Raw genomic sequence first — 114,394 nt, 5'->3', positions numbered from 1 at the left:
TTGAACTGACCTTTGTCAAGTAGACAGGTAATTTAATTAAAAAGTTATGCACATTTGGATGCATGGTTTCGATACTCTAAAGGAGCCATGCATCTTAGTCTTTTTTGAAATCTTTTTCCGTTGTAAAATTTAATATATTCAACTATTTTGCCCTTTAACTCTTCAATTGTTTTAAACTTTTTGCCATAAAACATTTCAGTTTTCAAAACACCAAAAAATCCTTCCATAGGCCCATTATCTATACACTTACCAACTCTAGACATACTTTGAGTCATACCAGCTTTCTGAATTTTATCTCTAAAGATATTACCTGTATATTGAAATCCTCTATCACTGTGAAATATAGGCTTTGCATCAGGATACTTTTGTATTGCTTTATCAAACATGCTAAATACAAGATGATTATTGTTCTTAAAGGATAGTTTGTACTCAATAATACTATTATCATAAAGATCCATAATTGGACTTAAATAAAGCTTTCTTGTGTCTCCAGGAATTGAGAATTCAGTTACATCTGTTAGCCATTTCTCATTAGGAACTTTAGCGGTAAAATCTCTTGATAAAATATTTTCTTTTGTATACTCTGGTTTTATTTTCTTACGATTAACTTTTTTTCTTCTAATCCTAGCTGTAACACCTAAAACATTCATAAGTCTATGTATATATCCTTCTGAGAAGGATTTGTGATTTAGTTTGTTAATGAACATTGTCATCCTTCTATACCCTAAAATTCCATCAAAAGTTATATGATATTCATTAATTAGTGAACATAGCAATTCATCTTGCTTTTCTTTTCGAGGCTTAATTCTATTTTTATGTTTGTAGTATGCACTTCTTGAAATAGCCAGAACTTTACATATCTGAGTTACTGGATAGCCTTTATCCTTAAAAAAATCTACTGACTTGTATTCTGCTTCCTGTCTTACTTGCGAGAGCGAAGTTGCCTTTCGAATTCCTCTTTTTTTTTAAGAACTTCAAGTTCAAATTCTCTTCTTTTTCTCAATGCCTTTTCTTTTTCAAGTTCAAGCTTTAGTTTTTCAACTTCAGTTAAATTACTTTCATCAATTTCAGACTTTGGCTTTGGTCCACGTTTTTGATATTTTAATGCTTCTGGTCCCTTGTCTATATATGCCCTTGTCCATTTGTATACGAGCGCATAAGTAATTGAATACTTATCAGCTGCATCTTTGTAGCTCATATTGTTTTGGGTAACCCATTTTACTATTTCTAATCTCTCTTCAAATGTAGTTTTTCTAGATTTCATGGTATAGACATCTCCCTTAGGATCATAATCCTCTATTTCTATATCATTATACCATTTATTAATCCATCCTCTTAAAACAGAATAAGTAATATTATATTTAGCTGCTAAATCTGGCATTGAATATTTACCTGAGATATATTCTTCTACTACTGACAGCTTAAACTTCTTGCTATATGATCGGTTTCTGCTTGATATATCAAATGCACTAGGTCCATGTTCTTTATATGTTAGATACCATTGACGCACAACTTCCTTTGTAGCTCCAATTTCATCAGCAATTCCTCCAAAACTAATATGACCTTTCTCATAATCTTTGCAAGCTTTAAGTTTTACTTCTTTACTATACTTTGGTTTTCTTCCCATAAAAAATACCTCCAAGTAGATAATCTAATTTTTAATTAATTAGACTGTCTACTTTGGAAGTATCATATCACCCTGTCTATTTATTATTACTATTTTATTTATTGATAATACTTAACAATTGATTGATAAAGTGCCTCCGCAACCAACTGTTTATATTGCTCAGTTGCTAATTTTGCCGCTTCTTGAGAGTTGGTTAGGTACCCTATCTCCGTTATGATGGCTGGCATATTGGTTTCTCTTATAACATATAGATTTTCTCTAGGTATTATTTTTCTATCGTGGGCCCCTAGCATTCTTACCATTTCTGTCTGGAAGGTCTGAGCCAATCTTCGGTTATCTCTGAAATCCTCCGGATTTTTTTCGCTAGGATAATAAAGATTTTCAACACCATGAATAGCGTTGTTGAGTGTAGCATTAGCATGCACACTGATAAACAAATCAGCATTTAGCTGATTGGCCACTGCTACCCGATCTACAAGAGAGACAGCCACATCTGTTTCTCTCGTCATGTAGGTTCTATATCCTCCCTCTACCAACAGTTTATTTAATCGATGGGAGATATCTAGCACAAGATGCTTCTCTATATATCCGTTACCACTGCCACCAGGATCAGTTCCACCATGTCCTGGATCTATTACAATTAGTGGAATACCACTATGTCCACTGGGTTTGAATTCCAATATGAATTCCTTGCCAAGACTTGGGGAAAACGCCTGATAACCTATTCCATCTTTTAAGTTGATTTTTATATGGTATGCATCTTCACTTCCAGTTTCTCCAATATCGATGGATTTAACTAGGACATCATTGATAGTCATGGTCCCCATAGAAAGCTCGATATCATCTTTTGAAACAACTACGTGTACTACCTTTCCATAATCACTAACAGTAAAGTGAAATTGGGTAACTTCATCACTTCTTATTTGCAATCTAGATGCAGTTTGGTTAATCTGTCTATAGTTAAAGGCTTCTGCAGTGCTGTTTTCAAACTGGATAACCATGTCGCCAGTCTTTTCATCATAGCTGATTTCATAGGTCTGAATTTCATCTAGCTCTATAGCGATTCTTGTTATCAGAGGATCTAGCTTAAACTGTGATGCTCTTATGGTTTTAATGCCATTGCTCTCTACATTCATTTGGAAAGTACCATTGGAAAGTAATTTTCCTTTATTGGTAAAATTAAACTTTGTATCTTCAAAATCGATTACTATTCTTGCAGGATCTGTTAATTGAAAATCTCCGTAATCCAACTCTTCTCCAGTTCTAATACGAACTTCTGGGGTTCCTGTTGTATAGGCTATTGTAACATCCTTAACCTCTTGTGTAGTGATAGGTGTATTTGGCTTTGGATCCTCAATAGGCTCTTGAGGTTTTTGAATTTTTTGTTCTACTACAACAGTCCTTGTATCAGCCTTCCACTCTACGATTAAGTCCAGTTCTCTAAGAAAAGCGATAGGTACCATCGTTCTTCCATTACCTTTGTATGTAATGATTTTTGGTGGTACATCATCTGGTAATCTTTTTGCTTCCCCATTCATAACGGCAATAGGACTATCGATCTTCATGGCTACTGTTTTTTCATTGGTGGTAATAATTACTTCACGGGTTGCATCCTTCCAATCAACCTGTATCCCCATATTTCTGATAATATGAACCGGTACCAATGTTCTATTCTCATGTATTACAGCTGGCACGTCAGAGGCGACAGACTTTCCATTTACCTCTAAATTTACTGTTGCAAAATCTATGGTTTTTCCATCCATAGTCATTTTGACTGTGGTGATACTAGGATTTGCAAAAACCAGCGTAGTTGATAAAATCATCAGTACCAATACCATTGCAATCATCTTTTTCATCTGTTTTGTCCCCCAGTTAAAATTAGTTCAAGTTCATCATTGATTCAAGCTTTATAGGCTTATGTAAATATATCACCTATATAGCTCTCTACATCTATTTATATCATCCCTTTCTACTTTATGTCAACAAATGTAGCCATTTGTCATGAACATGTAAAATAGATAAATTCCTGTAATAAAATGGACAAAAATTCGTAATAAAAAATAGGCTGTTATGCCTATTTATATCACTTTATATAGTTCATCTATCTCGGGGGCCTCTAGTACCTGTCTTATGCTATTTTTTACCAAAACTCTTTCTCCTTCAATAATTTTTCCAATCTCTGTAGCTGCGATTCCCTCTTTCTGGAAAGTATCTACTAACCTCTGCTTCTTTTCAGGAGAAACTGCCATCACCATTACTCCACTAGAGATTAATCGTAATGGATCAATGGATAGTGCCTTACATATGGCGGAGGTTTCAGGTCTTATGGGTATTCTTTTTTCATAAATCTCTATCCCCACCTTTGAGGCTTCTGCAAGCTCCCAAAGTGCTCCTAACAGCCCGCCTTCTGTCACATCGTGCATGCTGTTGACTCCAATCTCTCCTGCCAAAATCCCTTCTTTCACCACACTTATATCCTCTGAAAATCCCCTAGCATCTTCTATTATCTTTGGTTCTATTTTTCCCTTTAGTCTATCTTCTAAATCCGCTGCAATAATAGCTGTTCCCTCTAAACCTGCATGCTTTGTCATAATAATTGCATCTCCTGCTTTAGCGCCTTTAGAGGTTACCATGCTATCCTTTTTTTGTATGCCGACAGCAGTGGTGGTAATCACCATACGATTCACAGCATCTGTTATTTCTGAATGTCCTCCAATAATTTCCACATTAATAGAGGCGGCCGCCTTATTTGCTTCCTTCATGACATAGTCTAAATCTTCCTTTGTGGTGCCTACCGGTGCTAGTATGGTCATCATCACCCCTACTGGTTCTACCCCATTGGAGGCTACATCATTGCAGGAGATATGTATGCTTAAGCTTCCAATATCCTTTACAGCTCCAGTAATAGGATCAGTACTCATAACACAAACATTTTCGCCAAAATCAACAACCGCACAGTCTTCTCCTATCCCTGGTCGTACTAAAATTTCAGATCTTTTATGTAAAATATTTTTAAATATTATTTCTTCCAATACCTCTGTAGGTACTTTGCCAACCTTCATATCCTTCTCCCTCCTTCTTTACTATGGTATTATATCATAGTTTTTTAATGGATTATATACAAAATATTTCCTTCCACTCTTCCACCGTCAACACCCGATGATCCGATACCAAATACAACACTTTGACATTTTCTGGTGGAATTGTGTGAAATATCATTACCTCTGCATCATAGCCTTCCTCTAAATCCTTTCGTTTTTTTAAGTTATCTTCAAAGCTTAAAGAGGTATCCCAATAGGCTTGTATTAGCTCTTTCCCCTTTGTCTTTAGATAGTTTTCAGCCTCTTTAAAATCTTCTATCCCTTTTAATATAAAGGGTTCATAAATCTGATTGGCTTTATTTTCATTGGCCACCCAGCATTTTTTTATGTCTACCTTTAAGGCTAACACCGCAGTATGGGAGTGAAAGCAAGGATTATTTTTGTAATTCATGCTGCCAAAAATAGCTTTTTCTCTCACTACCCAGGGTGGCAAATCATCTGTAGCATATTTATCAATCAATCCATGGAAAGAATGATAGTGCTTCTTATAGCTTATTTTATCATCATAGTTTATTCCTTCTGCTAATATTTTTTTTAGATCCGTTATATGGGTAATATGATAAATCATCCTAGTTTTTGTGTAATCTTCAAAAAACATTTTATCACCTCTTGAAAATTTCCTTATATAACAATAATTTCAATGTATGAGACACTTTTTTTATAACAAAATATTAATAAAGGAGGTGGCATTTTGTTAACCATCAATTGTACCCATCCATGTGTTTATGAAAATGAAGGTATATGTACTTTAACCCATGTCACTTCGGTATCGGAGCCCAATAACAAGAATTGTGCTTATTTTAAAAAGAAAGGAGATGCATCAAAAAAATCTAATAAATTTTAGTATGGCTCTTAAAAGCTTAATTATGAAAGATCATAAAAATTAAGAACAAAATGATTAACCAGTCTAGAAATTATTACTCTTCTCTAGACTGGTTTTCTTGATGCCATTTCTATTGTATTTTGTTCCTTTGTCAATTGCTGATAGCCTAAGTATCCAGCACTTATAAAGAAAGCCAACCAAAATGTAACAAATCTTAGTATCAATGCCAGCGCTACTCCTTCATGGGAAGGAATTCCCATTGGCAGGAGGAAGAAAACCATACTTCCTTCAAATGTTCCTACCCCTCCCGGAAGTAATGGCAGCATCCCTATCATATAGGTTAGATAGGTAACAACCGCAATCCCCATAAAAGGTAGTTGTATCTGCAGGCCAGAGGCAATCAAGTAAGCTTTATAGGCAAACAACAGCCAAATGGTAAATGCCAGTACTATTTGATAAAGGAAGGGTTTTTTTTGCTGAAGTGCTTCTTTTACGTTTTCTTGCAAGTCCACCATTACCTTCATTATTTTATCCTTGCTTTCTCTTTTTAATAAGGGCAGCTTTTTTATAAGAGTATTTAGCTTTGAAGGATATGCCATCAAAACCATTAATAGTACTACAAATCCTGCTAGAAACAGAAAGCTGATAAAAACAGCCGGTATCTGTCCTCCTTCCCATGTCACTGTAGTGAAAAACCAAGTCATGGCAACGACATTCAGGAAGAGAAATGCTATTAAACTAATGACTTTTTGAATTCCTACCAATGCAGCTGCCTTACCAGTAGAAAGTCCCATTCTAGCCTTTAATAAATAAACCTTCGCAGCCTCTCCTCCTGTTTTAGCAGAAGGGGTAATACTTTCTACAAAGGTTCCCATCATATTCATATAGAAGAGATCTCTTAAAGCCAGCTTTTCCCCCATATGCAAGGCTATTTTATGCCATTGAAGGTTAATTAACAGGATAGTAAGCAGCTGTAATAAGCATACTGTTAACAACAGCTTGAAATCAAATGTCTTTAGTGATTGGAATACTTCAGAAAAATCAGCCCGCCAAAGGATGACCAGTACCAGCAGGATCCCCATGATAAACAGGACTAGCTTTTTCATTCTTTTTCCCTCCAAGATCTTTTATGTAAAGCAAAGTAGCCTTCATAAGATTGTTATATCGGTTCTCTACATAGGTATATTTTTTATAGTAACGTCTTCGGTTTAATAAGGTATAAATATCCTTTAAACTATTCTGCGGACTTCTTATCAATATTTTTGTACCATTAGAGGACTTCGCTAATATATTATTCAAGATTTCTTCATGAGGGCAAGCCTGTCTAGCTATATGTATTACCGTAAAGCTTGAGGGATCAACCTCTTGTCCCGCTTCTTGACATACCTCTATTTTTTTATCTAAGCTTAGACTTTTTATCACCTTCTTGGAATTGTTTATGGCAACAGGATCTACATCGATTACCTTAACCTCGGCACCGGTTTTTCTAGCTATTTCTAAAGCTGTACATGGGAAGGAGCCTCCCCCTACACATAGTACCTTGTCACTTTGAGAAATATTACATAGCTGTATCTCCTTTGCAACCATTCCTCTGTAGTATGGAAAAAGAACACAACCAGTAGCTGGATATTTTGATAATAACTTTTCCAATTCCTTTGTGAATACTGCCATAACCCCCATTTTAAGCCCACCTTTTCCTTTTTTTGGTTATTGATACGCTTGTTCAAGTGATATCCTTTCTCAATTTGAGTTAAAAAAAATCCGTTAGGGCATAATACCATGGAAGGCTTTATACCCCAAGGTCAATTTGTTTTATAATAGCATTAAAACGAAACTTACAGTGTGATTCAATACTCCACCAATTAAGAAGGCCAACAAGATAGTAGCCACCCCCATGGTAAGTGCTATTTTCATACCAAACTCTTTTATCAGAACACCTAAAACTGCAAGGCAGGGTATATAGAATAACGCCACTACAGCTCCTACCAGCAGCTGGAGAGTTGTTAGGTCTAGCTCCAGCAATGGTAAAACTGCTAGTTCTCTTCTAATCACACCTAATAACAAACCTAGGGTTGCTTCAGGAGGAAGGCCTAGCCATCCTGTTGTTAGAGGAGCAACATATCCGCTGACAGCGTTCAGCGCGCCTGTTTCTGCAACCAACGCTGCAAATCCTACTCCCAGCATCATAGGCACCTCTGCTTCTATCATGAAGCCTTTTGTACGAATCCATATTTTTTTCAACAAAGCATCCTTGTCGGGCATCAGAAGATTTGGTATTTCAAGAAGCATAGGTTCTGACTTTCCAGGGATCACTTTATCTAATACAATTCCTGCTAATAGCATGGCAATAAAGGAAATCAAATATACTAAGACTAATACCAATGCAGAATGATCTCCTAGTAATGCAATAAACGCTCCCGTTTGTGCGGCACATGGCACCGCCAAGGCCACTAAGGAAGAAACTATGATTCTTTCTTTAAAGCTGGTAGCTGCTCTTGTTCCTAAAATAGCGGGAACAGAACAACCATACCCCATAATGAAAGGAACGATATTTCCCCCATGAACCCCTACTCTTCGCAAAGTAGAGTCTACTAAAACCCCTAGTCTTGGCAGATACCCGCTATCCTCTAAAAAGGACAAGACTACATAAAACAATAGAACATATGGAAGGATCAACGCAAAGGGCCATTCTATCCCCTTTACGAAAATACCGTATTCTCCAACTAAGACATTATAAATAAGTCCTTCTGCTACAAAGTTTCCTACAATCATCCTGAAGAATGGAACGATCCAATTATTTACAATAGGTAAAAAAATAGCAGCTCTTAACCCCTTACCCCCACCTACTACAACCCCCAAAGCCATCATTAAAACAATAAAGGCTATTGGCAGCCCAGGAAAAGGTCTTAAGGATAAATCTCCTAATTTTTCTAAAAAAGTAGGATGCCTATGCTCTACCTGCTGCACATTTTTTATCATTCTTCCTACTTCTAACCAACGATCTTCTTCAGATAAGGCCAAGGTAGGGAGTTCTTTCTCCTGCTTTTCCGCCGCCTCCCATGCTTTTTGTAGCAGCTCTCTTAAACCCACATTTCGAATAGCCACCGTAGGGATAACCGGTGCATTTAGTTCTTTTTCTAACTGCTGAACATCTATGTACACCCCTTGTCGCTCTGCCACATCCATTAGGTTTAATGCAAAAATCGTAGGTAATCCGTATTCCTTTACCTGTAATGCAAAGTTTAGGTTTCGTTCTAAGTTTGTAGCATCCAAGACACAAATTACTGCATCTGCAGAAGCATCCTTTAAAAACTCTACCGCCACCTCCTCAGCAGGTGAAGTGGCTTCCAAGGAATATGTACCAGGAACATCAATAATAATTCCCTTTTTTTCTCTATGCTGTATATTTCCTTTTGTATAAGTAACTGTGGTGCCAGTATAGTTAGCTGACATTACTTCCATGCCAGTTAGTTTCGAAAAAACGACGCTCTTTCCTACGTTGGGATTACCCATCAGTAGTATTTTAACGTCGTCCTTTCTTATATGTAATTCTTCCTGCTCTGTTGTATGACAGCTCAACTAGTTAACCTCCCTCACCACAATTTCCTCTGCTACATCCCTTGCTATAGCAAAACTGCGTTTACCTATTTCGATCACAATAGGTCCTCCTAATGGCTGTCTGGATTTAACACAAACCGTCATTCCTTCTCTCATACCTAAGCATTTCAAGAGATGATTGCACGGTAATTTTTCTATCTGGCACTTGCAGTTTTTCTTCATCTGATATAAAGCCATCGGTAATAACCCCCTTCAGTTGATAATAGTTTTCATTATCTTTGATTAAATATTATCATACTTTTTTGATAATGGCAATATCTTTTTGTAAATTTAGACAAACTATTTGTTTACCCTTTTCTTAACAATTAAAACACACATTCTTTATTCTTTACATCAATTATTTTTTTTCGTCTTAAACTGTGTTAGAATAGAATCATTATATCAGTATTTAACTGGAGGAGATAATATGGAAAAACTAAAGGGGACAAAAACGGAGGAAAATCTTTGGACGGCTTTTGCCGGAGAAAGCCAGGCTAGAAATAAATATACATATTTTGCTGAAGCTGCCAGCAAGGAAGGGTATGAAGATGTAGCGTCTACCTTTGAGAAGATTTCTCATCATGAGAAGGAGCATGCAAAAACCATTTTTCAGTTTCTAAATGGTATCAAGGATACAGCAACCAATTTAAGCTTATCTTCTCAAAGTGAGCATTATGAAGCCACTACTATGTATGAAGAGTTCGAAAAAGTTGCTCGGCAGGAGGGTTTTGAAGAAATAGCTGAATTTTTTAAAGAAGTGGCAAAGATAGAGATGGAGCATGAAAAGACTTTTTTATCTTTACTTGCAGAACTACAAAAACAGAAAAAATAATAAAGGCAAATCCAGGAAATAATTATCTGGATTTGCCTTTTCTTATAATGCTTTTCTTTTTTTATCATACCAAAAGCCGCCTACCCCTAGTGTCACTATAGCTGTGATATGAATAATTGCTATTTTTACTGCTGTATTATAAAAAAAACGTTCCGGCAGCATTTGGATTAATATTTCCTTATTAGGGTCTAATATCCACAAATCATTATCAAAGAAGATATAATGAAAGTAATCAAAATACTTGGTGAAATCAAAGTACATTAATAAAAAAAGAATAATCAACAAGTCAATATTTGCCATGGCAGAATACATCAAGGTTTTTGCTATACCCTTTTTCCAAAGATTATCTATTTTTATCAAGAGGATAAGCAATACGCCTAATAGAACTATACTTATGTTTCTTATCCATCTTCCATTAATAAACAGGTCTTTAACATCCACCATATGAAGCTTTTCTCTTTCACCAAAAACTTCTCTTACCTCGCCTTTTACAACTGCCTTTATCTCTAGATCATCTCTAGTATCCTTCAAATAGCTCAGCAGTTCCTCGGTGACATGTTGTAGGTTTTCCTCATCCATACCTGTTACAGACGTGATCCCATGCTTTTCATATTCAGTCATATAATGATTTGTATTAAAAACTACTATTTCTACAGCCGTTAATAAAATCCCAATGGATAGTAATATTCCAAATAGTATATACAGCGCTTTTTTCATTTTCTCCACCTTCTTATTTTTTCTTAAACACTATTATACACTTTTTTTTACCTTCAATAAATAAGAATCTATGGAAAATCCTATCACCCCCTTTTGCTTTAGCACATATTATAAAGCAAAAGAATAAGTTTTTTTTAAAAGGAGGTGAAAGGTTATGGCTGAAGCTACACGTGGTTTTTGGGGAACTGATAGCACACTACTATTTTTCTTCCTGCTGCTAGTGCTTCTTTTCTGTTATACACCTTGCTTTAGAGCAATAAGTCCTGACAGTCTATTGTTCTTCTTCCTGCTGTTGATTGTACTATTTGGAGGAAGATCCTTCTGGTGCTAGATAAAAACATCCCGAGATATACACAGCATTTAAAAAGGTGGTCCCTTAAATCGACCACCTTTCAATTTTATATTTTTTTATGCTTCACAGCCACATATATTAGACATCATCATACTGATGGTAAAATGCCTTCCTTCCTCTGCCATGTTGCTATATATTTCCTGGATTAATTGAAATATTATTTGTGAGTTCCCTCTTATGGTAGTGGAGAGTATACCCACAGTTACTTCTACTGGATAAGCTTCTATTATTTTCAGCACCTTGTTGATATCCCCAATATAATCCTCTGATTTGATAGGAAAATAGGTGATTTCACAAGAGGCTAAACTGGCTTTTTCCATAGAGCACATATGAAGCCTCCCCCTTCTGTATGAGATAATTCTTTCTCCTTTTCCATGGTGATGCCTTCCTCTGGTGTATCTGGAGGTATAAAGAGACATTCTCCCCTGGCAACTAGATTTTTCTTATCCAAGCCCTCCAGCTCCTCTAAGGACTTGAAATCTGCATATTTAAAAACCGTGTTTTCTTGGAAGTCCTTAGACATATATAAGCTTCCCCAGCTGCTATTCCTATGAATAGTTCCAATCAGCAGTTCACCACCAGGCTTTAAAACCCTCATCATTTCTGTGTAAGCCTTCTGTGGCTCTTTGATGAATTCAAAGGCCGCCATAGAAAAAACTGCATCAAATTGGTTTTCTTCTAGTTTTATATCATAGACGTCCATTGTATGAAAGGTAATGTCCAGTTCCTTTTCCTCTACTTTTCTTCTAGCCACCTTTAGCATTTCCTCTGATAAGTCTATAGCCACTACTTTACAGCCCAGCTCTGCTAGCTTGATGCTAAAGTTCCCTGTTCCACAGCCTACATCTAGAATGGTCATTCCTTTTTGAGGAACAAACATGCTAAAGGCCAAGTTTGTTTCCACCTCATCTACAAATCTTCCCATTTTGCTTTCATACCATTGATCATAATCAATGGCCTTTGTGTCAAAAACAGCCATAAAGATAACCTCCTATAGTATAGCTAATATTTTCTCCTTCAATCTTACAAACGCCTCACAGGTAAAGGTTGTATGATCTCTTGGGCGAGGAATGGTGACATCAACTATCTCTTTGATTTTTGCTGGACGTTCTGACAGGATATAAATCCTATCAGATAAAAAGATGGCCTCATCTATATCATGAGTGATAAATAGTATAGAAGCCTTTAAATCCTCCAGCACACTTAACAGCCACTGCTGCATTTTTCTTTTTGTAATGGCATCTAAGCCTCCAAAGGGTTCATCTAGCAGCATGATATCCTGTGAAAAAAGATAAGTTCTAAGTAAAGCTGCTCTTTGTCTCATACCCCCCGAAAGCTGATGTGGATAATGATTTTCAAAGCCCTCCAGCCCAAAAAGATGGAAATAAGGTTCTGCTTGTTTTTTTGCATCTTTCTTTTCTGTCCCTTTTATGATAAGAGGCATAGAGACATTTTCTAGGATGGTTTTCCAGGGTAAAAGCAGGTCTTTTTGATGCATGTAACTGACCCTACCGGGTTTACCTGTATAATCCCTTCCTTCAATCAGTATTTTCCCATGATCTGCCTTTTCAATACCAGCAATAATATTAAACAATGTACTTTTCCCGCTGCCACTAGGTCCCAATATGCTAATAAACTGGTTTTTTTCTAGGGAAAGGGAAATGTTTTCCAGCGTATATAATGCATCAAAGTATTTGGTTACTTCTATGATTTCTAGCTTTTTCATTGTTTCACTTATTGAGGCAGGTATTGGTTAGTAAAGGCCGCCTCAGCATCCAACGCTTCCCTTAATAGCCCTTGCTCATACATCCAGTTGCTATATTTCTCCCATACCTCTAGTTTCATTTCTCCCCATCTTGCAGCGTCAGCCTGATATTGATCTGCAAGGTATCTTTGGCTGGCTATAACCATTTCTCTGTCTAATTCTGGTACCCATTTCAATAAGTCCTCAGCAGCTTCTTCGGGATTTTCTATAGCATACTCATATCCTTTGGTGGTAGCTTTCAAAAATCTTTCTGCTAGTTCAGGACTTGCTTCTAAAAGTCCTTCCTGTGCTATAATAACAGGAGTATAGAAATCTAAGGCTTCATGAACATCCTGTAGTAAAATAAAGTTTAAATCATAATCCCTCAATTCTGCTGCTATACCATCCCAGCCATAATAAATCCATGTAAAGTCCACATGACCCTCTACGCTTGCAAAAAAGTCCAAGGCTCCGATATCTACCATTTCTAATTGAGAGAAATCTCCTCCGTCTTTATCCATTAGTGCCTTTAGCATTGCCTCCTCCATAGGAGAACCCCATCCCCCATATCTTTTACCTTCAAAATCTCTAGGAGATATGATCTCTTTATCAGCAGGAGATGCAAAGCCTGATGTATTATGTTGAATAATGGCTGCAATTGCCTTTACTGGCAATGGACTTTCCGCGGTTCTCGCATAGGCTACCTGCTCCTGATAGCTAATGCCAAATTCTCCTTGTCCTGCAGCTATTAGATCGGCGCTGCCCCCTTCAGTAGGCTGAATAATTTCTACCTCAAGTCCTTCTTCTGCATAAAACCCTCTCTCTATAGCAGTATACATCCCTGTATGATTGGTGTTAGGCACCCAATCTAGGATTACTGTCACTCTGTCCAGCTCTGCCGGAGTGTCTACTGCTTCACCCTCTGTTTCTGTACTGCATCCAACAATACTTGTCATCAATAATGTGAGCACCATAAATACTACGAAATATTTTTTCATTTTTTTCTTCCTCCTTCTATTTACAAATTAAATTTCTTTGTTCCATGGCATGGCTTTTTTTTCAATATAGCCGATTAGCTTTAACACACCTATACTTAATAGTACAATCACCACGATAGTTGCAAACACCCTGTCAATGGCAAAGGATTGTCTAACTCGGAGCATATATACCCCTAGGCCTCTTTTTCCTCCTACCCACTCTCCTATGACTGCCGCCATAATGCTATAGGTACCTGAAATTTTTAACCCAGAAAAGAAGCTAGGGAGGGCTGCTGGCAGCTTTACCATTCTGTAGATATCCCATCTGCTTGCCCCCATGGATTTCAACAGATTTAACAAGTCCTTATCTACAGATTCTAAACCCTCCAGCAGACTAAGGGTGATAGGAAAAAAGCATACCAGTACTACGATGACTATTTTGGGTAAATATCCGAAACCGAACCACATAGCAAACAGTGGCGCTAGGATAATAATAGGTACTGTCTGGGAGGTAATTAGCAGTGGATAAAAAACTCTTTTTATGATTTTCATGCTATCCATCATTATAGCAAGAAGTATTCCTGCTAAAATTGCAATACTAAACCCCACAACTGCTTCAAACATCGTAGCAGTAATATGCTGTTCCATCAAAGGCAATGTGGTAACTAAGGTATGGAGCACCTTTGAGGGTGCAGGTAAAATAAAGGGTGGCACCAAGGCTAGTCTAGCAACGCCTTCCCAGAGTAGTATAAGTACTACGATAAACCCCACTGGTAAAAAATCTATATTTCCTTTAGAAAATCCGGAAAGTACACTACCTATACTTTTTAATTTTTTCATCCATCGTCACGCCCTCCGGCTTATAATCTATCTTTATAATAGATACTACCCTAGAGGCACCCTCTTCAACGCAAATATCCTGTGATTTTTTTACAATTTCCAATAGCTCCTCCAGTTCTCCCTCAATGGTAGTTTCCATTGGTCCGATTTCATGCTTTAAACCTGTTTCCTGTATCATATGTATTACTTTATCTACTACTGGATAAATCCTTTCCTCTGGAACACCTGGTATTACCTGTAGACTTAGATTGACATAGGACATATTGTCTCCTCCTTTTCTAAAAATAATAAAACCCTTTAGCCTGGAATACTGACTAAAGGGTTCAATACATAAATTTCATTGCAAAAATTACCTATGCTTTGATTATATATTTCCCTACGCTAGCATTACCCAGGTCAGGTACAACGGGTCGGAACAAACTACAGTTCCCTCTCAGCCAAGTTATCTTAGCTCCCCTTTTTCATTTCATCATCATTATATCTCATTGATTTCAAATGTCAATATGCAATAGCATTTTTCCAAAGTCTTCCTCAGTCAATATTCTTAAATTGGTTTCCACTCCAGAGGCTAGGATTTCCTTTGCCTTATCCAGCTTTGATCCAGCTTCCTCTCCTGCGATTACGTAATCGGTTTTTTTGCTGACGCTTCCGGATACATTGGCTCCCAGCTTTTCTAGTAATTCCTTGATCTCTTTCCTATTGTAGCCTTCTAAGGTTCCTGTTACCACTACGGTTTTTCCAGTGAAAGCGCTTTCTGCTTTTTCTTCCCCCTCATAGTGAGGACTGATACCTTTTTGCAGCAATCTCTTCATACTGCTTAGTATCTTCTCATCATGAAAAAAATCTAAAATGCTGTCGGCTACAATTCCACCTACATCCGGTAGATTAATCAGTTCTTCATAGGAAGCCTCTTTGATTGCTTCTAGAGATTGGAAGTGCTTAGCCAAGTCTGTAGCAGTTTTTCTACCGACATTGGGTATTCCTAGTGCATAGACAAAGGCATCTAGACTGCATTCCTTACTTTTTTCTATTGCCTCTAGGAGATTTTTTGCCTTCTTATCTCCAAAGCGTTCTAGTGAAATCAAATCATCATACCGAATATCATATAAATCAGCTATGTCTTTTATGCCTAACTCCTCATACAGCTGAGCTGCTGTTTTTTCGCTGAAACCTTCGATGTCCATGGCATCTCTGCTACCATAGTGAACAATGGCAGAGACCAACTGCGGCTTACAGGAAAGGGAGTTTGGACAAAAGATATGTGCTCCCTTTTCTACAACTTCACTATTACAAGCAGGACAATACTCTGGCTTATCTATAGTTTTACCTTCCTCACAAGTTTCCTCAATCGCCCCCATGATTTCTGGTATTACATCATTAGATCTTCTCAACCAAACCCTACAGCCTTCCTTTACCCTTTTCCTTTGGATATCCTCCCAGTTGTTTAAGGTAGCACGACTAACGGTAACACCACCGATATCAATTGGGTCAAGAATTGCAGAAGGTGTCAATTTACCAGTTCTCCCTACCTGCCACAATACCTCTTTTAGAACAGTGGTGACCTCTTGAGCTTCAAACTTATAGGCGATGGCCCATCTAGGAAATTTTTGTGTATAGCCCAGCTTTTCTCTTAGGGTTAAATCGTTCACCTTAATAACAAGTCCGTCGGTTAAGAAATCTAAATCCTTTATACCATCCTTCAAGCTTCGGATCTCTTCTACTACTTCAGCTATACTGCCGCATAGCTTTATGTAATGACTAACAGGAAATCTGCTTTCTCTTAGAAAATCCATCATCTCCATATGGGTGCTAAAGTTTAAACCCTCACTATAGCCTAGGCTATAGCAAAAAGCATCTAGCTTTCTTCCTGCTGTTACCTTTGGATCTAGATTTCTCAGAGCTCCTGCTGCTGCATTTCTAGCATTCTTCAGCGGATCTGTGGCGGTTTCATTGTATTTCTCTAATACAGACAGTCGCATCAAGCCTTCTCCCTGCACCTCGATTTTTCCTTGATGTTGAATAGATAAAGGGATAGACTTTATGGTTTTTACCTGTTGTAGAATAGACTCCCCCACATCCCCATTACCTCTAGTGGCGGCCTGTACCAAACTGCCTTCCTCATAGGTAAGATTTATAGTTAATCCATCAAACTTGTATTCTAACACATATTCCACAGGTGTATCATCTGTCAATATTTTTTTTACTCTACCATCCCAGGCAATCAGTTCTTCCTCCGTTTTAGCTTTATCAAGACTACGTAATGGCACAATATGTCGATGGGGCGAGAATTTCTTTAGGGGATCTCCCCCTACCCTCAAGGTTGGAGAGTCAGGAAGAACCCTTTGGATTTCTTTTTCCAATGCTACCAGTTCATCATATAACAGGTCATATTCTTTGTCACTTATCCTTGGGTTGTCTAATACATAATAATGATAGCTGTATTCATTTAATTGCTGTACCAATTCCTTCATTTTCTTTAACTTATCCATACTACACCTCTCCAAAAGAAATTGTTCTAATCCACATTTTCCATTTCAACAAATGCTGAAGAAATCTTTTTTACTCCTGCATTTGGGAAGGCAATGGTTAGTATATCTCCTCCCACAGAAACCACTGTTCCTACTCCAAATACTGGATGCTTTACTTTATCTCCCATTTTTGTTTTTCCTTTGGAAGCATTGGCCTCTGGCTTAGGTTTATTATTGAAGCTGTTAAAGGCTCCTCCTGTAAATAAAGGGGAGGTTTGCATTTTTTTTACTTCTTTCTTCCTATTATAAACAGTCTCTCTTGTAATCAAATTATCAGGAATTTCCTCTAAAAACCTTGAACAAGCATTACAGTTGCTTCTGCCAAATAGGGTTCGCATCATGGCATGACTCATATAAAGCTTTTCCATGGCTCTTGTAATTCCTACATAGCAGAGTCTTCTTTCCTCTTCTTCATTTTGCTCCTGCAGAGCCATATAGGAAGGGAAAATTCCTTCCTCCATTCCAGGCATAAAGACTACCGGAAATTCTAATCCCTTGGCACTATGCAGAGTCATTAGGATAACTGCATTTTCTTCTTCTACACTATCCATTGAGGTTTCTAGTGAGGTTCTAGCTAAAAATTCCTCTAAGGTTTTTACTTCAGCATGCTCATCAAAATCCACTGTTAATGACAAAAATTCATGGAGGTTTTCAATCCGAGTATTGGCTTCTACAGACTTTTCTTCCACCAGGGCCTCCATATATCCAGTTCTTTTATATAGCTCCTCCACCATCTCTGTGATGGTAATTTCTTCTCTTCTCTGTCTTAGATCCATGAGGATATCTGTAAATGTTTTAATCTTATTTACAACCTTTGCTGAGGTGCCAGGAATCTCAGAAATATCCATCAATGCTTCAAAAAAGCTTATTCCCAGTTGGTCTCCAAAGGCTTCTATTTTTTCTATGGTTTTTTGACCAAGGCCTCTTTTAGGAACATTGATAATCCGCTTTACACTGACATCATCTATTGGATTTTCAATGGTTTTTAGATAGGCTAGAATATCCTTAATCTCTTTTCTATCATAGAATCGAGTGCCGGCAACAATCTTATAAGGTATACCCTCCTTCATCAACGCTTCCTCCAACACACGGGACTGAGCATTCGTACGATAAAGAACAGCAAAGTCTGTATATTGTCTATTTTTTTCTCTTCTTTCTCGTTCTACCATAGTGGCTATATAGGAGGCTTCATCGTATTCATTGTTGGCTTTATAATACTGGATGATGTCTCCATCCACATTATCTGTCCAAAGCTTTTTATCCTTTCTCCCAGCATTGTTTACCACTACTTTATTAGCCGCCTCTAATATGTTTTTGGTAGAACGATAGTTTTTCTCCAACTTAATCACAGTTGCCCCTGGAAAATCCTTTTCAAAACCCAGTATGTTTTGGATATCAGCGCCTCTCCATCCATAGATGGATTGGTCATCGTCTCCTACAACACAGAGGTTTTTATGCTGATGAGCCAGCATACTGACTAGGGTATATTGAGCCATGTTGGTGTCTTGAAACTCATCTACTAATATGTATTTAAATTTATTCTGATAGTAATGAAGTACCTTTTTATCTTCATGCAATAGCTCTACTGTTTTCATAATAAGATCATCAAAGTCTAGAGCATTGTTACTCTTTAGGGTTTTCTGATATAGCTTATATAATTCCCCTATTTTCTCATTTTTAAAATCACTGCCATGGGTCTTTATAAATTCCTCTGGCCCTATCAATTGATCTTTAGCCCTGCCAATGGTACCCAAAACTGCTCTTACGTTAAAATATTTTTCATCAAGATTTAGTTTTTTTATACATTCCTTCATCACCGTCTGTTGGTCTGCTGTATCATAGATAACAAAATTCTTTTGATAACCTATTTTTTCAATATCTGATCTAAGGATTCGAACACAGCAGGAATGAAAGGTGCTGACCCATAAGTCCTTGAAGTTGTCTCCCATCAAAGTCTCCAGTCTTTCCTTCATCTCTCTGGCGGCTTTATTGGTAAAGGTAATGGCTAAGATATTATAAGGATATATCCCCTTTTCCTCTACTAAATAAGCAATACGATGGGTTAAAACTCGCGTCTTCCCACTTCCAGCCCCTGCTAATATCAACAAAGACCCTTCTGTATGTTCCACAGCCTTTCGCTGCATATCGTTCAAATGTGATAAGTTCATTCTATTTGCTCCCTTCAAACTATCAATAAGTTAATAAGTTAGGTGCCTGGCACCAAAGTAAAGTTTTATAGCTCTCTACTATCTTACCATTATTATGATGGGACAACAATAAAACCTGTTGGTTTGGGACAAATTCTTCATAAGAAAAAGCAAAGCAGTATTACATTTATTGTAACCTTCTTTGCTTTCCAGTAACATTTTGATGTATTGCATTTCATTATTTATTATCTATAAAAACAATCTAAAGTAGCTTTAACTAAAACTCTCTCCTATATTTTTGCTATCTAAACTTAGTAAATCTATATTTATATTATTTTCTTTCTAATTGTACTTGCAATGAAATCCACTAAAGCAACTACAGTTAAAATAACGATTAAGGTCATTGTCATCTCTTGATACTTAAACAATCTCATACTAGTCATAAGTTCAAAACCTATGCCTCCTGCTCCTACAATTCCTAATATTGTTGATGCTCTAAAATTCATTTCCCACCTAAATAAACCTAAAGACACAAATTCTGGTAAAATTTGAGGAATTACCGCATAAACAATGGCTTGTATTTTATTGGCACCAGTTGATTCTAATGCCTCAAGAGATCCTGGATCTATGTTTTCAATAGAATCTCCTAAAAATTTCCCCAGCATACCACTTGAGCTTACCCCAATGGCAAGGGTTCCAGGAAATGGTCCTAACCCAACTGCAGACACAAAAATAATAGCAAAAATAACTTCTGGAACTGCCCTTAAGGCATTCAATATAAATCGACTAACACCATATAAAAGAGGGTTTGGTGTTATATTCCGAGCCCCCAAAACTCCTAGAGGGATTGATAATGTGATGGCAAGTAAAGTACCTACTATGGACATTTGTATGGTTTCAATGGTTGGTTTAATCAATCTAGATACAATATTAATATTTGGAGGAAACATACGACTTAAAATGTCGGAAATCCCTTCTATCCCTAAGCTGATTCTATATAAATTGAACTGTGTTCCTTTAACACTCCAAGTCAATGTCATTAAGAATAGGACTATCCAAAAAAATATTTTAAAAATACTTTTCCAATCCTTTGGTATATCAATAGCTAAGCACCATTCATTATTAATTTTTTTTATTAGGCTAAGCATGGTTTCCACCACCTCTCTTTTAAAAATCTATATAATTTATTACTTTCACTAAACTGCCTGTTGTTTTTCTTTTATAAGGGATGTATCCATTGTATAAATTAATTGCATTTCTTTTTCTGTTAATCCTATTACTTGTTTATCGAAAACAAGTATTCCATTTTTAATTCCTAAAATTCTATTCCCATATTTTTTTGCAAGCATCACATTGTGTAGACTCATCAACATAGTGATTCCTTCTTTTTTATTTATTTCAGTTAGTAATTCTAGAATTTCTTCAGCAGAATAAGGATCTAAACTAGCTACTGGTTCATCCGCAAGTATTAATTTCGGTTGTTGTGCCAAAGCTCTAGCAATCCCCACTCTTTGTTGTTGTCCACCGCTAAGCTGATCACTTCTCACATAGGCCTTTTCTTTCAGTCCCACTCGTTCAATACAATCTAGTGCCCAATTAATATCTTTTTTCTTAAATAACTTTAAACTACTCATAATGGTATTACTATATGCTAATCTTCCACAGAGAACATTTTCTAAAACCGTCAGTCTTTTTATGATATTAAATTGCTGGAAAATAATTCCTATGTCCTTTCGGATTTTATTGATATTCTCCTTATTTGAAACAGAAACTCCTTCAAATTCTATGCTTCCAGCTTCTACACTGATTAACCCATTTATACTTCGAATAAGTGTTGATTTTCCTGCACCGCTTAACCCTAACACCATTGCAAATTCACCTTTGTTCACAGTTAAACTGACATTTTTCAAGGCAATGACTTTATTATTATATGTCTTGCTTAGGTTTCTTATTTCTAACACGATACCACCCTCCAATATCGATATGTAAAGAATCCTTACCATTTTATAAGGATAAGGATTCCATTTTTTTCTGTACTCATTCTTATAATTCAATAATTTTTCATCATGTATATTATTCTTGCTTTTAAAACCTATATTGAACTTTTTAAATCTAACTCAATTAATTCTGCTGCCTTTCTTAAACTATCCCAGAAAGAATCTTCTGCTTCTTCGAATCCAACATGGTTTCTTGCAAAAACTTCTTGGCATAACGCAATTTCTTCATCAGTCATATTGAAAAAAATTCTTTTAATGTCCTCTTTTAGTGTATCATCCAGACTTTTTCTCCAAGCCCAAGGTCCTGCTGGAAAAGGGTCAGAAATGTTAATAATCCTAATCTCCTCTGGATTAATTCTGCCTTCATCTATCCCATTATAATATGCTGACATTACAATTGTAGAAGCATCAACATTTTTGTTTATAACCGCTGCCGCACAGGCATCATGATTACCTACAAAAACTGCTGAAGCCAAATCCGCATCTGGATCTATCCCATTTTCAACCATAGAAAGCCTTGGTATCAAATACCCGCCAGTAGACGCAGGGTCAACAAAAGCAAACGTTTTTCCCTTCAAATCTGACACCTCATAAATATCACTATCTTCATGTACAATAATATATGACTCAAGAAAAATTCCATAATCTTCCCTACTTGAAAGTGCAAATGCTTCTGCATCTGCAATATCTGCTGCAAGAATATACGATAATGGACCATAACTTACTATATCAACTTTATTCGCACGCATTGCCTCTATCGTTGCTGTAAAATCAGAGCCTAAGTATAGCTCTACATCCATATCCAATTCTCTCTCAAGGAGTTCCATAAATGGTTGGTATTGCTCTCTCCTTCTATATTCATCTTCTCCTCCTGGAAGTGCTCCTATTCTAAGTACACCTCTTTCATTTGATACACTTTCATCCTCTGAGCTACATCCTACCATCATTATACTGCTAATAAATAATAGTGCTGCTAATACTAAAAATATTTTTTTCTTCATATGCTAATACTCTTCCTTTCTTTTTATATTGGGATAAGCTTAAATACTTACTAACTGTTTCGATATGTTTTTAAATACACCATTTTTGCACATAACCGGTTTCACATTTTTGTCTTTTATAGCTTCAATAAGATCTTTTTCATCTCGGATTCCTTCTGGAAACCAAGTAGCATATTTTCCTATTCTATCCACTTGATGTGCATCACTGCTTCCAAATATAGGGATTCCCATTTCTGTAGCAGCTTGATATGCTTTTAAGTTGTTCTCCATGCTGGTATTCCCATTAAATCCTTCTACCCCCGCTAATTTAGGTAATTTTTTTATGAAATCTTCCATCCCTCTATTGTTTTGGCGATAGGGATGAGCACTAATTCCTACTCCTCCTTTTTCAGTAATTAAATCTAACAAATCACTTGCATGCATCATATGCTTTGGCAATTCTTTTAATCCAAAAACAATTAAATCGCCTTCATAGGTTAATATTTCTACTCCAACTAAGATTAGAAAACCTGTATTCTTTTTTAGTTGATGTGCTTCTTCCATAATTTCATTGCTATCATGGTCGGTAATACAGACACCATCTAAACCTATTTCTTTGGCTTGTTTCACAATCTCTTCCAAAGACATCATGCTGTCTGTTGAATACTTCTTTTCGTGTACATGCATATCAATAATCATTATACTTGCCTCACCTTTTTAAAAATATGTAACTCTTTCTCACGATTAACAGTATATTCCATTTCCTTCTATATGTACAATTGATTATTTGAATGGAAGTATATGTAATAATAGGAAAACTCTATACTTTATTTTAAGACGTAAAGCTTGCAAAAATGTGTAAATAGCTTTAGACTTTCTAATTTTCTCTATCATTTATTATTTTAAAATTGTTGATTACATTTTTTAAATAACAAAAGAGAAAGCACTTTCACTATAATATGTGAAAGGCACTCTCTCTTTTCTTCCATGAGAATTTCTTCGTGATTATATGATGCCTTTGCTGCATCAATAACTTAGATCCAACTAAGCTCAGGATATCATCATGCAGTTTTGCTTTTTTTTTACTCTATCACTCTTCATCTATAGAAATAATCAAGAGTAGCTCTAACTAAAGCTCTTTCATATAAATTTTTGCTATTGACCTTTAGGCTGCCAATTTCTTTTTCTAGTAGAACACTCAAGAAATCATAGATTTGCTCTCCATAGATTTTCATGCATTCTATTGGGTCAACACCAGGCCAAGCGTTACAGCTTATCACCAGTCTTCTGTTTTCTGTGTTTATGGTTTTAGGTATAGTATCATACAGCTTATCATCAGGATGGATGATATATTTGTCTAATGTTCCCGTAGGAATACCTTCTATACCCTTCACTTGCATCGGCTTTATTTTATCGTTGTATGGATCTGCTGACAGATCTAAAATCACTGCATGCTCTGGAAGCTTGCCAACTAATTTGTTAGGAACAATAATTTGAGAAGCATCCTTACGTCTGCTGGCATCTACTAAGATATCGGTTTTCTCTAAAATCTTTTCCATTACACCCATATCCTTGGTAACACTACTGGGCAGGACCTTTGTTATAATCCCTGATGCTTTTCTCTTTTCATTGGAAAACTCTATATTGCTAAACTCTCCAAGGGCTTTAGCAGCATATATCCCTACATCACCAAAGCCAATAAGACTAGCACAAATAGGTTTTCTTTTTCCCCCATAAAAGTCTGGCATCTTCTTTTTTAGTTCCTCTATAGCAATTCTCACTCCGGACCTAGAAGTTCCTCTGAAATTTACAAGCATTCGCTTGTTTTTGTCATCCACCAAACCGTCCATAGAAATACCTTTAATTCCCAGCTCTCTTAAGAGCTGATTCCTTAATTCTCTGGTTTCATAGTGCAGCATAGAAAACAAGACCGAACCTTTTTTCATCAGCCTGATTTCTTCTTCTATTGGAGCTCTTAAAACAATCACCATATCCTTTTTATAGACTTCCTGGTGCTGTTGAAATTTTATTTTTGGATGAGCCTTTAAATAATCCTCTTCCTTAAATCCCATGGCTTCTCCATATCCATTCTCCAAACAAATCTCTGTATCTTTGTATTCTTGTATTTTTTTAAAAATCTCTGGTAAAAAATCTCTTCTTTCACTCTCTTCCTTATGCATCCTAGGAAACCCGATAGATTTAATCGCCATGGAACCACCTCCAGATTTTATACATAGCTTTTTAATTCTTCTAATTATTATGTTCTTTTCTGTTATAATCATTTCCTCTTTTTTATTACAATTTCTAGCTTTTTAGTTGCATGCTGTCTTTCCCTATGTCACCTTCATAGTAAGAAAAGTTTAGCTTATTTTTTTGAGGTATATCAGAACATATGTTATGCTATATATAGAATAAAAGTTGCTGGGTTATTGTCATAACCATTATAAAGGAGGGAGCATGTTATTGGGAATCGAGGGTTATATTTTTGATCTTGATGGTGTTATCGTAGATACTGCAAAATATCATTACTCAGCATGGAAAAAACTAGCCCATAGGCTTGGTTTTGATTTTCAAGAGGATGAAAACGAGAGATTGAAGGGTGTTAGCAGAACTAGGGCGTTGGAGATTTTGCTTGACATTGGCGGTATTAAAGCTATAAACCCAGAGGAAAAAAGGGCATTGGCAGATTTGAAAAATAGTTGGTATCAAGAGTATATTTTAAGGATGGAGACGAGTGAAATATTACCTGGAGTTCTGCCCTTCTTAAGGGAGTTGAGAAAGAGAACTATTAAGATTGCCTTGGGCTCTGCCAGTAAAAACGCTGTAACTATTCTAGATAAGCTTAATCTCATGGCGTATTTTGATGTCATTGTAGATGGTAACAAAGTAACCAAGGCTAAGCCAGATCCTGAGGTTTTTTTATTGGCTGCTAAGCTTTTAAACCTATCTCCTGAAAAATGTATTGTCTTTGAAGATGCATTTTCAGGCATTGAAGCTGCTAAATCAGCTGGAATGTATGCAGTTGGTATTGGCTCCCCTCAGGTTTTATATCAAGCAGACTTAGTTTTTCCTAGTCTTGAGAAAATCACTATAGATTCAATAGAAAAAGCCCTGAGTTTATAGGGCTCTTTCTATGATTCTATTATCTTCCTTTAAACTAATTGCTTCATCATAGTGATAAAAGCTTAGTTCTCCTCCAGTTAAAAGCTGATAATATGCTTTTTTCTTCTCAATTGTTACCTGTAGTCTGCATCCCTTAAATATAATAGAAAAGCTGCAGCTATCCCAGGCTTTAGGAAGCTTTGGTTTAAAGCTTAACATCCCTTCGTAGCTTCTCATGCCTGCAAATCCGTGGACAATGCACATCCATGTCCCTCCCATATTCGCCGTATGCACGCCATAATGCGTGTTTTTATGGTGGTCCTCTAAATCCATTCTGACATTTTGTTGAAAAAACGAATGGGCATCTTCCTCATAACCAATTTCTGCTGCTATGATACTATAGATGCAATGGGATAAAGAGGAATCGTGGGTGGTAATGGTCTCATAATATTGATAATTCCTAACTTTGTCCTCCCTTTTAAATTGATTGCCCAATAAAAACAATGCCAGTATTGTGTCGGCTTGCTTTAAAACCTGGTGCCGATAGATGACCAATGGATGATAATGAAGAAGCAAAGGATAGTTTTCCTTTGGTGTGTTGTGAAAATCCCATTTTTTCTTTTCTAAAAAGCTATCATCCTGAGGATAGATTCCAAGATCTGGGTCATAGGGGATATACATAGAAGCTGCTGCCTTGCCCCAGTCAGTCACTTCCTTTTCATCTAAATCTATTTTTTTAGCTATTGCTCTGTATTGTTGAGGATGAAATTCTTGAAGGAATTTTGCCATATCATAAGCATATTGCAAATGGGTCTTTGCCATTACATTGGTATAAAAATTGTTATTTACCATAGCGGTATACTCATCTGGTCCTGTTACACAATGAATACAAAATTGATTTTGCTTTTTCTCATTAAAAATACCTACATCCACCCAAATCCTTGCTGTTTCAAACAGCATTTCAGCTCCATAGGATAAAAAAAACTCTATATCCTCTGTAGCCTCCATATATTTTTTTAAGGCATATATGATATCAGCATTGATATGGTATTGAGCAGTACCAGCAGGGTAATAGGCAGAGCATTCCTCACCGCCTATGGTACGCCATGGATACAACGCACCCTTAGAATGGGCCATCTCTCTTGCTCTTTCACGGGCTTTATCTAAAATAGAATAACGATATTTTAATAATTCCTTAGCGATTTGTGGTTGGGTATACAAAAAGAAAGGAAAAATATAGATTTCTGTATCCCAAAAATAATGACCATTATAGCCTTGCCCCGTTAAGCCCTTTGCCGCAATGTTGGTAGTGCCATCCTTTCCTACTGATTGTAGTAGATGAAATAAATTAAAGTTTAATCCCTGCTGTAAAAGAGGGTCTCCTTTTATCTCTATAAAGGCATCCTTCCAAAAAATGTCCAAATACTTCTTTTGTTTTTCTAAGAGGCGGCTAAAACCTACCTCTGTTCCTATGTCAAGCATATCCCTTGCTCTAGATATAAGCTGTTTTTCTCTAGTATCCTTCGTAGTATGATAAGCAATATATTTCGTTAAATATAAGGTATCCCCTTGTTTTGCCTTAAAACTATAGCTGCAGCTTATACCTGTATCTGTCTTTTTTTCTTTAGAAGTATAATGGAGAGATGTTTTTATATCATGGTTCATAGCAGCTACTAGCTTCATATCTGTATTTTCTGTCTGCTGTATCAACCCATAAAATCCATTTTTTGTAAGTGTTTCTGTTGTTCTTAACGCATCCTTCTGCAGCTTTGAGCCTACTCTAGGATCATTTTCCTCTCTGACATTATCTGTAAGACCTTCAAGAACGGAGGTAACACATATTTCCCCAGAAAAGTTTAAGGGGATTATTTTCAAATCTACAGCCAGTAGATGTTTATGCACCAAAGAAACTACTTTTTTAAATTCAACCTTCAGCCTTCTTCCTTTTGGAGATTCCCAAAGATAATTTCTGTAAAGAATACCTGCCCTCATGTCAAGCACCCTCTCATATTCTAAAAGCTTTCCTTTTAATAAATCCAAAGTTTCATCTTCCATAGAGATTTTCAGCATAGTGGCATCCGCTACATTTACCATTACCTGATTGTTTTTAGCATAGCCATATGCCTTTTCTCCATAATGAATAGGATAGCTTTCATAAAACCCATTAATATAGGTTCCATGCTTTCCTGAGGATTTTGACCCCCGATAGCCCTCCTCCAATCTGCCACGAGTACCTATATAACCATTACCTAAAGCAAAAATAGTTTCATCTACAAAGTTTGTTTCTATATCAAAGGAGGTTTCTATGATCCTCCACGGATGGTTACCATATTTTCCTTGCTGTAAAGCATCTTTGATATCTGACATCTTCTGCTTCCTCCAATATTTTGCTGATTTTAATACAGTTACCCTCCAAGCTTTATTATGGAAGGTAACTGTATTGTTTTATGAAAGACTGTCTATACTATGCAGCCCTTAGTATATAAAAATTTAAGTATAGTATTATACACCTATATCCTGCTTGATGTTTAGAATCCAGTCAAATCCTCAAGATCTAACTCTAGTTCTTCTAATGCGTCTGCAGCACCACTGTCCCCTGTTAGCACCCCATGTACTGATCTAAAAAAGGCTGTTGATACTGAATTGTAATTTGGAGCTGTTGCAGTAGAAGGTCTAGCCACCGCGTTGATAAATACATCATAAAGACTTCCAAAGAATGGACTTGCTTCTAATACCTCTGGATCCTCATATAATGCTTTTATGGTTGGGTTAAAGGAACCCTTTATCGCTCTCATTTTTTGCATCTCATAGGAAGCCATAAACAATGCTACATCTGCTGCTATTTCAGGATTTTCACTATATTTACTAACCGCCAGCTGCCATCCTCCCAAAGTAGCGGCTCCTGCTCCACTATTGCCTGCTGGTAAAGCGGATACATCAAAGACACCCTTTACAGCACTATCATCTTCGTTACTCAAGCTGTAGGCATAGGGCCAATTTCTCATAAAAGCGGCATTGCCACCCTGCCATATGGCTCTGGCATCTTCTTCTGCCATACCAGTAACTCCTCTAGGGGAAATCGTTCCTATCCATCCAGCAGCTTTTTCTATAATCTCTACAGCATTTTGGTTGTTGATAGTGATTTCTTGATCAGGGCTGATAATTGTTCCACCATCATTTGATGCTATCCATTCTAAAGCATTACAGGTTAAGCCTTCATAGGAATTCCCCTGCCATACATAGCCAACAAAATCTTGATTTCCTTCTACTCTCTCTCCATCTTGAATTATCTTAGCTGTTTCCTCCAGTTCATCCCAGGTGGTTGGAGGCTGGCGATCATATTTTTCTAATAAATCTGTTCGATAATACAATAAGCCTGCATCAGTAAACCATGGGATTGCAACTAATTTGCCATCCACAGTATTATTCTCAACGATGGCTGGGAAGTGGTCATTTACTACACTAGCAGCACCATATTGATTTAAATCAACAAAATGCTCTGCTAAATCTCCTGGCCATATGACATCAATCTGATATACATCTACCTCAGCACTTCTAGCTTCAAAGAACTGTAAATATAATCCTAGTCGATCCTGTGCTAAATCAGGTGTGTCAAGAACTCGTACCTCAACTCCCTCATTGGCTTCATTATATATTGCTGCTGCTTCCTTGGTTAATTCCAGTTCCTGTCCTACAGCCCCTGCAGCAATGGTAATAACTACTTTTTCCTCAGTCTCTTCTACAGCCGGCTCCTCCTCTGGAACATCAGCAGGTGCTTCTGCAGCACAGCCTGCCAATAAAGTGAATAACATCATGAACACCGTAAACATTGCCAATAGTTTCTTGTTTTTAAACATACAAACTCCCCCTTAAAAATTTTAGAAAAATTAAGTTCCATCAGCTTCTGTCACTTGCTGCGAAGCATTCTTTTCCGCTCTAAGCATTCCCCCTCTCTATCTTCAAAATTAAATATTAGCCTTTTACAGCTCCTGCAGTTAATCCAGCCACAATTCTTTTCTGGAAGAAAAGCACTAGTAAAACGATAGGAACAGTTACCACAACAGCCGCTGCCATGATTTCTCCAAAGGGTTCCTGTCTAGCAACTGCACCAGTAAAATAAGCTATAGCAACAGGTACTGTTCTGGCTGTTGGATCTATAGATGTAAAGGTCAGAGCAAATAAATACTCGTTCCAAGAGGCAATAAAGGCCAGTAGTCCTGTGGTTACAAGAGCCGGAGCCGTTAGAGGCAATAGTATCTTATAGAAGGTCTGAAAGGGTGTAGCTCCGTCTACCTTAGCTGATTCCATCAAGGCAGTAGGCAAACCCTTGAAAAATGACGTCATCACCCAGGTAGTAAAAGGTAATGTGAAAATCATATAGGATAAGATCATACTAATCCTTGCGGATAGGTTCAAAGCATTAATTACAGCATATAAACCTGCTAATACTGTCACTTGTGGAAACATTGTCATGGCCAATATGATATAAAGAGCAGGTTTTCTACCTCGAAACTTTAGCTTACCTAATGCAAATGCTGCAAAGGAGCCTGTTACTAACGCAAGCATCGTGGTAGATGCGGCTACAATTGTGCTGTTGAATAAACCTAAAACAAATTGTTTGTTTTGAAAAACCACTCTATAATTGTTGAAGGTTGGAGAAACTGCTCCAGTATGTGGGTCCCTAGGCACAAAGGTAGTAGGGGTCATCTGCAGCTGAGCCTCTGATTTCAGAGAAGAATTCACTGTCCAATAAAATGGAAATAGCAAATAAATAAGGATTATAAATAGAACAAAGTAAAAACCAGTTTTTTTCCCATAGTATTTCCATCCTTTATGCTTCATCACTATCAACTCCCAGCATCTTAATATAGCTTATAGCAAAAACAAAGATGATAAGAAAAATTACAACACCAATAGCAGAGGCCAAACCCATATTTCTATTGCCTATTAACTGAAAATAATTGTAGCTGGCCATTGAATATTTGCTCTGTCCCAATAATACCTGGAAAACATCAAATACCCTTAAGGCATCCAGTGTTCTAAAGACTAGAGCTACTGCCATAGCAGGCTTCAGTAAAGGTAATGTGATGGTTATAAACTGCCTGATTTTTCCTGCTCCATCAATATCCCCCGCTTCATAAAGCTCATTGGGAATGGTTTGTAATCCAGCTAATAAAAGGAGTGCCATAAAGGGGGTGGTTTTCCAGACATCTACAGCCACCATAGCGGCTAGCTGAAGGTTTGAAGAAGCTAAAAAAGCAATTTGCCCGTCCCCTAGTCCTAAATAATATAATAATGTATTGAAAAATCCTACTCGATTAGAGGCCAGCATCCATTCCCACATTCTTGCTGAAACAACTGTAATAACTGCCCATGGTATCAGCATAGAAGCTCGTATTGCTCCCCTTCCTTTAAAATGACTATTCACTACTAAAGCGATTCCTAGGCCTAATGCTAATTCTAAGAATACCGAGATGACGGTGAAGGTGACAGTATTCCTTATGGCATCAATGAAATCTGGGTCTGTTGCACCTAAAACATAACGATTACCAAGAAAATTAAATTGTTTATATTCTCTGTAACGATAAGGTTCCCTAGGGAGTATCTGTATAGGTCGTTCATAAACTACTTTTCCTGTATCACTATCGATTTTCACATCTCCTGTCTCTTCATCAAGAGCAGGTGGTAATTCTTTTATGGTTATACTCAGCAGTCTTCTGTAGTTTTCAAAGCCTACAAAGCTGGTTTCCTGTCCACTGGCAAACTGTCTGTCGGTAAAGCTAGTAACAAACACTTGGCCTAATGGATAGATAGCAATCAGTAACAGAATGATGATGGTAGGTATCAGCAGCTTATAGGCCAAGCTTTCCTCCCTTTTAGCTAAATCAGATCTCTTGCTTCTGCTAACCAAAGGTGCTTTTTTCTTAGTTTCAATCATCTACCTTCCCCCCTTTTTTTCAACCTTCCCTATCAGGTTGATAAGTATGCCTCCTTCATTTGCTGTACATCTTTTTCTAGAAAATGACTGTAGCCTTTATAATAGCTTGGAATCCCTCTATTTTCTCCCTTATCTCCTGTCTTAAGAATTTCTTCTATTGATGCTATGTAGCCTTCTGCTGTCCTTTCCCATGTGTATTTTTCTCTCACTCTTAATATGCCTTGCTTTTGATAGTACTGCCATCTTTCTTTATTTGATAGTACTGCTGTTATCTTTTCAGCAATATCCTCTTCATCCTCAGGATCCACCAAAAGACCGTAGGATGTATCTCCTTCTTTTAACACCTCTAAGGGCCCACCGTTTTTTGTCACTACCACCGGTAAGCCACAGGCCATTGCTTCTATCGGTGCAAGACCAAAGGGTTCGAACAGAGCAGTTAAGGAAAAAAGCCCGCCTTTTTCTGCCACCTGTCGATAGCATGCCGCAAGTTCTTTTTGATTGTTTAGGCTGATAAAAGCTACCTTTCCTTTTAATTGATTGATTTTAATAGAATTCATTATTTCATCAAGGATTTTTTGTTCTTCCTCCTTTAGCTTACTATAATCATGATATGGGTTCTCCACCCCTCCTATCACAATCAAAAGATTTGCCTTTTTTCGAAGGTTGATTTTTTTTCCAAAAGCATTTACCAAGGTAAGATGATTTTTCTTTTTATCAAGACGGCTGGAGGCTATCACAAAGGGAAGTTTTTTTCTTTCTTCAGCTATATCCCTCTGTATTACTTTTTTAAGCCTTTCCTTCACGGCATCCTCCTGTTGATTTTCTGTTTTCGGTTGGAATATTTTAGTATTCACCCCTGGTGGTACCACCTTAAACTTAGAGCTATGGATATGAACAACATCCTGGTATAGCGGATGTCCATACTGTTCTATTTGTTCCTGTCTAGTGCTGACGATGTAAGTGGAAGCATTAGCCATTGCAATCTTCTCAGCCGTAATTCTTTTTGAAAAATGCAGCCTTTCTTCATAATACTGAAAATTCTCCTTGTTTATCCTTAGTTTCTGCATTTTCTGTGCCCCTAAGGAATGGGCTGTAAATGAGTATGGTACCTTTTTCTCTTCTCGAAACATAGCAGCTGCTAAACCACCATCTCCATAATGCGAGGTTATAAAATCAGGATATCCTTGTGCCTTCTTATAGAAGCTTTGTATACCCTTCACGTATTCATATAAATGAGGCCATAACAATTCTTTTCTTAAAAATTTTTTTCCACCGAAGGGTATCCTTACAATCCTTACGTCTGACCCTTGATAGTGTTCTATTTCATCTGCAAATTCCTTCCACCCTTCATCTTCAATCAATCTTGTAACAATGTCTACCTTAACCCCTTTCTTTGCCATAGCTAAGGCTGTTTCTTTTACATAAACCAACTGTCCTCCAAAATCTGGATGCTGGGTCCAGTGACTGTCTTTATCATCAAAATTTCCCTGTGGATTTAAAAATAGAACCTTCATTTTTTTCCCCCTCAAATGTTTCTATTAAGGTCTTCAAATTGGGTAAGGAACATACTCCGCCTATATACTTTACTTTATAAGCAGCTGTATAACTTCCGTGCTTGATGGCTTCTTTTACCTTGTTTCCTCTCAATAAGGAGCCATAGAAACCCGACCAAAAAGCATCCCCTGCTCCAGTGGTATCCTGCACTTCTTTGGCAAAGGAAGGCAGTCTTAAAATTTTTCTTCCATCAGAGGCTAATAAACCCTTTTCTCCTAAGGTTAGAATGACCAGCTTGCAACCTAGTCCCAAGAACTTTTCTAAGTAGCCTTCATAGGAATCATTCCCAAAAATAAATTCTGCATCAGCTTCCGATGGCTTAATAATGTCTACATAACCCATGATTTCCTTCATCAGCCTGACACCATCATGTTGTTTTTCCCAAATACTGTGACGAAAGTTGGGATCAAATCCAATAATTTTCTTCTTTTTTTTCCCATAGAGTATTAAGCGCAAAGAAGCCTCTCGTATATCTGGATGGGAAAGTGCCCATGCAGTAAAGTGCAATAAACTGCTTTTATCCAATAGTTTAAGATGACTTTCTCTTGGTCTTAGCATTTTGTCTGCGCCTCTGATAGCTATGAATTCAGGATTTTTCTTGCTCTTTGATACCATAACCACTGTTGTATTTGTATCTTTAATGATCTCAACTCCATCAAGAGGGACCCCTTGTTTTGACAAAGAATCAAGAAAATATTGACCCAGATAATCATCCCCTACAGCTGAAATCATGATTGGTTTAAATCCAAGATTTGCCATGTTAATGACAACGTTACCAGGAGAGCCCCCAAAGCATCTTTCAAATCTCTCTGCATCCATGAGAGAGCTTACATAGTCCTGGGAAATAAAATCTACTAAAGCTTCTCCTATGGCAACCACATCCCATTTTTCTTTTGCAAGATTTAATGGTTCATCTATATTGATCAACGAAAACACTCCTTAGCTTTATCCTATTTTTCAATTTTTACCTCTTTATTTATCTTATTTAATTGGTGCCATAGCAACCCATCAGCTTGGGGGAATTCTATGAGCTGCTATTGACACCTAGATAGTAGATGTCTCCTCTATTAATCTTGCATAAAGCTTTTTATAGGCTTTTGCCGATTTTTCCCAGCTAACCTTTGTTTTCATTGCATTTCTAACAATGTCTTTCCATACTGCCTTATTTTTATAAAAGCCCAGTCCTTTTTTTATAGTCTTAAACATCGCTTCATCTTCATAATCAGTGAAGGTAAATCCATTGCCCTTTTTAGAGACTTCATTATAGTCCTTGACAGTGTCCTTTAACCCCCCAGTTTCTCTTACAATGGGTATAGTACCATATCTTAAAGCAATAAGCTGACTTAACCCGCATGGCTCAAACAAGGACGGCATTAAAAAGAAATCGCAGCCTCCATAGATTTGTTGAGCTAGTACTTCATTAAAAAATATGTTGGTAGAAATATTTTCAGGATATCTTTTTTCTGCTTCCATAAATATTTCTTCATATCTCTTATCCCCTGTTCCTAAAATTACCAGCTGTACATTCTCTGCTATTATTGATGTAAGCTGACTGGCTATTAAGTCTAAGCCTTTTTGTTCTACCAATCGCGTAACAATCCCTATCAAGGGAATATCTAAGGAAACAGGCAATTTTAGTTTTTTTTGCAGCCCTAATTTATTTTCTTTTTTACTCTCCAGTTTTTTACTATTATAGTTCCTAAAAAGATGTTGGTCTGTCTCAGGGTTAAATTTACTCTCATCAATCCCATTGAGAACTCCACATAACTGTTGTTTTTTATGGTACAATAACCCATCTAACCCCTCTCCAAGGTAGGGTTGCTGGATTTCTTTTGCATAGGTTGGACTGACGGTTGTAATAGTATCACAATAGTTTATGCCACCCTTCATATAACTTACATTGCCATAATATTCTACTCCTTCTTTAGAAAAATCCTGATAAGCTCCGTTAAACAGGTCTTGTAGTACCTCCCTAGGGAAAACCCCTTGATATTTTAAGTTATGTATCGTAAAAACTGTTTTAATTTTATGATAAAAATTACGATATTGGTATTGAGTCTTCAAAAGATAACTGATCATGGCGGCTTGCCAATCATGACAATGGATAATATCAGGCTTAAATCCAATATGGGGCAATATATCCAGAACACTTCTACTGAAGAAGGCAAACCTTTCTCCATCATCCTCATATCCATAGGCATCAGCCCTGTTGAAATAATATTCATTGTCGATGAAATAGAAAAAAATATCTTTATACCGTAGAATTTCTATACCACAGTACTGCTTTCTCCATCCCACCTCCACTGTGATGCTTTTTAACCACAGCATTTCTTCTTTAAAGTCCTGTGGAATTTCTTGATATTTTGGTAAAATAACGGCAACATCGATTCCCAGTTTATTTAGATAAAAAGGTAAAGAACCTATTACATCCCCTAATCCCCCTGATTTAGAAAAGGGAGCACCTTCTGATGCAGCAAATAACACTTTCATGTAGCAATCCCCCCTTTCTCTAGTTATCTTGCCTTTTCTACAATAAATGTTTTTTATCTAATGTTTACTTTCCTGTCTTTATTTTTTATTATGTATTCTTTTAAAATAAATCGTCGCTAATGCTGGTATAGAGATTTCTATAGAGTATGGTTGATGGTGCCATGGCTTCCGCTGAGCCTTGACAGCCTCTAGGTTTCTTATCCCTCCGCCTCCATATTGGACAGCATCACTATTAAATACCTCTAAATACTCCCCTTCATTAGGTACACCAATCCGATACCCTGTTGATGCCTTAGGAGAAAAATTACATAAAACAATAATGTAATCCTGGGAGCATTTTCTCATAAAGATTATAATGCTATGATTGTCATCATTTACATCAATCCATTGAAATCCAGCTGCGTCATGGTCTTCCGTCCATAGGGTCGGCTCTTCTTTATAAAAATGAATAAGGTCCTTTACATAGCTTTGCAGCTTAGCATGCATTTCATAGTCTAATAGCATCCAATCTAGCGCTGAATGATGGTTCCACTCAGTAAATTGTCCAAACTCCCCTCCCATAAAAAGGTGTTTTTTTCCTGGGTGAGCCATCATGTAGCCATAGCAGCACCTTAGGTTGGCAAATTTTTCTTCATAGCTTCCTGGCATTTTCTCCAACAGTGATTTCTTGCCATGTACGACTTCATCATGGGACAAAGGCAAAATAAAATTTTCTGTAAAAGTATACATTAATGAAAAGGTCAATAAATCATGGTGTCCCTTTCTTTCTTTATAATCTAATTCCATATATTTTAAAGTATCATTCATCCAGCCCATATTCCATTTATAGTTAAAGCCAAGACCCCCTGCATAGGTTGAAGCTGTTACCATAGGCCATTGGGTAGCTTCTTCTGCTATCATGAGATGATTGGGATAATAGTGAGAAACAGCTTTGTTTAGTTCTTTAAGAAATGCTGCAGCCTCCAGATTTTCCTTTCCCCCATATTGATTAGGCGTCCATTCTTCCTCTGTTTTTCCATAATCAAGATAAAGCATATTAGTGACTGCATCTACCCTTAAACCATCGATATGATACATATCCATCCAAAAGAAAGCATTGGATATTATAAAGCTTTTTACTTCAGGCTTTCCTAAGTCAAAATTAACAGTTCCCCACGCTTTGTTTGTGGCTTTATTAAATTGATTATACTCATAGACCTTCCCGCCATCAAATTCTATGAGACCATGCTGGTCTTTACAAAAATGACCTGGTACCCAATCTAAGATTACTCCTATTCCTCTCTGATGCATATAATTAACAAAGTACATAAAATCCTTTGGTGTTCCATATCTGCTTGTAACAGCATAATAACCTGTAACTTGATAACCCCATGAATCATCTAAGGGATGTTCCATGATAGGCAAGATTTCCACATGGGTATACCCCATTTTTATCACATAATCACCCAGTTGATGCGCAATTTCTCTGTAATTATAAAAGCTTCCATCCTCTTTTCTTTTCCAAGAGCCTAAATGAACTTCATAGATGATAGCTGGTTTTTTTAATGGACTTTCTGTTATCTTTTTCTGTTGCCATTGTTGATCCTGCCATGGATAATTTTCTAGGTGGTAAACAATTGAAGCAGTATCAGGTCGCAGCTCCGACAAAAACCCATAGGGATCACTTTTTAAAAATACCTCTCGATTTTTTCCATAAACTTCATATTTGTATAATGCACCCTCCTGTATATTCCCTACAAAAATTGACCAAAGCTGAGAGTTGGAAATTTGCTCCATTCTATGGGAGTAACCCTGCCAATTATTAAAATCTCCCACTAACCTTACTTCTTCTGCATTTGGTGCCCATACAGTGAACCTGGTTCCCCTTTGTCCATTTTCTTCTATCAGGTGGGCCCCTAAAAATCTATAGCTATAATAATTGGTGCCTTCATGAAATAAATATAAATCCTCTTGATAAAATATATGTCTATCCATGGATTATCATCCTTTTTTACAACAAAATAGAAATATCAAAATACATCAGTGATTTGGAATCGATTCCAAATTTATTTAAAAAAATAATTATATTGACCGACTGGATTCTCGCTCCACAAGCCGATAATCTAAAATTACTTCATAGCCGTGATTGATTTCCCCCTCCACCATTCTCAGCATCAGCTCCATCCCTTTTTGTCCCATTTCATAACGTGGCTGTACGATTGTTGAAATAGAAGGATTAAAATATTCAGCATTATCAATCCCGTCAAATCCCATTATCGTCATATCTTCTGGTATACGAAGACCATAGTCTAATGCAGCTTTAGCAGCTCCAATAGCCATCAAATCACATATAGCAAAAACCCCTGTAGGTCTTTTTTTCTTGTTGATAAACTTCAGCATAGCTTGATATCCGCTTTTAAATGTATGCTTTCCGTAGGCTATCCATTCTTCATTAATAGCTACTCCAGCTTCCTTCATAGCACGTTGGTATCCCTTCATACGGGGAACACTTGAGTTCATATCGCCCTTGATACCTGAAATAATAGCAATATCCTTATGTCCTAAATTTATAAGATATTTTACAGCATCGTAGCTGGCTTGTTCATTATTAATCCCAATGTCAATAAACTTATTTCGGAGGCTCTGGTCAGTAATCAATACTGCAGTGGAAATAAAAACAACAGGTTTTTGTCTCTCTGTAAACCATCTTATCTCTTTGTCCTTTACATGGCTCCCTAGATAAATAAATCCATCTACTTTTTTGTCCTGCATGGTTTTAATCGTTGAAAGAAGCTTATTTGCATTCCAAGCAAGATCTGCAAGAATAATACTGTAATCATTCTTACATGCAAAATCCTGTAATCCTTTCAATAAATTGGAATAAAAAGGATTTGTTATATCCATAATAATGATACCAATTGTCTTTGTATAGTTGGTTTTTAAGCTTCTAGCAATGGCATTGGGTCGATAGCCCATTTCCTCCATTACTTTTAAAACTTTTCGACGTTTTTGCTGACTTACACTAGGATGATTATTAAGAACTCTAGACGCTGTCCCTACTCCTACTCCCGCTCTTTCAGCCACATCCTTTAGTCTAATCGTCTTATTGATTTTTTCCTTCATGTTTTAGGTCCTTTTATCCTTAATATTAATATATATTAAATTAATTTCACAAATAGTATATCTTTTTTTCTAATTATTGTCAATAAATTCATAAAAATCGCATTATTTTTACTATTAGATTCCTCTTCCGCTGAGTCTAAAAAATCAAAGGCAAAAGAAAACCTGCTAGTATCCCTTGTATAACGATAGAAGCAATTATCATCACGACTCCTGCTTTAAACATATCTATTGTCTTAAAATATCCTGAACCATAGGCAACAGCATTTGGTGCAGCATTGGCTGGTAATAAAAAGGCAAATGAACTAGATAGCCCAGCAGCCACAGCAAAGGCAATAGGATCCCAACCAAAGCTTAGGGCCAAACCAATAGCAACGGGGACAAAGGTGGTAGCAGTACCTGAAAGGCTGCAAAAAATGGTGATACCTAATCCTGTTGCTGCAGAAATTAATCCGATGGCTATGCTCTCAGGCATGCTTCCCATACCTGATGAAAGTATCCCAGCAATCCAATCAATGGCGCCAGTAGCTTTAAGTCCTGCACCCATAGATAAACCGCCGCCTACCAAAAACAATACATCCCAGCCTATGAGCTTTTGTGCTTCCTGCCAAGGCATGAAGCCGACTTTTGGTGTGACAATAATAATGGTGAGTAGAACTGCAACAATATATAACCAGTCACTAGGTAAAGAGATGAAGGAATCCATTAGCCATAAGGTTACAGCAGAAATAAACAGTACTACAACTCTTTTTTCTTCCCTTTGTAATGGTCCCATTTCCTTTAGCTGTTTTTTTACTGCGTCTAATCCGCCCTCTACCACTTTAATTTCCAGGGGATAAACTTTTTGTACAATCATCCATGCTGCTGGAATTAACAGGATAACCAAAGGAAGGGCTCTAGCTGTCCAATCTAAAAATGTCAGCTGTATTCCAGCCAAGTTATTCAGCAATGCAATAGCGATAGGATTCGCTGGGGTGCCAGTAGGGGTTCCCATGCCACCTATATTAGCAGCAAAGGCAATGCTAATAAACAAAGCTTTCCCGAAATTGCTCTTCAGAGGCTTTGCACCTGCCATGGTCAATATTCCTGTTGCGATAGGCACCATAATAGCTGTAGTAGCTGTGTTAGACATCCACATAGATAAAAAGGCTGTTGCAATCATGATACCTAGTATAAGCTGACTAGTTTTTTCTCCCATTTTTGATATAATGGTTAAGCTAAGCCTTCTATCCATCCCAGAATTCACCAAGGCTCCCGCCAGTAAATAGCCCACCAATACAACTGCATTTACAGGATGAGCTATATAAGCCAATCCTTGGGTCAAAGGAAGAATACCAAAAATAGATTGTAAAAAAATAATGAAAAGTCCTGTGACGCCTATGGTTAAAGCCTCTGTCATCCAAAGAATAGCCGCTCCCATTGCAATGCTCAGCATGATTAATCCTTTATCACCTAGGCCTTCTGGTGGCGGCAAAAAAGCTGCTATAGCTATACATATCATTACTACTATCAATATAACAAGCTTTTTTGTGTCTTTTGACCCTATAGGCTTCTGTTTTACTTCATCTGTTGTCATGTTAATCACCTTTCCCCTTTTGTCATTCTATCGGATCCTGGTAGAAATTACTTTTATTTTCAAAACAACTATGATAGATCACATATATATATTTCTATTTATTTTTAAAAAACTCCTTTATTTCTATAGATATCCAAGTTTGCTTATAAAAAAATGCATACCTTCATTTCTTAAAAAAAGGTTATGTTACATTACATTGTTGATTTTAGACTAAATTGTAATTTTAGTATAAGCCTTAGAGGCTTGTCATCCTGAAGGCAGTGAAGGATCTAGCCTTTTAAATCTAAAACTAAGATCCTTCGTTATCACTCAGGATGACTGCACCCTAGCATTTCTATATTTTTTCAAATATCAACATTTATCATTAACAGAGCATAAAAAAAGAAAAAAATAGATGCTCTCATTTAAATCTATTATTTAAAGACGAACATCTATCTATTATTCATATTTTAGCAGCAGCTCTCTTACGATTTCTTTGCTGATATCGTCAAAGATTTTATCATCTGTATCTATGATGATATCTGCTGCTTCATGATAGGCAGCCTTTCTTTGATCCAAAAGATCCTTTATATGCTCTAAATGCATTTTTCCTTTTACCAAAGGTCTGGTGTTATCTCCCTTTATCCTTTTGATAATAGTTTCAGCAGCAGCTTTTAATAAAACAACCTTGCAGTTTTTCTTTAAATTTATTATGTTCTCCTGATCTAGAACCGCCCCGCCGCCACTGGAAATAATAATATTATTTCTTTGGCTTAATTCTTTGATAGTATCTTTTTCAATTTTTCTGAAATAACCTTCTCCATAATTTTCGAATATTTCTCCTATCGTCATTTCCATTTTTTCTTGAATCAAGATATCCACGTCAACATATTCCATTTCCAGCTTTTCAGACAAATCCATAGCTACAGTTGTCTTTCCTGTTCCCATAAATCCTATGAGGGCAATACTATAGGGGAAAAGTCTTTTTGATTGTAGCTTCCTACTTATACGCATGATTTCTTTATAGAGTTGCTGTATTTCTTCTGGAAGGTTGGTATGAGAAAAGCTTGCTAATACCTTGTCCATCACCTGCTGCTCCCGTCCTGGATGAAACACTGGCAATCCCTTCTCCTTTTTATAGGCTAGAACCTCCATCACTAATTCCATTCTCTTTTCAAAATTTTTAACAATAGCTTCATCGCATTTATCAATCTCTTGTCGCAGCCTTTCTAATTCATTCAACATCTTCACCACCCTTTACCATACTACTTCATCACTGGATAACAATACTTCCTTTACCTGGCCTCTTTCCTTTGGAAGGATAAAGGAGATCTTGCCTTCCTTGTTCTTTTTATCCTTCATCATAGCCTCCACTAATGCTTCTAATGAGAACTCTGTTATGTCCAGAGTAATATCTACTTTTCTTATAAGCGCTTCTATTTCTTCAAAGTATCCTTTTCCAATATATCCGAAGTTTTTTGCCATAAGTGCCTCATAATACATCCCTATTAATACCGCTTCACCATGAGTATATTTATTATACTTGGTTACTGCTTCTAATCCATGACCGATGGTGTGGCCATAGTTTAGTATTTTTCGCAGTCCCTGTTCTTTTTCATCTTGAATGACAACCTCTGCCTTAATTTCACAGCACTTTTTGATAATGTTTTTCATGGTTTCCCCTTGAAGCTCCATCATCTCATTGAAATTATTTTTTATGTTTTGCAAAAAATTATAATCATAGATGATACCATATTTTATGACCTCTCCAATACCGCTTACCAGTTCTTTTTTAGGTAAGGTCTTTAGTGTATCTGTATCGATAATCACTGCTTCTGGTTGATAAAAGCTTCCTACAATATTTTTTCCCTGCGGTAAATTTACTCCTGTTTTTCCTCCAACACTACTGTCCACTTGAGATAATAAGGTGGTGGGCACCTGTATAAAAGGAATCCCCCTCATATAAATAGAGGCACAAAATCCTGCAATATCACCTACTACACCTCCACCTAAGGCGATTACCTTTGATTTTCTAGTCAGACCAAATCCTATCATACTGGCCAATATTTTCTCCACTGTCTCCATGGTTTTACTGCCCTCACCCGGCGGTATACTGACCTTATACATTTCTTTATTTTTTAGAGCATCTTCAGCAGCAGCTCCATAGAGCTGATCAACATGGTCATCTGTAATCAAAAGCCATTTATCTGCCTGTCCCAAATAATCTGAAAGGGATTTTAATAGTCCCCCTTCGATATGTATGGTATAGCTTTTATCTTTTAAATCTATCAACACTCTTTCCATCGTTTTGTAATCTCCTCTAAAGAATCTGCCCCATACTTTCGTAAAAATTCTTGAGCAATCACGGTGATAGCCACCATTTCTCCCACCACTGATGCTGCAGGCACAGCACAGGTGTCACTTCTCTCTACAGTTGCCAGCACCTCTTTCTTGGTATCAATGTCCACCGTCCTTAGAGGCTTATATAGGGTAGGGATAGGCTTCATAGCACATCGAAGGACAATATTTTCCCCATTGGACATCCCACCTTCTATTCCACCAGCATGGTTGGTATCTCGATAATATCCCTTCTCCTCTTGAAAAAATATCTCATCATGTACTAGGGAGCCTTTTTTCTGGGCATTTTCAAATCCATAGCCTATTTCCACCGCTTTGATGGCTTGGATACCCATCAAAGCGTAGGTCAGCTTTGCATCTAGTTTTCTATCCCATTGTACATAACTGCCAAGTCCTGCAGGGGCACCAGTGATATGAATTTCAAAGATTCCTCCTAAAGAATCCCCCTCTTCCTTGGCTTTTTTGATTTCCTCTATCATTGCTGTTTCTTTAGCAGCATCACAGCACCTCACCTCTGAGGCTTCTGCCAGCTTTATCTTTTCTATAGCTTCGATCCTTTCCTCCAAAGATGTTTTTCCTATAGCCGTCACATGGCTCACTACTTCAATGTTAAAGACCTTCATCAGCTGGGCAGCTATGCTCCCAAGGGCAACCCTTACAGCCGTTTCTCTAGCACTGCTTCGCTCCAAAACATTTCGAATGTCCTTAAAGCCATATTTCATGGCGCCGGTTAAATCCGCATGACCAGGTCTAGGCTCCGTTACCCTTCGGGGCCCTTCCTCAATAGCCACTGGGTTCATATAGGCTTCCCAGTTTGCATAGTCTTTGTTCTCTATGAGGAAAGAAATAGGACTTCCCAGTGTTTTTCCTCCCCTTATTCCAGAAAGGATTTCCACCTGATCCTTTTCAATCTTCATTCTTCCTCCCCGACCATAGCCTTTTTGTCTCCTGGCCAAGTCCTTATTGATGGCTTCAATATCTATTGCTACGTTAGAGGGAAATCCTTCTAAAACCCCTACCAGCCCTTTGCCATGGGATTCTCCTGCTGTAATTAATCGAAACATATACTAGCCTCCTTTAATACTCCCTACTGGATTAGTAAATCTGCCCTATAGGATAAGACCCAAAAATCTTTAGTTTATTGGTGATCTTTTCAATATTATTTAATACCCGTTTGCATTGTAAATCCTCTTGATGCCCGTTAAAGTCAACATAAAATATATATCTTCCCAGCTCTGTTTTAGCCGGACGGGATTCAATTCGTGTTAAGTTAATGTTTTCCTCAGCAAATTCTTTTAAAATACTGTGTAAGCTGCCGGGAAAATCATCATGAAAGGAAAAGGCAATCGAGGTTTTATCCTTCCCAGTGGGAACTGTATTTTTTCTCCCAATGATTACAAATCGAGTTTGGTTATTTAAATTATCCTGTATATCCTTATATAGAGTGTGCAGACCATTATTTTCTCCTGCTAAAATATTCCCTATGGCCCCATACTCTATTCCCTTTTCTTTAGCTATTTTACAGGCAGTTGAAGAGCTTTCACAGGGAATCAGTACTACCTCTGGAAATTGATTGGCAAAAAACTCCCTACATTGCTCCAGCGCTTGAGGGTGAGATAATACATACTTAAGCTCACTTGCATCTTCTGCAACAGTTAGAAGGTTATGTCTCACCTGAAGGATGATTTCTCCCTGGATTTTAGATTCCTCTGTCTCCATCAAGTTATCCATGACTTGAGTAACAGCTCCCTCTGTAGAGTTTTCTATAGGCAAAATTCCTTCCTCTATACTGCCTTCCTCCACTGTAGTAATAATCTCTCTAAAGGTCTTCATTCCCACCAGCAATGATTTTGGATCATAATACTTTGCAGCTGTATAGCTATAGGATCCCATCGGTCCTAAATATCCTAATTCCATCTAAAAGTCCCCTCTTTTCTAACAAATATGCCTCTATTTTATTCCTGAAAGTACTATTTAATAACTGCCTTCAATTTTTCCTGAAAATCTGGAAAAGACACAGCAATACAATCACTGTTGTTGATTTTTACAGGTCCGTTGGCAAATAACCCACATATAGCCATGGCCATAGCGATTCGATGATCTCCATAGCTCTCTGTGGTGCCTCCTGTTATCTGATTGAGGCCTTCTATCTCCATACCATCTGGTAATTCCTTCACCTGAATGCCTAGCTTTTTCATTTCTGTCACCATGGTGGTAATACGATTGGATTCCTTTACCTTCAGTTCTTCTGCCCCTGTAATGATGGTTTTTCCTTCTGCTACTGCAGCGATTACTGCAATAACTGGTATCTCGTCTATTAATCGAGGTATAATATCTCTCGTGATGTTTATGCCTCTGAGCTTTGTTCCCTTTACAATAATATCACCGATTTCTTCCCCACCACTGATAAAGAGGTTATCTATTGTTATTTCTGCTCCCATTTCTTTTAATACATCAATAATACCTGTTCTGGTTGGATTTAATCCCACCTTTTCCAGCACAAGGTGTGATCCTGGCATAGCTGCCGCTGCTGCCATAAAAAAGGCTGCTGAAGAAATATCTCCCGGCACTTCTATATCCTGTGCCACAAGCTCTGATTTTTTGATGCTTACCACACCATCCTCTGTATTAATATCTGCCCCTAAGGCTTTTAACATTTTCTCTGTATGATCTCTTGAAGTTATTTCTTCCCTAACAATAGTACTTCCTTCACTATAGAGCCCTGCCAAAAGAATGGCAGATTTCACCTGGGCACTAGAAACAGGGGAATCATAATCAATTGCCTTCAAATTACCCCCTCTTATCACTATCGGTGCTAGATTTCCATAATCTCTGCCTTCAATACTGGCTCCCATTTGTCTTAGGGGTACTGCTATCCTTGCCATTGGTCTGCTTCTTAGGGATTTATCTCCTGTAACAATGGTGATAAACTCCTGGCCAGCTAATATACCGGAAAGTAATCGTATCGTAGTCCCAGAGTTTCCTGCATCCAATACATCCTCTGGTTCCTTTAATCCATAAAGACCTTTTCCATGGACGATGATCTCATCGCCTTTGTCTTCAATGCTAATGCCTAAACCGCGAAAACATGCAATGGTGCTAAGGCAATCCTCTCCCCTTAAAAAACCTTTAATACTGCTGGTGCCTTTACTGATACTGGAAAGCATCACTGCCCTATGGGAAATGGATTTGTCTCCTGGCACAGTAATTCTTCCTTCTAATCTATGAGCCTTATGAATTGTTAGCATCTTCTTTACTCTCTCCTTTGCGATAGGTTAAGGGGAATTTCCCATTTCTTAAAATAGCATAGGCCTTATCCTGCTCCTCCTTGGAAGCAACAGCAATCCTTACTGCTCCTGCCTCTCCCTCTCTTGCATGTAATATTTCAATTTCTTTTATATTAATAGCATGTTTGCCAATTATTTGCGTAAGCTCTCCTAAAACCCCTGGCCGATCCTCAACATCTAAAATAAGATCGTAAACCTGCGGTATATAATCCTTTTTTCCATGAGGAATACTGTCTCGAAGCCTTTTAGCTTTTTGAAGTGCGCTTAATACTTCTTCTTCTTTTTCTTCAGCCAGCATTTCCTTAAACTCCTGTAGCATTTCCTCTAATATCGTTACTCCCTCCAATACTTCCTCCTTATTAAAAAAGAAAATATCCTTCCACATATGAGGGTTTCCTGCTGCAATTCTAGTGGTATCTCGGAAACCACCTCCTGCGAAAGGAGCATAATCTGTAGTATTTCGTCGTTCCAGCATATTTGCCAGCATCACGGCCATCATATGTGGGATATGACTAATTTGTCCTACAATCTTATCATGCTGATTAGATTCCACCACAACAGGAAAGGCCCCAATAGACCTTACCAATCCTTCTAGCTTTTCAATGGTATCCTGCTTTGTGTTCTCCTTAGCAGTAAGGAAATAATAAGCATTTTGAAAGAGAAAGGGTGTGGCTGCTTTGATGCCGCCTTTTTCCGAGCCAGCCATAGGATGTCCTCCTACAAACTGTATATCCTCCGGTAAATAGGAAGCGGCTGTCCTTGAAACATAACCCTTTACACTTCCAACATCCGTCACAATGGTATCTTTAGAGAGCGCTTCAGCTATCTCCTGAAAAATATTACTATAGAATCCTACAGGAGTAGCTATGATAACTAACTCTGCCTTGATTACAGCCTCCTTTAGATCCTGAGTTGCAGCATCAATAGCTACCATTGCCAGTCCTTCCTCCAATGCCTCAGGAGAGAGATCGCAGCCTATTATTCTTCCTTTATAGCCTGCATTTTTCAATGCTAAAGCTAAAGAGCCTCCGATTAGTCCCATGCCAATAATAGCGATTTGTCCAAACTGCTGCATCTTCTTCCTCTCCTTTACCCTTACCTTTTCAAGTAATTATTTATTATTAAAATACTTCATTTTTAATTAACTACTTTACTGAATATTTTGCCACTTGTCAAGCAATGTTTTTGGCTTCATCTAATTTTTTCACAAAACTGCAAACATTTTCCGTAATAGTATTGTCCTTTAGTCCTTCTTCTATCTTTTCTATGATGGCACTTCCTACAATCAAACCATCACATTGGTTTTTCAATTTTTCTACCGTTTCTGGAGTGGATATTCCAAAGCCTAAAGCTGCTGGTATATTTGTATGTTTCTTCACTTTGTCTACAAATCCTGCTAAATCTACATCAAAACTATTTCTTTTTCCTGTTACCCCCATAGAAGATACACAATAAACAAATCCACTGGCATTGGCAACAATTTTTTTGATTCTCTCTTCTGAGGTAGGGGCCACCAAAGGAATCAAATCAATGGCATACTGCTGCATCATGTTCTGCAGCTCACTTCTCTCCTCTAAAGGTAGATCTGGAATCACTAAACCATCTATTCCTTTACGATGGCATTTATTTAAAAATCTCTCCAAGCCATATTTGAAAACACAGTTAAAATAGACTAGAAATACAAGAGGAATCTCTGTATCTCTTCTGATGCTTTCCACCAGCTGAAAGATTGTATCAATGTTGGCTCCCCCCGCTAAAGCTCTTTGAGAGGCTCTTTGTATCACAGGTCCATCTGCCAATGGATCAGAATAAGGTATGCCTAGCTCAATAATATCTGCTCCGGCTTTTTCCATTTCCAATACCAATTGCTGGGTGGTATTTAAATCTGGGTCGCCAGCGGTAATATAGGTAATAAGGGCTTTCTCCTGCTTTGCTTGCAGCAACTCAAACCTTTTGGTTATTCTACTCTTCATTTCCTTGTCCTCCTAACACTTTTCTTATGGTATGAATATCTTTATCCCCTCTACCAGATAGATTAACAATGATGATATCTTCTTTTCTGGTATTGACTGCCAGCTTCATTAGATAGGCGATAGCATGAGAGCTTTCCAAGGCTGGTATAATCCCCTCTAGCCTTGTTAGGTATTGAAAGGCTTCTACTGCCTCTTTATCCGTTACCCCTTGGTATTGAACCCTGCCAATCTTGTGATAATAAGCATGCTCCGGACCTATGCCGGGATAATCTAAACCAGCTGAGATAGAGTGCACCGGCATGATTTGACCATTGTCATCCTGTAATAAATAGGTCATCATACCATGAATAACCCCCATGCTTCCTTTGGTGATAGTGGCTGCATGTTTGTTGGTATCTACACCTAAGCCCGCTGCTTCAACGCCATATATTTTTATTTCTTTGTTATCAATAAAAGGATAAAATAACCCCATAGCATTACTGCCGCCACCAACACAGGCCACTAAATAATCTGGTAAGCGTCCCTCTTTTTGGAGGATTTGTTCCTTAACTTCATCTCCTATAATTCTTTGAAAATCCCTTACCATGGTGGGATAAGGATGAGGTCCTACTACAGAGCCAATGACATAGAAGGTATCTTCTACTTTGGCTACCCAATCTCGGATGGCTTCATTGGTGGCATCCTTTAGGGTTCCTGTTCCAGAGGTGACAGGATTCACCTTTGCCCCCAGCATCTCCATTTTAAATACATTTAAGGCCTGTCTTTCCATATCCTCCTGCCCCATATATACTTCGCAGTGGAGATCAAACATAGCACAAATGGTGGCAGTCGCCACTCCATGCTGGCCAGCCCCTGTCTCAGCAATAATTCTTTTCTTTCCCATCTTTCTTGCCAAAAGCACCTGCCCAATGACATTGTTAATCTTATGGGCTCCTGTATGATTTAAATCCTCTCTCTTTAAGTATATTTTTCCTCCCCCCAGCTTGTTTGTAAGGTTTTCTGCATAGTATAAAGGGGTAGGCCTTCCAGAGTATTCCTTCACATAGTATTTATAGTTTTGTTGAAAATCATTATCTTCCCTAGCTTCAATGAATTCTCTCTCCAGCTCTATTAAGGCATTCATTAAGGTTTCTGGTACAAACTGTCCGCCAAATTCTCCAAACTTTTTAGGTAGTTCCTTTACTGCTATCATTATTTTCTCACCCTTTCTATAAATTCTTTCATTTTCTTTAAGTCTTTTAGGCCGTTGCTTTCTACTCCACTGCTAATGTCCACCACATTAGGACGGATTTTTTTAATTGCTTCCTCTACATTTTCTGGGGTCAGGCCTCCTGCTAATATAATGTATTTATCCTTAATTTCACTGGTGGGAATATTCCAATCAAAAGCCTTGCCTGTTCCTCCCATTTCTCCCTTTACATAGGTATCCAGTAGATAGCCATCCACCTTGTAATGATTTAATTCCTTGAAACTGTCTACATTCTTGATTCTAAAGGATTTCCATATTTCTTGAGAAACATCTTTTAATTCTTCTGGCTTTTCTTCCCCATGAAATTGTAATATATCTAGTTTGCATCTCTCAGCAGTTATTTTTACAGCTTCTATTGGAGCATTAACAAAAACCCCTACTTTTCTTATTCTTTTGTCCAGTTTTTCTGTAAGCTCCTTTGCTCTTTCGACAGTAACCTGTCTCTTACTGTCTGCAAAAACAAAGCCTACATAATCCGGCATTACTTTATTGGCGTAGTCTATATCCTCTTCCCTTGTTAATCCGCATATTTTCACCCTGATCATAGAGACACCCCCCTAAGCTCCTGAATTTTTCCCTCTATAGAAGCTGCCTTCATTAACCCTTCACCTATCAACACTCCATTTACTCCTAATTCCTGTAAAAATTCCATGTCTCCTGAATGATGAATACCGCTTTCACTGATGATAATTTTTTCTCTGGGGATAGCATGAATGAGCTTTTCTGTTGTTTTGAGGTTGGTTTCAAAGGTATTAAGATTCCTGTTATTGATACCGATGATTTCTGCCTCCGTTTCTAGAACCATCTCCAATTCCTGCTGGCTATGGACCTCCACTAAGCAGGCAAGACGGATTTCTTTTGCAGTTTTTTGAAAGGCTATTAGCTGGTTTTTTGTTAATATAGCAGCTATTAAAAGAATAGCATCTGCCCCCAGCAGCTTGGATTGATAGATCTGATATTCCTCAATAATAAAATCCTTTCTCAAAAGAGGTACAGTGGTTATTTTCCTTACCTGCCTTAGGTATTCGTTGTTACCTTGGAAAAACTTATCCTCCGTCAACACAGATATTGCCTCCACCTTGTTTTTTTCATAAATAACCGCCATCTCCACGGGATCAAAATCCTCTTTTATAACTCCCTTTGAAGGAGAAGCTTTTTTTATTTCTGCAATAATGCTTAGTTGAGAATTTTGTCTAAGGACTTTCTTAAAATCTCTAGGTACTTCTACCTCCTGGATTTCTGTTAAAATACTGGAGATATTTAAGTCTTCTTTTTCTTCCGCCACCTTCTTTTTTTTATAAGCTACTATTTTATCTAAAATCATACTCGCATCTCCTGGCTTAGATGGATTAACTGGTTTAGTTTTTCTAAGGCTAAGCCCATGTCAATAATTTCCACTGCTTTATGAATACCTTCTTCTAGGGAGCTTGCCTGTTTTCCAACATAGATGGCGGCCCCAGCATTCATAAGGACGATATCCCGTTTGCCGCCTTTCTCTCCTTGCAATATGCCCAAAATAATTGCTGCATTCTCTTCTGCATCTCCCCCTCGCAGCTCTTCTATAGAGGCAAGAGGAATATGAAATCTTTGGGGTTCTAAGTAATAAGTTTTTACTTTCTTCTCCTTCAACTCACTTACTTTAGTCCTTGTGGTGGTGGTGATTTCGTCTAATCCATCTAATCCATGGACCACCATTGCTCTATCTACACCTAGTTCCCTTAGCACCTCCGCCATTACCTCTGTCAAGCTAGGATCAAAAACCCCCAGCACCTGACCCTGTACGCTGGCAGGATTGGTTAAAGGTCCTAGGATATTAAAAATCGTCCTGACTCCCAGCTCTTTTCTAGGTACTACAGCATGCTTCATGGCTTGATGAAAATTAGGGGCAAACATAAAGCCAATATTGGCTTCTTCTACAGTTTTTTGTACTGCCTCAGGACTTAACTGAATGTTTACTCCTAGCTGCTCCAATACATCTGCACTGCCGCATTTGCTAGAGACAGAGCGATTTCCGTGCTTCACCACCGTTACCCCTGCCGCAGCTGCTATAAAAGCCACTGCCGTTGAAACATTGAAGGTATTGGCTTTATCTCCGCCGGTTCCACAGGTATCAATAGCATATAGCTGATTGATCTTTACTTTAGCGGCTTTATGTCGCATTACCTTAGCACTGCCTGTAATCTCCTCAACTGTCTCTCCCTTCATCCTAAGGGCAGTTAAAAAGCCTCCGATTTGTGAGGGGGTAGCCTTACCCTCCATGACATTATTCATTACATGAATCATCTCCGTCTCTGTTAAATGCTGTCTCCGAATTATCTTGTCAATGGCATATTGAATCATGCTTTTTCACCTCCCTCTATCTTTAAAAAATTTTGTAGAATTTTTTTACCTTCCTCTGTTGCTATGGATTCTGGATGAAACTGTACACCAAATATCGGATATTTTCTATGCTGCAGTCCCATAATCTCTCCCTCTGGTCCTTCTGCTGTAATCCTTAGGACCTGTGGTACACTCTCTTTTTCCACCACAAGAGAATGATATCTTGTGGCCTTTACTGGAGTTGCCACCTCTGCAAAGATATTTTTACCATTATGCTGAATCATAGAGGTCTTACCATGGACCATTTCCTGGCCATGAACCACCCTACCTCCAAAAACCTCCCCTATGGCCTGATGTCCTAAACAGATGCCCAGAATAGGAATCTTTCTTCCCAATTCTTTAATAACCTCTAGAGATATCCCCGCCTCCTTTGGAAATCCCGGGCCAGGAGAAATAATGATGTGAGAGATATCCATTTTTTTCAGTTCCTCTAAGCTTATTGCATCATTTCTATAAACAGCTACCTCTGGATTTATTTCTCCAATATACTGGTAGAGGTTATAGGTAAAGGAATCATAATTATCAATAATAATAATCAACTTACTCCCTCCTTTGCTATTTCTTCAGTTATTTCTATAGTTTCCATCAAACCCTTTAGCTTTCTTAAGGTTTCTTTATACTCCGCCTCTGGGTCAGAATCTGCTACGATTCCTGCCCCTGCCTGTAGATAGGCTTTTTTATCCTTAAACAATATGGTTCTAATGGCAATGCAGGTGTCCATGTTGCCGTTGAATCCAAAGTAGCCTACCGCACCGCCATAGATGCCCCGTTTTCTATTCTCCAGCTCATCAATAATCTCCATTGCCCTCACCTTTGGTGCTCCTGATAGGGTGCCTGCTGGCAAGCAGGAGATAAGAGCATCATACATATCAAATTTTTTCTGCAGCTTTCCTATAACATTGGAGACGATATGCATCACATGAGAATACATACATATTTCCATGTAATTACTAACCTCTACACTGCCAAATTCAGCAATTCTTCCGATATCATTTCTTGCTAAATCCACCAGCATCAAATGCTCTGCCTGCTCCTTCTCGTTTTTGATTAGCTCTCTTGCCAGCCGATGGTCCTCCTCTGCTGTTTTACCTCTTTTCCTGGTGCCTGCTATTGGACAAGTCTCCAGACTGTCTCCCTCCACCTTGATGAGGAGCTCTGGTGATGAGCCTGCCACCTGATATTCTCCAAAATCTATATAGAATAAATAGGGAGAAGGGCTGACACTTCTTAGATTCCTATATACCTGGAAAGGATCTAGATTGGTTTCCACCTGCAGTCGTTGAGAAAGTACCACCTGAAAAATGTCTCCGTTTCTGATGTATTCCTTCGCCTTTTTAACCTTGGCCATATAGCTTTCCTTCGTTTCATTACTGGCATATTCTATGGAGGTAGTAGCTTCCATCTGCTGTAGGTAAAGTCGATGGGAATTTTTATAGATCTCTCTTTGTATCTCCTTTAGCTTTTCTATTGCCTCTGTATAGCTTTTGGTATCTTCCTCCTTATGCAATACATTTACGATAATGGTAATTTTTTGTGTTACGTGGTCGTATACAATTACCTCCTCAGTAATCAAGAGATGAATATCAGGCACTTGAAGGTCATCTACATTGATATGGGGCAGCTTCTCATAGTTTCTTATAACATCATAGGCTATGTAACCCACAGCTCCTCCTGTAAAGATGGGGAGTTTTTCCATATAAGGGGCCTTGTAGGCCTTCATAAGCTCCTTTACTATTTTTAGCAAATCACCTTTTTCAGTAGATAGCTCATCTTCATACTGAATAACCGCCTCATCACCATAGCCCTTTATTGTCATCAATGGATTTCTCCCGATGAAGGAATATCTTCCCCGTTTTTCTCCACTCTCTACACTTTCCAGTAAATAGCTATTGCCATTTTGACAAAGCTTTCTAAATAGGGTGATGGGGGTTTCTGTATCTCCCTCTATCTCCATAGAAATGGGTATCATTTTATAGCTGCTTCTTAATTGTTGAAACTGCTGAAGCGATGGATAAATCATAGTTTTTCCTCCTTAAATAAGTAAAATTAAAAAATAAAACAAAAAAAGCACTTCATCCCTAAAACCAGGGACGAAATGCTCTACATTCCGTGTTGCCACCCACATTAGATGTATTACTACCAGTAATAGACGACCTTTCTGAAAAAAGAGAAATAAAAAAACACTTCTATCCCTCTTTAGGACGAAATGTTATCACTCCGTGTTGCCACCTATCTTAGATGGTAGTTACCATCTCACTCTTTCAGATACGGAAATAGTCTTATTGCTATTTCGATATCCTGTCTCTATAACGTGAGACCTACGTCAAGTGATACTCTCAAAGGATTTCCCACTGCTTCTCATGGAACCATTCAATAAGTCTATCCACATCAGGCTTCCACCGTCCCCGACTCGCTTTCGCTTAAGAACTTATTTACTCTTTCCAATCCTAGAATTATTGTAACTATAGATTTTTTTAAATTTTAATACGTATTTCATCATCTGTCAAGAAAAATTTTCAGATTTTTCTGTTTAAAATTTTTTAGGTGCAGTTAAAAAAATTTCTTATTGACATGCTTAATTTATTTCATTATACTTTAACTTAAAATTTAGTAATTTTAGTAATTTAAAGTTTTCTAAAAAATGTATGCATATTTTATCAAAAATCATACACTATATATTATATATTTCGTGAAAGGTGATTACTATGTTATCTACATCTAGAGAGATTGCAAAACTTTATAACTATTATTTTAACTTTTACTGGGGCTTTTACTTTTTTAGCGCCAGCTATTTTGCATGGAAAAATAATAGATATAAAGAAATCTTTCTAAGATACAGCATGAATAAATCATACCTACCGGTATAGTTTATAACCGCAACCATTTTAACTTTAGTTAATAAAGTGGACTCTTAGACAGAGTCCACTTTTTTATTTTAGTATAAAACAATTTTACATTTTTTAAAAAATAAGGAGGAAAAAATTATGGTTATTGTTATGAAACCCAAAGCACCACAGGAGGTAATTGACAAAATCGAAAAAAAGATGATTAGTTTAGGCTGCGAGGTTCACAGGTCCCAGGGAGAAAACTATTGCTTACTTGGCTTGGTAGGGGATACATCTAGGATTAATCCAAGTCAAATTGAGGCCAATGAACATGTAGATAAGCTATTGAGGGTGCAGCATCCATTTAAGCTGGCCAGCAGACATTTTCATCCTGAGGATACCATTATTGAAGTAGACGGTATTAAAATCGGTGGTGGGAATATCACCATCATGGCAGGCCCCTGCTCTGTAGAAAGTGAAGAGCAGCTGATGACTATTGCTCACGCTGTAAAAAAAGAAGGTGCTCAAATGCTAAGAGGCGGTGCCTACAAGCCTAGAACCTCTCCCTACAGTTTTCAAGGAATGCAGGAGGAGGGCTTAAAGCTGCTGAAGAAAGCAAAAGAAGCTACTGGCATGCCCATTGTAACAGAAGTAATGGATCAGGATACCTTTGATGTGGTAGAAGAATATACTGATATCCTTCAAATTGGTGCTAGAAACATGCAGAACTTCTCTTTATTGAAAAGGGCTGGAAAAAGTAATAAGCCTATCCTGTTGAAGAGAGGTCTATCCGCCACGATTGAAGAGCTATTGATGTCAGCAGAATACATTATGTCTAAAGGAAATCAGAATGTAATTCTTTGTGAGAGGGGTATCCGTACCTTTGAAACCTACACCAGAAATACTCTGGATATCAGTGCGGTTCCAGTAATTAAGGAGCTTAGTCATTTGCCTATCATTATTGACCCCAGCCATGCCACAGGTAAATGGACTATGGTGGAACCTTTATCAAAAGCTTCTATTGCCGTTGGAGCAGATGGTCTCATCATTGAGGTGCACCATCAACCAGAATGTGCTTTATCAGATGGTGCCCAGTCTCTAAAACCTGAAAAATTTGCCCGTTTGATGCGAGCTATTGAGATGATCGCTCCTATACATAAATAGGAAAAAATGAGGAGGAAGTATTATGGTTATTGTTATGAAACCCCATGCACCTCAAGAAATGATAGACAAAATATCACAAAAAATGACTAGTTTAGGATGTGATGTTCGTCTCACCCAAGGAGAAAACTACTGTATTCTTGGTTTAGTAGGAGATACCTCAAAGATTAATCCCAGCCAGATTGAAGCCAATGAACACGTGGAAAAGCTATTAAGAGTGCAGCATCCATTCAAGCTAGCCAGCAGACTTTTTCATCCTGAGGATACCGTCATCCAAGTAAATGGCTGTAAAATCGGTGGGGGAAATGTAACCATTATGGCAGGACCCTGCTCTGTGGAAAGCGAAGAACAGCTGATGACCATTGCTCACGCTGTGAAAAAGGAAGGTGCACACATACTCCGGGGAGGTGCCTACAAGCCTAGAACCTCTCCCTACAGCTTCCAAGGAATGGGAGAAGAAGGTTTAAAACTGCTGCAAAAAGCAAAGGAAGCTACTGGTATGCCCATCGTCACAGAGGTGATGGATCAAGAGAACTTCGATGTGGTAGAGCAATATGCAGATATTCTTCAAATTGGTGCTAGAAACATGCAGAACTTCTCTTTATTGAAAAGGGCTGGAAAAAGTAATAAACCTATCCTGCTGAAGAGAGGTCTATCCGCCACAATTGAAGAACTTTTGATGTCAGCAGAATACATTATGTCTAAAGGAAATCAGAATGTAATTCTTTGTGAGAGGGGCATCCGTACCTTTGAAACCTACACCAGGAATACATTGGATTTAAGTGCCATCACTGTTATTAAAGAATTAAGTCATTTGCCCATCATTATCGACCCTAGCCACGCTACTGGAAAATGGTCCATGGTGGAGCCTTTATCTAAGGGAGCTATCGCAGTGGGTGCTGATGGACTCATCATAGAGGTGCATCACCAGCCAGAGCTAGCTCTCTCCGATGGTGCCCAGTCCTTAAAGCCTGAAAAGTTTGCACGATTGATGCGGGCTGTTGAAAAAATTGCTGCTATTGAATAAATTTTAAGCTTTTATAGAACAAAAGGATGTCAAGTTTTGTCATTGTATTATTGACAGTCACTGACATCCTCTAGATTTATTCACTTAGTTGGCACCAGTTAGCTTTTTATCTGTTGCCACAACAGGTCCTGGCCTTCCCAGGATAAAACTCATATATTTAACAAATACATAAATTACCATAACGATAGCCCACAGTTCTAAGAACTTTACAAAGTATCCTAGGGAAGCCATCCCTCTGCCAGCTGAAGCTAAATAGGCATTTGTTCCCTTCATAGCAATAGCAGTGATAACAAAAGGAAAGGTAAAGGCCGAATAACTGGGATAAAACTTTAATCTTAACATTTTAGGCATGTTGAACATGACTGCAATGAACATCGCTAATGCTAATATCCCTAAAAAAACTACCATACTCATACTTTTTTCCTGAAAGGAATTTAAATATCCTGCTAAGCAAAGACTGGCTGGAGCTGCAAAAATGGTAAGGGTTGGTATAGCTGGCTCTGGCATACCCTTTACCACCAAAACCCTGTATAGTACAAAAGGTAATAAGCATAAATAGGTAATCAAGCCAAACCAAAAAATATATTGGCCCCAGTGGGCTAAACCAAATGCCGGCGCTGTTACGCTAGCTGCTACAATTCCAACATATACAATAAAATAACTTGGAAAAACCTTTTTTATGTTAAAGCTGAAAATATATTTTTTTGTAAAAAGAAGGATGAGGACTACATGGATAGCTAAGCCCATAATCCATACACCATAGGCTCCTGATGCCAAATAAGGTCTAAGATAGGTTGCCAGAATCATCAATCCCATAGAAAAGGTTGGCATCACACTTGCTATTACTGGATTGCCAAAGTCTTCTTCTATTACTTTTGGCATGCTAACCACCTTACTGACAAGTAAAATCATTAAACCCGTTGCTAAAACCCCAAAGATATTTCTATAGCTACTACCATAGGAGGCTATAAGATTTCCTGCTGATGCTAGGGCTAGCATCAATCCTGCCATAGGTATTGGTATTTTCTTAATCATTCTATTCATAAGACCATCCCTCTAGACTGTTGCCTTCTGAATTTTTTCTGCTATTTCTGGATCCTCTAGCAGTTTTTCTGCAATCCAAGCGGCTACTTCTCCAGTGATGGCCACACAGTGAGCTTTTCTCTCAGGACTGGTAAAGTCATAGCCTTTTACCAGGACACGACAGCATGTACTCTTATACATCTCCTTGATGTGATCATGTAATGCGGCAGAGATAGGAAACATTTTTTCATTCATAGGCTCTCCATGCTGTCTTCCATAAGCCATTCCTAATGCCATTGATCCTCCACTAACAGCACCACAAAGACATCCAGCCTTACCCAACCCAATGGGAAATGCAGAAGCTAGCTTTACAACTTCCTCTGAAAAAGGCCAGCCCAACAGCTCATTAATGGTATGAACAACGGCCTCCGAACAGAAAAATTCTCCCCTCTGGAAATACCCTTCAGCCTGCTGTCGAACCTCTTGAACACTAATGCTTTTTTCCATTATATTTCCTCCTATAAACTATTATGATAATATTGATTCTTTATTAACAACTCTTGTCTATAGTATATAGGAGAGCAAGTATTAAATTCCAATAGAAAAATTCTATGTGTTTTAGAATACAGATTGCGAAACTCAATACATACCCTGATTACTTCTTCAGAATTACAAACTAACAAGTACACTTATTTCTTCGAATATTTAAATGATGCACCTTCAGATATTTTTTCCAATTATTTACTTTAGGATGTTGTCAAATGAAACGTCCCCGTGGCACGTGGCACGTGGCAGCTATTTTCCTTGTATTAACTGATGGATATTGTCAAAAACTTCATAATCGCAGTTTGTACATATGGAAACCTCTAGTACATCATATAGTTTTTCTAATTGCTTGATAATCTGGTTGATTCTGTTATCGTTATTTACCAGTAGATACATTTTACTGGTTTTTGTATCTTCCAATCTTCCACACAGAATGCCTTCAAGGTTAAATGCCCTTCTTGTAAATAGTCCTGTAATGTTGGACATTACTCCTGGATGATTGTTTACTGTCAATTGAATGATAACATCGGTTGTTCTAGGCATATTTTTTCCCTCCTATCATTTGATGATTTGCTGCACCCGGTGGTACTGTAGGCATAACATTTTCGCTAGAATCTATCGGTATATTGATGACACAGGGCTCGGATAGTGATAGTATCTTTTGTAAAGTACCCTCTGGTTCCTGATTATTTTTAAAATCGTAACCTTTTATGCCAAAATTTTTTGCTATTGAAGCAAAATCTGGATTGGTAACAAATTTTGTGGATATATAAGTTTCTTGGAAGAATAGCTCCTGCAGCTGTCTTACCATACCTAGCACCCCATTGTTTAGTATAATGATGGTAATATTTAGGTTTAAGTCAGCTAAGGTGGCTAATTCCTGAAGATTCATTAGGATAGATCCATCTCCGCTGACACAGATTACTTTTTTATCAGGATTTGCTAAGGCTGCTCCTATAGCAGTGGGTAATCCAAAGCCCATTGTGCCTAAACCGCCAGAGGTTAGCAGTGTCCTAGGTTTTTGGAAGGGGTATGCCTGTGCTACCCACATTTGATGCTGTCCAACATCTGTTGTGATGATGGTGTCATCCTCTACCATACTGCCAATACTTTTTATGAGGTTTAAAGGATGATAAGCATCCTCTTTTTTCTTCATAGGAAATGGATAGTCTTCTTTTATTGCTGTAATTTCTTTAATCCATCCTTCTCTTTGATTTTCTTCAATGGATAAAATTAATTCATCCAATACCAACCTTATATCTGCTGCCAATGAAAAATTGGTGGATTTATTTTTGTCTAGCTCCGCAGGGTCAATATCTACATGTATAATCGAAGCTTTTGGACAAAATTCAGCAATCTTACCTGTTGCTCTATCGTCAAAACGTACCCCAAAGGCAATCAATAGATCTGTTTCGTTTAATATAAGGTTGGTATAAGGCGCTCCATGCATCCCCAGCATTCCCAAGTATAGAGGATCGTTGGAGGGAAAGCATCCCAGTCCCATTAAGGTGGAGGCTACAGGTATACTGTTTTTCTTAGCAAAATCATACAACAGCTTATGGGAATTGGATTGTAGGATTCCTCCCCCAATATAGAGTAAAGGTTTTTTAGATCCATTAATCATTTCTGCCAACTGATCTATATCCTCTAGGCTTGCTATTGCCTTATCATTATTCATGTAAATATCTATACTTCTTTCATTGTTCCTGTCCTTTGCAGGCCAAATGTCAATCTCTATTTCCTCCAATTGAACATCTTTTGGAATGTCAATAATGACTGGGCCAGGTCTTCCTTCCTCTGCCACTCTAAAGGCTTCTGGCAAGATGTGAAATAACTCCTTTGCTGAGGATACAAAAAAGTTGTGCTTGGTTATAGGTATTGCTAAACCACAAGTATCCACCTCCTGAAAGGCATCAGTGCCTACAAGAGAAGAAGGAATCTGCCCTGTAATTGCCACCAAAGGAATAGAGTCTAGCTTTGCATCAGCAATGGCTGTCAATAAATTCATTACCCCTGGTCCTGAGGTAGCAAAACAAACTGCTGCTTTTCCAGTTGTTCTGGCTATACCTTGAGCGATAAATCCCGCACCCTGCTCATGTCTTGCAAGGATATGCTGTATTTTATCACTTTTGGCTAGAGCATGGTACATAGGAAGATTGGCTCCTCCTGGGATTCCAGCAATTTTGTCTATCCCCTGCTCCTCTAATAAACGAATAATTATTTCTCCTCCACTACATTTCATTATCATTTCCTCCTTTTATTATCTTGACTTTTACAAAAACTAAAAAACCTTCATCCTATTAAAAGGACGAAGGTTATTCTCCGCGGTACCACCTAATTTTGTACAAAAAAGTACACAGCTCAATATAGTACGGGATTTCTCCGATACTACTTCCCCTATAACGGTGGGACTCCGTTGAAGTCTACTTTAAAACAATTTCGGTCCACAGCTCAGAAGCTACCTTCCATATATCCTTCAGGGAAAATTTCCACCATCATTTCCTCTCTATACTTCGGAATATATGTACTCCTCTTCATCAAAGCCTTTAACATATAATAAATTTATTTAAAGAATATTCTAATAGTTTCGAATGCTTTTGTCAATAGTTTTTTTATATTTATTACATATGGAAATAAATGCAATGATTTAGCTGTTACTTCAGTTATATGGATCGATTGCTTTAGTCTGCTTTTTCCCTTGTACTAACTCATGAATATTGTCAAATGAATTGTAATCACAGTCCTCACATATAGAAACCTCTAACACATCATAAAGCTTTTTCAATTGCTTAATAATCTGTTCCACGCGGTCATCGTTGTTTAGCAATAGATACATTCTACTGGTCTTTGTATTCTGTAATCTACCACATAAAATCCCTTCAAGGTTAAAAGCTCTTCTTGTAAATAGTCCTGTAATGTTGGACATCACTCCTGGATGATTGTTTACTGTCAATTGAATAATAACATCGGTTTTTTTACACACGTTTTTCTCCTCCTATCATTTGATGATTGCCTGCACCTGGTGGTACTGTAGGCATGACATTTTCTCTAAAATCAATCGGCATATTGATAACACATGGATGAGACCCAGACAATATTTTTTCCAACGCATGATTTGGGTCTTCTTGGTCTTTGAAATCATAGCCTTTGATACCAAAGCACTGAGCCATGGAAGCAAAATCAGGGTTGGTGGTGAATTGAGTAGCATAATAATTCTCTTGAAAAAATAGCTCCTGCAGCTGTCTCACCATTCCCAGCCATCCATTATTAAGTATAATTACAGTTATATTTAGGTTTAAATCAGCCAGAGTTGCCAGCTCTTGAATATTCATCAGTATAGAACCATCTCCACTTATACAGATGATCTTTTTATCAGGATTTGCCAAGGCAGCTCCTATGGCAGTAGGTAATCCAAAGCCCATGGTTCCCAATCCCCCGGAGGTCAACAGGGTACGGGGTTTTTGAAAGGGATATGCTTGAGCAACCCACATTTGATGCTGTCCTACATCAGTTGTTATTATGGTATCAGGATCTACGATGCTGCCTATTTTTCTTATAAGGTTTAATGGATGATAAAAATCTTTTTTATTGCCAATAGGAAATGGATTGGCTTCTTTAATTTCAGTGATTTCTTGCATCCATTCCTGACGATGGTTTTCTTCAACGGATAGGATGAGTTCATCCAATACCATGCGAATATCTGCTGCTACAGAAATCTTTGTGGATTTGTTTTTATCCAGCTCCGCAGGATCAATATCTACATGTATGATAGAAGCTTCTGGACAAAACTCAGCAATTTTGCCTGTTGCTCTGTCATCAAAACGTACACCAAAGGCAATCAATAGATCCGTTTCATTTAATATAAGATTGGTATAGGGTGCTCCATGCATCCCCAGCATACCTAGATATAGAGGATCATTTGAAGGAAAGCAACCCAGCCCCATTAAAGTAGAGGCAACAGGTATACTGTTTTTCTTGGCAAAATCATAAAGCAATTCATGAGAATTTGACTGTAATATTCCTCCACCAATATAAAGCAAAGGTTTTTTTGATTTATGAATCATTTCAGTTATCTGCTCTATATCTTCTAAGCTAGCTATATTATCATGATTAACTCCGATGCCCATATCTATAAGACTTTCATTATCCTCTACGGGCCAATTTGTAATTTCTATCTCCTCTAGTTGAACATCCTTAGGAATGTCTATAATAACGGGCCCAGGTCTTCCACCCTCTGCTACTCTAAAGGCTTCTGGTATTATATGAAACAATTCCTTTGCTGATCGCACAAAAAAATTATGTTTGGTTATAGGTATTGCTAAACCACAGGTATCTACTTCTTGAAAAGCATCGGTTCCCACCAAAGAAGAAGGTATTTGACCTGTAATAGCCACAATAGGAACAGAATCTAGTTTAGCATCAGCAATGGCTGTCAGTAAGTTCATTACACCTGGTCCTGAGGTAGCAAAACAAACTGCTGCTTTTCCAGTTGTTCTGGCTATCCCCTGAGCGATAAATCCCGCACCCTGCTCGTGTCTTGCAAGGACATGCTGTATTTTATCACTTTTAGCTAGGGCATTGTACATTGGGAGATTTGCTCCCCCTGGTATCCCAGCAATGGTATCTATCCCATGCTCTTCTAGTAAACTAATAATAATCTCCGCTCCACTACATTTCATCATTATTTCCTCCCCTATCAATTTTCTCTTTGCAAAAACTACAAAAACCTTCATCCTATCAAAAGGACGAAGGTTTATCTTCGCGGTACCACCTAATTTTGTACAACAAGTACACAGCTCAATATAGTACGGGATTTCTCCGATACTACTTCCCCTATAACGGTGGGACTCCGTTGAAGTCTACTCTTTTACAATTTCGGTCCACGGCTCAGAGGCTAGCTTCTACATATTCTTCAGGGAAAATTTCCACCATCATTTCCTCTCTATACTTCGGAATATATGTACTCCTCCTCGTCAATGCCTTTAACTTATAATTAATTTATTTAAAGAATATTTTAATATGTTTGAATATTATTGTCAATAGGTATTTTGAAATTTTTATTATTTATTCTAAAAAATACCACTTATCCTTACTAGTTTCAATCAATCACTTTTTCAAAATGATGGTAATCTTTAGGTGTTTTCCAGTCACCGCCCCATGTCCATCCTCTGCTGGTGAAGGCATGATAGCATAGATCGCCTTTAGTAATCATGCCTTTTCTTATATTTATTCTATCTATGTACTCTCTACCTGCTGATGGTATTATTGTCTCTCCTCTAACATACGGGTTCTGTATAGGATTGATATCGATAGCTAATCCATAGCCGTGCTTTGATATTCGTTGAGTGCCAGCAATTACTCTATAACAAAAAGCATAGGTATTGTTATCCTCCATAGAGAGCTCATCATCAGCATCATATTCATCAACCAGCCTCATTTTTGCAATAGGAAACCTGACCTCATACAATTCTTCAAATATCTCCACTACCTCTTCTGCAACTCTTCTGTGTACGATCAGTTCTCCATGCTGTTGTTCCTCATAAAAATCCCAATATGTAACAGTAAGATAGGACAAATCCTCTAGTCCTATAGGTGCCTCTTCTTTCCAGGATGCATCATGGATTTTATTAATTATTTCTCTTGGTAAATCCTCATAGGTAAAGATGGGAATAAATTCAGTACTATTTATTTCTTCATTTAGGTCATTGTCAATATGATCTATGCCACTATTCTCGCTATTATCTTCATCTATTAATTTGTCTTCATATTGTTTTTCTTTATTCTCCACTGTTGGCTTTTCATATATTGTTGAAACGACAGATTCCTGCTGCCAAAAACTTGTATTTATAGTAGTGCTCATAAATACACCTAACAGAATCACAACGAATAAAGCTGTCATAAACATTCTTATGAACTTCATGTTATTATCTCCTATCTTTTGTAATTCCTCCACACCTTAAATGGATATATTTTCTTGAAATAATTATAAATTCCTTTATTTTATTGCATTTTATGATAAAAATTTTTTGCTGTTTGTCAGTTAACACTGGCGATTAACAATAAATAAAGGCCTTCATTAGATTATTTCTATTAATAGCAAATAGAAAAACTGCCTTCGTGGTGATTGTCTCAACCATTTAAGGCAGTCTTTAAAATATTTATATATTTACCATACGCATTAATCTATTTTAATACCATATCCTTTTTTAAATATATATACAGCAGCTAGGAAAAATCCTATAATGAAGATAGTTGCTGCTAAAAGCTGTAATTGTAGATTCCCCTCATACACTCCTAGATAGGTATAACGGGTAATATTGACTAAGGGATAGATGGGATTGATATATCGAATCTTTGACAGCACTCCAGGTAGCTTTGTGATTTCAAAGAATACACCTCCGACGTAAGTCAAGGGTGTAATAATCAATGCCAGCACAAAATTCATTTTTTCAAAGCTGTCTAATAAAAGCCCCGTGATTAATCCTATAGATGCAAAAATGAAGGAGGTAATCGTTAAAGAAAGAACGAAAAGCAAAGGATACTGTATCACATGCCCAACAAAGAAGGTTGTGGCTAGATAAGTCAATGACCCTACCAGTAGCCCTCTAAAGGTTCCCCCTAGAATAAATGCCAATGCCTTTTCTATATCAGAGATAGGATAGCTATTGAGATCCTGTACGGTATTTTGGAATTTTTGTACAATGATAGAAAATGCAGGATTTTGAAAGGCAGAAAGTATAGCTGCCATAGTAGCTAGCCCAGGCACCAGGAAGTATAGATAATTTACTCCTTCAATTCCCACTTCTCTTGTTTGCAGCATTCCTCCAAATATCCCTAGATATAAGACACTAGACAGCAAGGGAGCAAGAATCGTCTGGACGTAGACCTTCATAAACCTGTGAATCTCTCTATGGAGTAAGGTTAAAAAACCGATCCTGTTATAAAATATTAAGCTTTTATTCATAAGTGCCTCCTAACGTCTGATTAGCTGTAGATAAATATCTTCCAGCTTTTGTCTTTCTATATTTAAATCTACAAATTTCATATTCTTTTGGGTAATCATATCCAATATCTTTGTCAAATCATTTTTATCGATTTTTAGTGAGATTCTTTTTTTGTCCTCCACCTTCGGATGATATTCTTTTAAAAAATCAAAGGCATCTATATTTACTTCCCAATCAAAATCAATTTCTATCCTTATTTCCCTCGAGAAATCCTTCAAGAGTTTGTCCTTTGGCTGATCTGCAATAATTTCCCCATGATTTATGACGATGACTCTTTCACATAATTTCTCTGCCTCTTCTATATAATGCGTGGTCAATATGATGGTGGTACCAGACTTATGCAATTTTCTTAGAAATTGGTACAATGTATGTCTTAGCTCTATATCTACACCGGCTGTAGGTTCATCTAAAATAAGAATCTGAGGTTTATGAACAAGGGCCTTTGCGATTAACATTCTCCTTTTCATTCCTCCTGAAAGCTCTCGGCCATATGCCTTTTTCTTATCCTGTAAAGCTAAGGACTCTAATAACTCATCTATATACTCTTTATTGTTTTTAATACCGAAATATCCCGATTGCTTTTTCAAAATCTCCTCTACTGTAAAGGCGGTTTCATAGGAAATCTCCTGAGGGACAATGCCGATGATTTTTTTAGTCTCCAATTCATTTCTTTCTAAGTCATAGCCTCCTATTTCTACCTCTCCTTGGGTTTTCTTTACATTTCCTGCCAATATATTGATTAAAGTGGTTTTCCCTGCTCCGTTTTGTCCTAATAACGCTGTAAACTCTCCCTTGTTTATATGGATATTGACATCCTTTAAAGCTTCTTTATTCGCCTTTATATAGGTTTTTGATAGATTATTGATTTTTAACATTCATGTCCTCCTTCTAGTGAAAATATTCTTCTTGATATCTACCTCTTTTAAACTATACCACTCTTGTAAAGAAGTTAAACTTTAAATTTTTAAAGCTTGATAACGCTCATAGCTTTTTTCCCAATAGAAGACTGCCTTTCCAACGATTCCTTCAATCATGAAAGGCAGCCTCTATTAAGAATCTCTTAAAAGCTCCTATAATCTGTATAATTTATAAGGATGATCATGAATCTCTGGTTCTAAATGGATAGTTGTTCTTGCATTTGTTAGCCTTTGATGTATATCCTTTTCTATATTACTTGAAACATCATGGGCCTCCATCAAGCTATAATCATTTGGAAAAACTAAGTGAAGGTCCACTTGTCTAGATTCTCCTACCCGTCGGGTCCTAAGATGATGGTACTCCAAAATAGGAGGCGTATGTTGTTCTAGTATTTCTTCTATAATTCTCTTTTCCCCTTGGCTAAGACTTTTATCCAATAACTGCTGAATAGATTCCTTTCCTATATCATAGCCAGTCTTTATGATAATAAGCGCTACAATAATTGCCACTATGGGGTCAATGATTCTTATGCCTGTAAAGTGGATGATGACTAATCCCACAATTACCCCAACAGAAGTGATAACATCCGCTAGCAGGTGTAGAGCATTGGCTCTGAGGGCGATTGAGTTTTCTTTCTTTGCGTATTTCAGCATGATAAGTACTGTCACAGAATGCAGTGTGATGGAAACCAGCATCACACCCATCCCTGGAAGTGTTTCTGTAATAAGGTTTTGATTTAGTATCCTAGAAGCAGCTTGATAAATGATGGTGATGGATATAATCAATATCAAAACACTTTGTATCACCGCTGCTAAATCTTCATATTTACCATGACCATAGTTGTGACATTGATCTACAGGTTTTTTGGCAAGCTTCATGGCGGCTAAGGTTATAGTAGATGCAATCACATCCATAAAAGAGTGCATCCCGTCAGAAATAATACTTATAGAATTAGTGAATAATCCAATAGAAATCTTGAAAAACACTAAAAATATACTCACTGCTATTGCTAAGTAGGCTGCTTTAAATCTATTCATAGCTGATATCACCTCTAGAAAAATTTTCTAATAGTATAATCTATGAATACAGCCTATAAAATGAGATTGTTTTAGTAAAATAATTTTCCCGAGACTAAAAGTTTAAATGATGAAGGGTTCTATTCATCCCTATATTCAACGAACTTCATGTGATTCAACTGAAATCTTCCAGCTTCATAATTTACTTCAGCTGCTATTTCACCTATATAGTCTGGATGTGGATAAAATATTGCTATACCAAAGGCAGCCAGTAAACTTCCTTCTTCATAATCGAATCTTATGGTTTGTCCCAAGCCGATTTCTCTCTCAAGGGTATTTTTATTTTCTTTCTGAATATTGATAGTATGTTTTTCTCCATTCACCTCAATGGTTGCTACTGTACTATTAGGCTTTTCTTTTATATTCATTTTCACTTCTCTTTGAAGCTGATCTGTGTAATCCTTATAACAATACGCTTTAAAATATTCTGGATTTTTAACCATATACTCCTTGTGGGTTTGATCTTCTGAAAGATATTCTTCTTGAGACACTTCAATTATGTGCAATTCATCAATTGAAACCCCAGTACCAGAACCGACATGCAGTATCACTGCCAATTCATTATTGCCATCATTGCTAAAATCCTCTAAATACATCCTTGGTTGAATGTTTCTTGGTGTACTCCAACTCCAATCGTAGTAAAATTTTTCACCCTCATAGTCCAGCATTACCTTGTTGAGACCTCCATATAGGTAAATATGTCTATTTGGTATCGCTGAAATCAATTCAGCTTCTATATTATTTAACTGCATTGCAGCTTCAGCTTCACAAGAAGTATAATTGTTAGTATGCTGGACTTCGATACCTTCTTCTAGTTTGTTTTCCTCTGCAAAAAGATCTTCTTGTTGTGTGCAGGAGATAAAACTAAAATTAAAAAGAAAACATATCAAAATTATGGTAGTTCTTCTTATCATCTTCAGTTTTTCTACACTCCCTTCAGTATTGTTATTCCATACCTATTTTATCTACATGCATAATACTTTTTACATTGTTAATAGAAAGATATCGCCACGGAATCCCTAGACTCCGTGGCTGTTATGCATCATCTTAGAAAAAGATGTTAGTTATACAGACTTCTTTTTATAGAGATGAAATGCTAGGTTTAATACTCCGCAGCCTACAATGATGTAAATAGCTACTACCATAAGCATACCATATATATCCACATAGGACAGTAGGATGGCAAACAGGCTAAAGAAAATAATCCCATATAAATTTCTCCCTAAAGAAACAAGAGAATGTATGGTTGACCGTCCTTCTTCCTTCACCTTCTGTTGGATGTAGTCCTCCTGCAGAACATGGGCAGCCGCCATAACTAGGTAGAATAGACCATATAAAGGCATAATGACGATTTTCCCAACATATCCTGATACTCCTAAAAAAACAGCTGCCATCAAGGATAATACTAAGACTGTATGAAACCTTTCCTTTATCCAGTTTTTTTCTAAAAACAATTTCAGTTTATAAGCACCTGCACCACCTATACTGCTAAGAAAATACCTTATAGCCATCCAAACCCCAATAAAACCCATTGATAAACCATATCTACTGGCAATCAGCTGATCATATTCATCAATCAAATCTGCCGTTCCTACGATGCAAATCGCCAAAAGACCCATAATAAAGATTTCCCTTTCAGCTACACAAAACTTTGTTGCTTCCTTTAGGGTCCCAATGGACCTCTTTAGCTTACTTTCTGCTTTATGTTGATTATTCAGCAAAAAATAATTCACCTCTTTAAATCTCAATACAATAAAACTGCATAGAATCATGGATAGGATGGAAAGAACTAGCGTAACTTTCATACCTAAGAACATTGCCATAAATCCACCCATGAGGGTTGCTATCGTAACACCCACTGTGGAATAAAAATAGCTTTTCCCAAGAATTTTGTCAAAACTAGCTTCTTCTCCTTTTTCTTTTAGGGTATCATATAGGTAAGCTTCCTCTGAGCCTGACCTAAAGGCTTCACTAGCACCCCAAAATACAAATCCTATAGCAAATAAAAAGAAACCATCAGAAATAAACCATGCTGTATACCCAGTAGCCTTCAAAAACACTGCTATCAGCATCATATTTTTTCTACTCCAGTAATCAGCTAATAGCCCTGCTGGCACCTCCAGTAAAACCACCGGCACAGACCAGATAGCCAGTAGTAAAGAAATCTCAGCAACAGAAATACCCTTTGATTCAAATAAAAGTAGATAAACAGGATAAATGGGTACAAAATCCTGTAGAAATTTATACAGATAAAACAATCGAACTTTCATTATGCTCCTCCTTTTTACTTATGGTTATTTATTCAATTCTTGGTCATATTATAAAAAAGTAAAAAGGCGGACCTCGTATTCCATGGTTTTATTGACCAGTATCCATCCAAATTTGAATATTCATCATACCCTTCATTTCCTTTCCTTGTAAATTTTTCATTATTATACCACATAGATTATGGAAAAGTAAATGAAGGTAGTCGATATATTTATTAATTACTGAGTAATTACTTTTCTACAAAACAGGATATGACAGATGAAACGTCCCCGTGGCTTTTTTGAAATAAAATTGTTGACCTGACTATAGCTTCATAGTTTAACCTGATTATAGGAGGAGGAAATATTCATGAGTTATTCTATTAGTCATCTTTGTAAGAAGTTTAATCTTTCCAGAAGTACCCTGCTTTACTATGACAGCATTGGGCTTCTCACACCTTCCAGTAGAGACAGTAACAATTATAGGAGGTACTCACAGGAGGATGTAAAAAGATTGGAGCAGATATGCAAATATCGACAAACTGGTATATCTTTGGAGGAAATCAAGTCACTGTTGGAAGCATCTCAAGGAACAATTAAGGACACCCTTGAGAAGAGATTAGATGAGTTAAATCAGGAAATGAAACGGATTAGGAATCAACAGCATTTAATTCTAGGCATCCTAAAAAATGAAGCCTTATTGCAACGGCTTCAAATTCTGGAAAAAGATACTTTAATAGAGATTCTAAGATTAGCAGGATTAGATGAAGATGATATGGATCGTCTTCATGCAAAGCTGGAGGATATCTCACCGGAAGGACATCAAATCTTTTTAGAGGCCTTAGGCATCGATAAAGAAGAGATTGAAGGAATCCGAGAATATGCTAGAAGTATTCTTAATGAAGGAAAAGAAAAAAGTTAGATAGTCAGGAGGAATGAAGTATTATGTTAGATTTTCATGAAAGAGTTATACTAAGCAGCCCTGAAGATTCCTTGGAGGTTCGTCACTTGGTTTTAAAGGGCAGCAATTATGAAATCGGTAAGAAGCTAGGGGAGATCGCAAAGGAAGTGCATGGCATAGAAAAAAAGCCCTCAGAGGATTTATTGCAAACACGCTGTCAAAGAATTTATCTTGAGAAAAACTATCCAATCTATCTAGAAAGAATGAAGGGTACGGCAGCTACTTATAACAAAGACCTCTCAAAAGATGCTGTAGATTTCTCCTTATTGGGAGAGCTGGCTCTGGATACAGGCTGTTCTGCAGTTTATTATCCTCCCAACAGTACAGCATCAGGTCATGGAATAATAAGCAGGAATTTGGATTTCTATATGCCCAGCAAAACCCCTGCTTTCTCGAAGCCTTATATCGTTGAAATGTACCCTGATGAAGGATATCCTTCTATTACAATCTTAAGTTTTCAGCTGCTGGGTGAGGCTCTTGAGGGCATCAACTCCGAAGGCCTTACAGTTATCCACCTTGCAGATGATGAATCAGCTGTGAATCATTCCATAGAGCCAACCTTTAGTAATGCCGTTGGTATCAATGAGCTAAAAAGCGTTCAATTGCTGCTGGACACCTGCGCTACTGTTGAGGAAGCCAAAGAAGTACTGTTAACAAATAAGCACTTTTACATATTTCAGCCCATCCATCTATTAATTGCTGATAGATTTGGTAATTCTTTTGTATGGGAGTATTCTCATGCTCATAACAAAGAGTATATTGTTGATAGGAAAGAAGATACGCCACAAATTGTTACAAACTTCTTGCTGCATCGCTATGAAGCTATAGAAGTTATTCCAAAGACTAGTGAGGATAAAATATGTCCTTATAATCGATATAGAGTGCTTCATGATGCCATTGAGGATTGCACTGAGAAATTTACCATTGATTTTACTAAAAAGACCAATGCTTTGGTATTTGTTGAGGAGACTTCTTATATGCATCCTCCAGAAATTCCAGTTCGTACGCTATTACACAATATTTATGATATTGATGATCGAAGTATAGAGATTAGCTTTTATCTAAGGGATGGAGCAAACCATAGATATGGCACATCGATTCGGACACCATACTATGAATTCTCTATAAAAAATCAATAAAAACTTCATAGTGTAAAAAACCTTCCCTCCTCCAACTGCTTCTACAGTGTAAAAGCCTCTTTCCTACAAAAAATAGTCGGTTCCGTCTTGATCATTCTCCATTTTTCCAATGGAGCTTCAAGACAGAACCTATCTATTTCCTTATAACCTTATGTTTGTTTAGATTCTTTCCTTCGCCTCATATTTTGTATGGAGCAGTTTATGGGCTAGTTCTCCATAGGGCTCTCCTAGGTATTCCTTATAAAGCTTAATGACTTCTGGATTTTCATGGGATTTTCTGATGGATTTTCCTCGATCCTCTCTATAGATGGCCTCCTGACGTTTTTTCACAATTTCATCGTTGCCATAATGGTAGGGTTGTCCTCCTCCACCGACACAGCCGCCAGGACAGGCCATGATTTCAATAGCATGGAATTCAGACTTGCCGTTTCTAATGTCCTCCAGCATCTGTCTAGCGTTTCCTAACCCATGTGCAATCCCTATTTTTAGTTCCTTACCTTTTAAGTCTACTGTAGCTTCTCGGATGCCGTCCATGCCCCTTAATTGTTTAAACTCCACTTCTTCTAATGTTTCTCCAGTGACCCATTCATAGGCTGTCCTCATAGCGGCTTCGATCACTCCGCCAGTGGTACCAAAAATACTGGCAGCACCAGTTGATTTCCCTAACGGATGGTCAAAGTCCTCATCAGGAAGCTTATCTAAGTCGATTCCTGCCTCCTTTAGCATATCTCCCAGTTCTCTTGTAGTTATAACAATATCCACATCGTCGTTATCATCAATGCTAAGCTCTGTTCTAGCTGCCTCGGCTTTTTTTGCAACACAAGGCATGACAGAAACCACCACCATCTTTTTGGGATCAATTCCTATTTTTTCTGCAAGATAGGTTTTTGCTATGGCGCCAAACATGATATGGGGTGACATACAGGTAGAGGGTACATCAACCATATCAGGAAATTGATGCTCGATAAAGCTTACCCAAGCTGGACAGCAGCTGGTCAGCATTGGTAATGTACCACCATGCTCTAGACGATGGATTAACTCCTTGGCCTCCTCCATGATGGTAACATCTGCTCCAAACTCTGTATCATATACTTGGTCAAACCCCATTCGTCTTAGGGCAGCTGCCAGCTTTCCTGTTACGATGCTGCCTGCCTCCATGCCAAAAAGCTCTCCTAATGCTACTCTTATAGCCGGTGCTACCTGTACTACTACATATTTATCAGGTTTATGTAATTCCTCCCATACCTTATGGGTATGATTTACCTCTGTCAATGCCGCTGTTGGGCATACTGCTACACATTGACCGCAGTAGGTGCAGGAGGTTTCCACCATCGGCAAATTAAAGGCAGGTCCAACAATGGTATCAAAGCCTCTATTGAGGGCGGATAAAATCCCACAGGTTTGAATTTCATTGCAGGCAGTTTCACATCGGCGGCATAAGATGCACTTATCCTGATTTTTGATTATCGCTTGGCTGGAGGTATCTAAGGGATACTTATTCCTCTTTCCCGAATACTTAATCTCTCTTACATTTAGCTCCTGTGCTAGAGATTGCAGCTCACATCTTACGTTTCTTTGACATATGAGACAGTCGGTTGGATGATTAGAAAGCAGCAACTCCACCGCCATTCTTCGTGCTCTTATCGCCCTTAGTGAATCCGTTCGGATTACCATCCCATCATTGATAGGCGTAGCACAGGCTGGAGCCAGATTAGGTCTTTGCTCTATCTCCACCATACAGACTCTGCAGGAGGCGGTACGATTCACCATTTTTAAATCATGTAAATCTAAATGACATAGTGTAGGGATTTTTATCCCTGCCTCTACTGCAGCATTTAAAATCGTGTACTCTCTAGGAACTTCTACGGTTTTATCATTAATTGTAACCTTTACATAATCTTTCAAATCAACACCACCTTTATTCTTGACTATTGTTTTGGAACAGCTGCTGTTTTTTTCTTACCCATACTGCATACACCAGCAGGACATTTTCTGTTCACTACATGCTCTCTATACTCTTCTGCAAAATATTTCAAGGTGCTCAGCACAGGATTAGGAGAGCTTTGTCCTAAACCGCAGAGGGAACTTTCCTTGACCATTTCTCCTAAGCTTTGCAGGCTTTCTAAATCCACTTCTGTCCCTCTGCCGTTGGTAATTCTTATTAAAATCTCATGGAGACGTTTATTCCCAATTCTACAGGGAGTGCATTTTCCACAGGATTCGTCCTCTGTAAATTCTAAGTAGAATTTAGCGATGTTCACCATGCAGTTCTCTTCATCCATCACAATCATCCCGCCAGAGCCCATCATAGAACCTATTTCTTTCAAAGTTTCATAATCTATAGGGGTGTCTAAGTACTTTTCTGGGATGCATCCACCAGAAGGACCTCCTGTCTGTACCGCTTTAAAGCCTTTATTTTCCCGAATACCTCCACCAATATCATAGATAATCTCTCTTAAGGTAATTCCCATAGGCACCTCTACTAGACCTACATTATTCACCTTGCCTGCCAGTGCAAAAACCTTGGTACCTTTACTATCCTTTGTCCCAACACGACTGAACCATGCTGGACCCTTCAGGATAATGGGTGGTATATTGGCAAAGGTCTCTACATTGTTGACACAGGTAGGCTTGTCCCACAGTCCGCTTTCTGCTGGAAAGGGAGGCTTTGCATTTGGTTCTCCTCTACCACCTTCAACTGAATTGATTAGAGCTGTTTCCTCACCGCATACAAAGGCCCCAGCACCATATTTTAGCTCTATGTCAAAGTTAAAGTCACTATCAAATATTTTTTCTCCTAAAACACCATAATCTCTTGCCTGTTCTATGGCTATATTTAACCTTTCTATCGCTAAAGGATACTCAGCACGAATATAAATATATCCTTTTTCTGCTCCAATAGCATAGCCAGTAATAGCCATAGCCTCCAGTACACTATGGGGGTCTCCCTCCAGGATACTTCTATCCATGAAGGCTCCAGGATCTCCTTCATCAGCATTGCAGATAACAAACTTTAAATCATTTTTGTTTCTATAGGTTAACTCCCACTTATAGCCCGTGGGAAACCCCCCTCCACCTCTACCTCTTAACCCGCTGTCCTTTACGATGTTAATGACTTCCTCTGGTGTCATTTCCGTCAATACCTTTCCAAGAGCTAAGTAACCGTCTTCTCCTATGTATTCCTCTATATTTTCTGGGTTGATGAATCCACAGTTTCTTAAAGCAATACGTAGCTGTTTATGGTAAAAGGATATCTTCTCCTGTTCTTCAATCTTTTTTTGTAGAGTTGGTTCTTCATAGAGCAGTCTTTCTACCCTGCGTCCTTTGATAATATGCTCTTTTACAATTTCTTCAACATCCTGTGGTTTCACCTCTACATAAAAGACATGGTCAGGATGAATTTTGACAATGGGACCTTTTTCACAAAACCCAAAGCATCCGGTTTTTACAATCTGTATCTCTTCATGAAGATCCGCTTTTTTTAGCTCCTGATGAAATTTTTCTATCATTTCTCTACTTTCTTGAGATTCGCAGGCAGTACCGCTGCAAATCAATATATGTGCCTGATAACGCTTCATACACTTCCCTCCATACCTTTATTCCTTGTGAAAGGATTTTGAAATAATTGAATCCTGTAACAGTTCTCCCTTTTCTACATGCTTTTCAATAATCTCCTTTGCTTTTTCCTTATCTACCTTACCATAGAGTATGGGGCTTTCTCCAGGTACATTTACCTGTACCATGGGTTCATCATGGCAATAGCCCATACATCCTACCTGCACTAAATAGACATCTTTTAAACCCTTTTTTTCAATGGTTTCAAAAAGAGTATTAAAGGTCTCTCTAGCTCCTGCTGCAATGCCACAGGTAGCCATCCCCACCTTTAGCTTGATATGCTTTTCCTCCTCTGCTTTTCTAATGTTTAATCCTTGATTAGCATTGTCTCGAATTCTTTTTAACTCCTCTAAGGATTTAATTTGTTTCATCCGTTCACCTCCTATAAATATTGCTCTAATATGCCTTCTATCTCCTCTGGCTTTACTCTGCCGAAAACCTTATCATTGATCACTACTAATGGGGCTAACCCACAGGCTCCAACACACCGAACATCCTTTAAGGTAAACTTTCTATCCTCTGTTGTATCTCCTGCAGAGATTTTTAGCTTTTTTTCAAATTCTTCTGTAAGCTTGTTGGCTCCCTTTACAAAACAGGCAGTACCCGTGCAAATATTGATAACATATTCTCCTCTAGGTTCCTCTGTGAAGTAGCTGTAAAAGGAAACAACACCATTGACCTTTGCTCCTGCTAATCCTAATCTTCTAGCAATAAAAAGCTGTACATCTCTAGGTAGATATCCAAAAATATCCTGAGCATGATGCAGTACCTGTATCAATCTACCCTCAAGAGAAGGTAGACTATCAATGTATTCCTCTAGTTTTTCATAATGCTCCTTTGGTATAGGCTTTTGTAAATCATTTTTTTCCTTGACTTTTAGCTCTTCTGGCATTAGACTCCTTCCTCTCCTGCAATAAGTTAATAAGTTAGGTGCCTGGCACCAAATCTTTACTTTTATCAACTATTATTGTTTATAAATCATATGGTAATTATTCTCTTTATCAGTAAAAAATCTCTTTTACAACTACTGAAAGAAGTTTTCTTGATTGAATGTTAAAAGAATAATTCTTTTTTTATAGAACACGCTATTTATTAGGAGGTGATAATGATAGTGGATATAAAGAAAATATTAAATGATATTGAGATTTTAAGAAAAAATCTAGATAAGTTAATAGAAGAAAAGTCTTCAAATCTTCAGGACCCAGAAATAATAGAGGCAAGTCAGGTGCTTGATGAGGCTATTTCAAAGTTGAATCGATTGATTTTCAAAAAACTATAAAACCCTAGGTGGCTCACCTTAGGATTTTATATAAGTAAATATGAAATTTGACTACACTTCAGAGGCTTTCTTTTTCTTTATTTGAGCCTTTAATCGGTCCACTGAAGTATTGGTAATGAGTTCCTCCGGCATATTTAAATCCTCCATCATGTTTTTTGCTACAGAAAAATTTCCTATGTCATAAGAAATATGAGCATCACTACCAATAGTCACTGCTACTCCTTCATCTCGACATGCTTTTAATATGTTATAGCAATTTTCCTTGCTACCGGTTCTAAAGGTTTCTGGCTTTAAAGAGCTATTGTTAATTTCTATTAATGTACTACTTTCTTTAGCAGCCTTCACGAGTTTTTCAACATCTACAGGATAGGCAGGGTTACCAGGATGTCCAATAATATGGATATAGGGTAATCGCATGAGGCTGATGAGGGTATTGGTGTTTTGTTCCATTGTACCTGGCTTAATGCATGGCTGATGAAGACTTGCAATAACAATGTCTAAGTTTTTTAGGACACTTTCAGAAAGATCTAGTTTTCCCTCATGATTCATGATATTAGCTTCTGCACCTTTAAGTATTTCTACACCATCGATTTCTTTAGGTACTACCCTTAGATTTTTAAAATATAGTATATGAGCGCTGCCAGGCATTTTGGGTCCGTGATCTGTTATGGCTATTAGTTTAAATCCGATCTTCTTAGCATAGGTTGCCATTTCCTCAATGGTGCTATAGGCATGGCCACTTGCCAGGGTATGACAATGGGTATCTAGTAATAAATTCATTAAAAAGCCTCTCCTTCCCATTATTACCAGTATTTTTTCTATTCTTTTCCAGTAACTATTACTTATTATATCAAATACTATTTTTAACAAAAAGTCATTTTTTAGAACTAGTTTTTAAATTTAGTAGAAAAAATTGTAGATTTGTATCGAAAGACAACAATAAAAGGGTAGAAATTTCTACCCTTTTATTTGGGAACCGGTTTAATTAGTAAGCCCAAAAATATCTTCCACCAAATAATAGTACTAGAAGTAGGAAGAAGAATAGTAAGCTATCACCTGCACCTCTGAAGATACCACAGTTGCAGAAGATGATTACTAACAATAAGAAGAAGAATAGTAAACTGCTTTGACCACCAAACAACCCGCCTAGTACATTGCTCTTAGCTACATCACTCATTTATTAGCACCCTCCTTATATTCTTATTAGGACTATCTCTAGTCTTAATATATAGTATGTGAAACCTGTAAAAACGGTTACTTTTGTTGCACAAATGGATAAAGACTTTTTATCCATTTGTGCAAAATTATTTCTTTACTTTGTTAGAAGCCACATATTCTACCGCCAGTAAATAATACTACCAAAATTAAGAGGAAGAATAATAAGCTATCTCCTGATTCTCTAAATAATGGGCAATTGCAGAAAATTATCACTAGCAGTAAAAAGAAAAACAATATGCTGCTGTTAGTACCAAAAACATCGCCAAAGATACCTGTTCCTTTTACTCCTTCACTCATTCTTTGACACCTCACTCTCATTTTGGATTGTTATCGGGTCTCATTTTATCTTATGAATTAGTGAATATTTTTGTGCATTATTTGACTTAACTTCATCTTTTTCTTGTGGAACATTTACACAGAAATGCATAATTTAGAAGTATAGGCGAAAAGGTTTTGAAATATCAAATATGAGGTGGTTTTTATGAAGATTATGGTGCAAAAATTTGGCGGCACCTCCGTTGCTTCAAAAGAAAGAAGGCAAATGGTTGTGGAGAAAATTGCTAATGCTAAACGTGAGGGTTATCAAGTGGTTGTAGTGGTTTCTGCTATGGGTAGGAAGGGTGATCCTTATGCTACTGATACCTTAAAGGAATTAGCGTTAGATAATACTTTTGATTGCAGTTTAAGACATTTAGATCTTTTAATGGCCTGTGGAGAAATCATCTCCTCAGCTGTACTGGCCTCTTCTCTGGAGGCAGATGGATACAGGGTAGAGGCTTTAACAGGATTTCAAGCAGGCATTTTAACAGATGATACCTTCGGCAATGCTGATATTTTATCTGTAGGTACAAATAAAATTTTTTCTCATCTGGAGGAGGATAAGATTGTTATCGTAGCAGGATTTCAGGGAAGTACGCAGGATGGAGAGATTACTACCTTGGGACGAGGTGGCAGTGATACTACCGCAGCTGCTTTAGGAGTTGCCTTAAATGCTGACTGTGTGGAGATTTACACTGATGTGGATGGTATTATGACGGCAGATCCCAATATTGTACCGAAGGCACAAATTATCAATGAAATTAACTATGACGAGGTGTTTCAGATGGCAGAAAAGGGAGCAAAGGTAATTCATCCTCGGGCTGTAGAAATTGCCCATTATGGGAATATTCCTCTAAAAATAAAAAACACCATGTCTTCTCACCCTGGAACTTGTATTTGCAATTGTCGTAAAAACGGTACTACCCCTTACTCTTCTAAATGCAGTACTCAGCTTCTGACGGCTATTACTCATAAGGATGATATTACACAGGTATCACTTTCTATGAAGGAGCCTCTTCAAAAGGATAGTCTCATATTGTCAGACTTAGCAGAGGCTAATATCAGCATCGATATAATTAATTTTTTTGTGGATAAAAAAATTTTTACCATCCTTACTCCTCAGAGGTCAGCCCTGGAAAAAATATTGCAGAATCATAAGGTAGAGTATTCTATTTTAGATAGATGCAGTAAGGTAACGATTGTAGGTTCAAGAATTACAGGTATCCCTGGTGTCATGGCAACAGTGGTATATGCTTTGGCCAAGGAAAACATCCAAATATTACAAACCTCTGACTCCCATGCTACCATTTCCTGTTTAGTGAAGGAGGAAGATGCAAAAAAAGCAGTAAACCTATTACATGAAGCTTTTCATCTGGGACGGCAGTAAGGGCAGACCTATGTTTCTGCCCCGAGGTTGTTGAAAAAGTCAACAACCTCAGACTGTTGAAAAATCTTCAGATTCAAGGCGCAAGAAAACCCAGCGGCTGCAGCGTATATGTAATACGTAAAGGTGCTGGGTTTTTGAAGCAACGAAGAAGATGGAGGTTTTGCAACAGTCTAAGGGCAGACCTTTGTGTCTACCTTTGAAAAATAACTCTATTCTTTTTCTTCTTCCTGCTCTTCTAGTCTTTGTAAAATAAGCTTGTATCCATCTGCTCCATAGTGTAAGCATCGGTTAACTCTGCTAATGGTGGCAGTACTGGCGCCGGTGACCTTTTCTATTTCGCTGTAGGTACGTCCTTCCTTCAAAAGCTTTGCTACCTCCAGTCTTTGGGATATCGATTGTATTTCCTTAATAGTACAAATATCTTCAAAAAATCTATAGCATTCTTCAACATTTTCTAATCTTAGTATCGCTTCAAATAGTGCATCGGTAAAATCATCTTGAATTCTTGATTGATAAGCCATTCCATCACCTCTAATCATTAAAGTAGGTTTTACTATAAACTTCGACTTTTTTATTCTTTTTCCTGTTGTGTTTTAAAACTTTTTCAAGTTATCTTCATATTGCTTCAAGTTTGTTATATCTAATTCTTGTGTATCTTTTTATTTCACGTATCTCATACTATTTATTCTGCTATAGATTTCCAATTATTTTTTTTATTTTTATTATTGACTTTTTAGGCAAAAGCTAATATAATTTGTTTCATAGTAATTTTGTAGTAACCAATTTAATAATAAACTCTTATTTAGAGAGGTGGAGGGACTGGCCCTATGAAACCCGGCAACCACGATTTTTATCGAAGGTGCTAATTCCAGCAGTACATATTGTACTGAAAGATGAGAGGGGATACTTATGATTATGGTGCCTCTTTCATTGTGAAGGAGGCATTTTTTATTATAGCTTAGAGGAGTGATACAATGATTGAATTAAAAAATGTTAGCAAGCTTTACCAAGCCAAAGAAGGAAATGTGTTGGCCTTAAAGGATATTCATCTTACTGTAGAGGCTGGTGATATCTACGGTATCATGGGCTTAAGTGGTGCTGGTAAATCAACTTTGATCCGCTGCATCAATCTTTTAGAGCCTCCTACTACAGGAGAAGTTCTTATAGAAGGAGTTGATCTGACCAAGATTTCCGCAGCATTACTACGACAGCAGCGTAGAAATATGGGAATGATTTTTCAAAGTTATAATCTTCTTACCAGCAGAAATGTAGAGGAAAATATAGCTTACCCCCTTGAACTGCAAAAAACAAAAAAAGAAGTTATTCAGGACCGAGTTCAAAACCTGCTAGGACTAGTAGGACTTGAAGAAAAAAGGAATCACTATCCAGCTCAACTGAGTGGTGGTCAGAGGCAAAGAGTAGCCATTGCTAGAGCTTTGGCTACTAACCCTAAAGTATTGCTAAGTGATGAAGCTACCTCTGCTCTCGATCCTATCACCAGCAGAAGTATATTGAGGCTTTTGAGGGAAATCAATCAAAAACTAAATATCACCATTGTATTGATTACCCATCAAATAGAAGTGATTGAAGAAATATGTAACAAGGTAGCAGTTTTAAAGGATGGAGAGATTGTGGAAAGAGGAATGGTTAGTCAAGTGTTTAAAGCCCCACAGCATCCTTATACTAATTTATTATTAGGGAATAAAGCCTTTGAAAAGCATACACCTATCCCTTTAGACTTTTTCAGAAATCTTAAGACAGGAGGTTTATAAAATGGAAAGATTATTAGGTCTTCTTCTTCCCTCTTTGCGGGAGACATTCTATATGGTTACTATATCCACCCTTTTTGCAGTTTTCATAGGTACACCTTTAGGAATTGTTTTAGTCATTACCAAAAGGAATCATATTATGGACCACCCTATGCTCAATCAACTATTTTCCTATATTATCAATATGGGTAGGTCCTTTCCATTTATTATTTTATTGATTTCTATTATTCCTTTTACTCGAATTGTGGTAGGCACATCCATCGGTACCACCGCTGCTATTGTTCCCCTAACGGTAGCCACTATACCCTTTTTTGCTAGAATCATAGAAAATGCTTTATTGGAGGTTGATAAGGGAGTAATAGAGGCTTCTCAAGCAATGGGGGCAACCAATTTTCAGATCATTTATAAGGTATTGATCCCAGAAAGTATGCCGGCTATCCTACTGGGTATTACCATTACTATTGTGAATGTCATTGGCTACTCAGCTATGGCAGGAGCTATTGGAGGAGGTGGTTTAGGAGATTTAGCCATACGTTATGGTTATCATCGTTTTGACAAAGAAGTTATGATATGGACAGTATTTTTATTAATCATTATAGTGCAATTTGTTCAAATTTCAGGAAATTATGCAGCAAAAAAAATTGATAGGAGGTAATATGATGAAAAAGAAAGGTATTTTATTTATTATTGGATTATTGGTGGTTACTTTATTGGCAGGTTGCAGCCAAGCAGAAAAGGTGGAAACAGGAACATTAGATACTGTAGAGGATAATCTTGTCGCCCTCAAGGTTGGAGCTACGCCAGTACCCCATTCAGAAATATTAGAGTTTATTAAGCCGTTTTTAGCCCAAGAGGGAATTGAATTAGAGGTAGTAGAATTTACAGACTATGTTACACCAAACCTTGCTTTAGCAGATGGAGAGATAGATGCTAACTTCTTCCAGCATGTACCCTACATGGAGACTTTTGCTGCTAATAATAATTTAACCTTAAGCGCAGTAGCAAAGGTTCATGTGGAGCCTTTAGGATTATATTCTAAAACCTTATCTGGTATAGAAAACTTAAAGGATAGCGCTACCATTGCTATACCTAATGACCCCACCAATGGAGGAAGAGCACTATTATTATTAGAATATTATGGACTGATTGAATTAGAAGAAGATGCAGGATTGTCAGCTACTGAAAAAGATATTGCTTCAAATCCAAAGAATCTTAAGTTTATTCCTTTAGAGGCTCCACAATTACCTAGATCCTTAGATGATGTGACTGCTGCCATTATTAATACCAATTATGCTTTAGAGGCAGGCTTTAATCCTGTAAATGATTCACTAATTATTGAGGATGCTAATTCTCCATATGCAAATGTAGTAACAGTAGCAGCAGGAAATGAAGAAAATGAAAAGATTTTAAGCCTAATCAATCTACTAAATTCTCAAGAAGTAAAGGGTTTTATTGAAGATAAATATAAAGGAGCAGTTGTACCTGCATTTTAAATGCATTATTTACCAATTTATTTTAATGCCTCTTACAAATACTAAGAAAATAGAATAAAACCTAATTCAGAAAGCGTTTTTTATTTCCACTGAATTGTAGGCTGGTTTACTTGGTGAATGTATTGCTTAATTATCTACTGACGAAAATGGCACACTAAAAGCAATCCACCAAAGGATAAAAAACTATAATGGTAGGAGGCATATAATGAAAAAAGATAAACAGCATACCACGAGAAATCCACAGGACATTATTGACAGCACCTATAATGCACGAGATTTTCAAATACCAGAAAAAGAAAAGGATATGAATTCTTATGTAATGCCATTAGATATGATGAGGGATGTTGATGCCTTTGATTCCCGAAAATTTTTTCAAGAAGCTTGGGATGAAAGCATAAAGAATCTTCATAGGAAAAACCAAGGTCATCCTTTAAAGTAATAAGGCAACCAACAAGAAAACCCCAGCCACCGAAGCGTATGAATAATACGTAAGGGTGCTGGGGTTTTGAAGTAACGCAGAAGATGGTGGCTTTTCAACAGTCTGGTTAGACTTTAAATTTATTCATCTCTTCTTCCATATCACTTGCCATTTCATTTAATACCTGTGCTGTGGAAGCTACTTCCTCCACTGATGCATTCATTTCTTCTGATGATGCAGCAATCTGCTGGGCCACAGCAGCGTTACCTTCTGATATTGTGGTGACAGCATCTACCTTAGTAACGATATCGTCTTTACTATTATTGAGTATGGTAATAGATGCATTGACATTTTCAATTTTGGGTAATATAGCTGCAATATTTTGCAGTATGCCTTTAAAAGCTTCTGTTGTATTAGATACAACCTTTTCTTGTGTTTGTAAATTAGCCATACCATTTTCAGTAGTCTTAACAATTTTATCTCTATCTGAGGTAATATTTGATAATAATTCATTAATATTTTCTGAGGATGTCTTAGATTGCTCTGCCAGTTTTCTTATTTCATCTGCTACTACTGCAAAGCCTTTACCAGCTTCTCCAGCTCTGGCGGCTTCTATAGCGGCATTTAAAGCTAACAGATTGGTCTGCTCTGCAATGCTGTTGATAAGATCTGTAATTTGTCGGATTTCTGTAATTTTATCATTCAACACTGCAACATTGTTACTTACTTCTTTAAAAGATGTACTTATATATTCTGTTGATGAAGTTAGATCCTGTAGTTTTGTGTTCCCCTCTATAATCATAGCATCTGTTTCTTTTGCATTCACATGTATTTCTTCCACGTCAACAACTATTTTTTCTAATTCTTTCCCAAAATTATTGACGATGCCGGTAACTATCTTTAGCTCTTGTGTTTGTCCATTAGAGCCCTGTGCGACTTCCTGTATAGCATTGGAAACTTCATCTGCAGCAGCTGTCATTTGCTGACATATCCCTGCTAAAGCATGGGCATTGTCACTGGTATTAGCAGCATTGCCTTTTGTTTTTTCCATCATAAGGGCAAAATCCTCTATAGTTTTTGCTAGTGATTTTTTCATTCTTCCAAATTCATTTTTCCCTTTTGTATCAATAGTTAATGCTAAGTCACCGGTAGCTATTTTTTCATATATTTCAATCATTTCTTTAATTGACTTATTAAAAACTCTTATAATTATGATGGAGAAAACTAATAGTAATACTACTGCACTGCTTAACAACAGCAGAATATTTCTATTAATGCTTTGATAGATACTATAGCTTTCTCTTTGTAGTTCCTCTACTAGTTCTTGATTATAACGAAGAATTTCATTTAGATTAGTCATAATGGTACGACTAGATGCATCCATTACAAACTTGTGGTTAGAATCTGCTTCTTCTCCTTGGGATAATTGGTTCTTTACACTGTCCCAAGACCGCATGTATTCTTCATATCTCCCATAAGCTACAGTTAAGAGAATAACCTCTCTATCTCGTTCATCTTTGCCTTCTAGGAATCCATCCATCAATTGACGAAGATTGCCGTCTAATGATGCTACATTGTTGACAATACTAGTTGTGTAACCAAAATCCAACATTCTTAATGTATCTACTCTAATATTCATAAACTCAGTAATGATTTCATTAATTTCCTGTCCAGACAATACTGCAGAGGTATAGATAATATCCACATTCCCCTGAATGCTGTTAACGCCTAAATAACCCAAAACTCCTACTGCAGATATAAATATTAGACTTATTACTACAAGTGCAATAACACTATAGGTCAGTGATACATTACTAAAGGCTCTCTTCATCTTTTCAGTCCCCCTGTAGCATTTTTTTATGGCAATTATATGTATTCTTAGTAATTTTATCATAAAATTTTTGAAATTTCAATAATTTTTTAGGTAATTCGACAAGGCCATTGCTTCATTATTTTATGTAAATCATTGAGAAGGATAAAGGAAATATTTTAAATACAAAAAACTACATTTTTCTTTAAATGTAGTCCAAATATACATGCAATATTCAAGTATTAAAAGAGCACGTAACAATCTACCTTGCACCAATATAGATAACTTTTTACCTAGCTATGATCTTTCGACCATAACCAAGCAGGTCATTACCTATACTGATGGTTCGTTCGACCCTACAGGATACCTGAACAGCCTTATACAACCTCTCGGCTGTATAAAACCATTAGTCTTTAACTACAATGCATCATTAAAAACCTGCGGAACCCTGTAGAGTCTTCGCTCGACCCTATAAAATCCGTTGGGATCCTATTATAATCGAATTATTATTGATGTAACCGACTATAATAGAACCTTTCCCGACTCTATAGGATCTTCCCGCCGACTGTATATCAGCCAGACCATGACCAATATACAATCTTTGGCCGACCTATATATACCCCGTTTAAGGAGCACATATAAGTCTTGGCTCAACTGTTACGCACCCTACATAATTATATTGACCAGTTGAAGACTTTAATATTCTGGTATATTTTTACAATAATTAAAGGAGATGCAATACTAGTTTCTGCATCTCCTTAATCTTATGCCAGTGTTTATCTTTATCATGAAAATCTATGCTGTTTTTATAGCTCTTTCTTTTTTTGCTCTATTCCATTGTAGCATCAGTATTCCCATGATTACCAATAGTCCTACAATATCCTGGATTAAATTTGCACTAATTAGCATCAGCGCACCTGCGAATAATACTACCTGATTCACCTTTTTCATATGGGTGAAAAAATACCCTTCCGCCGCACTACCCAACATGATTACACCAACGATGGAGGTAACTGCCACCATGGCTCCTTGTAAAAACGTGGTTTCTCTTAATAGTAGGGCACTATTATAAACAAACATATAAGGAACAATGAAGCCTGCTATAGACAGCTTCATGGATTCAAAGCCTGTTTTCATAGGGTTACCACCAGAAATCCCAGCTGCTGCAAAGGAAGCTAAGGCAACAGGAGGTGTGATATTGGCAAACATAGCAAAGTAAAATACAAATAGATGTGCTACGATTGGTTCAATCCCTAATCTTACCAGTGCTGGTGCTGCCATAGTTGCTGTAATAAGGTACGCTGGGATACTAGGGAGTCCCATCCCTAAAATCATACAGGTAATCATGGTAAACACCAAGGTAAATAGTAGACTGGTACCACCTAAGGATACAATAGCATGGGCCATACTTAATCCAAAGCCCGTTATACTGGTAACCCCTACGATTGGTCCTACCGCAGCACAGGCAACAGCCACCGGCACAACGGAACGGGTTCCTTCATATAAGCCATCTATAATATCCTTGAAGCTCATTCTCGTGGTAGGACGAAGCATGCTTACAAGAATCGTTACAATTATGGTAAGGAATGCTGAGTTAATAATCGTCCTTCCTGTGAAAAAAAGCATATAAATTAAAAATAATAGCGGTATTAAAAGATGTCCTCTTTCCTTCATTACATCCTTTACTCTTGGCAGCTGTTCTCTCGGTATACCTTCTAGTCCCTTTTTTGACGCCCGCATCTGAACCTGTGTCATGATTCCTAAATAATATAATAACGCAGGTAAAATGGCTGCCATAACAATAACCCTATACTGAATTCCTAGTACTTCAGCCATAATAAAAGCTGCTGCTCCCATGATAGGAGGGAGTAATTGTCCTCCTACGGAAGCTGAGGCTTCCACAGCTCCAGAGAATTCGTCGTCATATCCGGTTTTTTTCATCAAAGGTATGGTAAAGGCTCCCGTGGTTACTACATTGGCTACTGCAGCACCATTGATACTACCTAAAAACCCACTGGCTATAACTGCTACCTTTGCTGGCCCTCCTTTGGTATGACCAGCTAAAGCTAGAGATATATCATTAAAGAACTGTCCCATTCCCGATTTATTCATAAAAGCACCAAATAATATGAAGAGGAATATATAGGTTGATGCCACCCCTACAGCAGTACCGTACACCCCATCTGTAGATACAAATAAATGATTTACTACCTCTGTCCAGCCATATCCTCGATGTCCAAAAAAACCTGGCATTTGCCTTCCAAAAAGAGCATAACCGATAAAAAGTATCCCCAATAGCGGTAAAGCAAAGCCTGTCACTCTTCTTGCAGCTTCTAGAACCAATACAATTAAGACTACTCCAAAAAAGAGGTCAGTGCTATTAGGAATTCCTGCCCTATGAACAATACCTAAATAATCTTTAAAAATGTAGACAGTAGTGGATAGGGCTAACACACCTAAAACAGCATCGTACCAAGCCATTTTCTTCCTATTAGCCTTTTTATAGGCAGGAAATAGAAAATAAGTTAAGGCTAAAATACCAGCGACATGGAGGGATCGATGCTTTAAGGTTACAAGGGTTCCAAAGTAGGATACGTATAAATGGTATAGTGCAATAGCTATAGCAAATACCTTTACTGCTAAAGCGGTTTTTTGGTTAGAAAAAATCCTAAACCTAGATTCACTATCATATTTTTCTAATAACTTTTGTTGTTTTTCTTCAATATCTTTATCCATCTTGTCATTGATCATTTCTATCACCTCTCTTGAATAACCATCTTCATGTAACCATGATGAGGTAAATCCTTACCACTAGCAATTTTTTCTCCATTGAATGTGATTTTCTCTGTAGCGGTATGGGAATTAATCCAATCATATGCTGGATATTTTTCCTCTATATCTGTCATGATAATATATCCGTCTTCTACCTTCACTTCCTTACCTCTATCGTGAGGTATGCCAGCGCCAAAACCTTCAAATCTTATTTCCTGCAACAAAAATTCATAGCTATCATCAATCGTAAACAGCTCAATCCAGGAGATATGCTCTACAGAATGTATCCAGTAAAACTCTACTTCATCCCCTGGTTGAACCTCCACCTGATAATATTTTTCCTGTGAAGCTTCATCCATAATTATTAACCAATGCTTTTGACTTCTATTTACTAAAAAATAAATACAAAACAAAAGAATGCCTATAATAATAATGAAAAGCCTCATTCTTGCTCTGAGAGCATCAACAGAGGAAGCTTCAAAATACTTCCTCTGTTTTTTGCTTGTAGGTTCTTTAGTCAATCACACCAACTTCTTTATAGTATTTTTCTGCACCCGCATGGAACGGTACTACCATTCCATCCATAAAAGTGTCTATATTAATATGTCTTTCTGCTGCACTATGAGAACTATGAATGATGTCTATGTTTTCATAGATTCCTTTTGTAATATCATATACTACTTCTTCTGGCACATTAACGTTTACTAGAAGTAGGTTCATGATAGTTGCTGTATTTACATCTTCAGGATTGTCATAGGTACCAGCTGGAATAATGTTTGGTGAGAAGAAAGGATAGTGTTCCTTCAAATACTCCATACCTTCTCCTTCTATAGGAATAATTTTAATTTCATGGGTTGTAGCAAGGTCCATAATAGTAGAATTCGGAATACCGCTTGTTACAAAAGCTGCATCAATCATACCATTTCTCATTTGATCAATGGCTTCTCCATAGTTAAGATAATCTGGTCTTATGTCATCATAGGTCATGCCATGTGCTTCAAACATAAGTCTTGCATTTAATTCCACACCTGAGTTAGGAGCACCTACCCCTACTCTTTTTCCTTCTAAATCATAAAAGCTTTCAATACCAGTATCTACTGTAGTCACCAATTGAACGTAGTTTGGATATAAACTCATTAAACCTCTTAACTCTTCCTTTGGTTCCTCCCCTTCAAATGCCCCAAAGGCTTGATACGCTTGTTGTACTGCATCTGCCATCATAATCGCCAGTTCAGCACGATTATTTAGGATTAAATTAATGTTTTCTACAGAAGCTCCCGTCGATTGTACAGAGGATCTATAACCCAATTCATGCTCAATAACATTGGAAAACCCTCCACCTATAGGATAGTAGACACCGCTGGTTGGACCCGAAGCAACAGTGATAAACATACTTCTATCAATTTGAGCTTCTCCCTCAGCCGGTTCTTGAGCTGGTTCTTGAGCTGTATTTCCAGCTCCTCCTCCACAGCCTGTCAAAATCAATACAACTGCTAATAAAAGAAATAATACTTTTTTCATCAGCTAATTCTCCCCTTTTTATTTTATTATTGTAATGCCTCATTTATTATAATAAGCAAAATATATGCCAAGTTTTGTTTTGGCTCTATTACAAGCTCTTTACTTTGCTAAGGGGTTTTGTCCCATATCATAAAGGGGAATAAAAGTTCATTTATTGAAATATATTTTTGTATTCTTTCATTTTAAAAATGTAATGCCTCATTGTGCAACGGGGATGTTTGTTTAAAATTAGGGTTTTTTATGGAGTGATTTGTATTTTAACTTTTCAGAAAGTTGATTTAAAATGAAAGGGGAATATTTTTCCCATGCGGAATATTTTTCCCCTTTTTGTTTTTCTTCACTTATCGATCTTATACTTTGAAATTTTATTTCTTAGACCTCTCTCACTAATCCCCAGCATCTGAGCTGTCTTTTTTCTCTGACCTTCATTTTTCTTTAAGGTGGCTTCAATTAATAATTTTTCCATTTCATCTAAGGTTAATCCTACTAAGGAATCAACAGGGTTTTGGTTATAAGCAAAAACTGCCGATGATTTCTTTTGTAGCTCCAATGGTAAATTCCCCAGCTGAATATAAGGTTCTTCTGTCATTAGCATAGCATATTCTAAAATATTGGCCAGTTCTCTTATGTTACCTGGATAATGATACTGTAAAAGACAATTCTGTGCTTCTTCTGAAAGCCCTTTAATTTTTTTATTGAGTTCCTTATTGTAGCTTTGGATAAAGTGTTGAAATAATAGGGGTAGGTCCTGAGGCTTTTCTCTTAGGGGCGGAATGGAAATCTCCACTACATTTAACCTAAAGTATAGGTCCTGACGAAAGCTTTCCGCCTCTACCGCCTTTTTTAAATCCTTATTGGTAGCAGCAATTACTCTTATATTTAGCTCTATAGGATGATTTGATCCCAATGGTGTAACCTGCTTTAGCTGCAAGACTCTTAAAAGCTTTGCTTGGAGGGCCATAGGCATATCTCCAACTTCATCCAAGAATATAGTTCCATTATTGGCATATTGGAACTTCCCCATCTGATCCCCAGCAGCTCCTGTAAAAGCACCTTTTTTGAACCCAAAGAGCTCGCTTTCCAAAAGATTTTCAGGAATAGCAGCACAGTTCACTGCTACAAAGGGTTCTTTTTTCCTTTTTCCAGAAAAATGTATTGCCCTTGCCACCAGTTCTTTTCCAGTACCACTTTCTCCACTAATGACTACATTGGTTTCTACATCCTTTAGCTTTTCAATTAAGGTAAAGACATTTTTCATCAAAGGACTTTTGCCGATAATGCCTTTATAATTGTATTTTTTCTCTAGCTCTTGACTTAAATACTCAACCTGCCTATTAAGCTTCTGAAACTTTAATGCTTGTTCAACGATGGAGTATAAGCCTTCCTTATTTAACGGCTTGGTTAGATAGCTATAAGCCCCTTTTTTTATCGCTTCTATGGAGGAGGCGATTGTGCCATAGGCCGTCATAATAATGACAATGAGATCTTCTTGTATGCCTTTTAACTCCATCAATATTTCTATGCCACTTACATTTCCGATTTTTAGATCCAATAAACATAAATCAAATCTTTCTTCTTTTGCCCACATAACTGCTTGTAAAGGGTCAGTGGTACTTTTTACAGCATATTTATCCTCTAGAGCAAAGGTCAGAGAGGAACAGATAGCCGCTTCATCATCAATAATTAAAATTTTTTCCATCCTTTACTCACTCCTTTGAAAAGTAATAATCATGCTGGTACCAATATTTTTTTTACTTTCTATCATCAACTGGCCTCCATTTTCTTCGATGGATTGTTTTGATAAGGTAAGACCTAAACCCGTACCCTTCATCTTTGTGGTATAAAAGGGGTTTAGTGCATTATTTATTTCTTCCTCTGTCATCCCGGCCCCTTCATCTTTTACTTGAAGATAGATATGTTTTGCATCCTTCCACCCTGATATAGATAAAACCAAAGGAGATTTTCTTTCATTTTCTATCTCCTCCATTGCTTCAATTCCATTAATAATAAAATTGATAATCACTTGCTTTATTTGACTCTTATCTGCTTGAATTTTTAAGTCCTTCTGGATTTGTACATCTAGGAGGAATCCTTTTTTCTCCAAAACTGGCTTGTATAATCCACAGCAGGATTCGATTAAATCATTTACGTTTACTTGCTCTTTATTGGGTTTTTTAGGTTTAGCATAATCAATAAGGTTTTCTATTAATTGATTCACTCTTTCTACTTCCTTTGGGACATAGCTGATAATATCTCTCTGGAAGTTAGGATTATTCAATTTCTCAGGTATTAATTCTACAAAGGTTTTAATGGAGGTAAGAGGGTTTCTTATCTCATGAGCAATGCCTGCAACAATGTCATGTAAAGCTCTACTTTTTTCTCTTGCAAAGAGAGCAGCTCTTATTTCTTTTTCTTCTGTATTATCCTCAAAAGAAATCATCATACCGGTGATGACTTTTTCATAGTTTTTAAGTGGATAAATCATATATCGAATGCTATGATTTCCTCCATCCTGCCTTGTCCATTCAGTTTCTTCACTTAAAAATTGCATCCCGTCTATTGTTACTTTTTCTATTTTGTCCTTTAATAGTTTAAAAAATAAAGGAATTTCCTTATAGTTCATTCCTACAGGGTTTTGGTGAATACCCATTATTTCAGCAGCTCTTGGATTACAAGAGGCAATCCTACCTTCTCTGCTAAAGGTAACCATTCCTCTAGGACTACTCTCCAATATCTGATTGATTAATTCGTTTTTATTTCTTGTTTCCTTAATCTGATTCTCTAAATCTTTATTTATTTCCCTTAGCTGCTTTGTTTTTTTATTTACTTCCTTTTTTAATTCATTGTTCCATCGGATACTTATGACAAAAACAACGATAGTGATGATAATAAAGAAAACAAATGCTTTCATTACCTGTTGCAATTTCTTCTGGGCTAATAAATCTTCCTCTCCAAACCATGTATCATATATTTCCCCATAGATACCTCTTTCCTTTACTTGTCGCAGACCACTGTTTAATATATAAAGTAAGTTATGATTATCTTTATATACTGCTATGGAGTATTCTATGGGGATAATATAGCTATTAATAAATTCATAGTTTCCCTCTAATTGATGCTTTTTAAGTAGATATTGGGTGATGATTTTATCCCCCATCAAAGAATCTGCTCTACCCTCCAACAACAGATAAAAGGCATCCACTTGGTTGCTGGTGGTATTATACTGTACTCGTCTAACATTTTGTAAATATTGATACTCTACCGTTTGTCTTTTTAGGGCTATAATCATATCCGTCAGTTCTAAATTTTCTTCTCTTTCTTCTACTTTATTACTGGTTGTTATTAATCCGACGGAGGAGGTTAGAATGTTTTCTGTAAACATCAGATTTTCAGACAGATTTGCTAGATAATTCACACCTAGAATTGCATCTACCTCTCCCTTTTCCAGCGCTTTTATGCTAATTTCCAGCGCCATAGGTACATAGATTATTTCTATGCTTTGAAATTCTGCAATCCCCTCTAAAATGTCTATATTAAAACCTTTATAGCTATTATTTTCTTGATATTGCAATGGAGGCATGTCCAAATCCACAGCAATTTTAATAGACTTTATGGCTCCATTAGAGGCCAGACTGTCCTCATCACCATACACTATTCCTCCACTGAAGCTATAGCATAGCACCAATATAATAAAGCCCATTAAGCCTATTTTTTTCATGTCCATAGCTATGCCTCCTCTTGCTTCATCTTATATCTATTTTAGCATACTTTTTTTACCACACTGCTATGCTTCCATCGGTTCTAGGCTCTGTTCCTCCACATAGTACGCCTTCTTTGCTTTTCCATATAATTTGACCTCTGCCAAAGGTGGTTTCATCCTCTTGTATGCTGATATGATGACCTCTTTGTAATAAGGCTTTTTCTATAGCATGAGGATATTGTTTTTCCAGTTCTATCTCTTTATCCTTTATCCACTGCCAACGGGGAGCATCTAATGCCTCCTGTGGATTCATCTGAAAATCTATGGTGTTCATGATCACCTGCAAATGTCCCTGTGGCTGCATAAAGCCTCCCATCACACCAAAGGGTCCTATAGCTTCATCATCTTGTGTTAAAAAGCCTGGGATAATGGTATGGTAAGGCTTTTTTCCTGGTTCTAAGGAATTGACATGCTCTTTTTCCATAGAGAAATTTTTCCCTCTATTATGAAGACTGATACCAGTTCCCGGTACCACTAAACCAGAACCAAAGCCCATGTAGTTGCTCTGAATAAAGGAAATCATATTTCCTTCTTCATCAGCGGCAGCTAGGTATACAGTTCCTCCTTTTTGCGGTTCCCCTGTCATTGGTTGTAGAGCTTCTTTTCCTATTAACCTTCTTCTTTCCTCCCCATAGCCATCGGAAAGCAGGTCCTCTACCTTTACCTTCATTTTTCTAGGGTCGGTTATATACTTTAAACCATCGGCAAAGGCAAGCTTCATAGCTTCAATTTGCTGATGCAAAATTTCTTCTTTGTCTTTACCCTGCAGGTTCAATCCTTTGATAATATTTAGCGCCATTAATGCTACAATCCCATGACCATTTGGGGGCAGCTCCCAAACATCATAACCTTTATAATTGACCTTAACAGGCTCTACCCATTCCGCCCGATAGCCTTCCAAGTCCTTTTTTGTAAGGAACCCACCATACTGATGGGAAAACTTATGAATTTTATCTGCTAAATCTCCTTGGTAAAACCCAGCTCCATTTGATTCTCCAATAATTCTCAATGTTTTTGCCATATCCCTCGATGCCCATACTTCTCCTGCCCTTGGTGCACGTCCTTCTATGCAAAAGGTCTCATAGAAATGCTGGAAGGCTTCACCCTTGGCATTATTACTGAGATCCCTTAATGCATAATCCCAAAGCCTTGCAGTGGTAGGGGCAATAGGATGTCCCTCCTCAGCATACCTAATGGCGGGGGCCATCACTTGGATTAATGGTAGTTTTCCAAATCTCCTAGACAATTCTCCCCAAGCTGCTGGAGCTCCTGGTACGGTTACCGGCACCCACCCATATCGAGGAATTTCTTTATAACCCTTCTCTTTTAATGTTTCGAGGCTAATGTCTGTAGGGGCAGGCCCGCTGGCATTCAATCCATGCAGCTTTCCTTTTACCCAAACCAAGGCAAAAGCATCTCCTCCAATACCATTGGATGTAGGTTCCACTACTGTCAAGCATGCAGCCGTAGCAATAGCTGCGTCTATAGCATTGCCCCCTTTTTGCATTATTTCTAGTCCAGCTTGGGCTGCTAAGGGATGGGAAGTGGCTACCATACCTTTTTTCCCATAAACCATCTTCCTTTGTGATGGGTATTCATATTTATGGGGATTAAAATTTATCATTCCATCCTCTCCTTTAGTGTTCCATACTTAATATTTATTACTTTTACACTTCTTTATTAAATAACATTTTCCTATTCTTTCATTACCCCCTAAAAAATACTCAAATCTAATTTTCTTGATAGTTCTTCTAACACCTTCATGCCAACAATACTATTACCTTTATCATCTAAAGCAGGGCCATAGAGCCCTATCCCCAATTTTTTTGGGGATAGGGCAATAATCCCCCCACCTACACCACTCTTAGCTGGTAATCCAACCCTAACTGCAAAGGACCCCGAAGCATCATACATACCGCAGGTTACCATGATGGTTCTTATTTTTCTTGCAATATACTTAGGGACAAGTTCTTCGCCTGTGTTTATATCTACACCATCATTGGCAAATACCATAGCTATTTTTGCTAGGTCCTGGCAGTTCACTAAAATAGAGCACTGTTGAAAATATAAGTCTAGGACATCCTCCACATCTAATGAAAGAATCCCTACCTCTTTCATGTAGTAGGCTAAAGCTCTATTCCTATGGCCTGTTTCCTTTTCTGATAGATATACCTTGCCATCAATAGATAATTCCTCATTACTAGTTAACCTTTTGAAGAAATCTATTATTCTTTCTAGCTTTTCATTATTATCCTCACCCTTAATCATTGAAGTCACTACAATGGCCCCAGCATTGATCATAGGATTATATGGCTTCGGAACACGATTGATTTCCATTCTAACAAGAGAGTTAAAGGAGTCCCCCGTAGGCTCATAACCCATCTTGCTAAAAACACTTTCTTCTCCATTATCCATAATAGCTAAAGCCAGAGTAACAATCTTTGATATGCTCTGTATGGTAAATCTTTTTTCATAATCTCCTGCACAATACCAATGACCTTCCTTATCTAAGATGCATGCTCCTATAGCCTTAGGATTCGCTTCTAATAGAGCAGGAATATAAGCCGCAAGTTTTCCTGATGCATAATAATGATGATAGGATGTAATTGCATTCTCTAAATGTTTTTTTATTTCTTCTTTCATAAAGCTATCACCTTTCCGCTTTGTAATCTTTTATAATCTATTGGAAAGTTCTCACTTTACAATGATTAAGCGAAAGAGAACTTTCTGAATATAGATTTCAACAAAGTCATCCTTTAAAGCTTCCAAAGGAAAACTTTGTTCCTTTTTAAAGGGTTATTGATCTACAGTATATATACAATTTCTATCTTAAAGATACCTTCTTAATATACTAACAAAATTATAAAGGGGTGGTAAAGAGCTTTTTTACTCTTAACCAACCCCCCAAATCTTATAAAGGTTATATTTTTCTTACCTTACTGCTATGTCCGTTCTATAGGTTTTTCCCTTAAACTGTACTTTTTCTACATTATTGTAGGCCTGTTTCCTTGCAGTCTCTATATCTTCAGCCCAGGAGGTAACCCCTAACACCCTTCCTCCATTAGTCACAAGTCTACCTTTCTTCATGTCGGTTCCTGCATGAAATACAATGGTGTTTTCTTGTATATCTTCTAAACCCGTGATTTCAATACCCTTCTCATAATCTCCTGGATAACCGCCAGAAGCCAACACTACACATACTACCCCTTTATCATTCCACTGAATATCAATCTCATGAAGTTTTTGCTGCAGCATGTGTTGAAATATTTCTACCAGATCTGTTTCTAGTCTCGGTAATACCACCTGTGTTTCTGGATCACCGAATCTTACATTATACTCCAAGACCTTTGGTCCTTCCTCTGTAATCATCAGACCAATAAAGAGGATTCCTTTAAAATCCATTTCTGCTAATTGGATACCCTTCAGGGTGGGCTGCAAAATATCCTTTTCTACAATCTTAGCTATTTCCTCTGTATACACATAGTTTGGGGAATAGGTTCCCATTCCTCCAGTGTTGGGACCTTTGTCATTGTCATATATTCTCTTGTGATCCTGACTGCTAACCATCGGTACAATGGTTTTTCCATCCACAAAGCAAAGCACCGAAGTCTCAATACCTTCTAGAAACTCTTCAATTACTACCTTATTACCCGCATCTCCAAATACTTTCTTTATCAAAATGTCTTCTAAGCCTCTTTCTGCCTCCTGCTGATCTTCACAAATCAGCACACCCTTACCAGCAGCTAATCCATCTGCCTTAATTACTACTGGAAAGCTGTATTTTTTTAGGGTATCTACAGCTTCATCATAGGTGTGAACTTCATGGGACATAGCAGTAGGAATCCTGTATTTATTAAGAAAGTCCTTTGAAAAGGCTTTACTTCCCTCCAGCTGTGCCGCCGCCTTCGATGGACCAATGATTTTCAATCCGTTCCTTTGAAAAGCATCGACAATCCCTGCCACTAAAGGTATTTCCGGCCCCACTACTGTCAAATCAATTGACATTTCCCAGGAAAAATCTACAAGCTTTTCTATGTCATCAACAGCAATTTCAACATTTTCTGCAATTTCCCCTATCCCTGGATTCCCTGGAGCGCAGTAAATCTCAGTCACTTGAGGACTTTGATTTAATTTCCATACAAGGGTATGCTCTCTACCGCCATTACCAATCACCAATACCTTCATTACTTTACCTCCTAGTTTTAAAGCTAAGGTTTTCAAAACACACTTGCTATATTTAGGTATCCAAGAAAAAACTATCATTATACTAAGAAATATTCGCATGCTTCTATACTTAATTTTGATACACTAAAGGGCTGCATTTGCAGACAATGGCTATGATGTCCAATTCAAGGAAATGAATAATACGTTAAAAAATTCGTATGTTTGAACGCAGTGAGTTTGCGAATTTTAGTATTTTTCATTGGAATGGATTGTAGACATCATCCATTGGTGAAACCGCAGGCCTGTGTGTATCAAAATTGCTAGACACCACTATATACCTAATTATAACAAATTAGAAATTGCATTTTTTTATTTGTTACATTGCTAACCTATATTATCATCTATCTATCATTACTCTTTAATGTTTAAAATGCCTAATTCCTGTAAAGACCATAGCTATTCCTTTATCATTACATGCTTCGATGGAATCCCCATCCTTCATAGAGCCTCCAGGCTGAATGATAGCTTTTACTCCTGCCTTAGCTGCTTCCTCTACACAATCACTAAAGGGGAAGAATGCATCTGATGCCATCACGCTGCCCTCTAAGCTATGTGTACTGTTTCTGATTGCATTTTGTAGTGCCCAGATTCTGCTGGTTTGTCCTGGTCCTACTGCTAAGGTCTGTTTATCCTTCACCAAAACTATTGCATTGGATTTCACATGCTTTACAATTTTAAAAGCAAAAACTAAGTCCTCCATTTCAGCTTCAGTAGGCTGTATGGTAGTAACCACCTCTGTTTTCTCTAGGAGGTCTTTATTGCTATCCTGTATAAGTAATCCCCCTGCAACCTTTTTCATGTCCAGAGCTTTTTCCTTTTTTGCCTTGATATCCGTCAACTTAATAATCCTCAGGTTCTTCTTTGCAGAAAATATGGCTAAAGCTTCCTTTGTATAATCCGGGGCAATAATCACTTCTAAAAAGATATCCTTCATTTTTTCAGCCGTTTGTTCATCTATGGTATCATTAGCGGCAACTATTCCACCAAATATAGAGAGTGGATCTGATTCAAAGGCTTTAGTATAAGCTTCAAAAATACTCTTGCCAGAAGCTACGCCACAGGGATTTGTATGTTTAACAGCAACCACAGTAGGCTCTTCAAATTCCTTTAGCAGCTCCAATGCTCCATTGGTATCATTAATATTATTAAAAGACAGTTCCTTACCCTGAAGCTGAAGGCCTTCTACTAAGGTTCCTGTTTGTTGACCTACCTCTCTATAAAAAGCAGCCTGTTGATGAGGATTTTCTCCATATCTTAAATCCTGTACCTTTTCATAGGTAACTGTTACAATATTCCCCAGAGGATTTTTATCTGCTCCTAAGTAAGAGGCAATCAAAGTGTCATAATGACTGGTGTGCTGAAAAACCTTTAGGGCTAAATCATATCTAGTCTCATAGGTGGTATCTTTGTTTTCCTTTATTTCTGTCAAGACCTTATCATAGTCAGCTGGATCTGTCACTACCGTTACAAATTTGTGATTCTTGGCAGCCGAGCGCAGCATGGTTGGTCCGCCTATATCAATGTTTTCGATGGCATCTTCCATCGTAACCCCTTCTTTTAATATGGTTTCCTTAAAAGGATAAAGATTAATTACAACCAAATCAATAGGGGTAATGCTTAATTCTTCCAAGGTTTTCTGATGCTCCTCATTATCTCTGATGGCTAGTATTCCTCCATGAACTACAGGATGTAATGTTTTCACTCTACCATCTAGACATTCTGGAAAGCCAGTTACCTCTGAAACATCTATAGCCTCTACACCCGATTCTCTTAATAGCTTAGCAGTACCTCCAGTAGATAATATTTCTATTCCAAGACCTGCTAATGCCTTCCCAAAATCCACAATACCATTCTTATCAGATACGCTTATTAAAGCTCGTTTAATCATTTCTTCACCTCTTCTATTTTTACTCGGTTTCCAACAACCTCTAATTTTTCCTCTGCAAAAAGCTTCACCGCCAGCGGCAGGATTTTATGCTCCGCCTCCAAAACTTTTTCCTGAAGACTTTTTACATCATCCTCAAAATCCACCTCTACGGTTTCTTGCAGAATAATAGGACCTCCATCTGTCACCTCGTTGACAAAATGCACAGTTGCTCCCGTCACCTTTATTCCTCTTTTTAGTGCCTCTTCATGCACCTTTTCTCCATAGTAGCCATTGCCACAAAAGCTTGGTATAAGAGAAGGATGTATATTCATTACTCTGTTTGGAAATGCGTTTATAATTATAGATGGTAGTATAGCTAAATAACCTGCCAATACAATCAAGTCTATTTTTTTCTCCTGCAAGATTTCCAGTAATGCAGCATCTCGTCTTTCTCTAAATCCATAGGTTTCCTTTTCCAGTACCATGGTTTCTATCCCATGCTTTTCTGCCCTTACTAGTCCATAGGCATCCCTTTTATTAGAGATCACCAAAGCAATCTTCCCTTTGATATCCCTCGTTTCCACTGCATCGATTAAGGCTTGTAGATTTGTTCCTCCACCAGATATAAGAACTGCTATTCTTACTCCTGACATAATACCACCTGTCTTTTGCCTTTAATAATTTTTCCGATTTCATAAGCACTTTCTCCAGCTTCCTTTAATACAGTCAGTGCTTTCTCTTTGTCTTTTTCTGATATCACCAGCATCATACCTATCCCCATATTAAAGGTTTTATACATCTCTTCTTCTTCTACATTTCCCACGCTTCTGATTATATTAAAAATCTCAGGGATTGGCCAGCTTTGGAGCTGGACTTCAGCATCTAGCTCCTGTGGTAGTATACGGGGAACATTTTCATAGAAGCCTCCTCCAGTAATATGGGCAATGCCTTTTATCTTCACCTGCTTCAACACTTCCATTACTGCCTTCACATAAATTTTTGTAGGCGTAATTAATTCTTCCCCTAGTGTCTTCCCTAAATCTTCTATATACGTGTCTAAGGAATAATTTTCCCTTTCCAACAAAACCTTTCTTGCTAAAGAATATCCATTACTATGAAGTCCGCTGGAGACTAATCCAAGTATAATATCACCGTCTTCAATATCCTTACCCGTAATCACCTGAGACTTGTCTACAATACCTACTGCAAACCCAGCGATATCATATTCACCATCTTGATAAAATCCAGGCATCTCAGCTGTTTCTCCTCCAATTAAAGGAGCTTTGGCTATTTGGCAGCCATCAGCAATTCCCTTCACAATGTCTGCTACTTTTTCTGCCTTTAACTTCCCAGTAGCAATATAATCTAAAAAGAATAAGGGCTTTGCCCCTTGGCATAAGATATCATTGATGCACATAGCCACACAATCCTGTCCTATGGTATCATGTTTGTCCAGTAGAAAAGCTAGCTTTAGCTTTGTTCCTACGCCGTCCGTGCCGGAAACTAAGATGGGCTCCTTCATTCCTTTTACATCTAAGGCAAATAATCCTCCAAAACCACCTATATCATCTAGTACATGCTGATTAAACGTGCCTTTCACATGCTTCTTCATTAGCTCTACTGCCCTTTGTCCTTCCTCTACATTTACCCCTGCCTCTTTATAAGTCATAGGATCCAAACCTACTCACCTCCTGGTAATCTCTCAAATATTTTCTTTTCTCCTACCTTAGGCACATCCATTGGGTAATCACCGCTGAAACAAGCTAAACAAAAATGCTCCTTTGGTAAGGTAGTGGAAGCCACTAAGCCTTCAGTACTTATATAACCCAAGCTGTCTGCCTCGATAATTTTTCTAATTTGTTCTGCAGTTTTTATAGCCCCTATCAATTGATTTCTATCGGGAGTATCTATACCAAAATAGCATCCAAAGGCAACTGGAGGAGAGCTGATTCTAACATGTACTTCTTTAGCGCCTGCGCTTTTTAGTCTTTCTACCAAACGCCTAATGGTAGTCCCCCTTACAATAGAATCATCAATCAAAACAATTCTTTTTCCCTCCACATTTTCCCTTAGGGGATTTAGCTTTAATCTAACTGCTAACTCCCTCATAGATTGAGTAGGTTGAATAAAGGTTCTTCCTACATATCTGTTTTTTATTAGACCTTCATCAAAGGGGATACCCGAGGCTTCACTATAACCAATGGCGGCTGGAACAGAGGAATCTGGAACAGCCACTACCATATCCGCCTCCACTGGATACTCTTTTGATAGTATTCTCCCAGCATTTTTCCGGGCTTCATAAACACTGATACCATCAATCACACTATCAGGCCTTGCAAAATAAATATACTCAAAGATACAAGAAGCTCTTTCCTCATTGTTTTTATAGGGGTTAGACCGAATCCCATTTTTATCGATAATGACAATCTCACCTGGCTCAACATCTCTTACCAAGGTTGCTCCCATTATATCTAGAGCACAGCTTTCCGATGCCAATACATATTCTTTTTCCCCTATCTTACCTATACAAAGAGGTCTTAAGCCTAATGGATCTCTTACTCCAATAAGCTGTTCCTCTGTCATAATAACGAGGGCATAAGCTCCCTTAATCAAATCCACAGTTCTTTCAATAGCGGTAATAATTCCCTCATTGCTGTATCTAGCAATTAGATTTACAATCACTTCGCTGTCTATAGATGTTTGGAATACTACACCGCCGTCTTCTAATCTTTCTCTAATAACAGATGCATTGGTTAAGTTGCCATTATGGGCTAGAGAAATACTACCACCTCTATACCTAACCACAAGGGGCTGAGCGTTTTCCACATAGCTTTCCCCTGCAGTAGAATACCTAACATGACCTACCCCTATATGTCCATCTAGCTTTTTTAATATATCTTCATTAAACACTTCTGGTACTAAACCCATTGCTTTATGATAATTACTTTTCAATCCATTGTTAACGGCAATCCCAGCACTTTCCTGGCCGCGATGCTGCAGGGCATATAATCCATAATATAAGAGTCTAGCTGTATCTTCATTGCTATCTGTATAAATCCCTACTACTCCACATTCTTCTTTTAGCTTATCGAGATTTACTCCATGATACATTTTGATGCCCCTCTCTATTCATTAATCTCTTATTTTTTTAACCTTCTTAATACTTCTTGATAGGATTCTTCCACATTTCCCAAGTCTCTTCTAAACCTATCCTTGTCCAGCTTTTCATCGGTATTGATATCCCAAAGTCTACAGGTATCAGGAGATACCTCATCAGCTAGGATAACCTTTCCCTCAAACAATCCGAATTCAAGCTTTAAATCAACAAGCCTTAGGTTTTTCCTGCAAAAGAATTCCTGTAGGATTTCATTAATCTTTAATGTATAGCTTTTAATTTTATCTATTTCTTCTTTGGTAGCTAATTCTAAAGCCTCTATGTGGTCTTCGTTAATAAGAGGATCTCCTAGTTCATCGCTTTTATAGCAAAACTCCATCACCGGTGCCTTAAAAGCTTTACCTTCTTCAACCCCTAATCTTTTTGCCATAGAACCAGCCGCTACATTTCTTGCAATCACTTCAACGGGAATGATTTTCACTGCCTTCACCAGCATTTCTCTATCACCTAAAGTGTCAATATAATGATTTTCGATACCTTTTTCCTGTAGTAATCGAAAGAGAATTCCCGACATTTGATTATTTACGATGCCTTTATCTGCAATCTTTCCTTTCTTTACACCATTAAAGGCTGTAGCATCATCCTTGTACTCTACAATGAACTTATCCTCATCCTTAGTTTTGTACACTTTTTTTGCTTTACCTTCATAGAGCATGTGAAGTTTTTCCAGGTCATTCATCTTAACACCTCCGATTTGTCGTTGGTTTACTTGTCGGATAGATAGGCTTCATACCCTATAGCTTCTAGCTTTTCTGCCTTTTCTTCCACCATTACTCTTAAGGCTTCCTTATATTCCTTCAGCTTTACCTTTACTTTGGAATCTTGCAGCCCTATAATTTCGGCAGCTAGGATACCGGCATTTTTAGCACCGTTAACAGCTACTGTAGCTACTGGGATTCCTGGTGGCATTTGTACAATTGAGTAAAGAGAATCTATACCACTTAATGCTTTACTCTGGACAGGCACGCCTATTACAGGAAGACTTGTTAAGGAAGCCACCATACCTGGCAAATGAGCTGCTCCTCCGGCTCCTGCGATGATTACTTGTATCCCTTTATCTTCTGCCGCTTCTGCAAATGCAAACATTTTTTCTGGTGTTCGATGGGCAGAAACTATCGTACACTCATAGACAACGTCAAATTCTGTCAATATTTCAGCTGCCTCCTTCATTACTGGTAAATCTGAATCACTACCCATAATGATGCTGACCAATGGCTTTTTCATTTTCATGAACCCCCTCACGGTTTAACTGATTACCTTCACCATATCTTTTACCCGCTCTGCTTTTTTCAATGCCAACGGTAGATTGTTATCCAAGATCGTTATATGCCCCATTTTCCGTTCCGGAGCAGTGACACTTTTCCCATAAAAGTGCACATACACCTTTGGTAATCCTAATGCTTTTTCCGTTCCCACTAGCTTGGCCCTTCCTTCATAGCCTTTTTCTCCCAAAAGATTAATCATAACTGCTGGCTTTAGCAAAGCTGTTTCTCCTAAAGGCAGTCCAAGAATAGCCCGAATATGCTGAGCAAACTGAGAGGTGCTACAGGCTTCTATAGTATAGTGTCCTGAATTATGAGGCCTAGGGGCAATTTCATTTACTAAAAGATGATTGTTTTTATCAACGAACATCTCTATACAAAATATACCTACACCTTTTAGTACCTCCATGGTTTCCATGGCTAGGGCTTTAGCCTTTTCCTCTACTTCCTTACTGACTCTAGCTGGAATAATGGTAGTTTTTAGAATATTATTTTCATGGATATTTTCCCCTAAGGGGTATACCTTAATTTCTCCCTTTATGCCTCTAGCGGCAATAACTGAGACCTCTTTTACAAAAGGAACAAAGGCTTCTACCATAAGCTCTGAAGCACTTCCTCCTAATGCATCATAGGCTGTAGATACCTCTTCAGCATTTTTTATAACATAGTTTCCTTTACCATCATAGCCTCCTCTACAGCTTTTTAAAAGTAAAGGAAACCCATATTGCAGCGTTGATTTTTGAAGATCCTGTACTGATTTAACCCTCTGAAACGCTGAAACAGGAATGCCTTGTGATTGTAGAAAGCTTTTCTGCTGAAACTTGTCTTGAATCATCTTTAATGTGCCGGGTGAAGGATAGATGGTATGTCCTTCTTCTTCTAATTCCATTAATATATCTGCATCTATATGCTCAAACTCATAGGTAATCACATCTGTTTCTTCTGCTAAACTCCTTATCTTATCTCTGTCATAAAAATCTCCTACTATATGCCGGTCAACCATGGAGGAACAAGGACAATCAGTTACAGGGTCCAGTATTGCAAAAAACAATCCCAATTTTTTTCCCTCTGAAATCATCATTTTTCCTAGCTGCCCCCCGCCTATGATACCTATCTTTTTAAAAATCAACTTCTTCTCCTCCTTCCTTCATGTAAATTTTCCTCAATACCACTAGATGAGCTTATTTTTTTGCCAAATGAAAAGTTCTTTTCTTCTTGATTGTTTGGAAAACCCAGCATCCTTACGTATGCATCTATACGCTGTGGTTACTGGGTTCTTTTCCTTAAATCTTACAGGGTTTTTCTGCAATCTATATTTTTAATTAGTGAGGTAATATCGTAAATCTTAGAATAAATAGAATTGCTAATATATAAATAGCTGGATGTACTTCCTTTGCTTTTCCTAATGCAACCTTTACTAATGCATAGAAGATAAAGCCTGCTGCAATACCATTTGCAATACTAAAGGAGAAAGGCATTAAAGCAATTGTAAAGAATGCTGGTAGTGCTTCCTCAAAGTTGTCAAAATTAATCTCTCTTACTGCTCCCATCATCAATACCCCTACAATGATTAAGGCTGGAGCTGTTGCTTGCTGTGGTACCATTAATGCGAATGGTGCTAACACAATAGCACATAAAAATAATATACCAGTCGTTACAGCAGTTAATCCTGTTTTACCGCCCTCTGCTACCCCTGCTGCGGATTCAACATAGGTGGTTACTGTAGATGTACCTAGTACTGCTCCTGCGGAAGTTGCCACTGCATCTGCCATTAGAGCTTTATTCATGTTGGGTAATCTTCCTTTTTCATCTAACATCTTTGCTTTTGCACCAGTCCCGATTAATGTTCCTATGGTATCAAACATATCTACTAAACTAAAGGAGATTACAACAGTTAACACGCTAGTAAGAGCTCCTACGATTCCAGCTTCACCTATATTTAATAGTCCAGGAAAGTCCATTTTGAATAAGGTTGGTGTAATATCAAAATTAAAGTCTAAAGCTACAGCTGTATTGGTTACTCCCAAAGGAATACCGATAAGCATTGTAGAAATAATACCAATTAAAATAGCTCCCTTTACTCTCTTTGCCATTAAAATCCCTGTAATAACTAGTCCAATAACGGATAGTAATACTTTAGGATCCTGAAAGCTGCCTAATGTTACTAAAGTAGCTTCATAAGGTACAACAATTCCTGCATTTTTAAAGCCGATTAAAGCAATGAATAGACCGATACCACCACCGATAGCATGCTTTAGAGAATCAGGAATAGCTTCAACAATCGCTGTTCTTGTGCCTGTAATGGTTAATAAGATAAATAAAAGTCCTGAAATAAAAATTGCTGCCAAAGCCTGCTCCCATGTATAGCCTAATCCCAGTACTACTCCAAAGGTAAAAAATGCATTTAATCCCATTCCTGGTGCTTGGGCAAATGGCAGATTAGCATAAAAGCCCATGATAAAAGTACCAATAGCTGCCGATAAGCATGTAGCTAAAAATACAGCATTGAAATCCATCCCTGCTACAGATAAAATATCTGGATTTACAAATAAGATATAGGCCATTGTAACAAAAGTAGTAATACCTGCAATGATTTCCGTCTTTACATCTGTGTTGTTCTCTTTAAGCTTAAACATTTTCTCTAAAGCTGAAGCGTTTTCATTCATGGTGTAGCCTCCTTTTTTTCAGTTGATGATTACCTCTTATTTATAATGCCTTTTTAAGTAAAAAATAAACCCGGATAGATAGACTTCACTATAGTGAAACCTATCCGTCCGGGCTTTTCTCCCATCGGTGTAACATTGATCCAATGCCTGTACCGCTTGGACCAGCTTCTTTATAAAATATGTAAAGAACGGAACCCTAGGTACACTTTCACTCAAAGTAGAATGATTTACGGTCATTCTGTAGAAACTGTCGAACCCTATTATCGACATTATATGAGTTTGAAGTTGTCAAACAGCGCGCTCTTTTTCTTTCATTTTTATAATAACAGATGCTATGGAAAAGGTCAATGGATTTTTCGAATGTTTTATTGGATTTTTTGTTTTTTAGTTTGTGTATGTTAGGATTATTTTTGTTAGTTCTTCTGTTAATATTCGCTTATTTTATAGCTATGCTATTTTTACATAATACGACACTTCCTTTTGTTTTTATTGTTATATGCAGCATCCCAGCAAATGGCTAAATTATTTTTTCCTTATCTATATGTTTATTTATAAAAATTCCGATATCCCTCAAGGCCTGGGTAGCCTCTGGAAAGAGGGGTGCTGTAGCAGGATAACAATGAAACAATCCCTCTTCTACTGTCAGTGTTATATCTGTACCAGCCTGTTTTGCCTTTTCTGCAAATCTAATGGAATCATCACGCATAGTTTCATCTCCACCAACAAAAATAAGCATAGGAGGAAGTCCATGAAGGTCTCCATAAAGAGGAGATATATATGGCAAAGCTGGGTCATTACTCCCTGCATAATGTTTAGCAAAAGCCAGTCCTGTCCCTTCAGGAGATAAACATATCTTGGCTTTAGTAACATAGGATTCTCCTGTACACTTTAAATCTGTCCAAGGGGATAGAGCCACTACTGCTGCCGGTAGAGGGCTGCCCTGATCCCTCAAAGCTAGTAAAGCGGCTAGGCATAATCCTCCACCTGCTGAGTCCCCCATAAATACTATGTTGGATGATGAAATACCCTGATTTAGCAACCACTGATAAGCAGCTATTGAATCATCTAACGCTGCAGGAAACTGATGCTCCGGTGCTAACCGATACTCAAAAAGCAGGGCACCTATATTGCTTTCTTTAACGAATTTGGCTGTAATTTCTCGATGGGCTTTACATGTGCCGGATATATATCCTCCGCCATGGAAATATAGTATAGCTTTATCTTTTTTTACTTTTGCAGGTAGTATCCAATCGGCATATAGGTTATCTATACTTACGGGTACTACATCAATTCCCTCAGGTAATTTACCAAACCTTCCGGCTCCTTTTTCAACATCTTTTCGGAAACCTAGTATCGCTTCATAGGTATTCCAATCAATGACTTTCTTTTTTGATGAGAAGCTTAATAAATGGCGATTTCTCAATAAAAAAGATATAAGGCGTCCTCTTATGCTCAACATTTATCTTTCCTCCTACAGCTAATTTCACTATAGTCTCTTCTATTCTGACACAAAAGATATATAGCAAAAATTAGTCACTGATTTTTCCTCATTACTTATTTTTTCTCATTATTAAGTGTTGTCTCATGCAGAAATAAATCCATAAGAACATCTGGTTTGGGCATCTTTAAATTGTCTCCGCCTATGGCCTTCTGTATTGCAAAGCCATTCATAATCCCCCAGAAGACTAAGGCTAATTCTCTTGCATCATACATTTTAAAGGTACCTTCTTTTTGTCCTTCATCTATAATCCTTGTTATTACATCATGCAGTAAATATCTTCCTTTAATGATTTCCTTAGCTTCATCTGGTACGGTTTCAAATACCTGTGCTTGAATAATAAGCATGAAATAATATGCTGCATCATTCCCCTCATCAAAGCCCTGTAATAATTTTTCTATAGCTATTCTTATTTTCTCCTGAGGGGTTAAGGGAAGACTTTCTAGGCCTACAGCAGCTTCAGTCATGTTATGATATGCACTCCTAATAAGCTCAATAAAAACTTCTTCTTTAGAACTAAAATAATGATATATCAATCCTTGGGAAAGTCCCAAAGCCGTAGAAATATCTGTGATTTTAGTTGCAGCCAGCCCCTTTGTCACAAACAATTTAAGTGACATAGCTAAAATTTGTTCCCTCCGCTCTTCCTTGATTTTTTCGTTTAATTCAGTATTCCTTGCCATAGAAACCACCTCTTTATTGATTGAAACTTCATTCAATGTAAATTATAGTATTATTAACATAATATGTCAACATCTTTTTATGACAAAAAAAGTGGCTTAGATTAAACAAAAATCTAAACCACCTACTTACACTGACTATTTATCTTTATGCTCCTACTCCCACTCCACCGTAGATGGCGGCTTAGATGTAATATCATAAACGATTCTATTTACATTGTCTACTTCGTTGACAATCCTATTGGACATTCTCTCCAACACATCATGAGGAATCCTTGCCCAATCGGCTGTCATGGCATCGGAGCTGGTGATGGCTCTTATACCTATGGTGTGGGCATAGGTTCTTTCATCTCCCATAACACCAACACTCTTAATATTGGGAAGTACTGCGAAATACTGCCATATAGCTCTATCCAACCCAGCTTTTTTGATTTCTTCACGAACAATGGCATCTGCTTCCCGAACAATATGCAATTTTTCCTCAGTAATCTCTCCCAATACTCGTACTGCCAGTCCTGGACCAGGGAAAGGCTGCCTCCATACGATTTCCTCTGGCAGGCCTAACTCTGTACCAACAGCTCTAACTTCATCCTTAAACAGATATTTAAAGGGCTCTATTAATTTAAACTGCATGTCCTCTGGTAACCCGCCAACATTATGGTGACTCTTAATAACCGAGGCAGTTTCTGTCCCACTTTCAATGATATCTGGATAAAGGGTTCCTTGAACTAAATAATCAATTTCCCCTAGTTTTTTTGCTTCTTCTTCAAAAAGTCGGATAAACTCTTCTCCAATGATTTTCCGTTTTTTCTCTGGGTCTTCTACACCCGCTAATTTTCCTAAGAATCGGTCCTTTGCATTCACTCTTATAAAGTTCATCTTAAACTTATTCTTAAAGATCTCCTCTACTTGATCTCCTTCATCCTTTCGGAGTAAACCATGGTCTACAAAAACACAGGTGAGGTTATCACCTACAGCTTTATGCACCAATACAGCTGCTACTGAGGAATCTACCCCTCCAGATAGTGCACATAATACCTTTTTATCTCCTGCCAAATCTTTAATATGACTGATTTCTTCTTCAATATAATTCTCAGTGGTCCACGTTCCTTCACATTCACATACCTCATAGAGGAAGTTAGAAATCATCTGTTTTCCTGCCTCTGTATGCTCTACCTCTGGATGAAATTGTACTGCATATAGCTTTTTTGCTGTATTTTCCATTGCTGCTACTGGACAATCCTCCGTAGAGGAGGTAATCACAAAATCCTCAGGGGCTTTTTCAATAAAGTCTGTATGACTCATCCAGCAAATACTGTTTTGCTCTACATCTTTAAACAATGCTGAATCACTCTTTAGCTTTAAAGCTGTTTTACCATATTCCCTTTTTGTAGCAGCATTTACCTTTCCACCTAAGGTTTCTGCCATCAGCTGTCCTCCATAGCAGATGCCTAGGATAGGTATATCTAATTGAAAAATACCTTCATCACATTTAGGAGCCTTTTCACCATAAACACTTGCTGGTCCTCCTGTAAAAATGATGCCTTTAGGATTTTTTTTCTTAATCTCTTCAACGGAGGTTTTATAGGGTACTACTTCACAATATACATTGCATTCTCTCACTCGTCTAGCTATCAGCTGATTGTATTGCCCACCAAAATCCAGAATTAGAACTAGTTCATTGTTCATGCCATCCATCCTTTCGGGTTTACTCCCCTACACTATAATTTGGTGCTTCTTTTGTGATGATAATGTCATGAGGATGACTTTCTCTTAAGCCTGCACCTGTTATTCTAATAAATTTACCCTTTTCCTGTAGTTCTTTAATAGTCGTGGTACCACAATAACCCATACCTGATTTCAGGCCTCCCACCAGCTGTAAAACGGTATCCTTTAGAGGCCCTTTGTAGGGCACTTTTCCTTCTACTCCTTCTGGTACTAGCTTTTTATTATCCTCCTGGAAGTATCTATCTTTACTACCTCTTTCCATAGCTCCAATAGATCCCATCCCTCGGTAGGTTTTAAAGCTTCTTCCTTTATAAATCACTGTCTCCCCAGGGCTTTCCTCCGTCCCTGCAAACAGTGAACCTATCATCACCACATTGGCCCCAGCAGCTATGGCTTTAGGAATATCTCCCGAATACTTTACGCCGCCATCCGCTATCACTGGTATACCATAAGCCTTTGCTGCTTTTGCACAATCATATACAGCAGTAATTTGTGGAACGCCTATACCAGCTACTACCCTCGTTGTACAAATTGATCCAGGACCAATGCCTACCTTTACAGCATCCGCACCGGCTTCAATCAATTCCACAGTCGCTCCTGCAGTAGCAACATTTCCCGCTATTACCTGAAGCTCAGGATATTTTGCCTTGATTTTTTTTACTGCTTCAATAACGCCTTTAGAATGACCATGGGCTGTATCTAGTACCACCACATCAACCTTTGCTTTATGGAGGGCATCTACTCGCTCTATCATATCCTTGGTTATCCCTATTGCTGCTCCTACCAGCAACCTAGATTTTGAGTCCTTAGCTGAGTTAGGATATTTGATAGACTTTTCAATATCCTTAATTGTTATTAAGCCCTTTAGCATCCCATCCTCATCTACAATGGGCAGCTTTTCTATTTTATTTTTCATTAAAATTTGCTGTGCTTCCTCCATAGTGATACCTTCTCTTGCTGTAACCAGCTTGTCCTTTGTCATCACTTCTGAAATCAGTTTTTCGTAGTTGGTTTCAAACCGGATATCACGATTGGTGATAATCCCCACCAGCTTACCCTTTACAGTTATAGGCACACCTGAGATATGATATCTTTCCATTAGCTCTAATGCATCAGCCACTGCATGCTCTGGAGATAAAAAGAAGGGATCTACAATAACTCCGTGCTCACTTCTTTTTACTTTATCTACTTCTAATGCCTGCTCCTCTATAGACATATTTTTATGAATAATCCCAATACCACCTTCTCGTGCCATAGAGATTGCCATCTTTCCTTCAGTAACTGTGTCCATACCGGCACTCATTAACGGAATATTTAACTTAATCTTTTTTGTTAGATTTGTAGACAGCTCCACTTCATTTGGCAGCACCTCTGATTTTGCAGGAATCAGTAATACGTCATCAAAGGTTAATCCTTCTTGTACAATTTTGTCTTCCATAGATAAGCCTCCTTTTTGTAATAGATCCTTCTATCGCTTGTAAATCTTTACATATATTATTATTAAATAAACTACCCCTAGTGATACTAAAAAATGAAAACAAAAAACCCGCATAATAATTACTCTCTAAAAAGAGTGAAATTATTATATGGGTTTTATAAAGATATAAAACTCAGCAAAACCACATAGATCCCTTTTCTACACAGCCCCACTGAAATATAATAACTTCACCCATAGTCCAAGGCTTTACGGTCCTTAAGGTAGAAACTATCGATCCTTATTATCGATATTATATGCGTGTTGTTTTTATATCATATTCATGTTCCATTGTTATTATTTAAGTTAACAAATGGCCCACTAAAAGTCAAGAATTATTTTCCTCTTTTCTTTGTTTTTGTTCGGATTATTATTTATGTAATTTTTCATTGGTTTTCTCTATAAATTTATCTACAGAAATAATGTACCTAGCATGGGTTCCTTCCCCGATTTTTTCCTTTTCATCATAGGCCGTTACATTAAATAATAGCTTTTTACCTTCAATTTTTATTAGCTCTGCTTCTGCATATGCCTTCATCCCTATTGGTGTAGCCGCTAGGTGCTTTACCTCTAAATGCGTTCCTACTGTAGCATATCCTTCCGGCAAATTGAAATCTACAGCCTTTAATGCAGCATTTTCCATAATACCAATCATCATAGGGGTAGCCAATACCTTTACCCCACCGCTGCCAAAGGAAACCGCTGTATCCTTTAGCTCCACATTGATTTCCACCTTTGCCTTCATTCCTGTTGATAAATTAAAATCCATTTCCTATACACCCCTTATATAAATCACTTATTAATATTTTTAAATTTTTTCTTATTTTTTTAGAAACCAAAGTACATAACCGCATTGATTGCACACATAATTCATAGCTGCTTTATTTGCCCAGTCAAAGCCTAAAAAGCTTGCTCCAGCTGTATTCATCAAAGTCTCTCTTGTCCAGTATTTGTCATAACCACATATAGGACAGAAAATCTCCTTACCTTCAACTATAAGCTTTTCTTCATGTTTGCTCATGCCAGTCCTCCTTGCTATTTGTATAGCTCTGCTATTGCCTTTAACCTATCGATGATTGGGAGCTTCTGGGTACATAGTTCTTCACATTTGCCACATTCTATACAGTCTGCTGGCAAGGCATGCTCATCTTTAATACTCCCTGACTGCTTCAACCAATCAATATGCTTTTTCATTTGTTCTACATCCTTTAACACCATTAGATTATAAGCTTCTAAATAATGATGAATCTTTATTTTCTTTGGACATTTTAAACAGTATTGACAGGTTGTGCAGAGAGCGTCCATATCCTTCACCATTTTGTTCTTAATCTCTAGTCGCTTTTCCTCGGAAAAGGTTAATGGATGCTGTAGGGTTTTTACATTTTCCTCTACCTCTTCTATGGTTCCCATACCAGCTAGTGTCACAGTTATTCCTTCTGCAGCAGCATTAAACCTTATAGCTGCTTGATTAACAGTTTCATCCTCATACTGCCTAATAAAATCAAAGTAATCCTGATGCTGAGGTATTAAGCCACCTCCTAAAGGATTCATGGTGACAACCCCGATATTATGCTCTAAGGCAGCTTTTACTCCCTCTTGACGGAAGGGATGATTCATAACATTATACCCTAGAAGTACTCCTTCGAAAACTTTATCTTCAATAATTTTCCGAATATCCGATCCTTTGCAATGAGTGGAAAAGACAAGATGCTCTATCAATCCTTCCTCCTTTGCTTTCATGGCTCCTTCATAGGGTCCACCGGGAGCCATTACCTTCTGATACTGCTCTAGGTCCATAATACACCACATATGATAAAAGTTAATTTTATCAACATCAAGTCTTTTAAGAGATTTTTCTATTCTTCCTCGAACAGCGTCTGCATCTGGTTCTTTGTGAATCATGCTTTTTGTAGCTATGTAATAGCTTGCTGGCATTTTTTTTAAGGCTTTGCCAAAAATAGCTTCACTTCTATCATCGCAATAAAAAGGCGCCGTATCAAAATAATTGATCCCCAATGCATTGGCTCTCCTTATAACCTCTACTGCATAATCATCATCTTCTCCAAAACGCATTCCACCAAATCCAATAGCGGAAACTTTTTTTCCAGTAGTACCATAATCTCTATAAATCATTTAAAAGCCTCCTTATCTTATTCCCTATGTAGTTTTCCTTATTCTTTATTATACATGAATTTTTTTTCTTTTTCTAATTTTTCCATATTGGATTTTTCTTTAAGCACCTTTATTCTTATATGCAGCTTTATTTAATAACGTTTTTTTACATATCTACTTTAATTTTCAACCCATAATTCTATGATTTTTATTCATAATAATATAGAACCAAACTTCACATATCATACGAGGAGGCTCTAAAATGAATACAAACATGAATAATCAAACATCAGCTAAATTGGATGCAAACAATTTAAAAATTTTAGAGGATCAATTAAATTATGAAGCACTAATGAACAAAAAATTCTCCACATATGCAGGCTATTGTACAGATGCAGAGCTGAAGAATTTATGTCAACAAGCAGCTCAAAAGCATAAGCAGCATTACAATGAGCTATACAACTATTTAAACTCACATCAATAGAAATACTACTAGCCATATTAAAGAGGAGGTTCTACTATGAATACTAATCATCAAGCCAGCTTTAGTGAAAAGGAGTTAATGAATGATCTTATTGCTTCTGAAAAACAGGTGACATCTGCATACAATGTTGGTATAACCGAAGCTTCTTGTTCAAACCTAAGACAGCATTTAACCAAATGCTTGAATGAAAGTCAAGAAATACAGTATCAGATTTTTAATGCTATGGAAAAAAGAGGTTGGTATCAAACAAAACAGGCTCAAGCTCAAGATGTACAAAATGCAAAAACTAAGTATACCCAAATGAAAAACCAGCTTCAGTAATTGCGATAATTATTAATAAAATTAAATAGATCAGGTTTTCATAATGAATGAATACCTGATCTATTACAATTTAGAATCCCTCTCAGCAGACCTGAAAAACGTTTCTACACTCAAATCTCCTCGTAAATTCCTTTCTATATTTTGTTGTAATTTTTTATTACTTGTTGAGCTTGAAAGTCATCCCCTATTCTATCCTTCTGGTAGACGCTTCACAGTAATGCTCCTCTTTTTTACCATTCCCTTGCAAATACTTGGAATACTACATACTAATCTCAATCTTCTTTGCTTTTTCCTCCGTTTTACTAAATCATTAACTTCTAACTTCTAACTTCTAACTTCTAACTTCTCAACTTCTCAACTTCTCAACTTCT

The 114,394-nt window shown here is 37.5% G+C and carries 106 protein-coding genes, 4 riboswitches and 3 other annotated features; of the genes, 16 read left to right on the top strand and 90 right to left on the bottom strand.

Annotated elements, in window-relative coordinates:
• Positions 1-44: 44 nt before the first annotated feature.
• The 5 genes from BMX10_RS04505 to BMX10_RS04485 form a co-directional block, all read right to left on the bottom strand.
• Positions 45-953 (bottom strand): IS3 family transposase, encoded by a 909-nt coding sequence (locus BMX10_RS04505; RefSeq protein ID WP_139176377.1) that lies wholly within the window; start codon positions 951-953, stop codon positions 45-47.
• Entirely contained in the window at positions 923-1,627 is a 705-nt protein-coding gene (locus tag BMX10_RS04500) for a helix-turn-helix domain-containing protein (RefSeq protein ID WP_090439969.1), read from the bottom strand. The genes BMX10_RS04505 and BMX10_RS04500 overlap by 31 nt, the downstream gene beginning before the upstream one ends.
• A 98-nt stretch (positions 1,628-1,725) precedes the next feature.
• Positions 1,726-3,483, bottom strand: coding sequence for an N-acetylmuramoyl-L-alanine amidase family protein (locus BMX10_RS04495; RefSeq protein ID WP_090439964.1), 1,758 nt, complete (start codon positions 3,481-3,483; stop codon positions 1,726-1,728).
• Positions 3,484-3,705: 222 nt separating this feature from the next.
• Complete coding sequence (locus BMX10_RS04490) at positions 3,706-4,689, bottom strand: AIR synthase family protein (protein WP_090439961.1); 984 nt, start codon at positions 4,687-4,689, stop codon at positions 3,706-3,708.
• A gap of 52 nt (positions 4,690-4,741) precedes the next feature.
• Complete coding sequence (locus BMX10_RS04485) at positions 4,742-5,326, bottom strand: hypothetical protein (protein WP_090439958.1); 585 nt, start codon at positions 5,324-5,326, stop codon at positions 4,742-4,744.
• A gap of 93 nt (positions 5,327-5,419) precedes the next feature.
• Between BMX10_RS04485 and BMX10_RS17720 the strand changes: the two genes are divergently transcribed.
• A complete protein-coding gene (locus tag BMX10_RS17720; RefSeq protein WP_139176374.1) occupies positions 5,420-5,572 on the top strand; it encodes a hydroxymyristoyl-ACP dehydratase in 153 nt (50 codons plus the stop codon).
• An 83-nt stretch (positions 5,573-5,655) separates the two neighbouring features.
• Here the strand turns inward: BMX10_RS17720 and BMX10_RS04480 are convergent, their stop codons facing one another.
• From BMX10_RS04480 to BMX10_RS04465, 4 genes are all read right to left on the bottom strand, one after another.
• Positions 5,656-6,657: a lysylphosphatidylglycerol synthase transmembrane domain-containing protein gene (locus BMX10_RS04480; RefSeq protein ID WP_090439955.1), complete on the bottom strand. Its 1,002-nt coding sequence runs from the start codon at positions 6,655-6,657 to the stop codon at positions 5,656-5,658.
• The gene (locus BMX10_RS04475) at positions 6,593-7,231 is read right to left on the bottom strand and encodes a class I SAM-dependent methyltransferase (RefSeq protein ID WP_090439953.1); all 639 of its coding nucleotides are present in this window, start codon (positions 7,229-7,231) and stop codon (positions 6,593-6,595) included. Before BMX10_RS04475 ends, BMX10_RS04480 begins: the two co-directional genes overlap by 65 nt.
• 132 nt (positions 7,232-7,363) lie before the next feature.
• Positions 7,364-9,130, bottom strand: a complete 1,767-nt coding sequence (locus BMX10_RS04470) for a ferrous iron transporter B (RefSeq protein WP_090439950.1) — start codon at positions 9,128-9,130, stop codon at positions 7,364-7,366.
• Positions 9,131-9,346: a FeoA family protein gene (locus BMX10_RS04465; RefSeq protein ID WP_090439947.1), complete on the bottom strand. Its 216-nt coding sequence runs from the start codon at positions 9,344-9,346 to the stop codon at positions 9,131-9,133.
• A gap of 229 nt (positions 9,347-9,575) precedes the next feature.
• On the opposite strand from BMX10_RS04465, the gene BMX10_RS04460 reads away from it, so the two are divergent.
• Entirely contained in the window at positions 9,576-9,980 is a 405-nt protein-coding gene (locus tag BMX10_RS04460; protein WP_090439944.1) for a rubrerythrin family protein, read from the top strand.
• A gap of 42 nt (positions 9,981-10,022) precedes the next feature.
• On the opposite strand, the gene BMX10_RS04455 is transcribed toward BMX10_RS04460, so the two are convergent.
• Positions 10,023-10,697: a TIGR01906 family membrane protein gene (locus BMX10_RS04455; RefSeq protein WP_090439941.1), complete on the bottom strand. Its 675-nt coding sequence runs from the start codon at positions 10,695-10,697 to the stop codon at positions 10,023-10,025.
• Positions 10,698-10,851: 154 nt separating this feature from the next.
• Here BMX10_RS04455 and BMX10_RS17930 point away from each other — a divergent pair, with 154 nt between their 5' ends.
• The gene (locus tag BMX10_RS17930; protein ID WP_170834677.1) at positions 10,852-11,028 is read left to right on the top strand and encodes a hypothetical protein; all 177 of its coding nucleotides are present in this window, start codon (positions 10,852-10,854) and stop codon (positions 11,026-11,028) included.
• Positions 11,029-11,105: 77 nt separating this feature from the next.
• Here BMX10_RS17930 and BMX10_RS04450 read toward each other — a convergent pair whose 3' ends face one another.
• From BMX10_RS04450 to BMX10_RS04390, 13 genes are all read right to left on the bottom strand, one after another.
• Positions 11,106-11,378 carry a YkoF family thiamine/hydroxymethylpyrimidine-binding protein gene (locus BMX10_RS04450; protein WP_170834676.1) on the bottom strand — a complete coding sequence of 91 codons (273 nt, stop codon included), beginning with the start codon at positions 11,376-11,378 and terminating at the stop codon, positions 11,106-11,108.
• Entirely contained in the window at positions 11,351-12,028 is a 678-nt protein-coding gene (locus tag BMX10_RS04445; protein WP_090439935.1) for a class I SAM-dependent methyltransferase, read from the bottom strand. The genes BMX10_RS04450 and BMX10_RS04445 overlap by 28 nt, the downstream gene beginning before the upstream one ends.
• A 12-nt stretch (positions 12,029-12,040) precedes the next feature.
• Positions 12,041-12,775 (bottom strand): ABC transporter ATP-binding protein, encoded by a 735-nt coding sequence (locus tag BMX10_RS04440; protein WP_090439932.1) that lies wholly within the window; start codon positions 12,773-12,775, stop codon positions 12,041-12,043.
• An 8-nt stretch (positions 12,776-12,783) separates the two neighbouring features.
• Positions 12,784-13,791: an ABC transporter substrate-binding protein gene (locus tag BMX10_RS04435; protein WP_090439929.1), complete on the bottom strand. Its 1,008-nt coding sequence runs from the start codon at positions 13,789-13,791 to the stop codon at positions 12,784-12,786.
• 27 nt (positions 13,792-13,818) lie between these two features.
• The gene (locus tag BMX10_RS04430; RefSeq protein WP_090439926.1) at positions 13,819-14,610 is read right to left on the bottom strand and encodes an ABC transporter permease; all 792 of its coding nucleotides are present in this window, start codon (positions 14,608-14,610) and stop codon (positions 13,819-13,821) included.
• Entirely contained in the window at positions 14,585-14,872 is a 288-nt protein-coding gene (locus tag BMX10_RS04425) for an MTH1187 family thiamine-binding protein (RefSeq protein WP_090439923.1), read from the bottom strand. Before BMX10_RS04425 ends, BMX10_RS04430 begins: the two co-directional genes overlap by 26 nt.
• 94 nt (positions 14,873-14,966) lie before the next feature.
• Positions 14,967-15,078: riboswitch (TPP riboswitch) on the bottom strand.
• A gap of 23 nt (positions 15,079-15,101) precedes the next feature.
• Positions 15,102-17,099: an NAD-dependent DNA ligase LigA gene (gene ligA / locus BMX10_RS04420; RefSeq protein ID WP_090439920.1), complete on the bottom strand. Its 1,998-nt coding sequence runs from the start codon at positions 17,097-17,099 to the stop codon at positions 15,102-15,104.
• A gap of 26 nt (positions 17,100-17,125) precedes the next feature.
• Positions 17,126-19,306 carry a DNA helicase PcrA gene (gene pcrA, locus BMX10_RS04415; protein WP_090439917.1) on the bottom strand — a complete coding sequence of 727 codons (2,181 nt, stop codon included), beginning with the start codon at positions 19,304-19,306 and terminating at the stop codon, positions 17,126-17,128.
• Positions 19,307-19,611: 305 nt separating this feature from the next.
• Positions 19,612-20,433: a phosphonate ABC transporter, permease protein PhnE gene (gene phnE, locus BMX10_RS04410; RefSeq protein WP_090439914.1), complete on the bottom strand. Its 822-nt coding sequence runs from the start codon at positions 20,431-20,433 to the stop codon at positions 19,612-19,614.
• Positions 20,434-20,481: 48 nt separating this feature from the next.
• On the bottom strand, positions 20,482-21,246 hold the full coding sequence (phnC, locus tag BMX10_RS04405) for a phosphonate ABC transporter ATP-binding protein (protein WP_090439911.1): 765 nt from the start codon (positions 21,244-21,246) through the stop codon (positions 20,482-20,484).
• A gap of 131 nt (positions 21,247-21,377) precedes the next feature.
• The gene (gene phnD / locus BMX10_RS04400; RefSeq protein ID WP_090439908.1) at positions 21,378-22,283 is read right to left on the bottom strand and encodes a phosphate/phosphite/phosphonate ABC transporter substrate-binding protein; all 906 of its coding nucleotides are present in this window, start codon (positions 22,281-22,283) and stop codon (positions 21,378-21,380) included.
• A 39-nt stretch (positions 22,284-22,322) separates the two neighbouring features.
• Positions 22,323-22,961, bottom strand: coding sequence for a PHP-associated domain-containing protein (locus tag BMX10_RS04395; protein ID WP_090439906.1), 639 nt, complete (start codon positions 22,959-22,961; stop codon positions 22,323-22,325).
• A 398-nt stretch (positions 22,962-23,359) separates the two neighbouring features.
• Complete coding sequence (locus BMX10_RS04390; RefSeq protein WP_170834675.1) at positions 23,360-24,472, bottom strand: Rossmann-fold NAD(P)-binding domain-containing protein; 1,113 nt, start codon at positions 24,470-24,472, stop codon at positions 23,360-23,362.
• 247 nt (positions 24,473-24,719) lie between these two features.
• Here BMX10_RS04390 and pgmB point away from each other — a divergent pair, with 247 nt between their 5' ends.
• Positions 24,720-25,385: a beta-phosphoglucomutase gene (pgmB, locus tag BMX10_RS04385; RefSeq protein WP_090439900.1), complete on the top strand. Its 666-nt coding sequence runs from the start codon at positions 24,720-24,722 to the stop codon at positions 25,383-25,385.
• On the opposite strand, the gene BMX10_RS04380 is transcribed toward pgmB, so the two are convergent.
• The 23 genes from BMX10_RS04380 to trpE form a co-directional block, all read right to left on the bottom strand.
• Positions 25,380-27,731 carry a glycoside hydrolase family 65 protein gene (locus BMX10_RS04380; protein ID WP_090439898.1) on the bottom strand — a complete coding sequence of 784 codons (2,352 nt, stop codon included), beginning with the start codon at positions 27,729-27,731 and terminating at the stop codon, positions 25,380-25,382. The two genes, pgmB and BMX10_RS04380, sit on opposite strands and share 6 nt — an antisense overlap.
• Before the next feature lie 161 nt (positions 27,732-27,892).
• Entirely contained in the window at positions 27,893-29,221 is a 1,329-nt protein-coding gene (locus BMX10_RS04375) for an ABC transporter substrate-binding protein (protein ID WP_208976102.1), read from the bottom strand.
• Between the two features lie 115 nt (positions 29,222-29,336).
• A complete protein-coding gene (locus BMX10_RS04370; protein WP_090439895.1) occupies positions 29,337-30,206 on the bottom strand; it encodes a carbohydrate ABC transporter permease in 870 nt (289 codons plus the stop codon).
• Positions 30,196-31,302 carry a carbohydrate ABC transporter permease gene (locus BMX10_RS04365; protein ID WP_090439893.1) on the bottom strand — a complete coding sequence of 369 codons (1,107 nt, stop codon included), beginning with the start codon at positions 31,300-31,302 and terminating at the stop codon, positions 30,196-30,198. The genes BMX10_RS04370 and BMX10_RS04365 overlap by 11 nt, the downstream gene beginning before the upstream one ends.
• A 32-nt stretch (positions 31,303-31,334) precedes the next feature.
• Positions 31,335-32,816, bottom strand: a complete 1,482-nt coding sequence (locus tag BMX10_RS04360) for a glycosyltransferase (protein WP_090439890.1) — start codon at positions 32,814-32,816, stop codon at positions 31,335-31,337.
• On the bottom strand, positions 32,779-33,783 hold the full coding sequence (locus BMX10_RS04355; RefSeq protein WP_170834674.1) for a carbohydrate kinase family protein: 1,005 nt from the start codon (positions 33,781-33,783) through the stop codon (positions 32,779-32,781). The genes BMX10_RS04360 and BMX10_RS04355 overlap by 38 nt, the downstream gene beginning before the upstream one ends.
• Positions 33,784-33,900: 117 nt before the next feature.
• Positions 33,901-35,346 carry a glycogen synthase GlgA gene (gene glgA / locus BMX10_RS04350; protein WP_090439884.1) on the bottom strand — a complete coding sequence of 482 codons (1,446 nt, stop codon included), beginning with the start codon at positions 35,344-35,346 and terminating at the stop codon, positions 33,901-33,903.
• A 78-nt stretch (positions 35,347-35,424) separates the two neighbouring features.
• Positions 35,425-37,320, bottom strand: coding sequence for a 1,4-alpha-glucan branching protein GlgB (gene glgB, locus BMX10_RS04345; protein ID WP_090439881.1), 1,896 nt, complete (start codon positions 37,318-37,320; stop codon positions 35,425-35,427).
• A gap of 87 nt (positions 37,321-37,407) precedes the next feature.
• Complete coding sequence (locus tag BMX10_RS04340; RefSeq protein ID WP_090439878.1) at positions 37,408-38,448, bottom strand: LacI family DNA-binding transcriptional regulator; 1,041 nt, start codon at positions 38,446-38,448, stop codon at positions 37,408-37,410.
• Between the two features lie 136 nt (positions 38,449-38,584).
• Entirely contained in the window at positions 38,585-40,021 is a 1,437-nt protein-coding gene (locus BMX10_RS04335) for an SLC13 family permease (protein WP_090439876.1), read from the bottom strand.
• Positions 40,022-40,459: 438 nt separating this feature from the next.
• A complete protein-coding gene (locus BMX10_RS04330; RefSeq protein WP_090439873.1) occupies positions 40,460-41,245 on the bottom strand; it encodes a chorismate mutase in 786 nt (261 codons plus the stop codon).
• 12 nt (positions 41,246-41,257) lie between these two features.
• Complete coding sequence (gene aroB, locus BMX10_RS04325; RefSeq protein WP_090439870.1) at positions 41,258-42,304, bottom strand: 3-dehydroquinate synthase; 1,047 nt, start codon at positions 42,302-42,304, stop codon at positions 41,258-41,260.
• The gene (aroC, locus tag BMX10_RS04320) at positions 42,289-43,422 is read right to left on the bottom strand and encodes a chorismate synthase (RefSeq protein WP_090439867.1); all 1,134 of its coding nucleotides are present in this window, start codon (positions 43,420-43,422) and stop codon (positions 42,289-42,291) included. Before aroC ends, aroB begins: the two co-directional genes overlap by 16 nt.
• A gap of 31 nt (positions 43,423-43,453) precedes the next feature.
• Complete coding sequence (pheA, locus tag BMX10_RS04315; protein WP_090439865.1) at positions 43,454-44,275, bottom strand: prephenate dehydratase; 822 nt, start codon at positions 44,273-44,275, stop codon at positions 43,454-43,456.
• 53 nt (positions 44,276-44,328) lie between these two features.
• Positions 44,329-45,606 (bottom strand): 3-phosphoshikimate 1-carboxyvinyltransferase, encoded by a 1,278-nt coding sequence (aroA, locus tag BMX10_RS04310; RefSeq protein ID WP_090439862.1) that lies wholly within the window; start codon positions 45,604-45,606, stop codon positions 44,329-44,331.
• The gene (locus BMX10_RS04305) at positions 45,590-46,720 is read right to left on the bottom strand and encodes a prephenate dehydrogenase (RefSeq protein WP_090439859.1); all 1,131 of its coding nucleotides are present in this window, start codon (positions 46,718-46,720) and stop codon (positions 45,590-45,592) included. Before BMX10_RS04305 ends, aroA begins: the two co-directional genes overlap by 17 nt.
• Before the next feature lie 97 nt (positions 46,721-46,817).
• Positions 46,818-47,618 carry a tryptophan synthase subunit alpha gene (gene trpA, locus BMX10_RS04300; RefSeq protein WP_090439856.1) on the bottom strand — a complete coding sequence of 267 codons (801 nt, stop codon included), beginning with the start codon at positions 47,616-47,618 and terminating at the stop codon, positions 46,818-46,820.
• Entirely contained in the window at positions 47,608-48,810 is a 1,203-nt protein-coding gene (gene trpB / locus BMX10_RS04295; RefSeq protein ID WP_090439853.1) for a tryptophan synthase subunit beta, read from the bottom strand. Before trpB ends, trpA begins: the two co-directional genes overlap by 11 nt.
• Positions 48,810-49,412, bottom strand: a complete 603-nt coding sequence (locus tag BMX10_RS04290) for a phosphoribosylanthranilate isomerase (protein ID WP_090439851.1) — start codon at positions 49,410-49,412, stop codon at positions 48,810-48,812. The genes trpB and BMX10_RS04290 overlap by 1 nt, the downstream gene beginning before the upstream one ends.
• A complete protein-coding gene (gene trpC, locus BMX10_RS04285; protein WP_090439848.1) occupies positions 49,409-50,191 on the bottom strand; it encodes an indole-3-glycerol phosphate synthase TrpC in 783 nt (260 codons plus the stop codon). The genes BMX10_RS04290 and trpC overlap by 4 nt, the downstream gene beginning before the upstream one ends.
• On the bottom strand, positions 50,188-51,207 hold the full coding sequence (gene trpD / locus BMX10_RS04280; RefSeq protein WP_090439845.1) for an anthranilate phosphoribosyltransferase: 1,020 nt from the start codon (positions 51,205-51,207) through the stop codon (positions 50,188-50,190). Before trpD ends, trpC begins: the two co-directional genes overlap by 4 nt.
• Positions 51,204-51,785 (bottom strand): anthranilate synthase component II, encoded by a 582-nt coding sequence (locus BMX10_RS04275; RefSeq protein WP_090439843.1) that lies wholly within the window; start codon positions 51,783-51,785, stop codon positions 51,204-51,206. Before BMX10_RS04275 ends, trpD begins: the two co-directional genes overlap by 4 nt.
• Positions 51,782-53,266: an anthranilate synthase component I gene (gene trpE / locus BMX10_RS04270; RefSeq protein ID WP_090439840.1), complete on the bottom strand. Its 1,485-nt coding sequence runs from the start codon at positions 53,264-53,266 to the stop codon at positions 51,782-51,784. Before trpE ends, BMX10_RS04275 begins: the two co-directional genes overlap by 4 nt.
• Positions 53,267-53,440: 174 nt before the next feature.
• Positions 53,441-53,704: a binding site (T-box leader), on the bottom strand.
• A gap of 526 nt (positions 53,705-54,230) precedes the next feature.
• Here trpE and aroF (BMX10_RS04265) point away from each other — a divergent pair.
• Positions 54,231-55,235 (top strand): 3-deoxy-7-phosphoheptulonate synthase, encoded by a 1,005-nt coding sequence (gene aroF / locus BMX10_RS04265; RefSeq protein ID WP_090439837.1) that lies wholly within the window; start codon positions 54,231-54,233, stop codon positions 55,233-55,235.
• A 22-nt stretch (positions 55,236-55,257) separates the two neighbouring features.
• On the top strand, positions 55,258-56,259 hold the full coding sequence (gene aroF, locus BMX10_RS04260; protein ID WP_090439834.1) for a 3-deoxy-7-phosphoheptulonate synthase: 1,002 nt from the start codon (positions 55,258-55,260) through the stop codon (positions 56,257-56,259).
• Between the two features lie 84 nt (positions 56,260-56,343).
• Here the strand turns inward: aroF (BMX10_RS04260) and BMX10_RS04255 are convergent, their stop codons facing one another.
• From BMX10_RS04255 to BMX10_RS04200, 12 genes are all read right to left on the bottom strand, one after another.
• Entirely contained in the window at positions 56,344-57,303 is a 960-nt protein-coding gene (locus BMX10_RS04255) for a TDT family transporter (RefSeq protein WP_090439831.1), read from the bottom strand.
• Positions 57,304-57,315: 12 nt separating this feature from the next.
• Positions 57,316-57,789 (bottom strand): C-GCAxxG-C-C family protein, encoded by a 474-nt coding sequence (locus BMX10_RS04250; RefSeq protein WP_090439828.1) that lies wholly within the window; start codon positions 57,787-57,789, stop codon positions 57,316-57,318.
• A gap of 288 nt (positions 57,790-58,077) precedes the next feature.
• On the bottom strand, positions 58,078-58,371 hold the full coding sequence (gene ilvN, locus BMX10_RS04245; RefSeq protein ID WP_090439826.1) for an acetolactate synthase small subunit: 294 nt from the start codon (positions 58,369-58,371) through the stop codon (positions 58,078-58,080).
• Complete coding sequence (gene ilvB, locus BMX10_RS04240; protein ID WP_090439823.1) at positions 58,364-60,070, bottom strand: biosynthetic-type acetolactate synthase large subunit; 1,707 nt, start codon at positions 60,068-60,070, stop codon at positions 58,364-58,366. The genes ilvN (BMX10_RS04245) and ilvB (BMX10_RS04240) overlap by 8 nt, the downstream gene beginning before the upstream one ends.
• A gap of 59 nt (positions 60,071-60,129) precedes the next feature.
• Positions 60,130-60,378: a binding site (T-box leader), on the bottom strand.
• A gap of 109 nt (positions 60,379-60,487) precedes the next feature.
• Positions 60,488-60,811: an acetolactate synthase small subunit gene (gene ilvN, locus BMX10_RS04235; RefSeq protein WP_090439820.1), complete on the bottom strand. Its 324-nt coding sequence runs from the start codon at positions 60,809-60,811 to the stop codon at positions 60,488-60,490.
• The gene (gene ilvB, locus BMX10_RS04230; RefSeq protein ID WP_090440032.1) at positions 60,804-62,507 is read right to left on the bottom strand and encodes a biosynthetic-type acetolactate synthase large subunit; all 1,704 of its coding nucleotides are present in this window, start codon (positions 62,505-62,507) and stop codon (positions 60,804-60,806) included. The genes ilvN (BMX10_RS04235) and ilvB (BMX10_RS04230) overlap by 8 nt, the downstream gene beginning before the upstream one ends.
• Positions 62,508-62,566: 59 nt before the next feature.
• Positions 62,567-62,814: a binding site (T-box leader), on the bottom strand.
• 112 nt (positions 62,815-62,926) lie between these two features.
• Positions 62,927-63,748, bottom strand: a complete 822-nt coding sequence (locus BMX10_RS04225; protein WP_244272632.1) for a M15 family metallopeptidase — start codon at positions 63,746-63,748, stop codon at positions 62,927-62,929.
• A 258-nt stretch (positions 63,749-64,006) separates the two neighbouring features.
• Complete coding sequence (locus BMX10_RS04220; RefSeq protein WP_090439817.1) at positions 64,007-64,792, bottom strand: ABC transporter permease; 786 nt, start codon at positions 64,790-64,792, stop codon at positions 64,007-64,009.
• Positions 64,793-64,801: 9 nt separating this feature from the next.
• Entirely contained in the window at positions 64,802-65,707 is a 906-nt protein-coding gene (locus BMX10_RS04215) for an ABC transporter ATP-binding protein (RefSeq protein ID WP_090439814.1), read from the bottom strand.
• 195 nt (positions 65,708-65,902) lie between these two features.
• A complete protein-coding gene (locus BMX10_RS04210) occupies positions 65,903-66,787 on the bottom strand; it encodes a cation diffusion facilitator family transporter (RefSeq protein ID WP_090439812.1) in 885 nt (294 codons plus the stop codon).
• A gap of 119 nt (positions 66,788-66,906) precedes the next feature.
• Positions 66,907-67,740: a hypothetical protein gene (locus tag BMX10_RS04205; RefSeq protein WP_090439810.1), complete on the bottom strand. Its 834-nt coding sequence runs from the start codon at positions 67,738-67,740 to the stop codon at positions 66,907-66,909.
• Positions 67,741-67,890: 150 nt separating this feature from the next.
• Entirely contained in the window at positions 67,891-69,096 is a 1,206-nt protein-coding gene (locus tag BMX10_RS04200; RefSeq protein ID WP_090439807.1) for an MFS transporter, read from the bottom strand.
• A 346-nt stretch (positions 69,097-69,442) separates the two neighbouring features.
• On the opposite strand from BMX10_RS04200, the gene BMX10_RS04195 reads away from it, so the two are divergent.
• Positions 69,443-69,994, top strand: coding sequence for a MerR family transcriptional regulator (locus BMX10_RS04195; protein WP_090439804.1), 552 nt, complete (start codon positions 69,443-69,445; stop codon positions 69,992-69,994).
• A gap of 23 nt (positions 69,995-70,017) precedes the next feature.
• Positions 70,018-71,172, top strand: a complete 1,155-nt coding sequence (locus BMX10_RS04190) for a C45 family autoproteolytic acyltransferase/hydrolase (RefSeq protein ID WP_090439801.1) — start codon at positions 70,018-70,020, stop codon at positions 71,170-71,172.
• 159 nt (positions 71,173-71,331) lie between these two features.
• Here the strand turns inward: BMX10_RS04190 and BMX10_RS04185 are convergent, their stop codons facing one another.
• Genes BMX10_RS04185 through BMX10_RS04170 form a run of 4 tightly spaced genes read right to left on the bottom strand, consistent with a single transcriptional unit; the run spans position 71,332 to position 75,679 of the window.
• A complete protein-coding gene (locus BMX10_RS04185; protein WP_090439798.1) occupies positions 71,332-73,077 on the bottom strand; it encodes an NADH-dependent [FeFe] hydrogenase, group A6 in 1,746 nt (581 codons plus the stop codon).
• 23 nt (positions 73,078-73,100) lie between these two features.
• Positions 73,101-74,750 carry a NuoF family protein gene (locus tag BMX10_RS04180; protein WP_090439795.1) on the bottom strand — a complete coding sequence of 550 codons (1,650 nt, stop codon included), beginning with the start codon at positions 74,748-74,750 and terminating at the stop codon, positions 73,101-73,103.
• A gap of 18 nt (positions 74,751-74,768) precedes the next feature.
• The gene (locus BMX10_RS04175; protein ID WP_090439792.1) at positions 74,769-75,158 is read right to left on the bottom strand and encodes a (2Fe-2S) ferredoxin domain-containing protein; all 390 of its coding nucleotides are present in this window, start codon (positions 75,156-75,158) and stop codon (positions 74,769-74,771) included.
• Between the two features lie 11 nt (positions 75,159-75,169).
• Entirely contained in the window at positions 75,170-75,679 is a 510-nt protein-coding gene (locus BMX10_RS04170) for an NADH-quinone oxidoreductase subunit NuoE family protein (RefSeq protein WP_090439788.1), read from the bottom strand.
• Positions 75,680-75,892: 213 nt separating this feature from the next.
• On the opposite strand from BMX10_RS04170, the gene BMX10_RS04165 reads away from it, so the two are divergent.
• Positions 75,893-76,066 carry an aspartyl-phosphate phosphatase Spo0E family protein gene (locus BMX10_RS04165; RefSeq protein WP_090439785.1) on the top strand — a complete coding sequence of 58 codons (174 nt, stop codon included), beginning with the start codon at positions 75,893-75,895 and terminating at the stop codon, positions 76,064-76,066.
• 51 nt (positions 76,067-76,117) lie between these two features.
• On the opposite strand, the gene BMX10_RS04160 is transcribed toward BMX10_RS04165, so the two are convergent.
• From BMX10_RS04160 to BMX10_RS04150, 3 genes are all read right to left on the bottom strand, one after another.
• Positions 76,118-76,846, bottom strand: a complete 729-nt coding sequence (locus tag BMX10_RS04160; protein ID WP_090439782.1) for a phosphatase — start codon at positions 76,844-76,846, stop codon at positions 76,118-76,120.
• 205 nt (positions 76,847-77,051) lie between these two features.
• The gene (locus BMX10_RS04155) at positions 77,052-77,243 is read right to left on the bottom strand and encodes a hypothetical protein (RefSeq protein ID WP_090439779.1); all 192 of its coding nucleotides are present in this window, start codon (positions 77,241-77,243) and stop codon (positions 77,052-77,054) included.
• A gap of 143 nt (positions 77,244-77,386) precedes the next feature.
• On the bottom strand, positions 77,387-77,581 hold the full coding sequence (locus tag BMX10_RS04150; protein ID WP_090439777.1) for a hypothetical protein: 195 nt from the start codon (positions 77,579-77,581) through the stop codon (positions 77,387-77,389).
• A gap of 184 nt (positions 77,582-77,765) precedes the next feature.
• On the opposite strand from BMX10_RS04150, the gene dapG reads away from it, so the two are divergent.
• Positions 77,766-78,989: an aspartate kinase gene (gene dapG / locus BMX10_RS04145; RefSeq protein ID WP_090439774.1), complete on the top strand. Its 1,224-nt coding sequence runs from the start codon at positions 77,766-77,768 to the stop codon at positions 78,987-78,989.
• A gap of 209 nt (positions 78,990-79,198) precedes the next feature.
• On the opposite strand, the gene BMX10_RS04140 is transcribed toward dapG, so the two are convergent.
• Positions 79,199-79,510, bottom strand: coding sequence for a YerC/YecD family TrpR-related protein (locus BMX10_RS04140; protein WP_090439771.1), 312 nt, complete (start codon positions 79,508-79,510; stop codon positions 79,199-79,201).
• Positions 79,511-79,784: 274 nt separating this feature from the next.
• Positions 79,785-79,889, top strand: a riboswitch (SAM riboswitch).
• A gap of 74 nt (positions 79,890-79,963) precedes the next feature.
• Between BMX10_RS04140 and BMX10_RS04135 the strand changes: the two genes are divergently transcribed.
• The 4 genes from BMX10_RS04135 to BMX10_RS04120 all read left to right on the top strand — a co-directional run bounded on the left by BMX10_RS04135 (position 79,964) and on the right by BMX10_RS04120 (position 82,690).
• Positions 79,964-80,761, top strand: a complete 798-nt coding sequence (locus BMX10_RS04135; protein WP_090439769.1) for a methionine ABC transporter ATP-binding protein — start codon at positions 79,964-79,966, stop codon at positions 80,759-80,761.
• A gap of 1 nt (position 80,762) precedes the next feature.
• Positions 80,763-81,413 carry a methionine ABC transporter permease gene (locus BMX10_RS04130; protein ID WP_090439766.1) on the top strand — a complete coding sequence of 217 codons (651 nt, stop codon included), beginning with the start codon at positions 80,763-80,765 and terminating at the stop codon, positions 81,411-81,413.
• 4 nt (positions 81,414-81,417) lie between these two features.
• The gene (locus tag BMX10_RS04125) at positions 81,418-82,251 is read left to right on the top strand and encodes a MetQ/NlpA family ABC transporter substrate-binding protein (protein WP_090439764.1); all 834 of its coding nucleotides are present in this window, start codon (positions 81,418-81,420) and stop codon (positions 82,249-82,251) included.
• A 205-nt stretch (positions 82,252-82,456) separates the two neighbouring features.
• Positions 82,457-82,690 carry a hypothetical protein gene (locus BMX10_RS04120; protein ID WP_090439762.1) on the top strand — a complete coding sequence of 78 codons (234 nt, stop codon included), beginning with the start codon at positions 82,457-82,459 and terminating at the stop codon, positions 82,688-82,690.
• A 106-nt stretch (positions 82,691-82,796) separates the two neighbouring features.
• Here the strand turns inward: BMX10_RS04120 and BMX10_RS04115 are convergent, their stop codons facing one another.
• The 24 genes from BMX10_RS04115 to BMX10_RS04000 all read right to left on the bottom strand — a co-directional run bounded on the left by BMX10_RS04115 (position 82,797) and on the right by BMX10_RS04000 (position 113,239).
• Positions 82,797-84,500: a methyl-accepting chemotaxis protein gene (locus BMX10_RS04115; RefSeq protein ID WP_170834673.1), complete on the bottom strand. Its 1,704-nt coding sequence runs from the start codon at positions 84,498-84,500 to the stop codon at positions 82,797-82,799.
• Positions 84,501-85,274: 774 nt separating this feature from the next.
• A complete protein-coding gene (locus tag BMX10_RS04110; RefSeq protein WP_208976101.1) occupies positions 85,275-87,230 on the bottom strand; it encodes a TRAP transporter permease in 1,956 nt (651 codons plus the stop codon).
• 5 nt (positions 87,231-87,235) lie between these two features.
• The gene (locus tag BMX10_RS04105) at positions 87,236-87,772 is read right to left on the bottom strand and encodes a DUF1850 domain-containing protein (RefSeq protein WP_090439756.1); all 537 of its coding nucleotides are present in this window, start codon (positions 87,770-87,772) and stop codon (positions 87,236-87,238) included.
• Positions 87,765-88,772, bottom strand: a complete 1,008-nt coding sequence (locus tag BMX10_RS04100) for a TAXI family TRAP transporter solute-binding subunit (RefSeq protein ID WP_090439754.1) — start codon at positions 88,770-88,772, stop codon at positions 87,765-87,767. Before BMX10_RS04100 ends, BMX10_RS04105 begins: the two co-directional genes overlap by 8 nt.
• Before the next feature lie 337 nt (positions 88,773-89,109).
• A complete protein-coding gene (locus tag BMX10_RS04095) occupies positions 89,110-90,471 on the bottom strand; it encodes a sigma-54-dependent transcriptional regulator (protein WP_090439751.1) in 1,362 nt (453 codons plus the stop codon).
• 3 nt (positions 90,472-90,474) lie between these two features.
• Entirely contained in the window at positions 90,475-92,496 is a 2,022-nt protein-coding gene (locus tag BMX10_RS04090; protein WP_090439748.1) for a transporter substrate-binding domain-containing protein, read from the bottom strand.
• A gap of 49 nt (positions 92,497-92,545) precedes the next feature.
• Positions 92,546-94,156, bottom strand: a complete 1,611-nt coding sequence (locus BMX10_RS04085; protein WP_090439745.1) for a gamma-glutamyltransferase family protein — start codon at positions 94,154-94,156, stop codon at positions 92,546-92,548.
• An 89-nt stretch (positions 94,157-94,245) separates the two neighbouring features.
• Complete coding sequence (gene glsA, locus BMX10_RS04080) at positions 94,246-95,175, bottom strand: glutaminase A (RefSeq protein WP_090439742.1); 930 nt, start codon at positions 95,173-95,175, stop codon at positions 94,246-94,248.
• Positions 95,176-95,463: 288 nt separating this feature from the next.
• A complete protein-coding gene (purD, locus tag BMX10_RS04075) occupies positions 95,464-96,717 on the bottom strand; it encodes a phosphoribosylamine--glycine ligase (RefSeq protein ID WP_090439740.1) in 1,254 nt (417 codons plus the stop codon).
• 397 nt (positions 96,718-97,114) lie between these two features.
• On the bottom strand, positions 97,115-98,644 hold the full coding sequence (purH, locus tag BMX10_RS04070; RefSeq protein ID WP_090439737.1) for a bifunctional phosphoribosylaminoimidazolecarboxamide formyltransferase/IMP cyclohydrolase: 1,530 nt from the start codon (positions 98,642-98,644) through the stop codon (positions 97,115-97,117).
• Positions 98,641-99,276: a phosphoribosylglycinamide formyltransferase gene (gene purN, locus BMX10_RS04065; protein ID WP_090439733.1), complete on the bottom strand. Its 636-nt coding sequence runs from the start codon at positions 99,274-99,276 to the stop codon at positions 98,641-98,643. The genes purH and purN overlap by 4 nt, the downstream gene beginning before the upstream one ends.
• Positions 99,264-100,292: a phosphoribosylformylglycinamidine cyclo-ligase gene (gene purM, locus BMX10_RS04060; protein WP_090440025.1), complete on the bottom strand. Its 1,029-nt coding sequence runs from the start codon at positions 100,290-100,292 to the stop codon at positions 99,264-99,266. The genes purN and purM overlap by 13 nt, the downstream gene beginning before the upstream one ends.
• A gap of 11 nt (positions 100,293-100,303) precedes the next feature.
• Positions 100,304-101,734: an amidophosphoribosyltransferase gene (gene purF, locus BMX10_RS04055; RefSeq protein ID WP_090439730.1), complete on the bottom strand. Its 1,431-nt coding sequence runs from the start codon at positions 101,732-101,734 to the stop codon at positions 100,304-100,306.
• A gap of 29 nt (positions 101,735-101,763) precedes the next feature.
• Entirely contained in the window at positions 101,764-102,477 is a 714-nt protein-coding gene (gene purC, locus BMX10_RS04050) for a phosphoribosylaminoimidazolesuccinocarboxamide synthase (RefSeq protein WP_330387801.1), read from the bottom strand.
• Between the two features lie 26 nt (positions 102,478-102,503).
• A complete protein-coding gene (purE, locus tag BMX10_RS04045; RefSeq protein WP_090439727.1) occupies positions 102,504-103,022 on the bottom strand; it encodes a 5-(carboxyamino)imidazole ribonucleotide mutase in 519 nt (172 codons plus the stop codon).
• 21 nt (positions 103,023-103,043) lie between these two features.
• The gene (locus BMX10_RS04040) at positions 103,044-104,189 is read right to left on the bottom strand and encodes a 5-(carboxyamino)imidazole ribonucleotide synthase (RefSeq protein ID WP_244272631.1); all 1,146 of its coding nucleotides are present in this window, start codon (positions 104,187-104,189) and stop codon (positions 103,044-103,046) included.
• A gap of 193 nt (positions 104,190-104,382) precedes the next feature.
• Entirely contained in the window at positions 104,383-105,726 is a 1,344-nt protein-coding gene (locus tag BMX10_RS04035) for an NCS2 family permease (protein ID WP_090439724.1), read from the bottom strand.
• 195 nt (positions 105,727-105,921) lie between these two features.
• Positions 105,922-106,023, bottom strand: a riboswitch (purine riboswitch).
• Between the two features lie 220 nt (positions 106,024-106,243).
• The gene (locus tag BMX10_RS04030) at positions 106,244-107,185 is read right to left on the bottom strand and encodes an alpha/beta hydrolase (RefSeq protein ID WP_090439721.1); all 942 of its coding nucleotides are present in this window, start codon (positions 107,183-107,185) and stop codon (positions 106,244-106,246) included.
• Positions 107,186-107,280: 95 nt separating this feature from the next.
• Entirely contained in the window at positions 107,281-107,907 is a 627-nt protein-coding gene (locus tag BMX10_RS04025) for a TetR/AcrR family transcriptional regulator (protein ID WP_090439718.1), read from the bottom strand.
• A gap of 153 nt (positions 107,908-108,060) precedes the next feature.
• Positions 108,061-109,593, bottom strand: a complete 1,533-nt coding sequence (gene guaA, locus BMX10_RS04020) for a glutamine-hydrolyzing GMP synthase (RefSeq protein ID WP_090440015.1) — start codon at positions 109,591-109,593, stop codon at positions 108,061-108,063.
• A gap of 19 nt (positions 109,594-109,612) precedes the next feature.
• Positions 109,613-111,070, bottom strand: coding sequence for an IMP dehydrogenase (gene guaB / locus BMX10_RS04015; protein ID WP_090439715.1), 1,458 nt, complete (start codon positions 111,068-111,070; stop codon positions 109,613-109,615).
• Between the two features lie 214 nt (positions 111,071-111,284).
• Positions 111,285-111,387: riboswitch (purine riboswitch) on the bottom strand.
• Between the two features lie 89 nt (positions 111,388-111,476).
• A complete protein-coding gene (locus tag BMX10_RS04010; RefSeq protein WP_090439712.1) occupies positions 111,477-111,875 on the bottom strand; it encodes a thioesterase family protein in 399 nt (132 codons plus the stop codon).
• A 51-nt stretch (positions 111,876-111,926) separates the two neighbouring features.
• Entirely contained in the window at positions 111,927-112,127 is a 201-nt protein-coding gene (locus BMX10_RS04005; protein WP_090439709.1) for a hypothetical protein, read from the bottom strand.
• Positions 112,128-112,141: 14 nt separating this feature from the next.
• The gene (locus tag BMX10_RS04000; RefSeq protein WP_090439706.1) at positions 112,142-113,239 is read right to left on the bottom strand and encodes an aldo/keto reductase; all 1,098 of its coding nucleotides are present in this window, start codon (positions 113,237-113,239) and stop codon (positions 112,142-112,144) included.
• A 241-nt stretch (positions 113,240-113,480) separates the two neighbouring features.
• Here BMX10_RS04000 and BMX10_RS03995 point away from each other — a divergent pair, with 241 nt between their 5' ends.
• Together BMX10_RS03995 and BMX10_RS03990 are read left to right on the top strand one after the other, a co-directional pair.
• Positions 113,481-113,702 (top strand): hypothetical protein, encoded by a 222-nt coding sequence (locus tag BMX10_RS03995; RefSeq protein ID WP_090439703.1) that lies wholly within the window; start codon positions 113,481-113,483, stop codon positions 113,700-113,702.
• Between the two features lie 36 nt (positions 113,703-113,738).
• On the top strand, positions 113,739-114,023 hold the full coding sequence (locus tag BMX10_RS03990; protein WP_090439700.1) for a spore coat protein: 285 nt from the start codon (positions 113,739-113,741) through the stop codon (positions 114,021-114,023).
• The last annotated feature ends 371 nt before the right edge of the window (positions 114,024-114,394 follow it).

The sequence above is a fragment of the Natronincola peptidivorans genome (genome assembly GCF_900111615.1).
Taxonomy (GTDB): Bacteria; Bacillota; Clostridia; order Peptostreptococcales; family Natronincolaceae; genus Natronincola_A; species Natronincola_A peptidivorans.
The sequence above is the reverse complement of the archived record's forward strand: the minus strand, read 5'-3'. Positions and strand labels throughout refer to the sequence as shown.

Excerpts from the sequence above, each read along its gene's own strand:
- pcrA (WP_090439917.1), bottom strand. The coding sequence starts at position 19,306 with ATGAACTTATCACATTTGAACGATATGCAGCGAAAGGCTGTGGAACAT.
- guaA (WP_090440015.1), bottom strand. The coding sequence starts at position 109,593 with ATGAACAATGAACTAGTTCTAATTCTGGATTTTGGTGGGCAATACAAT.
- purC (WP_330387801.1), bottom strand. The coding sequence starts at position 102,477 with ATGAATGACCTGGAAAAACTTCACATGCTCTATGAAGGTAAAGCAAAA.
- BMX10_RS04290 (WP_090439851.1), bottom strand. The coding sequence starts at position 49,412 with ATGATCAGGGTGAAAATATGCGGATTAACAAGGGAAGAGGATATAGAC.
- glsA (WP_090439742.1), bottom strand. The coding sequence starts at position 95,175 with ATGAAAGAAGAAATAAAAAAACATTTAGAGAATGCAATTACATCCTAT.
- BMX10_RS04500 (WP_090439969.1), bottom strand. The coding sequence starts at position 1,627 with ATGGGAAGAAAACCAAAGTATAGTAAAGAAGTAAAACTTAAAGCTTGC.
- pgmB (WP_090439900.1), top strand. The coding sequence starts at position 24,720 with ATGTTATTGGGAATCGAGGGTTATATTTTTGATCTTGATGGTGTTATC.
- purM (WP_090440025.1), bottom strand. The coding sequence starts at position 100,292 with ATGACTTATAAAGAGGCAGGGGTAAATGTAGAGGAAGGACAAAGGGCA.
- BMX10_RS04205 (WP_090439810.1), bottom strand. The coding sequence starts at position 67,740 with ATGATAAGAAGAACTACCATAATTTTGATATGTTTTCTTTTTAATTTT.
- BMX10_RS04250 (WP_090439828.1), bottom strand. The coding sequence starts at position 57,789 with ATGGAAAAAAGCATTAGTGTTCAAGAGGTTCGACAGCAGGCTGAAGGG.
- BMX10_RS04095 (WP_090439751.1), bottom strand. The coding sequence starts at position 90,471 with ATGGAAAAAATTTTAATTATTGATGATGAAGCGGCTATCTGTTCCTCT.
- BMX10_RS04165 (WP_090439785.1), top strand. The coding sequence starts at position 75,893 with ATGATAGTGGATATAAAGAAAATATTAAATGATATTGAGATTTTAAGA.
- aroC (WP_090439867.1), bottom strand. The coding sequence starts at position 43,422 with ATGTTTCGATTAATTACAGCAGGAGAATCCCATGGCAAAGGGCTGGTA.
- purD (WP_090439740.1), bottom strand. The coding sequence starts at position 96,717 with ATGAAGGTATTGGTGATTGGTAATGGCGGTAGAGAGCATACCCTTGTA.
- trpB (WP_090439853.1), bottom strand. The coding sequence starts at position 48,810 with ATGATAGCAGTAAAGGAACTACCTAAAAAGTTTGGAGAATTTGGCGGA.
- BMX10_RS04485 (WP_090439958.1), bottom strand. The coding sequence starts at position 5,326 with ATGTTTTTTGAAGATTACACAAAAACTAGGATGATTTATCATATTACC.
- BMX10_RS04180 (WP_090439795.1), bottom strand. The coding sequence starts at position 74,750 with ATGAAGCGTTATCAGGCACATATATTGATTTGCAGCGGTACTGCCTGC.
- BMX10_RS04225 (WP_244272632.1), bottom strand. The coding sequence starts at position 63,748 with ATGAAGTTCATAAGAATGTTTATGACAGCTTTATTCGTTGTGATTCTG.
- BMX10_RS04195 (WP_090439804.1), top strand. The coding sequence starts at position 69,443 with ATGAGTTATTCTATTAGTCATCTTTGTAAGAAGTTTAATCTTTCCAGA.
- dapG (WP_090439774.1), top strand. The coding sequence starts at position 77,766 with ATGAAGATTATGGTGCAAAAATTTGGCGGCACCTCCGTTGCTTCAAAA.
- aroF (WP_090439837.1), top strand. The coding sequence starts at position 54,231 with ATGGTTATTGTTATGAAACCCAAAGCACCACAGGAGGTAATTGACAAA.
- BMX10_RS04460 (WP_090439944.1), top strand. The coding sequence starts at position 9,576 with ATGGAAAAACTAAAGGGGACAAAAACGGAGGAAAATCTTTGGACGGCT.
- BMX10_RS04360 (WP_090439890.1), bottom strand. The coding sequence starts at position 32,816 with ATGAAGGTTCTATTTTTAAATCCACAGGGAAATTTTGATGATAAAGAC.
- BMX10_RS04035 (WP_090439724.1), bottom strand. The coding sequence starts at position 105,726 with ATGAATGAAAACGCTTCAGCTTTAGAGAAAATGTTTAAGCTTAAAGAG.
- trpE (WP_090439840.1), bottom strand. The coding sequence starts at position 53,266 with ATGATTTATCCATCGCTTCAGCAGTTTCAACAATTAAGAAGCAGCTAT.
- trpC (WP_090439848.1), bottom strand. The coding sequence starts at position 50,191 with ATGATTTTAGATAAAATAGTAGCTTATAAAAAAAAGAAGGTGGCGGAA.
- BMX10_RS04440 (WP_090439932.1), bottom strand. The coding sequence starts at position 12,775 with ATGAAAAAGCTAGAAATCATAGAAGTAACCAAATACTTTGATGCATTA.
- BMX10_RS04255 (WP_090439831.1), bottom strand. The coding sequence starts at position 57,303 with ATGAATAGAATGATTAAGAAAATACCAATACCTATGGCAGGATTGATG.
- BMX10_RS04110 (WP_208976101.1), bottom strand. The coding sequence starts at position 87,230 with ATGATCAATGACAAGATGGATAAAGATATTGAAGAAAAACAACAAAAG.
- trpA (WP_090439856.1), bottom strand. The coding sequence starts at position 47,618 with ATGAAGAGTAGAATAACCAAAAGGTTTGAGTTGCTGCAAGCAAAGCAG.
- BMX10_RS04170 (WP_090439788.1), bottom strand. The coding sequence starts at position 75,679 with ATGCCAGAAGAGCTAAAAGTCAAGGAAAAAAATGATTTACAAAAGCCT.
- purE (WP_090439727.1), bottom strand. The coding sequence starts at position 103,022 with ATGAAAAAGCCATTGGTCAGCATCATTATGGGTAGTGATTCAGATTTA.
- BMX10_RS04010 (WP_090439712.1), bottom strand. The coding sequence starts at position 111,875 with ATGGATTTTAATTTATCAACAGGAATGAAGGCAAAGGTGGAAATCAAT.
- aroF (WP_090439834.1), top strand. The coding sequence starts at position 55,258 with ATGGTTATTGTTATGAAACCCCATGCACCTCAAGAAATGATAGACAAA.
- BMX10_RS04365 (WP_090439893.1), bottom strand. The coding sequence starts at position 31,302 with ATGATTGAAACTAAGAAAAAAGCACCTTTGGTTAGCAGAAGCAAGAGA.
- BMX10_RS17930 (WP_170834677.1), top strand. The coding sequence starts at position 10,852 with ATGGCTGAAGCTACACGTGGTTTTTGGGGAACTGATAGCACACTACTA.
- BMX10_RS04120 (WP_090439762.1), top strand. The coding sequence starts at position 82,457 with ATGAAAAAAGATAAACAGCATACCACGAGAAATCCACAGGACATTATT.
- BMX10_RS04215 (WP_090439814.1), bottom strand. The coding sequence starts at position 65,707 with ATGTTAAAAATCAATAATCTATCAAAAACCTATATAAAGGCGAATAAA.
- BMX10_RS04380 (WP_090439898.1), bottom strand. The coding sequence starts at position 27,731 with ATGTCAGATATCAAAGATGCTTTACAGCAAGGAAAATATGGTAACCAT.
- BMX10_RS04495 (WP_090439964.1), bottom strand. The coding sequence starts at position 3,483 with ATGAAAAAGATGATTGCAATGGTATTGGTACTGATGATTTTATCAACT.
- BMX10_RS04030 (WP_090439721.1), bottom strand. The coding sequence starts at position 107,185 with ATGTTGAGCATAAGAGGACGCCTTATATCTTTTTTATTGAGAAATCGC.
- purN (WP_090439733.1), bottom strand. The coding sequence starts at position 99,276 with ATGTCAGGAGTAAGAATAGCAGTTCTTATATCTGGTGGAGGAACAAAT.
- BMX10_RS03995 (WP_090439703.1), top strand. The coding sequence starts at position 113,481 with ATGAATACAAACATGAATAATCAAACATCAGCTAAATTGGATGCAAAC.
- BMX10_RS04190 (WP_090439801.1), top strand. The coding sequence starts at position 70,018 with ATGTTAGATTTTCATGAAAGAGTTATACTAAGCAGCCCTGAAGATTCC.
- BMX10_RS04370 (WP_090439895.1), bottom strand. The coding sequence starts at position 30,206 with ATGAAGCATAAAGGATGGAAATACTATGGGAAAAAAACTGGTTTTTAC.
- BMX10_RS04135 (WP_090439769.1), top strand. The coding sequence starts at position 79,964 with ATGATTGAATTAAAAAATGTTAGCAAGCTTTACCAAGCCAAAGAAGGA.
- BMX10_RS04390 (WP_170834675.1), bottom strand. The coding sequence starts at position 24,472 with ATGGCGATTAAATCTATCGGGTTTCCTAGGATGCATAAGGAAGAGAGT.
- BMX10_RS04200 (WP_090439807.1), bottom strand. The coding sequence starts at position 69,096 with ATGAAAGTTCGATTGTTTTATCTGTATAAATTTCTACAGGATTTTGTA.
- BMX10_RS03990 (WP_090439700.1), top strand. The coding sequence starts at position 113,739 with ATGAATACTAATCATCAAGCCAGCTTTAGTGAAAAGGAGTTAATGAAT.
- BMX10_RS04085 (WP_090439745.1), bottom strand. The coding sequence starts at position 94,156 with ATGATAAATTTTAATCCCCATAAATATGAATACCCATCACAAAGGAAG.
- BMX10_RS04490 (WP_090439961.1), bottom strand. The coding sequence starts at position 4,689 with ATGAAGGTTGGCAAAGTACCTACAGAGGTATTGGAAGAAATAATATTT.
- BMX10_RS04175 (WP_090439792.1), bottom strand. The coding sequence starts at position 75,158 with ATGAAACAAATTAAATCCTTAGAGGAGTTAAAAAGAATTCGAGACAAT.
- BMX10_RS04025 (WP_090439718.1), bottom strand. The coding sequence starts at position 107,907 with ATGGCAAGGAATACTGAATTAAACGAAAAAATCAAGGAAGAGCGGAGG.
- BMX10_RS04435 (WP_090439929.1), bottom strand. The coding sequence starts at position 13,791 with ATGAAAAAATATTTCGTAGTATTTATGGTGCTCACATTATTGATGACA.
- phnE (WP_090439914.1), bottom strand. The coding sequence starts at position 20,433 with ATGCTTAGCCTAATAAAAAAAATTAATAATGAATGGTGCTTAGCTATT.
- BMX10_RS04005 (WP_090439709.1), bottom strand. The coding sequence starts at position 112,127 with ATGAGCAAACATGAAGAAAAGCTTATAGTTGAAGGTAAGGAGATTTTC.
- ligA (WP_090439920.1), bottom strand. The coding sequence starts at position 17,099 with ATGGATAAGTTAAAGAAAATGAAGGAATTGGTACAGCAATTAAATGAA.
- glgB (WP_090439881.1), bottom strand. The coding sequence starts at position 37,320 with ATGGATAGACATATATTTTATCAAGAGGATTTATATTTATTTCATGAA.
- BMX10_RS04430 (WP_090439926.1), bottom strand. The coding sequence starts at position 14,610 with ATGAAAAAATTAAAAAGTATAGGTAGTGTACTTTCCGGATTTTCTAAA.
- BMX10_RS04115 (WP_170834673.1), bottom strand. The coding sequence starts at position 84,500 with ATGAAGAGAGCCTTTAGTAATGTATCACTGACCTATAGTGTTATTGCA.
- ilvB (WP_090439823.1), bottom strand. The coding sequence starts at position 60,070 with ATGAAATGTAGTGGAGGAGAAATAATTATTCGTTTATTAGAGGAGCAG.
- glgA (WP_090439884.1), bottom strand. The coding sequence starts at position 35,346 with ATGAAAGTGTTATTTGCTGCATCAGAAGGTGCTCCCTTTTCTAAATCA.
- purF (WP_090439730.1), bottom strand. The coding sequence starts at position 101,734 with ATGTATCATGGAGTAAATCTCGATAAGCTAAAAGAAGAATGTGGAGTA.
- BMX10_RS04160 (WP_090439782.1), bottom strand. The coding sequence starts at position 76,846 with ATGAATTTATTACTAGATACCCATTGTCATACCCTGGCAAGTGGCCAT.
- BMX10_RS04130 (WP_090439766.1), top strand. The coding sequence starts at position 80,763 with ATGGAAAGATTATTAGGTCTTCTTCTTCCCTCTTTGCGGGAGACATTC.
- BMX10_RS04000 (WP_090439706.1), bottom strand. The coding sequence starts at position 113,239 with ATGATTTATAGAGATTATGGTACTACTGGAAAAAAAGTTTCCGCTATT.
- ilvB (WP_090440032.1), bottom strand. The coding sequence starts at position 62,507 with ATGAAATGTAGTGGAGCGGAGATTATTATTAGTTTACTAGAAGAGCAT.
- BMX10_RS04335 (WP_090439876.1), bottom strand. The coding sequence starts at position 40,021 with ATGACAACAGATGAAGTAAAACAGAAGCCTATAGGGTCAAAAGACACA.
- BMX10_RS04445 (WP_090439935.1), bottom strand. The coding sequence starts at position 12,028 with ATGGCTGTTTTTGACACAAAGGCCATTGATTATGATCAATGGTATGAA.
- BMX10_RS04210 (WP_090439812.1), bottom strand. The coding sequence starts at position 66,787 with ATGAATAGATTTAAAGCAGCCTACTTAGCAATAGCAGTGAGTATATTT.
- phnD (WP_090439908.1), bottom strand. The coding sequence starts at position 22,283 with ATGAAGAAAAAAATATTTTTAGTATTAGCAGCACTATTATTTATTAGC.
- BMX10_RS04150 (WP_090439777.1), bottom strand. The coding sequence starts at position 77,581 with ATGAGTGAAGGAGTAAAAGGAACAGGTATCTTTGGCGATGTTTTTGGT.
- trpD (WP_090439845.1), bottom strand. The coding sequence starts at position 51,207 with ATGATTCAATATGCCATTGACAAGATAATTCGGAGACAGCATTTAACA.
- BMX10_RS04340 (WP_090439878.1), bottom strand. The coding sequence starts at position 38,448 with ATGAAGGAAAAAATCAATAAGACGATTAGACTAAAGGATGTGGCTGAA.
- purH (WP_090439737.1), bottom strand. The coding sequence starts at position 98,644 with ATGATTAAACGAGCTTTAATAAGCGTATCTGATAAGAATGGTATTGTG.
- BMX10_RS04465 (WP_090439947.1), bottom strand. The coding sequence starts at position 9,346 with ATGGCTTTATATCAGATGAAGAAAAACTGCAAGTGCCAGATAGAAAAA.
- BMX10_RS04455 (WP_090439941.1), bottom strand. The coding sequence starts at position 10,697 with ATGAAAAAAGCGCTGTATATACTATTTGGAATATTACTATCCATTGGG.
- BMX10_RS04140 (WP_090439771.1), bottom strand. The coding sequence starts at position 79,510 with ATGGCTTATCAATCAAGAATTCAAGATGATTTTACCGATGCACTATTT.
- BMX10_RS04475 (WP_090439953.1), bottom strand. The coding sequence starts at position 7,231 with ATGGGGGTTATGGCAGTATTCACAAAGGAATTGGAAAAGTTATTATCA.
- BMX10_RS04220 (WP_090439817.1), bottom strand. The coding sequence starts at position 64,792 with ATGAATAAAAGCTTAATATTTTATAACAGGATCGGTTTTTTAACCTTA.
- BMX10_RS04155 (WP_090439779.1), bottom strand. The coding sequence starts at position 77,243 with ATGAGTGATGTAGCTAAGAGCAATGTACTAGGCGGGTTGTTTGGTGGT.
- aroB (WP_090439870.1), bottom strand. The coding sequence starts at position 42,304 with ATGGAAAGAGTGTTGATAGATTTAAAAGATAAAAGCTATACCATACAT.
- pheA (WP_090439865.1), bottom strand. The coding sequence starts at position 44,275 with ATGGAATTAGGATATTTAGGACCGATGGGATCCTATAGCTATACAGCT.
- BMX10_RS04330 (WP_090439873.1), bottom strand. The coding sequence starts at position 41,245 with ATGTTGAATGAATTAGAAAGGCTGCGACAAGAGATTGATAAATGCGAT.
- BMX10_RS04450 (WP_170834676.1), bottom strand. The coding sequence starts at position 11,378 with ATGTGCTCTATGGAAAAAGCCAGTTTAGCCTCTTGTGAAATCACCTAT.
- BMX10_RS04125 (WP_090439764.1), top strand. The coding sequence starts at position 81,418 with ATGAAAAAGAAAGGTATTTTATTTATTATTGGATTATTGGTGGTTACT.
- ilvN (WP_090439826.1), bottom strand. The coding sequence starts at position 58,371 with ATGCCTAGAACAACCGATGTTATCATTCAATTGACAGTAAACAATCAT.
- BMX10_RS04305 (WP_090439859.1), bottom strand. The coding sequence starts at position 46,720 with ATGCAGCAGTTTGGACAAATCGCTATTATTGGCATGGGACTAATCGGA.
- guaB (WP_090439715.1), bottom strand. The coding sequence starts at position 111,070 with ATGGAAGACAAAATTGTACAAGAAGGATTAACCTTTGATGACGTATTA.
- BMX10_RS04375 (WP_208976102.1), bottom strand. The coding sequence starts at position 29,221 with ATGTTTAAAAACAAGAAACTATTGGCAATGTTTACGGTGTTCATGATG.
- BMX10_RS04395 (WP_090439906.1), bottom strand. The coding sequence starts at position 22,961 with ATGATTATTGATATGCATGTACACGAAAAGAAGTATTCAACAGACAGC.
- aroA (WP_090439862.1), bottom strand. The coding sequence starts at position 45,606 with ATGCTAACAATTCATAAGGCTCATAGATTAGAAGGAAGAATTACTGTG.
- BMX10_RS04100 (WP_090439754.1), bottom strand. The coding sequence starts at position 88,772 with ATGAAAAAAGTATTATTTCTTTTATTAGCAGTTGTATTGATTTTGACA.
- BMX10_RS04425 (WP_090439923.1), bottom strand. The coding sequence starts at position 14,872 with ATGTCCTATGTCAATCTAAGTCTACAGGTAATACCAGGTGTTCCAGAG.
- BMX10_RS04480 (WP_090439955.1), bottom strand. The coding sequence starts at position 6,657 with ATGAAAAAGCTAGTCCTGTTTATCATGGGGATCCTGCTGGTACTGGTC.
- BMX10_RS04090 (WP_090439748.1), bottom strand. The coding sequence starts at position 92,496 with ATGGACATGAAAAAAATAGGCTTAATGGGCTTTATTATATTGGTGCTA.